This window comes from Kitasatospora sp. CB02891 (assembly GCF_002803145.1).
GTDB lineage: Bacteria > Actinomycetota > Actinomycetes > Streptomycetales > Streptomycetaceae > Kitasatospora > Kitasatospora griseola.
Genome location: NZ_NNBO01000017.1, coordinates 55,473 through 169,510 on the forward strand (window position 1 = coordinate 55,473; position 114,038 = coordinate 169,510).

96 protein-coding genes (2 of these 96 cut by a window edge) are annotated in these 114,038 nt (G+C 74.1%); 47 read left to right on the forward strand and 49 right to left on the reverse strand.

Annotated elements, in window-relative coordinates; all coding sequences use genetic code 11:
- Positions 1 to 551 carry the start of a glycosyltransferase family 4 protein gene (locus CG736_RS30075; RefSeq protein WP_232734275.1) on the reverse strand. 592 nt of this gene lie to the left of the window's left edge, so only the first 551 of its 1,143 coding nucleotides appear in the window; it begins with the start codon at positions 549 to 551; the stop codon falls past the left edge of the window.
- Positions 552 to 637: 86 nt separating this feature from the next.
- Positions 638 to 1,225, reverse strand: coding sequence for a TetR/AcrR family transcriptional regulator (locus tag CG736_RS30080; protein WP_100589294.1), 588 nt, complete (start codon positions 1,223 to 1,225; stop codon positions 638 to 640).
- Between the two features lie 110 nt (positions 1,226 to 1,335).
- On the opposite strand from CG736_RS30080, the gene CG736_RS30085 reads away from it, so the two are divergent.
- Both CG736_RS30085 and CG736_RS30090 read left to right on the forward strand, forming a co-directional pair.
- The gene (locus CG736_RS30085; RefSeq protein WP_100589295.1) at positions 1,336 to 2,217 is read left to right on the forward strand and encodes an NAD(P)H-binding protein; all 882 of its coding nucleotides are present in this window, start codon (positions 1,336 to 1,338) and stop codon (positions 2,215 to 2,217) included.
- A gap of 171 nt (positions 2,218 to 2,388) precedes the next feature.
- Positions 2,389 to 3,483: a glycosyltransferase gene (locus CG736_RS30090; RefSeq protein ID WP_100589296.1), complete on the forward strand. Its 1,095-nt coding sequence runs from the start codon at positions 2,389 to 2,391 to the stop codon at positions 3,481 to 3,483.
- 86 nt (positions 3,484 to 3,569) lie between these two features.
- Here the strand turns inward: CG736_RS30090 and CG736_RS30095 are convergent, their stop codons facing one another.
- Complete coding sequence (locus CG736_RS30095) at positions 3,570 to 4,757, reverse strand: CopD family protein (protein WP_100589297.1); 1,188 nt, start codon at positions 4,755 to 4,757, stop codon at positions 3,570 to 3,572.
- Positions 4,758 to 4,914: 157 nt separating this feature from the next.
- On the opposite strand from CG736_RS30095, the gene CG736_RS30100 reads away from it, so the two are divergent.
- The 7 genes from CG736_RS30100 (at position 4,915) to CG736_RS30130 (ending at position 11,120) form a co-directional block, all read left to right on the forward strand.
- Positions 4,915 to 5,436, forward strand: a complete 522-nt coding sequence (locus tag CG736_RS30100) for an SPFH domain-containing protein (protein ID WP_157815799.1) — start codon at positions 4,915 to 4,917, stop codon at positions 5,434 to 5,436.
- 145 nt (positions 5,437 to 5,581) lie between these two features.
- A complete protein-coding gene (locus CG736_RS38735) occupies positions 5,582 to 6,274 on the forward strand; it encodes a hypothetical protein (RefSeq protein WP_100589299.1) in 693 nt (230 codons plus the stop codon).
- 227 nt (positions 6,275 to 6,501) lie between these two features.
- Positions 6,502 to 7,323 carry a thiol:disulfide interchange protein DsbA/DsbL gene (locus CG736_RS30110; protein ID WP_157815800.1) on the forward strand — a complete coding sequence of 274 codons (822 nt, stop codon included), beginning with the start codon at positions 6,502 to 6,504 and terminating at the stop codon, positions 7,321 to 7,323.
- Positions 7,324 to 7,537: 214 nt separating this feature from the next.
- A complete protein-coding gene (locus CG736_RS30115) occupies positions 7,538 to 8,437 on the forward strand; it encodes an ABC transporter permease (protein ID WP_100589301.1) in 900 nt (299 codons plus the stop codon).
- A complete protein-coding gene (locus CG736_RS30120; RefSeq protein WP_100589302.1) occupies positions 8,427 to 9,623 on the forward strand; it encodes a polysaccharide ABC transporter ATP-binding protein in 1,197 nt (398 codons plus the stop codon). Before CG736_RS30115 ends, CG736_RS30120 begins: the two co-directional genes overlap by 11 nt.
- A gap of 2 nt (positions 9,624 to 9,625) precedes the next feature.
- Positions 9,626 to 10,825, forward strand: coding sequence for a glycosyltransferase family 4 protein (locus CG736_RS30125; RefSeq protein WP_100589303.1), 1,200 nt, complete (start codon positions 9,626 to 9,628; stop codon positions 10,823 to 10,825).
- Positions 10,826 to 10,916: 91 nt separating this feature from the next.
- The gene (locus tag CG736_RS30130; protein ID WP_157815801.1) at positions 10,917 to 11,120 is read left to right on the forward strand and encodes a hypothetical protein; all 204 of its coding nucleotides are present in this window, start codon (positions 10,917 to 10,919) and stop codon (positions 11,118 to 11,120) included.
- A 54-nt stretch (positions 11,121 to 11,174) separates the two neighbouring features.
- Here the strand turns inward: CG736_RS30130 and CG736_RS30135 are convergent, their stop codons facing one another.
- The 4 genes from CG736_RS30135 to CG736_RS30150 all read right to left on the reverse strand — a co-directional run bounded on the left by CG736_RS30135 (position 11,175) and on the right by CG736_RS30150 (position 14,977).
- Positions 11,175 to 11,789 (reverse strand): Imm21 family immunity protein, encoded by a 615-nt coding sequence (locus CG736_RS30135; protein ID WP_232734276.1) that lies wholly within the window; start codon positions 11,787 to 11,789, stop codon positions 11,175 to 11,177.
- 113 nt (positions 11,790 to 11,902) lie between these two features.
- Complete coding sequence (locus tag CG736_RS30140; protein WP_100589374.1) at positions 11,903 to 12,643, reverse strand: cyclopropane-fatty-acyl-phospholipid synthase family protein; 741 nt, start codon at positions 12,641 to 12,643, stop codon at positions 11,903 to 11,905.
- A 7-nt stretch (positions 12,644 to 12,650) separates the two neighbouring features.
- Entirely contained in the window at positions 12,651 to 13,832 is a 1,182-nt protein-coding gene (locus tag CG736_RS30145; protein WP_232734277.1) for a glycosyltransferase, read from the reverse strand.
- Between the two features lie 386 nt (positions 13,833 to 14,218).
- Positions 14,219 to 14,977, reverse strand: a complete 759-nt coding sequence (locus CG736_RS30150; protein ID WP_100589375.1) for a glutamate racemase — start codon at positions 14,975 to 14,977, stop codon at positions 14,219 to 14,221.
- Between the two features lie 244 nt (positions 14,978 to 15,221).
- Between CG736_RS30150 and CG736_RS30155 the strand changes: the two genes are divergently transcribed.
- The 3 genes from CG736_RS30155 (at position 15,222) to CG736_RS30165 (ending at position 17,990) form a co-directional block, all read left to right on the forward strand.
- Positions 15,222 to 16,028, forward strand: a complete 807-nt coding sequence (locus CG736_RS30155) for a metalloregulator ArsR/SmtB family transcription factor (protein WP_100589376.1) — start codon at positions 15,222 to 15,224, stop codon at positions 16,026 to 16,028.
- A 107-nt stretch (positions 16,029 to 16,135) separates the two neighbouring features.
- Entirely contained in the window at positions 16,136 to 16,657 is a 522-nt protein-coding gene (locus CG736_RS30160; protein WP_100589306.1) for a DinB family protein, read from the forward strand.
- Between the two features lie 118 nt (positions 16,658 to 16,775).
- A complete protein-coding gene (locus CG736_RS30165) occupies positions 16,776 to 17,990 on the forward strand; it encodes an MFS transporter (RefSeq protein WP_100589307.1) in 1,215 nt (404 codons plus the stop codon).
- A 145-nt stretch (positions 17,991 to 18,135) separates the two neighbouring features.
- On the opposite strand, the gene CG736_RS30170 is transcribed toward CG736_RS30165, so the two are convergent.
- Positions 18,136 to 19,137, reverse strand: a complete 1,002-nt coding sequence (locus CG736_RS30170; protein ID WP_100589377.1) for a polysaccharide deacetylase family protein — start codon at positions 19,135 to 19,137, stop codon at positions 18,136 to 18,138.
- Between the two features lie 434 nt (positions 19,138 to 19,571).
- On the opposite strand from CG736_RS30170, the gene CG736_RS30175 reads away from it, so the two are divergent.
- The 6 genes from CG736_RS30175 to CG736_RS30200 all read left to right on the forward strand — a co-directional run bounded on the left by CG736_RS30175 (position 19,572) and on the right by CG736_RS30200 (position 24,241).
- Entirely contained in the window at positions 19,572 to 19,832 is a 261-nt protein-coding gene (locus CG736_RS30175; protein WP_100589308.1) for a hypothetical protein, read from the forward strand.
- A gap of 324 nt (positions 19,833 to 20,156) precedes the next feature.
- Positions 20,157 to 20,984: a polysaccharide deacetylase family protein gene (locus CG736_RS30180; protein WP_100589309.1), complete on the forward strand. Its 828-nt coding sequence runs from the start codon at positions 20,157 to 20,159 to the stop codon at positions 20,982 to 20,984.
- Entirely contained in the window at positions 20,977 to 22,170 is a 1,194-nt protein-coding gene (locus tag CG736_RS30185; RefSeq protein WP_100589310.1) for a glycosyltransferase, read from the forward strand. The genes CG736_RS30180 and CG736_RS30185 overlap by 8 nt, the downstream gene beginning before the upstream one ends.
- 150 nt (positions 22,171 to 22,320) lie before the next feature.
- Positions 22,321 to 22,992: a sugar transferase gene (locus CG736_RS30190; protein ID WP_100589311.1), complete on the forward strand. Its 672-nt coding sequence runs from the start codon at positions 22,321 to 22,323 to the stop codon at positions 22,990 to 22,992.
- Between the two features lie 137 nt (positions 22,993 to 23,129).
- Positions 23,130 to 23,726: a NeuD/PglB/VioB family sugar acetyltransferase gene (locus CG736_RS30195; protein ID WP_100589312.1), complete on the forward strand. Its 597-nt coding sequence runs from the start codon at positions 23,130 to 23,132 to the stop codon at positions 23,724 to 23,726.
- 35 nt (positions 23,727 to 23,761) lie between these two features.
- Positions 23,762 to 24,241 (forward strand): NUDIX domain-containing protein, encoded by a 480-nt coding sequence (locus tag CG736_RS30200; protein WP_043908993.1) that lies wholly within the window; start codon positions 23,762 to 23,764, stop codon positions 24,239 to 24,241.
- 48 nt (positions 24,242 to 24,289) lie between these two features.
- Here the strand turns inward: CG736_RS30200 and CG736_RS30205 are convergent, their stop codons facing one another.
- Entirely contained in the window at positions 24,290 to 25,219 is a 930-nt protein-coding gene (locus CG736_RS30205; protein WP_100589313.1) for an NAD-dependent epimerase/dehydratase family protein, read from the reverse strand.
- A 160-nt stretch (positions 25,220 to 25,379) separates the two neighbouring features.
- On the reverse strand, positions 25,380 to 25,958 hold the full coding sequence (locus tag CG736_RS30210) for a PTS-dependent dihydroxyacetone kinase phosphotransferase subunit DhaM (protein ID WP_369880737.1): 579 nt from the start codon (positions 25,956 to 25,958) through the stop codon (positions 25,380 to 25,382).
- A gap of 213 nt (positions 25,959 to 26,171) precedes the next feature.
- Between CG736_RS30210 and CG736_RS30215 the strand changes: the two genes are divergently transcribed.
- The 4 genes from CG736_RS30215 to CG736_RS30225 all read left to right on the forward strand — a co-directional run bounded on the left by CG736_RS30215 (position 26,172) and on the right by CG736_RS30225 (position 29,028).
- Positions 26,172 to 26,411: a DUF397 domain-containing protein gene (locus CG736_RS30215; RefSeq protein ID WP_100589315.1), complete on the forward strand. Its 240-nt coding sequence runs from the start codon at positions 26,172 to 26,174 to the stop codon at positions 26,409 to 26,411.
- A gap of 833 nt (positions 26,412 to 27,244) precedes the next feature.
- Positions 27,245 to 27,739 (forward strand): hypothetical protein, encoded by a 495-nt coding sequence (locus CG736_RS30220; protein ID WP_043908989.1) that lies wholly within the window; start codon positions 27,245 to 27,247, stop codon positions 27,737 to 27,739.
- 5 nt (positions 27,740 to 27,744) lie between these two features.
- Positions 27,745 to 27,825: a putative leader peptide gene (locus tag CG736_RS39055; protein ID WP_363478054.1), complete on the forward strand. Its 81-nt coding sequence runs from the start codon at positions 27,745 to 27,747 to the stop codon at positions 27,823 to 27,825.
- Between the two features lie 57 nt (positions 27,826 to 27,882).
- Positions 27,883 to 29,028, forward strand: coding sequence for an acyl-CoA dehydrogenase family protein (locus CG736_RS30225; RefSeq protein WP_100589316.1), 1,146 nt, complete (start codon positions 27,883 to 27,885; stop codon positions 29,026 to 29,028).
- A gap of 15 nt (positions 29,029 to 29,043) precedes the next feature.
- Here the strand turns inward: CG736_RS30225 and CG736_RS30230 are convergent, their stop codons facing one another.
- A complete protein-coding gene (locus tag CG736_RS30230; RefSeq protein ID WP_232734278.1) occupies positions 29,044 to 30,204 on the reverse strand; it encodes an aminoglycoside phosphotransferase family protein in 1,161 nt (386 codons plus the stop codon).
- A gap of 417 nt (positions 30,205 to 30,621) precedes the next feature.
- Between CG736_RS30230 and CG736_RS30235 the strand changes: the two genes are divergently transcribed.
- The 4 genes from CG736_RS30235 to CG736_RS30250 all read left to right on the forward strand — a co-directional run bounded on the left by CG736_RS30235 (position 30,622) and on the right by CG736_RS30250 (position 35,052).
- Positions 30,622 to 32,088, forward strand: a complete 1,467-nt coding sequence (locus CG736_RS30235) for a hypothetical protein (RefSeq protein ID WP_100589317.1) — start codon at positions 30,622 to 30,624, stop codon at positions 32,086 to 32,088.
- Positions 32,089 to 32,359: 271 nt separating this feature from the next.
- The gene (locus tag CG736_RS30240) at positions 32,360 to 33,787 is read left to right on the forward strand and encodes a hypothetical protein (protein WP_100589318.1); all 1,428 of its coding nucleotides are present in this window, start codon (positions 32,360 to 32,362) and stop codon (positions 33,785 to 33,787) included.
- Positions 33,788 to 33,797: 10 nt separating this feature from the next.
- Entirely contained in the window at positions 33,798 to 34,535 is a 738-nt protein-coding gene (locus CG736_RS38455) for a DUF1775 domain-containing protein (RefSeq protein ID WP_100589319.1), read from the forward strand.
- Between the two features lie 37 nt (positions 34,536 to 34,572).
- Positions 34,573 to 35,052, forward strand: coding sequence for a DUF1877 family protein (locus CG736_RS30250; RefSeq protein WP_100589320.1), 480 nt, complete (start codon positions 34,573 to 34,575; stop codon positions 35,050 to 35,052).
- A 19-nt stretch (positions 35,053 to 35,071) separates the two neighbouring features.
- On the opposite strand, the gene CG736_RS30255 is transcribed toward CG736_RS30250, so the two are convergent.
- Positions 35,072 to 36,268, reverse strand: coding sequence for an MFS transporter (locus CG736_RS30255; protein ID WP_100589321.1), 1,197 nt, complete (start codon positions 36,266 to 36,268; stop codon positions 35,072 to 35,074).
- 87 nt (positions 36,269 to 36,355) lie between these two features.
- On the opposite strand from CG736_RS30255, the gene CG736_RS30260 reads away from it, so the two are divergent.
- Entirely contained in the window at positions 36,356 to 37,336 is a 981-nt protein-coding gene (locus CG736_RS30260; RefSeq protein ID WP_232734288.1) for a helix-turn-helix transcriptional regulator, read from the forward strand.
- Positions 37,337 to 37,387: 51 nt separating this feature from the next.
- Here CG736_RS30260 and CG736_RS30265 read toward each other — a convergent pair whose 3' ends face one another.
- Both CG736_RS30265 and CG736_RS30270 read right to left on the reverse strand, forming a co-directional pair.
- Positions 37,388 to 37,840 (reverse strand): VOC family protein, encoded by a 453-nt coding sequence (locus CG736_RS30265; RefSeq protein WP_100589323.1) that lies wholly within the window; start codon positions 37,838 to 37,840, stop codon positions 37,388 to 37,390.
- 165 nt (positions 37,841 to 38,005) lie between these two features.
- Complete coding sequence (locus CG736_RS30270; protein WP_369880759.1) at positions 38,006 to 38,848, reverse strand: undecaprenyl-diphosphate phosphatase; 843 nt, start codon at positions 38,846 to 38,848, stop codon at positions 38,006 to 38,008.
- A gap of 298 nt (positions 38,849 to 39,146) precedes the next feature.
- Here CG736_RS30270 and CG736_RS30275 point away from each other — a divergent pair, with 298 nt between their 5' ends.
- On the forward strand, positions 39,147 to 40,382 hold the full coding sequence (locus CG736_RS30275; protein WP_100589325.1) for an acyl-CoA thioesterase/bile acid-CoA:amino acid N-acyltransferase family protein: 1,236 nt from the start codon (positions 39,147 to 39,149) through the stop codon (positions 40,380 to 40,382).
- Positions 40,383 to 40,427: 45 nt separating this feature from the next.
- On the opposite strand, the gene CG736_RS30280 is transcribed toward CG736_RS30275, so the two are convergent.
- On the reverse strand, positions 40,428 to 41,054 hold the full coding sequence (locus CG736_RS30280; RefSeq protein ID WP_100589326.1) for a GNAT family N-acetyltransferase: 627 nt from the start codon (positions 41,052 to 41,054) through the stop codon (positions 40,428 to 40,430).
- Between the two features lie 152 nt (positions 41,055 to 41,206).
- Between CG736_RS30280 and CG736_RS30285 the strand changes: the two genes are divergently transcribed.
- Both CG736_RS30285 and CG736_RS30290 read left to right on the forward strand, forming a co-directional pair.
- Positions 41,207 to 42,043, forward strand: a complete 837-nt coding sequence (locus CG736_RS30285) for an EamA family transporter (RefSeq protein ID WP_100589327.1) — start codon at positions 41,207 to 41,209, stop codon at positions 42,041 to 42,043.
- A gap of 309 nt (positions 42,044 to 42,352) precedes the next feature.
- Positions 42,353 to 43,054 (forward strand): B3/4 domain-containing protein, encoded by a 702-nt coding sequence (locus CG736_RS30290; protein WP_100589328.1) that lies wholly within the window; start codon positions 42,353 to 42,355, stop codon positions 43,052 to 43,054.
- 7 nt (positions 43,055 to 43,061) lie between these two features.
- Here the strand turns inward: CG736_RS30290 and CG736_RS30295 are convergent, their stop codons facing one another.
- The 3 genes from CG736_RS30295 to CG736_RS30305 all read right to left on the reverse strand — a co-directional run bounded on the left by CG736_RS30295 (position 43,062) and on the right by CG736_RS30305 (position 45,835).
- Positions 43,062 to 44,105, reverse strand: coding sequence for a DNA gyrase subunit B (locus CG736_RS30295; protein ID WP_232734279.1), 1,044 nt, complete (start codon positions 44,103 to 44,105; stop codon positions 43,062 to 43,064).
- A gap of 243 nt (positions 44,106 to 44,348) precedes the next feature.
- Positions 44,349 to 45,113 (reverse strand): LamB/YcsF family protein, encoded by a 765-nt coding sequence (locus CG736_RS30300; protein ID WP_100589380.1) that lies wholly within the window; start codon positions 45,111 to 45,113, stop codon positions 44,349 to 44,351.
- 260 nt (positions 45,114 to 45,373) lie between these two features.
- On the reverse strand, positions 45,374 to 45,835 hold the full coding sequence (locus CG736_RS30305) for a MarR family winged helix-turn-helix transcriptional regulator (RefSeq protein ID WP_100589329.1): 462 nt from the start codon (positions 45,833 to 45,835) through the stop codon (positions 45,374 to 45,376).
- Positions 45,836 to 45,906: 71 nt separating this feature from the next.
- On the opposite strand from CG736_RS30305, the gene CG736_RS30310 reads away from it, so the two are divergent.
- From CG736_RS30310 to CG736_RS30325, 4 genes are all read left to right on the forward strand, one after another.
- The gene (locus CG736_RS30310) at positions 45,907 to 47,391 is read left to right on the forward strand and encodes an MFS transporter (RefSeq protein ID WP_232734280.1); all 1,485 of its coding nucleotides are present in this window, start codon (positions 45,907 to 45,909) and stop codon (positions 47,389 to 47,391) included.
- Positions 47,392 to 47,505: 114 nt separating this feature from the next.
- Entirely contained in the window at positions 47,506 to 48,573 is a 1,068-nt protein-coding gene (locus CG736_RS30315) for a DUF2804 domain-containing protein (RefSeq protein WP_100589331.1), read from the forward strand.
- 60 nt (positions 48,574 to 48,633) lie between these two features.
- Positions 48,634 to 49,413, forward strand: a complete 780-nt coding sequence (locus CG736_RS30320; RefSeq protein WP_100589332.1) for a maleylpyruvate isomerase family mycothiol-dependent enzyme — start codon at positions 48,634 to 48,636, stop codon at positions 49,411 to 49,413.
- An 88-nt stretch (positions 49,414 to 49,501) separates the two neighbouring features.
- Positions 49,502 to 49,696 (forward strand): hypothetical protein, encoded by a 195-nt coding sequence (locus CG736_RS30325; RefSeq protein ID WP_232734281.1) that lies wholly within the window; start codon positions 49,502 to 49,504, stop codon positions 49,694 to 49,696.
- Positions 49,697 to 49,703: 7 nt separating this feature from the next.
- Here the strand turns inward: CG736_RS30325 and CG736_RS30330 are convergent, their stop codons facing one another.
- Genes CG736_RS30330 through CG736_RS30340 form a run of 3 tightly spaced genes read right to left on the reverse strand, consistent with a single transcriptional unit; the run spans position 49,704 to position 56,631 of the window.
- A complete protein-coding gene (locus tag CG736_RS30330; RefSeq protein WP_100589333.1) occupies positions 49,704 to 50,654 on the reverse strand; it encodes an ABC transporter ATP-binding protein in 951 nt (316 codons plus the stop codon).
- Complete coding sequence (locus tag CG736_RS36655) at positions 50,651 to 53,389, reverse strand: hypothetical protein (protein ID WP_157815802.1); 2,739 nt, start codon at positions 53,387 to 53,389, stop codon at positions 50,651 to 50,653. Before CG736_RS36655 ends, CG736_RS30330 begins: the two co-directional genes overlap by 4 nt.
- On the reverse strand, positions 53,386 to 56,631 hold the full coding sequence (locus CG736_RS30340; RefSeq protein WP_100589334.1) for an FtsX-like permease family protein: 3,246 nt from the start codon (positions 56,629 to 56,631) through the stop codon (positions 53,386 to 53,388). Before CG736_RS30340 ends, CG736_RS36655 begins: the two co-directional genes overlap by 4 nt.
- A 150-nt stretch (positions 56,632 to 56,781) precedes the next feature.
- Here CG736_RS30340 and CG736_RS30345 point away from each other — a divergent pair, with 150 nt between their 5' ends.
- A complete protein-coding gene (locus tag CG736_RS30345; RefSeq protein ID WP_100589335.1) occupies positions 56,782 to 57,504 on the forward strand; it encodes an ABC transporter ATP-binding protein in 723 nt (240 codons plus the stop codon).
- A gap of 76 nt (positions 57,505 to 57,580) precedes the next feature.
- On the opposite strand, the gene CG736_RS30350 is transcribed toward CG736_RS30345, so the two are convergent.
- Positions 57,581 to 58,180: a hypothetical protein gene (locus CG736_RS30350; protein WP_100589336.1), complete on the reverse strand. Its 600-nt coding sequence runs from the start codon at positions 58,178 to 58,180 to the stop codon at positions 57,581 to 57,583.
- Between the two features lie 156 nt (positions 58,181 to 58,336).
- On the opposite strand from CG736_RS30350, the gene CG736_RS30355 reads away from it, so the two are divergent.
- The 3 genes from CG736_RS30355 (at position 58,337) to CG736_RS38155 (ending at position 65,483) form a co-directional block, all read left to right on the forward strand.
- Positions 58,337 to 59,857: a hypothetical protein gene (locus CG736_RS30355; RefSeq protein ID WP_198520658.1), complete on the forward strand. Its 1,521-nt coding sequence runs from the start codon at positions 58,337 to 58,339 to the stop codon at positions 59,855 to 59,857.
- 145 nt (positions 59,858 to 60,002) lie between these two features.
- The gene (locus CG736_RS30365) at positions 60,003 to 60,884 is read left to right on the forward strand and encodes a hypothetical protein (RefSeq protein ID WP_100589337.1); all 882 of its coding nucleotides are present in this window, start codon (positions 60,003 to 60,005) and stop codon (positions 60,882 to 60,884) included.
- A 51-nt stretch (positions 60,885 to 60,935) separates the two neighbouring features.
- On the forward strand, positions 60,936 to 65,483 hold the full coding sequence (locus CG736_RS38155) for a hypothetical protein (protein ID WP_100589338.1): 4,548 nt from the start codon (positions 60,936 to 60,938) through the stop codon (positions 65,481 to 65,483).
- A gap of 190 nt (positions 65,484 to 65,673) precedes the next feature.
- Here the strand turns inward: CG736_RS38155 and CG736_RS30375 are convergent, their stop codons facing one another.
- The 3 genes from CG736_RS30375 to CG736_RS30385 all read right to left on the reverse strand — a co-directional run bounded on the left by CG736_RS30375 (position 65,674) and on the right by CG736_RS30385 (position 70,860).
- A complete protein-coding gene (locus CG736_RS30375; RefSeq protein ID WP_100589339.1) occupies positions 65,674 to 68,505 on the reverse strand; it encodes an acyltransferase family protein in 2,832 nt (943 codons plus the stop codon).
- Between the two features lie 14 nt (positions 68,506 to 68,519).
- The gene (locus CG736_RS30380) at positions 68,520 to 70,184 is read right to left on the reverse strand and encodes a glycosyltransferase family 2 protein (protein ID WP_100589340.1); all 1,665 of its coding nucleotides are present in this window, start codon (positions 70,182 to 70,184) and stop codon (positions 68,520 to 68,522) included.
- A 301-nt stretch (positions 70,185 to 70,485) separates the two neighbouring features.
- Positions 70,486 to 70,860 carry an ArsR/SmtB family transcription factor gene (locus CG736_RS30385; protein WP_369880760.1) on the reverse strand — a complete coding sequence of 125 codons (375 nt, stop codon included), beginning with the start codon at positions 70,858 to 70,860 and terminating at the stop codon, positions 70,486 to 70,488.
- Positions 70,861 to 70,987: 127 nt separating this feature from the next.
- Between CG736_RS30385 and CG736_RS30390 the strand changes: the two genes are divergently transcribed.
- Positions 70,988 to 72,076, forward strand: coding sequence for an NADH:flavin oxidoreductase/NADH oxidase (locus CG736_RS30390; RefSeq protein WP_100589341.1), 1,089 nt, complete (start codon positions 70,988 to 70,990; stop codon positions 72,074 to 72,076).
- A gap of 65 nt (positions 72,077 to 72,141) precedes the next feature.
- Here CG736_RS30390 and CG736_RS30395 read toward each other — a convergent pair whose 3' ends face one another.
- Positions 72,142 to 73,410 carry an MFS transporter gene (locus CG736_RS30395; protein ID WP_100589342.1) on the reverse strand — a complete coding sequence of 423 codons (1,269 nt, stop codon included), beginning with the start codon at positions 73,408 to 73,410 and terminating at the stop codon, positions 72,142 to 72,144.
- Positions 73,411 to 73,464: 54 nt separating this feature from the next.
- On the opposite strand from CG736_RS30395, the gene CG736_RS30400 reads away from it, so the two are divergent.
- A complete protein-coding gene (locus CG736_RS30400) occupies positions 73,465 to 74,220 on the forward strand; it encodes a helix-turn-helix transcriptional regulator (protein WP_100589343.1) in 756 nt (251 codons plus the stop codon).
- A gap of 18 nt (positions 74,221 to 74,238) precedes the next feature.
- Here CG736_RS30400 and CG736_RS30405 read toward each other — a convergent pair whose 3' ends face one another.
- Both CG736_RS30405 and CG736_RS30410 read right to left on the reverse strand, forming a co-directional pair.
- Entirely contained in the window at positions 74,239 to 74,556 is a 318-nt protein-coding gene (locus CG736_RS30405) for a hypothetical protein (protein ID WP_100589344.1), read from the reverse strand.
- A gap of 164 nt (positions 74,557 to 74,720) precedes the next feature.
- The gene (locus CG736_RS30410) at positions 74,721 to 75,419 is read right to left on the reverse strand and encodes a FadR/GntR family transcriptional regulator (RefSeq protein WP_100589345.1); all 699 of its coding nucleotides are present in this window, start codon (positions 75,417 to 75,419) and stop codon (positions 74,721 to 74,723) included.
- Positions 75,420 to 75,588: 169 nt separating this feature from the next.
- On the opposite strand from CG736_RS30410, the gene CG736_RS30415 reads away from it, so the two are divergent.
- Complete coding sequence (locus CG736_RS30415) at positions 75,589 to 76,113, forward strand: gluconokinase (RefSeq protein WP_100589346.1); 525 nt, start codon at positions 75,589 to 75,591, stop codon at positions 76,111 to 76,113.
- 67 nt (positions 76,114 to 76,180) lie between these two features.
- Positions 76,181 to 77,581, forward strand: a complete 1,401-nt coding sequence (locus tag CG736_RS30420; protein ID WP_100589347.1) for a gluconate:H+ symporter — start codon at positions 76,181 to 76,183, stop codon at positions 77,579 to 77,581.
- A gap of 79 nt (positions 77,582 to 77,660) precedes the next feature.
- Here the strand turns inward: CG736_RS30420 and CG736_RS30425 are convergent, their stop codons facing one another.
- The 6 genes from CG736_RS30425 to CG736_RS38740 all read right to left on the reverse strand — a co-directional run bounded on the left by CG736_RS30425 (position 77,661) and on the right by CG736_RS38740 (position 84,755).
- Positions 77,661 to 79,244, reverse strand: coding sequence for a glycerol-3-phosphate dehydrogenase/oxidase (locus tag CG736_RS30425; protein WP_100589348.1), 1,584 nt, complete (start codon positions 79,242 to 79,244; stop codon positions 77,661 to 77,663).
- Positions 79,245 to 79,320: 76 nt separating this feature from the next.
- Positions 79,321 to 80,844, reverse strand: coding sequence for a glycerol kinase GlpK (gene glpK / locus CG736_RS30430; RefSeq protein ID WP_100589349.1), 1,524 nt, complete (start codon positions 80,842 to 80,844; stop codon positions 79,321 to 79,323).
- A gap of 257 nt (positions 80,845 to 81,101) precedes the next feature.
- Positions 81,102 to 81,866 carry an IclR family transcriptional regulator gene (locus tag CG736_RS30435; protein WP_043908941.1) on the reverse strand — a complete coding sequence of 255 codons (765 nt, stop codon included), beginning with the start codon at positions 81,864 to 81,866 and terminating at the stop codon, positions 81,102 to 81,104.
- Positions 81,867 to 81,968: 102 nt separating this feature from the next.
- Positions 81,969 to 83,129, reverse strand: coding sequence for a serpin family protein (locus CG736_RS30440; protein ID WP_232734282.1), 1,161 nt, complete (start codon positions 83,127 to 83,129; stop codon positions 81,969 to 81,971).
- A gap of 91 nt (positions 83,130 to 83,220) precedes the next feature.
- Positions 83,221 to 84,171, reverse strand: coding sequence for a homocysteine S-methyltransferase (gene mmuM, locus CG736_RS30445; protein ID WP_100589350.1), 951 nt, complete (start codon positions 84,169 to 84,171; stop codon positions 83,221 to 83,223).
- A gap of 53 nt (positions 84,172 to 84,224) precedes the next feature.
- On the reverse strand, positions 84,225 to 84,755 hold the full coding sequence (locus CG736_RS38740) for a carboxymuconolactone decarboxylase family protein (RefSeq protein WP_304528231.1): 531 nt from the start codon (positions 84,753 to 84,755) through the stop codon (positions 84,225 to 84,227).
- A 341-nt stretch (positions 84,756 to 85,096) separates the two neighbouring features.
- Here CG736_RS38740 and CG736_RS30455 point away from each other — a divergent pair, with 341 nt between their 5' ends.
- Positions 85,097 to 85,636 (forward strand): EF-hand domain-containing protein, encoded by a 540-nt coding sequence (locus tag CG736_RS30455; protein WP_100589351.1) that lies wholly within the window; start codon positions 85,097 to 85,099, stop codon positions 85,634 to 85,636.
- Positions 85,637 to 85,763: 127 nt separating this feature from the next.
- Here CG736_RS30455 and CG736_RS30460 read toward each other — a convergent pair whose 3' ends face one another.
- From CG736_RS30460 to CG736_RS30485, 6 genes are all read right to left on the reverse strand, one after another.
- Positions 85,764 to 86,216, reverse strand: a complete 453-nt coding sequence (locus CG736_RS30460; RefSeq protein WP_100589352.1) for a hypothetical protein — start codon at positions 86,214 to 86,216, stop codon at positions 85,764 to 85,766.
- A complete protein-coding gene (locus CG736_RS30465; RefSeq protein WP_100589353.1) occupies positions 86,213 to 87,148 on the reverse strand; it encodes a Gfo/Idh/MocA family protein in 936 nt (311 codons plus the stop codon). Before CG736_RS30465 ends, CG736_RS30460 begins: the two co-directional genes overlap by 4 nt.
- Positions 87,145 to 88,284 (reverse strand): Ldh family oxidoreductase, encoded by a 1,140-nt coding sequence (locus CG736_RS30470; RefSeq protein ID WP_100589354.1) that lies wholly within the window; start codon positions 88,282 to 88,284, stop codon positions 87,145 to 87,147. Before CG736_RS30470 ends, CG736_RS30465 begins: the two co-directional genes overlap by 4 nt.
- A 91-nt stretch (positions 88,285 to 88,375) precedes the next feature.
- Entirely contained in the window at positions 88,376 to 89,716 is a 1,341-nt protein-coding gene (locus CG736_RS30475) for a M20/M25/M40 family metallo-hydrolase (protein ID WP_100589355.1), read from the reverse strand.
- Positions 89,713 to 90,699 (reverse strand): sugar phosphate isomerase/epimerase, encoded by a 987-nt coding sequence (locus CG736_RS30480; RefSeq protein WP_100589356.1) that lies wholly within the window; start codon positions 90,697 to 90,699, stop codon positions 89,713 to 89,715. The genes CG736_RS30475 and CG736_RS30480 overlap by 4 nt, the downstream gene beginning before the upstream one ends.
- Positions 90,696 to 91,811: an oxidoreductase gene (locus CG736_RS30485; protein WP_100589357.1), complete on the reverse strand. Its 1,116-nt coding sequence runs from the start codon at positions 91,809 to 91,811 to the stop codon at positions 90,696 to 90,698. The genes CG736_RS30480 and CG736_RS30485 overlap by 4 nt, the downstream gene beginning before the upstream one ends.
- A 376-nt stretch (positions 91,812 to 92,187) precedes the next feature.
- Here CG736_RS30485 and CG736_RS30490 point away from each other — a divergent pair, with 376 nt between their 5' ends.
- Entirely contained in the window at positions 92,188 to 93,351 is a 1,164-nt protein-coding gene (locus tag CG736_RS30490; protein WP_100589358.1) for a DegT/DnrJ/EryC1/StrS aminotransferase family protein, read from the forward strand.
- Positions 93,348 to 94,499 carry a DegT/DnrJ/EryC1/StrS aminotransferase family protein gene (locus tag CG736_RS30495; protein ID WP_100589359.1) on the forward strand — a complete coding sequence of 384 codons (1,152 nt, stop codon included), beginning with the start codon at positions 93,348 to 93,350 and terminating at the stop codon, positions 94,497 to 94,499. Before CG736_RS30490 ends, CG736_RS30495 begins: the two co-directional genes overlap by 4 nt.
- A 52-nt stretch (positions 94,500 to 94,551) precedes the next feature.
- Here CG736_RS30495 and CG736_RS30500 read toward each other — a convergent pair whose 3' ends face one another.
- From CG736_RS30500 to CG736_RS30530, 7 genes are all read right to left on the reverse strand, one after another.
- Entirely contained in the window at positions 94,552 to 96,201 is a 1,650-nt protein-coding gene (locus CG736_RS30500) for a class I adenylate-forming enzyme family protein (RefSeq protein WP_100589360.1), read from the reverse strand.
- A 4,409-nt stretch (positions 96,202 to 100,610) separates the two neighbouring features.
- Positions 100,611 to 102,182: a CoA transferase gene (locus tag CG736_RS30505; protein ID WP_198520660.1), complete on the reverse strand. Its 1,572-nt coding sequence runs from the start codon at positions 102,180 to 102,182 to the stop codon at positions 100,611 to 100,613.
- A 132-nt stretch (positions 102,183 to 102,314) separates the two neighbouring features.
- Positions 102,315 to 103,133: a class I SAM-dependent methyltransferase gene (locus tag CG736_RS30510; RefSeq protein ID WP_198520661.1), complete on the reverse strand. Its 819-nt coding sequence runs from the start codon at positions 103,131 to 103,133 to the stop codon at positions 102,315 to 102,317.
- Positions 103,133 to 104,695 carry an NAD(P)/FAD-dependent oxidoreductase gene (locus CG736_RS30515; RefSeq protein WP_198520662.1) on the reverse strand — a complete coding sequence of 521 codons (1,563 nt, stop codon included), beginning with the start codon at positions 104,693 to 104,695 and terminating at the stop codon, positions 103,133 to 103,135. The genes CG736_RS30510 and CG736_RS30515 overlap by 1 nt, the downstream gene beginning before the upstream one ends.
- Positions 104,696 to 104,790: 95 nt before the next feature.
- On the reverse strand, positions 104,791 to 106,491 hold the full coding sequence (locus tag CG736_RS30520) for a class I adenylate-forming enzyme family protein (RefSeq protein ID WP_232734283.1): 1,701 nt from the start codon (positions 106,489 to 106,491) through the stop codon (positions 104,791 to 104,793).
- Entirely contained in the window at positions 106,488 to 107,474 is a 987-nt protein-coding gene (locus CG736_RS30525) for a UbiA family prenyltransferase (RefSeq protein WP_198520663.1), read from the reverse strand. Before CG736_RS30525 ends, CG736_RS30520 begins: the two co-directional genes overlap by 4 nt.
- 246 nt (positions 107,475 to 107,720) lie before the next feature.
- Positions 107,721 to 108,002 (reverse strand): hypothetical protein, encoded by a 282-nt coding sequence (locus tag CG736_RS30530; protein WP_229848435.1) that lies wholly within the window; start codon positions 108,000 to 108,002, stop codon positions 107,721 to 107,723.
- Between the two features lie 277 nt (positions 108,003 to 108,279).
- On the opposite strand from CG736_RS30530, the gene CG736_RS30535 reads away from it, so the two are divergent.
- The gene (locus CG736_RS30535; protein WP_100589363.1) at positions 108,280 to 108,831 is read left to right on the forward strand and encodes an NUDIX domain-containing protein; all 552 of its coding nucleotides are present in this window, start codon (positions 108,280 to 108,282) and stop codon (positions 108,829 to 108,831) included.
- A 213-nt stretch (positions 108,832 to 109,044) separates the two neighbouring features.
- On the opposite strand, the gene CG736_RS30540 is transcribed toward CG736_RS30535, so the two are convergent.
- Entirely contained in the window at positions 109,045 to 110,721 is a 1,677-nt protein-coding gene (locus CG736_RS30540) for an NAD(P)/FAD-dependent oxidoreductase (RefSeq protein WP_100589364.1), read from the reverse strand.
- A gap of 246 nt (positions 110,722 to 110,967) precedes the next feature.
- Between CG736_RS30540 and CG736_RS30545 the strand changes: the two genes are divergently transcribed.
- Positions 110,968 to 113,013, forward strand: coding sequence for an acetoacetate--CoA ligase (locus CG736_RS30545; protein ID WP_100589365.1), 2,046 nt, complete (start codon positions 110,968 to 110,970; stop codon positions 113,011 to 113,013).
- Positions 113,014 to 113,105: 92 nt separating this feature from the next.
- On the opposite strand, the gene ptsP is transcribed toward CG736_RS30545, so the two are convergent.
- Positions 113,106 to 114,038 carry the 3' portion of a phosphoenolpyruvate--protein phosphotransferase gene (gene ptsP / locus CG736_RS30550; RefSeq protein WP_100589366.1) on the reverse strand. The gene runs 738 nt beyond the window's last position, so the window shows 933 of its 1,671 coding nt (coding positions 739-1,671); the start codon falls outside the window, past its right edge; its stop codon occupies positions 113,106 to 113,108.

Here is a 114,038-nt window from a genome sequence, read left to right on the forward strand (position 1 = left end):
AGCAGCTGCGGGTCGCGGCCGCGCGGCACCACGTCGATCCGGCGGCGCGGCACCAGCAGGCGGGCCGCCATCGCGTCCGCGACGTGGTCGGTCAGCGCGTGGAAGCGGCGCACGCCCTGCGCGGTCAGCGCGTCCACGCCCTGCGCGGCCCGCACCTTCCACGGGCTCAGGCCGCGGGCGCGCAGGTGCTCCGGCCCGTACGCGGAGTTGACCAGGCTGGAGACCACCGGCACCCGGGCCGCGAGCGCCGCCGGGCGGCCCAGCACGTCCGACTCGTACAGCGTGGTGTGCACCAGGTCCGGGCGGCGGCGGCGGAACTCGGCGCGCAGCGCCGCCAGTCGGGCCGGGCGCGAGCCGCGCAGCACCGGCACCGGCTCGGCGCCCGCCGCCCGCAGCTCCTCCTGGAACCCGCCCGGCGACTCCTTCAGGAACGCCACCTGCAGCTCCACGCCCGCGCGCACCAGCAGCGGAGCCATCGCCACCAGCCCCTGCTCCGCGCCACCGACCCGGCTCACACTGTCGATCACGTACACCACGCGCACCGCAGCCACCCCCTCGCCCGGGCCACCCCCTGACCGGCGCTCAGCATCCCAGCCCCGGAGGGCCCGCGTCCGCGAAACCCGTCAGCTGATGGGCGCTACCCGCAGGCGGGCGGGGGAGTGGTGGCGAGCATGCCGGCCAGGGCGAGTTCGAGCAGCCGGTCGGCCTGCTCGCGGGTGTCGTGCTCGCGGCTCCACGCGGCGGCGTTCATCAGGGTGAACAGGTCGGCGCCGGTGGTGTCGCCGCGCAGCGCGCCGGCCTGCCCGGCCCGGTCGGTGAAGCGGTCGCAGAGCGCGGTCAGTGCGGCGCAGGACTCACTCAACTCGACGGCTCCTGCCGAGAGTTGCTCGGTCAACCCCTGGTAGGCGGCGGCGTGCCCGACCACCGCGCGGACCCACTCGGCCAGCGCCCGGGCCGGGTCGGGGTCCTCGGCGAGCCGCTCGCCGTGTGCGAACAGTGCCCGGTTGCGCTCCTCCAGCAGGGCGGCGATCAGCGCGGCGCGGGTCGGGAAGTGCCCGTACAGGGTGCCGATCGCGACGCCCGCCCGGCGGGCGATGCCCTCCAGCGAGGCGCCGGTTCCCTCCTCCCGGAACGCGGCGTCGGCCTCGGCGAGCAGCCGCTCCCGGTTGCGCAGGGCGTCCGCGCGCGGACGTCGGCGGGTGGGGCCGGTCGGTTGTGCGGGCATGGCAACTCCCTTGGTGCGCTTGCGTTCCCGATTAAGTCGAGGCATCCTCGGGTTATTGGGAAATCGAGGACGCCTCAGTTTAACGGGGCGTCCGGGGGAAGGGGCATGCCATGATCCTGGTGACCGGGGCCGCCGGCTCCGTCGGACGCCATCTGGTCCGCCGACTCGCCGACCGCGGCGTCGAGTTCCGGGCACTGGTCCGCGACCGGGCCAAGGGCCGCGAGCTGGGCTGCGACCACGTGATCGGCGACTTCGACGACCCCGCCTCGCTCGCCGCCGCGTTCGAGGGCGTGGACCGCCTGTTCCTCAACGGGCCCGGCGCGCAGGCCGTGGACGGCGAGCAGCCGATGGTGCGTCAACTGGGCGCGGTGATCGACGCAGCGGCCGCCGCCGGGGTCGAACGGGTCGTCAAGATCTCGGTCTGGCACGCCTCGCCCGGCGGAGCCCTCTCCGAAGGCGCGCACTGGGAACTCGACCGCCGCCTCGCCGCCTCCGGCCTGCCCTGGACCGTCCTGCAGCCGTCCGGCTTCCTGCAGAACCTGCTCGGGCCCGGCGCCTTCACCCCCGACGGGCAGCTGATCGGCCGCTACGGCGACGGCGCGATCTCGCACATCGACTGCTACGACATCGCCGCCTGCGCCGACGTCCTGCTCACCGGCCCCGCCCGCCCCGGCGAGACCTTCGTCCTCACCGGCCCCGAAGCCCTCACCGACGCCCAACTCGCCGCCCGCGTCGCCGCCGCGCTCGGCCGACCCGTCGGCCGGGTCACCCTCGCCCCCGACGCCCTCGCCACCGCCCTCGCCGGCCAGGGCGCCCCGATCGGCTTCGCCCGCGACCTCGCCGACCTCTTCCGCGGCGCGGCCGCGGGCGCCCTCGCCGACGTCACCACCGCGGTGCCGGACCTGCTCGGCCGCCCGGCGCGGACGGTGGACGAGTTCCTGGCGGACAACCTGGCGGAGCTGCGCAAGTCGGCGGACCAGCGGGGGAGTTGAGTCGGGCCTGAGGGCGTCGCATCGGCGCGGGACGAGCGGCGCCGCCCGGCCGCACGGCGTGTCGCGGGACTGCCGCCGCGCCAGCGGGGCACCGTGTCGACCCGTGGCCGGGGGCGGGCAGTCGGTCGAACCCGGCCCGCCGGTCCGCGGCGTCTCGGTAGGGTCGGGCGCATGGCCGAGCCGCGCGTCCTGCACGTGATCACCGACCCGCGGGCCCGGGGCGCGCAGCGCCTCGCCCGCGACCTGCACGGCGAACTGTCGCGCCGTGGGCAGACGTCCGAGCTGGTGGCCCTGCACCCGCATGCGGACGCCGATCCGGCCGATCCGGTGGCCGTGCTGGGGCCGTCGCGGCACCACCCGGCCACGCTGCGCGCCCTGCGGCGGGCGGCCGCCCGGGCCGACGTGGTGGTCGCGCACGGGTCGTCCACGCTGCAGGCGTGCGCGCTCGGGCTGCTGGCCGCCCGCACCCCGTTCGTCTACGTGAACATCGGCGACCCCCGGCACTGGACGTCGACTCCCGCCCGGCGCCTGCGGGTCGGCGCGTTCCTGCACCGGGCCGCTGCCGTCGCCGCGATCTCGCCGCGCGCCGTGGAACTGCTGCGCACCCGGTTCCGGCTGCCCGCCCGCCGACTGCACGTGCTGCCCAACGCCCGTCCTGCGGAGCGCTTTTCGCCTCCGGCCGGCCCCGCCGAGAAGGCTGCCGCCCGGGAGGCGCTCGGGCTGCCCGAGGGTGGGCCGCTGATCGCCTGGATCGGTGCGCTCAGCCCGGAGAAGCGCCCCGACCTCGCCCTCGCCGCCCACACCCGCCTGCCCGAGGACGTCCACCTCGCCCTCGCCGGCGAGGGCCCGCTGCGCGAACGCCTCACGGCCGACGCCGGCCCGCGCACCCACCTGCTCGGCCCGCTCGCCGACCCCGCACCGCTCTACCGGGCCGCCGACCTGCTGCTGCTCACCAGCGACTCCGAAGGCGTCCCCGGCGTCCTGATCGAAGCCGCCCTGGCCGCTCTGCCCGCCGTCGCCACCGAGGTCGGCTGGGTCTCCGACGTCGTCCGCCACGGCGAGACCGGACTGCTCACGCCCCCTGACGACCCGTCCGCCGCCGCCGAGGCGCTCCGCACCCTCCTCGCCGCCGATCGCGCCCCCTACGGCGAGGCCGCCCGCGAGCACGCCCTCGCCCACTTCGACCTCGCCGCCGTCGCCACCCGCTGGCAGCACCTGCTGCGCGAAGTCGCCCGGGACGGACGGCGGGTGGACGCGAGGAACTGACCGTCCGGTCGGCATACCGGCCGACGGTGGTCGCGCCCCTCGTCCGACCGGACCTCTCCGCCCTCGCGTGCCGCGGTCGCCGAGCCTCAGCCGGTCGCGGCGGGTGCGGCGGCGCCGGGGGCGGGGCGGCGGGACAGGGCGTCGGATGCCTTCGCGGTGGCGTACAGCGAGACCGCGAGGGCGGCCACCAGCGCGGCGCCGGCGGCGAAGATGCTTCCGTCGGAGACGGCCTTCGCGCTGCCGGCCTCGGTGCGGGCGGAGCCGGTGATGAAGGGCAGGACCACCAGGACCGCGACGCCGAGGACGACCTCGCCCCAGACCACCTTCGGGAAGTGCCGCAGGGTGAGGTGCAGCAGCGAGGCGGAGTCGTCGGCGCGGCGGGCCTGCGCGATCCTCGGCATCAGCCAGAACTGGTTGAAGGCACCGGCCGTGACCAGGCCGAGGACCAGCACGATCTTGATCAGGAGGGCGATGCCGTAGCCGGTGGTCCACAGCTGGGAGACGGCGCCGACGTGCTTCCAGGTGAGCCACAGGCCGGAGACGGTGACCGCGCCGACGCACACCATGGCGACCAGGCTGAACCGGCGCCAGATGTCGGCCCACAGCAGGCCGGCGCCCTCGCCGAGGCGGCCGCGGGTGCCCGCGAGGGCGACCAGCAGGGCCAGGCCGCCGAGCCACACGGTGCCGGAGACGATGTGCAGCTGGTCGAACACCGGGTCGAGCCAGCGGTCGAGGTTGGCGGGCGCGGTGGCCGGGGCGCCGGCGATCAGGGTGATCGCGAGGGAGGCCGGCAGCGCCGCGAGGACGATGCGGTCGAGATGCCGGCGCACCGCCGGGACGAACAGCGCGATCAGTGCGGCGGCGGTGGCGAGGAGCACGACGTTCTGCAGCTGGTAGAGCGTGCCCTGCGCGATCCAGGCGCCCTTGGCCGCCGGGGCGTCGAGGAAGTCGGCTATTCGGCCGGGGGCCATGGCGTCGCCGAACGGCATGCCCTTGCCGGCCCTGGCGACGCGCGCCACCAGCTGGAAGTACCCGGTCACCAGCAGGACGACGCCCGCCCAGGCCAGGTAGCCGGCCGACCGTCGGCGCAGTGCGGCCGCGTCCTCGGACGTGGTGCTCGCGGCCCTGAGGGCGGGGCGCACGGAGGCGAGGTACGTGACGGTGGTGCCGATGGTGCCGCTCAGGCCGAGGAAGTAGCCGGCCTTGGTGAGGACCCGCCAGGTCGGAGGCGTGGTGTATCCGGCCGCCTCCGCGGCCAGCTGCAGGTATGTCATAAGGTGATCCTAACCTTACTAAGGGCAGCCTCTCCTAATGCGATTCTTATGTCCGGTCGGCCGTGCTCGCCGCCGCCGGGCCAAGTCGCCCGCAGCCACTGCTGGTTGGCCCTGCGCCGCCCATACTGGGCGCAGGTCGAGAGCGGGGGAGGCAGCCATGGCGTGGCTTGTCGCGGTGGGGCTCGTGGTGCTGCTGCTGGCGGCGGCGAGCGTGAAGCGGGTGGGGCAGAACGAGCGCGGACTGGTGTTCCGCACCGGCCGGTTGCGGGAACGCGTGCTGCGGCCCGGGACGGTCGTGCTGGTGCCGTTCGTCGATCGACTGGAGCGCGTCGACGTGTCCGAGACCGTGGTCGAGGTGCCGTTCACCGGCCCCGCCATGGACGGCCGACGGGCGCGCGTCGATGCCGTGCTGACGTTCTGGGTGGTCGATCCGGCGGTGGCGACCACCGCGGTGCAGAACCACCGGACGGCGATCTGTCAGCTCGCGCTGGTGGTGCTGCGCACCGAGGCCGAGCAGCGGACCTTCGGGGAACTGACCACCGCACGCGAGGAGCTGAGGCGCGCGCTGGTGCGCGAGGTGGCGCCCGCCGCGGCCGGCTGGGGCGTCCGACTGGACCGGGTCGAGCTGCGGAGTGTCACGGCCGCCGAGCCGTCGGCACCCGAACCGAACCGGCCCTGACCGGAGTTCGGCCCGGCGGTCCGTCCCGGACGTGTAACAGCGGCGTACCGGACGGAAGGCCGAGGAACCGTCCGACAACCGGACGCGTGGTGACGCATGCCCGCCGCTCGGCGGACCGCACACCTCGCCCCCGCAGGAGCCTTCGATGAACCTCCGCAAGCCCGCCGCCCTTGCCCTGTTGGCCTGCTCCGTCCTCGCCCTGACGGCCTGTGACCCCGACAGCTCCACCAGCGCCGCGCCTGCGAAGAGCACCGCCGCGAGCACCCCGGCGGCCCCGCCGGCCGCCTCCGACGGCGCGTCCGGCGGCTCCTCGTCCGCCGCTCCCGGCGGCGGCAAGCCCGCCGCCGACGTCCGGATCTGCGGCAACTCCGAGAAGGAGAGCGACGTCAAGGCCGAGCTGACCCTCGACCGGAGCGCCGACCCGCGGATCACCGGCATCATCAAGCTCACCAACACCACGTCCACCGAGTGCGTCGTCTACGGCAAGCCCGACCTGCGCACCGACCACACCGCGCAGTTCCAGAAGCTCGTCAGCGGCGTCCTCGGCTCCGGCACCTTCGCCACCGACAAGGCCCACGGCACCGTGCTGCACCCCAACGTGCCGGTCTACCAGGCCGTCACCTGGCTCTCCGCGCCGCCCGTCGCGCCCAACGCCTCCTGCACCACCGGCTCGCTGCTGGTGCTGGTCCGCAACGAGGACGTCCTCTCCCTCCCCATGCAGGTCAAGGACGCCCGGTACTGCCCGGTCAAGGAGGAGGGCTCCGCCCAGGTCCAGATCGGCGTCCCGCAGGCCTCCGAGGCCGAGGCCAAGGCCCAGCTGCGCGGCCTCGGCAAGTAGTCGAGGAGCGACGTGACCGGGTTCCGGCGGGCGAGTGTGTGGGGGCGCCGCCCGTCCGCCGGGGACCCGACGGCCGACCGGCGTTCCACTGCCCGACCGGGCGAACGTCCGGGCGAACATCCGGGCGCCAGACGTCCGTTCGAGCGGTGCTGCTCCGTTCCGGGGAACTTCGCCGACCGGCTCCGGATCGCCTGGCCCGCGCCGGGGCGGGCTGCCACGCTGCCCTCGTGAAGCCGCTGCTGAGAACCACAGTCCTGATCGCCGTCGCCGGGGGCCTGATCGCCGCCCCGGCCGCCGCCGCCGACGCCGTCTCCGCCGTCTCCGCCCGTCCGAGCGCGTCGCACGGCCTGACCGGGAAGCAGCTGCTGACGCCGGGTCAGTACCTCGCCGCCGTGCAGCAGCCCGGCCCCGCCGAGCAGCACGGATCGGCCCCCGACGCCCGGCCGGTCGACGCCGGTTCGCAGGCTCCCGCCGCCGCGCCGCAGAGCCCGCCCGCCGGTACGCAGGCCGCCGGGCCGCAGGCCACCCGCCTGCACGAGGCCGTCGAGTTCTTCTGGTACAACTGCCTGCACTCCGCCGCGCTCGAAGCCCCGCTCACCCGCTGGGCCGCCCGGCACCAGCCGGACGTCACGCTGCGCCGCATCCCGGCGATCTGGGTCGGCAGCCCCGACGAGGCCGAACAGCGCGCCCACGCACGGCTGTTCTACACCCTCGACCGGCTCGGCGAGGTGGACCGGCAGCAGGCCGCCGTGTTCCGCGCCGTCCGCGACGACGGCGTCGACCTGACCACCGAGCAGCGCGCCGCCGACTGGGCCGCCGCGCACGGCATGGACGCCGCCGAGTTCCGTGCCGCGTACCACTCCGCGGAGGTGGACCGGGCCGTGGCGCAGGCGCCCAGGCTGTTCGCCGACTACCAGGTCAACGAACTGCCCACGGTGGTCGTGGACCACGACGGCCGCACCTCGCCCACCCGGGCCGGCGGCGTCGAGAACATGCCCGCCGCGCTCGACCGGCTGGTCGCCGGGGGGAGCCCGGACCGGGCCCGCTGAGCCGTGAACTCCCTTGGCGCGCGGACCGGTTCGACCCAGAACCGTCGACAGGCGGGTTGAGCTGGCGCAATCTTCACGGAACCCGCCCGCCGCCCCCACACTCTGTGTCATGGTGGTCGCCGGGCCCGACCGGACCGCACCGTCCGCCCGGCTCCGACACAGCCGACACAGACACCGGGCGCGGCCGCACCGCGCCCGGAGAGGGCGGGAGTCCGTGGGGGGACAGCGCGCACAGGTCATCGACGACCGCGAGGGCCAACAGGCGCCCGGCGGCGTCACGATCCCGGCCGGGCCACCGCCCGAACTGGTCTTCAAACGCCGGCTGCGCCCCGTCCAGGTGGCCCACGAGCTCTGGGCCGCACGGGAGTTGGTGCGCGCCCTGGCCGAACGCGACCTGCGCGCCCGGTACAAGCAGGCGGTGCTCGGCTTCGCCTGGGCGGTGCTCACGCCGCTCGCGCTGTGCGCCATCTTCACGCTGGTCTTCCATCGCGCCGTGAAGATCGAGACCGGCGCGGTGCCGTACACGCTGTTCGCCTATGTCGGCCTGATCGTCTGGCAGTTCTTCAGCAACACGATGAACCAGGGCGCGCTCAGCCTCGCCAACAACCTCAGCCTGCTGAACAAGGTGTACTGCCCGCGCGAGGTGTTCCCGCTGGCCACCATGCTGGTCGCGACCGTCGACATGGCGATCGGCGTCGGCGTGCTCGGCCTGATGTTCCTGGTGTTCTGGACCGCCCCCGCCGCCACCTTCCTGTGGGCGCTGCCGCTGCTGGTGATCCAGTTCGCCTTCACCTACGGCATCGCGCTGATCCTGTCGGTGGCCGTGGTGTACCTGCGCGACGTCCGCCACCTGCTGCCGATCATCACCCAGATGGGAGTGTTCGCCACCCCCGTCGCCTACCCGCTGGCCAAGATCCCGCACCGGCTGCAGGAGATCTACGTCGGCGTCAACCCGCTCGGCGCGGTCATCGAGGGCTACCGGAAGGCGCTGCTGTACGGCGAGGCCCCCGACGGGCGGATGACGCTGATCGCGGCCGCCAGTTCGCTGGTCTTCCTGGTCGGCGGCTACCTGTTCTTCAAGAAGCTGGAAACGGGGATCGCCGATGTCGCGTGACTACCCGCTGGGCACCATCCGCACCCAGCAGGTCTGGAAGCGGTTCCGCGCCGACCAGCAGCGGATGCTGCTGCGCGACCGGGTCGAACAGGCCGCCCGCCGGCTGCGCGGCGACCGCGGCGAGGACTGGCGCTGGGCGCTGCGCGACATCAACCTGCACATCGAACCGGGCGAGTCGGTCGGCCTGATCGGCTCCAACGGGTCGGGAAAATCCACCCTGTTGAAGATGCTGACCAGGGTCATGTACCCGTACGCGGGCATCATCGACGTCCGCGGCCGGATCGGCGCGCTGATCGAGATCCGGGCCGGCATCCACCCCGACCTGACCGGCCGGGAGAACATCTACCTGTTCGGCGCGCTGCTCGGCCTCAAGCGCCGCGAGGTCGCCGGACGCTTCGACGACATCGTCGAGTTCGCCCGGCTCGGCGGTGCGATCGACCGGCAGGTCAAGTTCTACTCCTCCGGCATGCAGATGCGCCTCGGCTTCGCCGTCGCCGCCTACCTGGAGCCGCACGTCCTGCTGGTCGACGAGGTGCTCGCCGTCGGCGACGCCGTCTTCCAGCAGCGCTGCCTCGACCGGATGCGCGAAGTCGCCGAACAGGGCACCACCATCGTCTTCGTCTCGCACGACCTCCCTGCCGTCCAGTCCATCTGCCGGCGCGGCGTCTGGCTCGAACAGGGCAGCGTCCGGGTCGACGCCGGCATCAAGGACGCCCTGGCCGGCTACCGCGACTCCATCGAGGCCCAGTCCGAGGCCACCGCCCGGGTCGGCGAACCGCTGACGCTGCTGAAGTACGAAGTGCGCGGCGAGGACGGCGAGGAGAACCTGCACACCGACGAACCCGTCACCGTCGAACTCACCCTCGGCGGCGACTACCGCGGCGACGCCACCCTGCACCTCGGCGTCAGCGAAGGCACCTCCAGCCCGATCTTCCAGATCAGCCACGAGATCCGCCTGGCCGGCGGCGACCACCGCGTCGCCTGCGTCATCCCCCGGCTGCCGCTGCCGCGCGGCCGCTACACCCTGTGGACCGGCGTCTACTCCATCGGCAAGACCGACGGCGGCACCCTGATGAGCTGGCACTCCGCCGGCCAGTTCGACGTGTTCGGCCCGATGCTGGACACCCCGCCGCGCGCGGTCGTGCTCGCCGCGCCGGTCTTCGTACCGCACCAGTGGGAGGAGTGAGCGTGCGTTCGGTCCGCGTCCTGGTCCACCTCAACAACCTTGCCCTCGGCGGCGCCCAGCTCAACGCCGTCGACATCGCCCGCACCCTGCGCGACCGCGGCCACGAACCCGTCCTGTTCGCCCAGGGGGTCGACGGCCCCGCCCCCCTCGTCGAACTCGCCGCCTCCCACGACCTCGACCTCGTCGTGGCCGGCGACCCCGACACCCCGCACGCCGTCATCCGGGCCCGACTCGCCCGCCTCGCCGACGAACACGGCTCCCAACTCGTCCACGCCTGGGAGGTCCGGGCCGCCCGCAACGCGTACTTCGGCCCCGGCCGACAGGGCCGCCTCCCGATCGTCACCACCTTCTACGGCATCCGCATGCTCCGCGGCATGCCCCGCCACCAGCCCCTCGTCCTCGGCCTCGGCGCGCTGATGCCCGACGGGCGGGCCTTCGGCCACCGCGACCTGCGACTGATCGAACCCCCCGTCAACACCTCGCTGGACGCGCCCGGCTCGGTCTCCGGCTCCGCCTTCCGCGCCGAAGTCGGCGCCGCCCCCTCCCAGTTGCTGCTCTGCATCGTCACCCGGCTGGTCTCCGGCCTGGAGAAGGACGCCGGCGTCCGACGCACCATGGCCGCCGTCCGCCTCCTCAACGACCCCGACCTCGTCCTCGCCGTCGTCGGCGGCGGCCCCAGCGAAGAATCGCTGCGCGCCGAGGCCGCACGCCTCAACGCCGAACTCGGCCGCGAAGCCATCGTCCTCACCGGCCAACGCTCCGACCCGCGCCCCGCCTACGAAGCCGCCGACCTCGTCCTCGGCATGGGCGGCTCCGCCCTGCGCGGCCTCGCGTTCGCCAAACCCGTCATCGTCCACGGCGCGAACGGCTACACCGCCATCCACGAACCCGGCCCCCTCGTCGAACCCCACGCCTCCCGCTGCATGTACGGCCACGGCGACGGCCCCACCGACCCCAAGGCCCTCGCCGCCCAGATCCGCACCCTCGCCGACGCACCCGACCGCCGCGCCGAACTCGGCAGCTGGGGCCGCGACTGGGTGGTCGGCCGGTTCTCGCTCGACCACGTCTCCACCGCCTTCGAAGAGATCTACCGCGAACTCCTCCGCCAACCCCCCGGCCGCACCGCCTGGCTCCGCGACCTGGAACAGATGACCCGCTACGAGTACGTGAAGCCGACGGCCCGACGGCTCCTCACCCGCTGACGAACCACCTCCGGGGGCGGCCCCGATTCGAGACCGGAGCACCCTGCACATGAACCACCGTCAACTCATGGCCGCCCTCAGGGAAGCCGGTGTGCCCGACCGTCAGTACGGGCTCCAGGTGCGGGACCTCCCCAGCTCCGAGTACATCCAGGAGAGCATCCCCGTCCTCGTCGACCACCGCGACGGCCGGTGGACGATCGACGTGTGGGAGCGCGGCGAGCACTGGGTCGAGGCGAGCTTCGACTCCGAAGAAGAAGCCTGCGACCACCTGTACGCCAAATTCGTGCGGCACTGACGGCGCGCCGCCGCCCAGCACCCGGCCGCAAGGAGTCAAGCAGCGGTCCGGGGTTCAGTTCGCCGGGATGCCCGTCGACGGGGATTCGGCCTGTGCCCGGAGTTGGACGACACCGACCCGGACGGACTCCTCGGTCCAGGTGTGGAACGCGCGTACCCTCCAGGACCCCGGTGGCACGGGGACGGGGGCCGCGGAAGGCTCGCCCTGTCCGTGCGGGGAGGGTGCTACGAGATTCCGGCCGGCTACGGCCGAGTCCATGAGGACCGCAGGGCCGTCGGTGATCCAGGTGCCGCACTCCTCCCACGGGGTGGCCGGATCGTCCAGCACGGACCGGGCAGCCTCGAACAGCGCAGCGACGGAGTCTGCCGCGAGCCACCGGACGAAGGCCGTCCGCTCGGGCAAGTAGCAGGTGTCGGAGGGCTCCTCGCCCAGCACCAGAGCCGATACGGAGTCGCTTCCGCGCAGGCCGACGACCCCTGCGTAGTCCGCCACCGCGCAGGCCCGGTCGTAGTCGTCCTGGTGGCCGGTGGCGCCGAGGATCTCGCCCCCGGGAGTGCAGCCTTCCCACCGGTCCAACGCCGAGACGGGCACGACAACGAGCGGGCCTCCCATGGACTCGACCCAGGCCTTCTCGGTTTCCGGGTTGGCAGTGTCGGAGGCGTCGCTCATGTCCGCCATTGTGGCGTCGGCCTACGACAGCCCGGGCTTGAGGGTGCTGACCCGTCCGAAGTCGTCCACCGCAGGCTTCCTGGAACGTCGGACTGTCAGTGAACGCCGGACTGTCAGTCGGCGGGGCGGAGGAGGAGGGTGACGAAGCCGAAGCCGTTGCGGTAGTCGTTGAGCCATTGGTCGCGGTGGCGGGTGGCGGCGTCGAGGGCCTGGGCGCGGTCGGGGCCCGGGGGTTGGTCGAGGGCCCAGTCGGTGAGGGCTCCGGTCCAGGACCATTCGTAGGTGTCGAGTTCTTCGCGGGTGGAGGTGTGTCCGGCGATCGGCCACCAGTCGGCGGTGCGGAGGGTGGTGAGGACGCCGGACAGGTCGGTGAGGTCGTCGCCGAAGAACTCGCGTGCGTGGTCAGGTGGTTGGCCGTCCCAGTAGGACTCGCCGAGCAGCAGGGTGCCGCCCGGGGCGAGGAGTGGGCGGACGGCTTCGAGGGTCGGCAGCAGGCCGCCGAAGGCGTAGGTCGCGCCGACCGAGAGGACGGAGTCGAAGGGCTCGTTCGTCCTGAAGTCCCGTACGTCGGTGTGGTGCAGGCCGATTCGGCGGGCCACGCCCGCGCGTTCGGCGGTTCGGCGGCCGTCCTCCAGGGCGTCCGGGTTGGCGTCCACGCCGATGGCGTGCAGGTCGGGGTACATGCTCAACGCCCTTACCAGCCACGCGGCTTCGCCGCAGCCGAGGTCGAGGACGCGGCCGTCCGGGCGGCGCCGGAGCTGGTGCTCCAGCAGGCGGCGCACCGACTCGTCCGACAGGGGGGCGGCCACGGGGTGGTCGCGGTGGGCGATCCGTCCGATCGTCTGGCGTTCCATCATGTGACTATGCCCGGTGGGTCGTTCGGTCGTCGATGCGTTGCGGGGGCGGATAGGTGCGGCCCTTCCAGGCCGTGCCGCGGCCGCGCCAGTGCTGGACGGCGGAGTCGACCGTCATCAGCAGGTACAGCAGCGCGGTGAAGGGGAGGAGCGGGGCCTCGATCACCGGTCTGTCGTAGTAGCGCAGCATCGGCGCGAAGGTGCCCGCCATCAGCGCCCAGGCGGCGAGCCCGGCACCGGCGGTCCACCAGCTGCCCGTCAGCAGGCCGGTGACGGCCGCGATCGGCGGCGCCAGGTAGACCAGCGCCAGGCCGAGGACGGTGCCGAGCAACAGGGGCGGTGAGTAGCGGAGTTGGGCGTACGCGCTGCGGGAGACCATCCGCCACAGCGGGGACAGCCCGGGATAGGGCCGGACGGAGTCGACGCGGTCGGCGAGGCCCAGCCAGGTGCGTCCGCCGGTGCGCTTGACGGCGCGGGCGAGTGACACGTCGTCGATCACCGCGCCGCGGATCGCCGCCACCCCGCCCGCCCGTTCGAGCGCGCGACGGCGCACCAGCGAACAGCCGCCGGCCGCGGCGGCCGTCCGGGAGGAGGGACGGTTGGAGCGGCGGAACGGGTAGAGCTGGGCGAAGAAGTACACGAACGCCGGGACGATCAGCCGCTCCCAGCCGGACGCCACCCGCAGGCGGGCCATCTGGGAGACCAGGTCCAGGTCATGCGCCTCGCCCGCCACGACCAGCTCCCGCAGGGAACCGGGCCGGTGCGCGATGTCGGCGTCCGTCAGCAGCAGCCACTCGGCGTCGCCGGCCCGCTCGACGCCGTGCCGCAACGCCCACAACTTGCCCGTCCAGCCCTCCGGGAGGGGCGGGGGAGTGGTCACCTCCAGCTCCAGGCCCCGGGCGGCCGCGAGCTCTCTCGCCAACTCGGCAGTCCCGTCCGTGCTGTGATCGTCCACCAGGACGACCCTGGCCCGGCCCGGATACTGCTGGGCGAGCAGGGACGGGAGGGAGAGGGGCAGTACGCCGGCCTCGTCACGGGCCGGCACCACCGCCACCACGTCCGGCCACCGCGACGGCTCCGCACCCCCGCGCGGCAACCGCTGATCGGTCCGCCAGAACCCGCCGTGACACGCCGCCAGCCACACCCACGCCGCCAGCGCCACCACCGACACCCACCACAGCACGGTCACCCCGGCAGTCTGCCCCACGGACAGTGCGCGGACGCCGAGGCGCGACGGGCTGCCGTCCGGTGGAGGGGTGGGGTTGGGCCGGGAGCGTGGCGGTCGGCCGGAGGCCCGATCGGTCGGGGCGAGAGGGCAAGGGGCGGGGTGTGGGGGGTGGGTGGCAGCCCCGCCCGGTGCGGTGCCGGCGCCGGGGGCGCGACGGGCTGGCGTCCGGTGGAGGGGTGGGGTTGGGCCGGGAGCGTGGCGGTCGGCCGGAGGCCCGGTCGGTCGGGGCGGGAGGGCAAGGGGCCGGGGGCGAGGAGTGGTGCGGGCCGTCCAGGGGGCAGATTCGGTCTACTCGCGCTGCGACGACGCCGAGGCACCACCGGTGGCCGCTCGGGTCGACGGGACGGTCAGACCCTCGCGCCGATCAGGATCTCGCCCTGGGGGTAGTTGAGGGCCGCCGTCTGGAGGGCGGCGGGGCGGCCGGAGTGGAGGACGGTGAGGGTGCCGGCGCCGGCGGTGGTGGAGGTGATGCGGCGGAGGGCCTGGGCGGCGACGGCGTCGGCGGAGCCGTGGAAGCGGGCGGGGACGGACAGCGCCGAGGCGATGCGGTCGTCGACGAGTTCGTAGTGGGTGCAGCCGAGGACGACGTCGGTGGTGGAGGCGGGAGTGCGGGCCGCGGCGTAGGCGATGGCGGCGGCGATGGCGTCCTCGTCGGCGTGTTCGACGGCCTCGGCCAGGCCGGGGCAGGCGACCTCGTGGACCTCGGCGGCGCCGGCGCCGAATTCGGCGATCAGGCCGCGCTGGTAGTCGCTGCCGGTGGTGGCGGGGGTGGCCCAGATGGCGACGACGCCGCCTGCCGCGGTGGCGGGCTTGATCGCGGGGACGGTGCCGATCACCGGCAGTCCGGGCTCGAACTCGGCGCGGAGCCGGGCGAGCGCGTGCACGGAGGCGGTGTTGCAGGCGACCACCAGCGCGTCGGGTTCGAGCGCGGCCGCGGCCCGGGCGCAGGCGAGGGCGTGCTCGGTGATGTCCTCGGGGGTGCGCGGTCCCCACGGCATGCCGTCGGGGTCGCAGGAGATGACCAGGTCCGCGTCCGGCCGCAGGCGGCGCAGCGCGGCGGTGGCGGCGAGCAGTCCGATTCCGGAGTCCACGAGGGCGATCTTCACGAGCAACGACTCTACCTCTTGGCCGTCGCACACCCCTGTCCGGCCGATGGGGGCCACCTGCACCGCAGCCCCGGCCGAACCCGTCCGAACGCCCTGCCGGGACGCCGCCCGGACGGGCCGCGTTCGACCGGATCGACGTGTGCGGCCGGGGTCCGCCCGGTGCCTCCCGCCGCCCGCGTTGCGATAGGCAGGCAAATGCCTGCATGATGGAGGAGTGAGTCCGGAACCGATCCCCGCCGCCCCGATGGACGCGGTGTTCAAGGCCCTCGCCGACCCGACGCGGCGGGCGTTGCTCGACCGGCTGCGGGTGCGGGACGGGCAGACGCTGCGGGAGCTGTGCGAGGAGGTGGCGATGGCCCGGCAGTCGGTGACCCAGCACCTGGACCTGTTGGTCGCGGCGCGACTGGTCACCGTGGTCCGCCGGGGGCGGGAGCGGCTCCACTACCTCAACCCCGGGCCGATCCACGAGATCGAGCAGCGGTGGATCGCCGACTTCGACCGGCCCCGGCTGGCCGTCCTCGGCGCGATCAAACGACAGGCAGAGCAGGAGAACGCCATGAACAGCGCATCCGAGACCGGTACTGTCCCGACCTACGTGTACGCCACCTACATCCGGGCCACCCCGGAACAGGTGTGGAAGGCGCTCACCGACGCCGAGCTGACGGCCCGCTACTGGGGGCACGCCAACGTCTCCGACTGGCAGGCCGGATCCACCTGGGAGCACCGCCGCACCGACGGCTCCGGCAAGGTCGACGTCACCGGCCGGGTGCTGGTGGCCGAGCCGCCGACCCGCCTGGTGCTCACCTTCGAGGACCGGCCGGACCTGTCCGGCCTCGAAGACGCGGCCACCGTCACCTTCCTGGTCGAGCCGCACGAGGACATCGTCCGGCTGACCGTCACCCACGAGAAGCTGCGCGACCGCACCGCGCTGCAGGCGATCTCGCACGGCTGGCCGGCCGTCCTGGCCAACCTGAAGTCGCTGCTGGAGACCGGGGAGACCCTGCCGCAGGCCCCGTGGGAGATGGCCCCCACCGAGACCCGCGCCGACTGACGGACCCCACACACCCGAAGCACCAGAAGCACCCGAAGCACCCGAAGCACCCCATGCACCCGACACGGCGCCCCCGAGCGCGCCGCCGCAGCAGAAGGGCACCACGGATGTACGACACCGCCGCACTCCACCGCGCGTACCAGGACGTGATCGCCGCCGCCGAGGAGGCGGCCGGTGCCGAGCCGGTCGCCGTCCCGCCCGGCGAGTGGGACGCCGAACAGGTGCTGGCCCACGTCGGGTCGGTCACGGCCGGCACCCTGGCGGCGGTGGCCGCCGTCGCGGCCGGCTCGCCCGCCACCTTCGACAACCGGATCTCCCAGGACGGCTGGACGATCGGCCGGGTGATCGACCGCACCGGCGGCGGCCCGCAGCTGCGCCGCCGGATCGCCGCGCAGGCCGAGGCGCTGTGCGCGCTCGCGGCGTCGCTCGGGACGGAGGAGCTGGAGACCGCGCTGCCGACCCTGCTGCTCTCGCACGGCCGACCGGTGTTCGAGGGCCCGCTGGCGGTCCTCGACCTGCTCGACGGGCTGGCCGCCACCGAACTGCCCGGCCACGCCGCCCAGATCCGGGCGACCGCCGCCCCGACTGCGGTGCCCGCCACTCGGGCCGCGGCGCCCGCCGCGTCCTGAGGCCCGGCCCCGGCCCCCGGCCGTTGGCCCCGGCCGCCTGCTCCGTCCGGCTGATGTGCGGCGGTGGTGCGGCCGGGTTGGGTGCGGCAGGTCCGGCGGGTGCCCACGCTTGGGCCCCATGGGAGAGCGGACGACGTCGAACGGGCAGGACGAGCGGGTGTCGGGGGCGGCGTACACCAACCTGGTGGTCGCGACGCTCGGCTTCGCGCTGACGTTCTGGGCGTGGAACCTGATCGCCCCGCTGGCGGGCGAGTTCGACAAGACGCTGCACATGTCGTCGTTCGCGCAGTCGTTCCTGGTCGCCGTCCCGGTGATCGTCGGCTCGCTGGGGCGGGTCCCGGTCGGCGCACTGACCGACCGGTACGGGGCCCGGCTGATGTTCCCGCTGATCTCGGCGCTGACCATCGTCCCGGTGCTGCTGATCATCCCGGCCCGCGACTCGTACGGGGCGCTGCTGGCGGTCGGGTTCTTCCTCGGGCTGGGCGGCACGACGTTCGCGATCGGGGTGCCGCTGGTGAACTCGTGGTTCCCGGCGCACAAGCGGGGCCTGGGCCTCGGCGTGTTCGGGATGGGCATGGGCGGCGTCGCGCTGTCCGGCTACTTCACGCCGCGGCTGTGGAAGCACAGCCACGACCTGCCGTTCCTGGTGATGGCCGGCGCGCTCGCCGGGTACACGGTGCTCGCGGCGCTGCTGCTGCGCGACCGCCCGGACCGGGCCGTGCCCACCGCCTCGCTGGCCACCCGGCTGGGGCGGGCGGGGCGGCTGCGGGTCACCTGGGAGCTGTCCGCGCTGTACGCGATCGGCTTCGGCGGCATCGTCGCGTTCGGCGTCTACCTGCCGACGTACCTGAAGACCTGGTACCACCTGTCGGCGACCGACGCCGGCACCAAGGCGGCCGGCTTCGCGCTGGTCACCGTGGTGTTCCGGCCGTTCGGCGGCTGGCTGTCGGACCGCGTCCACCCGGCCGTGGTCACCGGCTGGGCGCTCGCGCTGACCGCGCTCTTCGCCGTCGTGCAGGCCTTCGACCCCGCGCTCGACCCGGTCGGGACGATCGCCTTCCTGCTGATGGCGGCGGGCCTCGGCACCACCAGCGGCTCGGTGTTCGCGCTGGTCTCGCAGGTCACCCCGGTCGCCCAGGTCGGGTCCGTCACCGGCATCGTCGGCGCGATCGGCGGCCTCGGCGGCTTCGTCCCGCCGCTGGTCATGGGCGCCATCTACAGCGCCAAGGGCAGCTACTCGATCGGCTTCATGCTGCTGTCCGACCTCGCCCTGGCCGGCTGCGTCTACGCGGTCGGCCGGATGCGGAACATCCGGCCGACCGCCGCCGCGTGACGGGACGCCGACCGCGGGCGCAGGCCGCGACGCCGTTCACGCCGAGCGCCCACGGGCCGCATGCGCACGGCGGAGAGGAACCGGCCGACCGTGACGGCCGGGCGGGCCGTCACGGCGCGGTGAATCGTTACGCCTTGGCGAACCGTTACGCCTGGGCGCCGAGCAGGCGCTGAACCGCCGGCTCCAGGCCCGACAGGATGGTGTCGAACCGCCGGGTCGAGGTGGTGGAGTCCACCTGCAGGCGGCTGATCCGCAGCGGGTGGGCGGGCAGTCGGGGGCCCAGGCGGTGGTCGGAGAGGAAACCCAGCCGGTAGCCGAGCTGGCGCAGCACCGTGTCCGCCCGCTCGTCGAACCCGCCGTCCGGGTAGGCGAACGCCGACGGGGCCTCGCCGAGCCAGCGGGTCAGCGCCAGGTGCGCGCCCGCGATCTCCGCCTGCACCGTCGCCGCGTCGCAGCGCCGGAGCGACGGGTGCCCCAGGGTGTGGTTGCCCACCGTGACGTCGGCCTCGCGCAGCGCCCGCAGGTCCTCCGGACGCAGCTGCTCCTGGGCCGGCGGGCGGTGCGACGCGGAGACCCGCAGCTCGGCGAGGCTGCGGCGGCGGTCCGGGTCCGGCAGCGCCTTGAGCAGTGCCAGCACCCGCGCCGGGTCGCCGCCGGTGGGCAGCAGCCGGGCCCGGCCGCCGTGCCGGGCGAGGAACGCCGCCTCGTGCCACCAGAACGGCTGCTCGGTGCCGATCACCTCGGCGATCACGAACGCGGCCGCCGGGATCCGGCGCGCCACCAGCTCCGGCAGCGCGTGCCGCAGCACGGTGCGGTCCGGGTCGTCGAAGGTCACCAGGACCGAGCGCGGCGGCAGCGGCCGCCCCTCGGCCAGGGAACGCTCCACGTCCTGCACCGACACCGGGGTGGCCAGGCGTCGGAGCCGGTCGAGCTGGGCGCCGAACGAGCGTGGATCGGTGATGCCGTGATAGGCGAGCACGGCCAGCCGCTGCGCGGCCCGGGCCCGGAACAGTGGCTGGGCCGGGCTGAACCGGAGCCAGCTGCTGCGGTCCCGGGGCTGCTCCGACGCGAGGGCGGGCGCGGCGGCGGGCACGGCGGCAGGTTGGGGCGGGGCGCAGACGGCGGCGGCGGTGGTGGCGTACGACACGGTTCCCCCCTCGGTCGCCGGCATGCGGCGTGGCGGTCCCGTCGGCAGGCGGAGCCCGGCCTCCGACCCCGGGAACGGCGGCTCCGCTCCCGAGTGATCTAGCCCGCGGCGGGTACTCCCAATCCCGCTCGTCGGACGGCTCCTGGATCGCTCAATGTAGTGGAGACCATCGACATGGCGGGATGGTTGTACGGCGGACGGCGAGATTTCGCGGGGACCTCCGAACGGCCGTCCGGAATCGTCCGAACGGTGACCAGGCACGGTCCGGACACCGGTCGGGCAGGTCGGCCGGAGCGCGGCGACGGACAGCCCGCAGGGCGGTCCGGGGCACGGTTCGGGCGGCGGCCCGGGCGGCGCCGGAGCGCATCGCAGCGCCGTCGACCAGTGCCGAAGGTCCGTGGCCCGCCCCCGGGGGCCGGGTTACCGTGGAGGGCATGGCAGACACCCCGAGTGACCGCACCGCTACGCGCTGGTCCACCGTGTTCGGCGGCTGCGCACTGCGCCGCCACCAGTTGCTGCTGTCCCTGGTCGGCGTGGGCTGCGTGGTGCTCGGCATCCTGGTCGCGGTGCTGGTCCCGGAGAGCGACGGCCCCGCCTGGGTGATGGCGGTGGCGGGCTGCCTGGCCACCGGAGTGCTGCTGCTCGCCCGGGTCGGCCTGGCGCTGCTGCGCCCCGGCCGCGGCACCGCATCCTGAAACTCCGCGCGGAGCGGCTGCCGTTCCCGGAGGGGCTGCCATTCCAGGAGCGGCAGCGGTTCCCGGAGGGGCTGGGGTTCCCGGAGGGGCGCGAATCGACCGGACGGGCCGAAAACGTCCAGCAAACGGACAGCGCCGGTCGGATCGGCTGATTTTCGGCCTACCTGCGCACTTCTTTCACGTTTCCCCGGCAGCGAAAGCACACTTCCCCCTACTGTGAAACGCATCGCCCGCGCAGGCCGCGGGCCGGGGGAGTCATCAGGGCCGGGCGCGGGGGCGCCGCGGCCGCATTTTCCGGTGCGGGGGCACCGCGAGGGGGACGTCATGGCGAGCACCGCCGTCGCCGCCGCAGGCATCAGGGCGAAGGTCAAACAGCAGCTGGCCCGTGCGGCCGGCCGGGTACCCGGCGAGGGCGCCACCGTCCTCATCTACCACCGGATCGGCGGCGGCACCGCCGACGAGCTCGACCTCGCCACCGCCGACTTCACCGCCCAGGCCGACCTGCTCGCCGAGCTCCCGCCCGGCCGGGTGGTCTCCCTGGACACCGCCGCCGACCGGCTCGACGCCGGCCTGCGCACCCCCAGCACCGTCCTCACCTTCGACGACGGCTTCGCCGACACCTACGACACCGCCTGGCCGATCCTCAGGGACCGCGGCCTGCCGTTCACCGTCTACCTGGCCAGTGGCATGGTCGGCGGCCCGATGCGCTGGGAGGGCTCCACCGCCAAAGGCGCCCCCGCCACCGGGCTGAGCTGGGAGCAGCTGCGCGAGATGGCCGCGACCGGCCTGTGCACCGTCGCCAACCACACCCGCAGCCACGCCCGCCCCATGCTGCTCACCACCACCGAACTGGACGCCTGCGGCGACGACGTCGAGGAGCACCTCGGCACCCGCCCGCGCCACTTCGCGTACACCTGGGGCACGCCCGTCCCGCACATGGAGACCGCGCTGCGCGCCCGGTTCCGCACCAGCGCCACCGGCCGGGTCGGCCGCAACCTGCCCGGCGGCGACCCGGTCCGGCTGCACCGGGTGCCGGTCCGCCGCACCGACCCGATCGACTTCTTCCGCGCCAAGCTGTACGGCCGGCTGATCCCCGAACGCGCCTACGCCCGGATCGTCGCCACCGCGAAGGCGGTGGGCGCCCGTGCCTGAGCGGCCCTCGCTTCCGCTGCGGTTGCGCGGCGAGGACGGGCGGCCGCTGCGGGTCGCGCACCTCACCACCGTCGACATGTCGCTGCACCTGCTGCTGTCCACCGAACTGACCGTCGACGTCGAACACGGCCTGACGACGTACGGGCTCAGCGCCCCCGGCCCGTACCGGCAGCGGATCGAGCACCTCGGCGTCCACCACCGGCCGCTGCCCTCGCTCACCCGGGCCTGGCAGCCCGCCGCCGACCTCGCCGCCGCCCGCGAACTGCTCTCCGTGCTGCGCGAGATCCGGCCCGACGTGCTGCACACCCACAACCCGAAGACCGGCGTCCTCGGCCGCGTCCTCGGCCGGCTCGCCCGGGTGCCGGTCGTCGTCAACACCTGCCACGGGCTCTGGGCGCAGGCCCACGACCCGCTCGCCAAGCGGCTGCTGGTGCGCGGCGCCGAAGCGTTCGCCGCCCGGTTCTCGCACGCCGAGCTGTACCAGAACGCCGAGGACCACCGCACCCTCGCCCGCTGGGGCGTCCCCGCCCGGCGCGCCCGGGTCGTCGGCAACGGCGTCGACCTCGACCGCTTTCCCGCCCCCGGCCCCGCCCGGGACGCGCTGCGCACCGCGGTGCGCGACCGACTGGGCGTCCGGGACGACGAGCTGCTGGTCGGCGGGGTCGGCCGGCGGGTCGCGGAGAAGGGCATCCGCGAATACGCCGAAGCCGCCCGGGCGCTGGCCGGCAAAGCCCGCTTCGTGTGGATCGGCCCGGACGACCCCGACAAGCCCGACGCGCTGCGCGCTGCCGAGACCGGACTCGAATTCCTCGGCAGCCGCGACGACATGCCCGCCGTGTACGCCGCGCTCGACGTCTTCGTCCTGCCCTCCTACCGGGAAGGCTTCTCCCGCTCCGGCATGGAGGCCGCCGCCAGCGGTCTGCCCATGGTGCTCAGCGACATCCGCGGCTGCCGCGAGATCGGCAGCCACGACCAGCACCTGCTGCTCGCCCCCGCCGCCGACGCCGCCGCCCTGACCGGCGCACTCGACCGGCTCCTCACCGAGCCGGCCCTGCGGAACCGCCTGGGCACGGCCGCCCGCCGCCGCGCCCTCGAACAGTTCGACCAGCGCACCGTCGCCCGGATCTCCCTGGAGACCTACGCCGCCGTCGCCCGCAGGCGCGGCCTGCCCTGGACCACCGACTGACCGGCGCCACCCGCACCGCAGCACACCAGCACCGCCGCACCACAGCACTGGCACCGCGGCTCCACCGTCATGCGCGCCAGCAGCCCGGCGTGCCCGCAGACCGCCCCGACCGGGGCCCACCACACACGCACCAACCCAGTTGGGGGAGAAATGAAGCGAGGGGGGGACCTCGCGGTCGCCGCACTGGCCGGGATCATCGCCGTCCCGCTCGGCCTGGTGATCGCCCTCCTGATCCGCGCCACCATGGGCGGACCGGTGATCTTCCGGCAGACCCGCTCCGGCCGCCACGGCCAGGAGTTCCGCATCCTCAAGTTCCGCACCATGCGCGACAAACGTCACGAGGACGAGCCCGACGCCCCGCGGATCACCCGCCTCGGCGCCCTGCTGCGCCGCACCAGCCTCGACGAACTCCCGCAGCTGTGGAACGTCGCCCGCGGCGACATGGCCGTCATCGGCCCCCGCCCCACACTGCCCGAACAGGTCGTCCACTACTCGCCCCGGCAGCGGGGCCGGCTCGCGCTGCGCCCCGGCCTCACCGGCTGGGCGCAGATCCGCGGCCGCAACTCCATCAGTTGGCCCGAACGCATCGAACTCGACCTCTGGTACATCGAGCACCGCACCCTGCTGCTCGACCTGCGGATCCTCCTCGGCACCGCCCGGATGCTGCTGCGCCCCACCGGCATCACCGCCGCCGGCGGCGTCAACCCCGGCTTCCCCGTTCCCGCCGAGACGCCCGCGGCGACGCCCGCTGCGCGGGTCGTGCTGCCGCGCCAGGCGACGGCGGCCGCGCCCCGGCTGGCCCGGGAGGAGCTGCCCCGCTGACGAAACGATTCGGCCCGGCAGGACTTCGATCGGGCAGGCCTTCGACCGGGCGGCCGCGGCTCACCCCGCGGCCGCCCGGGCTGCCGTAGGGTCCGGAACCGACGGTGCGTCAGGGCGGGGAGAGGGAGCGGGACGGGATGCTGTGGATCGCGGGAGCCGGCGGAGTCGGCCGGGAAGCACTGGACGTGGCGATCGCGGCGGGCGTGCCGGTCGCCGGATTCCTGGACGACCGGATGGCGGGCGAGCGGGTGCGCGGGCTCCCCGTCCGCAAGCCCGGTGAACTCCCGTCCGGTGCGCCGTACTTGATCGGCATCGCGGACCCGGCGGTACGGGCCCGGCTGGCCGAGCTGCTGGACGCGGCGGGCGGCCGGCCCGCCACGCTGGTGCACCCGCGGGCGATCGTCGCGCCGGAGACCGAACTGGCCGCCGGCTGCCTGGTGATGGGCGGCGCGCACGTCTCCAGCAGCGTCACCCTCGGGCCGCACAGCCAGGTCCACTACAACGCCACCGTCGGCCACGACACCCGCTTCGGCGCCCGCGTCACCGTCTACCCCGGCGCGAACGTCTCCGGCGCCGTGCTGCTGCACGACGACGCCACCGTCGGCTCGGGCGCCGTCGTGCTCCAGGGCCGCACCGTCGGCCCCGCCGCCTTCGTCGGCGCCGGCGCCGTCGTCACCCGCGACGTCGCGGAGCGCACCACCGTCGTCGGCTGCCCGGCCCGCCCCATGTCCTGACCGGCCGCGCGGTGGGCAGGGCATAGGCTCGGGCCATGGGAATTCCTGTGTTTCTGGCCGAGCTGCGCGAACTCGTGGGGCAGCGGGCGCTGTGGCTGTCCGCCGTGACAGTGGTCGTGGTCGACGACGACGGGCAGGTGCTGCTCGGGCGGCGGGCCGACAACGGGGCCTGGGCGCTGATCGGCGGCATCATCGACCCGGGCGAGCAACCCGCGGACGCGGCGGTGCGGGAGTGCCTGGAGGAGACCGGCGTGACGGTGGAGCCCCAGGCGCTGATCTCGGTCACCGTCTCACCGGTGGTCGACTACCCCAACGGGGACCGCTGCCAGTACCTCGAACTGACCTTCCGCTGCCGCCCGTTGGCCGGCGAGGCATGCGTGAACGACGACGAGTCGCTGGAAGTCGCCTGGTTCCGCCCGGACGCCCTGCCCGCACTCGACGCGTCCGCACAGGAACGGATCGAACTGGCGCTGGCCGGAAACAGCACCGCGTACTTCGCCCCGGCCGGCGCGTAGCGGAGCTTCCGGGGCGCGCGACGGCGTGCCCCGGAACCCCGGTTCGCCTCAGAGCGTCCGGAACCAGGCCGCGGTGCGCCGCAGGCCCTCCGGCAGCGGGACCGGCCGGACGTCGGGGAACAGCTCACGCAGCCGGGAGTTGTCGGCCTGGGAGTCGCGCACGTCCCCAGGCCGCGGGTCGACGTGCTCGGCGGCGACCGGCTCGCCCAGCGCCTCGCCCAGCAGGGAGATCAGCTCCAGCAGGGTGGTCCGGGTGCCGAACGCCAGGTTCACCGGCTCGGCGCTGACCACCCGGCGCAGCACCGCCTCGGCGAGCACCTGCGCGACCGTGCCGACGTAGGTGAAGTCGCGGCTCTGCAGCCCGTCCCCGTGCACCGCCACCGGCCGGCCGGCCAGCGCCGCCTCCAGGAACGCCGGGACGACGGCCGCGTACGCGTGGCCGGCGGGCTGCAGCGGGCCGAAGACGTTGAAGAACCGCAGCGGGAGCACGCCCAGGCCGTAGCAGTGGTGGTACGCCCCGAGGTACGCCTCGGTGGCGAGCTTGGAGACCGCGTACGGGCTCATCGGCGCGGTGCGCATCGACTCGCGCTTGGGCAGCTCGCGATTGGCGCCGTACACCGAGGACGAGGACGCCGCCGCCACGTACAGCCCGCCGGCCCGGCGGGCCGCCTCCAGCACCTCCAGCGTGCCGGTGGCGTTCGCGTGGTGGCTGGCCAGCGGCGCTGCCACCGAGCGCGGCACCGAGGGCAGCGCCGCCAGGTGCACCACCGCGTCCGCTCCGGCGAACGCGGCGTCCAACAGCGCCGGATCGAGGATCGTGCCCTCGAACAGGGTGGCGTCCACACCCGCCAGGTTGGCCTTGCTGCCGGTGGACAGGTCGTCCACCACCCGGACCTCCGACACCTCCGGACGGGCCGTCAACTCCCGGGCCAGATTGGCCCCGATGAACCCGGCCCCGCCGGTGATCACCACTCGCATCGCCGTACACCACCCCTCCGCCGGGCCCGGGGATCCCCCCACCGGGCCGATGCGCCCGACTCTAGCGGCGCACCCTCGCCCACCGGGCCGAAAACCCGCTCAGTCGCACCCAAACCGTCCCATCGGCCACATCCCGCACGGCGACCGGTGGAGGCGCCCCTCAGCGCTTCGTCCGACGCCCGGTCTCCTCCGCCGCGTCCAGCACCGCCGCCAGGTCGCCGCCGGCCGTCGCGGTCGCCACCGCCGCCACCGAGCCCTCCACGAACGGCGCGTCCGCGAACCGCACCGGGAACGGCAGGCCGTGCTCGTCGGCGTCGGTCAGCAGCGCCAGCACCGTCTCCACCGCGCCCTCCAGGTCGCACAGCACCACCACCCCGTGGCCCTGGTCGACCCGGCGGGCCGCCGTCGCCACCAGCACCGCGCTGGTGCCCAGGCCGTCCGCGATCGAGCCGCCGGTCGCCACCACCGGCGCCGGGTCGTCCGACTCCGCCACCGCCAGGGCCAGCGCCCGCACCGCGTCCGCCACCTCGTGGCTGTGCGAGACCAGCACCACCCCCACCCGGCCGTGCCCGGCGGGCCGCGACGGCCGGGGCACCGTGGGCGTCGGGGCGGTCAGCGTGCCGGTGGCGGCGCCCACCGGCGGGGCGGACGGCGCGGTGGTGATCGGGATGACGTCGGCGCGGCTGCCGTCCCGCTGGTCCATCGGCTGCTCCCCGGTGCGTGGCTGACTGCTCGTCACCCATCCCTACCTCGAACGGACCTCGGCAGCCCGCCTTTAGCACAGGTGTCGGCCGGACACGGCCGGATCGGACCATCTCCACCACCCGCGGGGCAGACCTGGCGCTGTCCGCGAGGCCGGGCGCCCGTGCTGGCTAGGCTGGCCGCTCGACACAGATGCTCGACGCGGACGACACGGCCGACGCGGATGACGGGCAGCGGAGGGAGCAGCACCATGGCGGCACAGGCGGCGGACCGGCGCAAGATCGAGCTGGACGTGAGCGGAGCCGAGTGGCGGTCCGCGGGCGACGACCCGAACGGCGTGCAGATCGCCTTCGTCGACGGCTACATCGCGATGCGCAACGGCGCGGAGCCGGACGGGCCGGCGCTGATCTTCACCCCCGCCGAATGGCGGGCCTTCGTGCTCGGCGCGCGGGACGGCGAGTTCGACCCGAACCGGCAGCCGGAGGCCTGAAACCGGCGCCCCGGGGCCGAACTCGGCAGGAATGCGGCCCCCGGTGTCGAATTCGGCCGGACGCGGGCGGATTTCGGTCGTTTCGCAGGTGACCGGTACGCCCGGACTGCCCTGATCCGCACCCGTCGAAACCGCTCGCAAAGGTGACGAGCGGGCATACTCCCAGGTTACAAAAGAGTTCTGATGGGCCGAAACTTGTTGACTGTCCGACAAGCCTGCCAGAGAGTAAGAGCAGGCAGACGCCGTGCCGACCGCCCCCACGCGGTCTGGCACGGCGCCCGCTTGTGCTGCCCGTCACCGGCGCCGATGACGGGCCCTCCCACCCTTGACCGCACAGAGTGCGGCTGCCGTCGCGACGGGAGCGGGCCCGACCGGGAAGAGCTACTCCCCGAACAGGCCGAGACCCGGATTCCGCACGCCCCCACGCGGCGGTGATCCGGGCAAGGTCCGCGAACGCGACGGCAGAAGGGCCCCGCGGACCTGGCTCGGTGTTCCATATGGCTTTGTGTGCCGCTTCGACAGGGCCGTTCGCCGCTCACGACCGCCGCGGCGTCCGCAGGCTCCCGCAAGGGCGAAGTCCCATTGAATCAGCAAATGGTGCTTGTGAGTTCACACAACCTGAGTTCACACGACCGTGTGCGCAGTGAGGGAACGCGCGCAGGGCACGCTGCGACAAGCCGCACCCTGTGGATCTCGCCCGGAGCGGCCGTCGTGCTGAACCGAACGTAGCCCGGACGGTTGCTCAGAGTCAACATTGGTCCCTGAGCGTAGATCCCGGCCTGATCGCGGACCCACTCACCGGCCCCGGCCCACCGGGCACGTACGATGGGCCCATGTCATTTCTCCGCCGTCGCTCCGGACAGCCCGCCGGCCCGGACTTCGACGTCCTGGCCATGGATCCGGGCGACTGGCCCGGCCTGTTCGGGGCCATGATCATGGCCGCTCCGGACGGCTCCTGCCAAGGCATTTTCCTGCGCTACGACCTGCTCGGCGGCCGCGGCCCGGCCATGCTGATCGGCAACGTCCCGCAGGGGTCGCCCGCCCGCGACAGCGAGGACGGCGTGCCCTTCGAGGTCCGCCAGCTGCTCGCCGCCCTGGAGAACGACGAGCCGGTGGAATTCGTCTCCGCCGAGGACTTCCCGGTCATGCTCGGCGACGACCTGCTGATCGTCCGGAAAGTCAAGGTCAGCGAAGGGCGCCTGTACTGCTCCCAGTTCGGGCGCAGCGACGACGTCCAGGTCACCATCGCCTCCTGGGACCGACCGATTTCGGACGACCTCTACCAACTCCTGAAGCCGCTTCCGGCGGAGATGTTCCAGCAGGACTAGGCGCGATGCCCCGGCCACTGCTGCTCACCCGCCGCCTGCACGTGGACCTCCGGCGCACCGCCGGCGCGACCTGTCCGGCGTCCTGACCCACCCCGGAGTCCAGGACCGCCCGACCGACCACGCCAGCCCGGAGGAACGCCGCCATGCCCCGCACCCCCGCGCACAGCCCCGCCGTCACCGCACCCGTCGTCGAGCGGGACCCCCACGAGTCGGCCACCGCGCTCGACCGGGCCCTCGACCGGCTGCCCCGGGTGGTCGACCTGCTCGCCGCCCGCGCCGCCGAACACGACCGCGACGGCACCTTCCCGTACCAGGGCGTCGAAACCGTCCACGAAGCCGGCCTGCTCACCCTGACGGTCGGCCAGCGCTACGGCGGGCCCGGCGCCGGACTCGCCGACACCGTACGGGTGTTGAGCCGGCTCGGCCGCGGCGACGCCTCCGTCGCGCTGCTCACCGCCCACACCCTGCTGCACCACGCCGAACAGGCCCGCACCGCGCCCTGGCCCGCCGCGCTCTACCGGCGGCTGCTCACCGAATCCCGCCGCGGCCCCGCGCTGGTCGGCACCCTGCGGGCCGGAACCGGCCGGCCGCCCGCCGTCACCGCCCACTGGCACGGAGACGCCTGGCAGCTCACCGGCCGCGCCGCGCACTGCGCCGGCGCCGAGGCCCTCGCCTGGCTCGCAGTCGAAGCCCGCACCGAGGAGCAGCAGCCCCGTACCGGGCTGTTCCTGGTCCGCGCCGACAGCGTCGGGCTGGAGATCGACCCCGCCGCGGACCAGCTCGGCCTGCGCGCCGCCGCCGGACACGACGTCCTGCTGGACGGGGCCCGGGTCGGCACCGACGCCGCCCTGCTGTCCCGCACCCCGGTGGCGGCGGCCCACCCGCTGACCGCCGCCTGGCGTCAACTCGCCCTCACCGCCGTCCTGCTGGGCACCGCCCGGGCCGCCCTCGACTGGTCCGCCGGCCGCCTGCGCGGCACCGCCGCGCACCGCCGCCCGGTCGGCGAACTCGACGCCCGGCTCACCGGCGCCGAGGAACTCGTGCACGGCCTCGCCGCCCGCACCGACGCCGACCCGGCCGCCGCCGAACGGGCCCCCACCGTCCAGCTGTTGGCGGCCCGCACTGCCGCCGACACCGTCCAGCAGGCGCTCACCCTCACCGGCAGCGCCGGCCTCGACCGCCGCCACCCGCTGGAGCGCCACCTGCGCGACACCCTCAGCCTGCGCACCCAGCTGCCCGCCGAGGACGCCGTCCTGGACGCCCTCGGCCAAGCACTGCTGGGCAGTTGACGATCCGCCGGGGGATCAGCGGGTGCCGACCGCCGCGCGGACCGCGCGGCGGGCCAGCGACGCGTCGTCGTACAGCCGGCGGATCATGATCCGCTGCTCCTCGCCCGCCCCCGGGAGGTCGTGGATGCGCAGCTCCCGCATCAGCACCAGCGTCAGGTTGACCAGGAACGCGTCCCGGGCCAGCGTGCCGCCGGACTGGGCGAGTTGGCTGATCTGCCGGCGGGCCGCGGTGTCGCCCGACAGCACGCTCCACAGCACCGCCAGGTCGTAGCCCGGCAGGTACCAGCCGGCCTGCTCCCAGTCGAGCAGCACCGGGCCGGACGGCGCCAGCAGCATGTTCCCCAGCAGCGCGTCGCCGTGGCACAGCTGCCGCGGCACCGCGGCCAGGCCGTGCAGCAGGGCGCGCAGGTCGCCCGCGTCCCGGTCGGTGAGCAGGCCCAGCGAGTGGAAGCGGGCGATCTCCGTCTGGTAGTCCAGCGGCTGGTCGAACACGTCCGTCGGCGGGCGCCACAGGTTCAGTGTGCGCACCGCGCCGAGCACCGCCCGCACCTCGCCCGGGGTCGGCGCGTTCGCCGGGTGCCGCTCGCGGGCCGCCGGACGGCCCGGGACCCGCTCCAGCACCAGCACGCAGCGGTCGTGGTCCGCCGCCACCAGCCGCGGCATCCGCACCGGCGGACGGTGCCGCACGAACGCCCGGTACACCGCCACCTCGTGGTGGAACCGGTCCACCAGCTGCGCCGCCTGCGGACCGCGAAGCGCCGCCGGCGCCAGGCACTTGGCCACCACCGGGGCCCGGCCGATGGTGCCCGCGACCAGGACGTGCCGACTGCCCTCCCGCAGCACCTGCCGGGGGAGGAACGCCGGACATATCCGCGCGACGTTGGCGAGCACCGCACGCACCGCCGGGGTCTGCAGCGCGGCCGGATCCACCCGGTCCACGAACGCCTCCGCGCCCCGCCCGGGCACCGGACGGCCGAACCGGCCCGCCTGCTCCGGCATCGGGCGGGTCACCAGGGTGGTGCGCCCGCGCGGGTCGCGCAGCTCCACGGCGCGCTGCGCGGGACGGCCCGCGCCTGCGGTCGGGGGGCGCAGACCGGAGCGTTGAGGGCGCGCGACCGCGCCGTCCACCCCGATCGGGGCGGTCGGGCGAGTACCGGTACTGGCTGTGGAGTACATGGGCGGGTGAGGGTCCTTCCTTGACCGGCGGCAAAGCTTCACGAGGCCCGGGCGGGCTGGGACCGGGCCGTCGGGCGGGGCGCGGGCACCGGGCGCGGAGCAGGCCCGCCGAACCGTCCGCACCCTGGGGAAATGCGTCCGATCCGACCGTCCGTGCCGTGCCCGGAGCCCCCGCGCCACCCGGTCGCGCCACCCCCTGAACCAGTCGGTCGGGAACGGCTCCTGACGGGCCGTAGGGTCGACATCCGGGCCGGTCGGGGGCCGTTCCGACGCGAAGTCGGGGTGGCGCATTCCTACCTGACACCCGATCGGCACTGGCACACCACATAGCGCACCCTGGCGAACCCTGGCGAATGGTCGCTTGGCATGTGACAGAACGATTAGGGTCGGGCTCAGCCGATGAACCTGGGGGCTCATTTGAGCAGGGGGCCGAACAGCAGGTTGGCCGACCATTTCGCACTGACCGGCTGGTCGAAGGGCGAATTGGCACGGCTGGTCAACCGGCGGGGTGCGGCACTGGGCGAGCAGCAGCTGTCCACCGACACCTCCCGGGTCCGGCGCTGGATCGAGCAGGGAGAGATCCCGCGCGACCCGGTGCCGAGGGTGCTGGCGGCCGTGTTCACCGAGCGGCTCGGCCGTGTCGTCACCACCGAGGACCTAGGTCTCGAACGGCACCGACCCGCCAGGTCCGCCAACACGGCAGCGCCGCCGACGGAGCCCGGGGCACCGGATCGGACGGCCGCGGTCCTCACCGAGTTCACGGGAATGGACCTCATGCTGAACAGACGCGGACTGGTCGGCGCCTCCGCCGCCCTCGCAGCGGGCGCGGTCATCGCCGACAACCTGCACGACTGGCTCACCGGCGGCACCGCCGCCGCCCGCCCCGGTCCCCGCCGCCTCCCGGCCGCGGGCATGGTGGCCGACGTCAACGCACCGGGCCCGGTCGGCAACGAGGAGGTCGCCGCCCTCGAACGCTCGGTCGAGGTGTTCCGGGCCTGGGACGCCTCCCGCGGCGGCGGCCTCCAGCGCAAGGCCGTGGTCGGCCAACTCAACGAGGTCGGCGGGCTGCTCGCGCACCGCCACCCCGTCGCCCTGGAACGCCGGCTCTGGACGGTCGCCGCCAACCTCGCCGTGCTGGTCGGCTGGATGTCCCACGACGTCGGCCTCGAACCCACCGCCCAGCGCTACTTCGTGATCGCCGCGCAGGCCGCCCGGGAGGCCGGCGACCGCCCCCGGGCGGCCGAGGCGGTCTCCCGCGCCGCCCGCCAGATGCTCCACCTGGGCCGCGCCGACGACGCCCTCGAACTCATGCAGCTGGCCCGGGCCGGCACCCGCCCCGCCGACGGCGCACTGCCCCGCACCCGCGCCATGCTGTGCACCGTCGAAGCCTGGGCGCAGGCCTCGCTCGGCCGCTCCGACGCCACCCACCGGGCCCTGGGCGAGGCCGAGCAGCTGTTCGTCCAGGACGCCGACGGGCCCACTCCCAGCTGGATGCAGCTGTTCGACGAGGCCGAACTGCACGGCATGCAGGCCCTGGTCCACCGCACCCTCGCCGAACACGACGCCGCCGCCGTCCCGTTGGCCGCCCACCACGCCCGGCAGGCCATCCGGCTGCGGCAGAAGAGCGGCCGGGAACGCTCCGCCCTGCTCGACCGGATCACCCTCGCCTCCGTGCACTGGATCGCCGACGAGCCGGACGCGGCCGTGGCGCAGGCCGGCCGCGTCCTCGACGGGATCGACCAGACCTCCTCCAGGCGCACCTGGGACCGGCTGCGCGCGATGGACCGGCTCTCCGCCCGCCACCAGGACCGGCCGGCCGTCGCCGAGCTGCGCGAACGGATCCGCGCCGCACTGCCCGCGCCCCGCGAGCCCCGGCCGATCTGAGCCACGCCGAGCCGCTCCCGGCGGCGGGCCCGCGCGGCGCCGGGTCGGGCGTCCGGAACCGGTCGATCCGGTACGGACGGATCCGGTTCCGCGCGGGCCGAGCCGCTCCCCGCAGGCCCGTACCTGCGGAAATCCGTTGCCCTGTGTGCGGATCGGCCCCCCAGGCGGTAACCTTCGGTGATTCCGGCGCCCGGGCGCCTGAGCTGTGCCAACCGACCCCGGCGACGGAAATCCCGTTGCCTTGACGACCGCCGCAACGGATGCTGACCTCATGTTCGAGCCAGTGATAGCGCCCAGCGCCAGCCTACTCGGCCTCCTCCAGAGAGGCCGCGGAGACGGGCAGCTGCATGCGTTGGCCGCAGACCGCGACGAGGCGATCGCCGCCGTCGAGAGCTGCGTGACCAACGACCCTCGCGCCGACTGGCAGGTCGAGAACCGTTCCCTGTACTACGCCCGGCTCTACATGGAGTTGGAGGCCCCCCTCACCGGCCTCGAACTCCACCTCACCTCCCCCGAGGACGCCACCGACACCGACGAGGCCCGCACCGGCCTCGCCCTGGCCGTACTCGGCCACCTCGCCGGCTACGGCCGCCGCGACGCCCTCGACCTGCTGCGCGCCTACACCACCACCGGGACCAACTGGGCCTGGGCCCTCGACGAGCTCGCCCTGCGCGACTCCGACGAGGCCCTGCTCGCCCTCGCCCCGGCCGTCCTGCGCCGCTTCCCGGCCGATCCGGAGGGCGACGCCGAACTGCGCGAAGCCATCCGCGCCGCGTACGAGCCGCGGGTGTGGCGGCTGTGGGCCGTCCACCACCCGCGGGTCGCCACCGCGAGCGAGCAGTCGCCGTTCGACCTGTGGCAGCGACAGCTCAACCGCCAAGGCGTCACGCCCGGTTGGTCCACCGCCGACGTGCTGGCCTGGGCCGATCAGGGCGAGGGCCGCGAGCCCGGCGCGCTCGCCAGGCGCGCCGCCGCGGCCGCCCGCTGCCTGACCGCCGTGGTCCGGCCCGAGGACGCGCCGCTGCTGCACGAGGCCGCCGCCGGCGGCCCGGCCGGCGCCCGCTGCACCGCGCTGCGGTACCTGGTCGAGCAGCGCGACCCGGCCGCCGCCGAGCACATCGAGGCCGCCGCCGCCGACCTGGACCACCGGATCGTCGCCACCGCGCTGGAACTGCTCGGCCGGATGCGAGGTCCCGAGGCGCTCACGCACGCCCGCCGCTGGGCCGACCCGGCGACCGGCAGTGCCGACAGCGCCCTCGGCCAAGCCGCCGTCCGCCTCCTCGCCGACGCGGGCGAAGCCTGCGACGCCCCGCTGGTGGTCGCCGCACTCCATCAATGGATCTCCCTGAACGGCGTCACCGGCACCGGCCTCGGCAGCCTCGTCGACGGCATCGGCCGACTGCGCGCCCACGCCGCGGTGCCCGCCCTGCGGCACGTCTACGGCGAAGCGGTCTCCTCGGAGCTGCGCGGCCGGGCCGCCCAGGCCCTGGCCGTCACCGACCCGTACTTCGGGGAGGGGCCCGCGGTCGAGTGCCTGTGGGACTGCGAGGAGTCCACCCGGGAGCTCGCCGCCACCCATGTCATCACCACGGGCGACGCCCGCGTTCTCGAACGCCTGCGCCGACTGGCCGCCGACCCGGCCGAAGAAGCCGAGGTCCACGCCGCCGTTCGGGGCCGCTTGACGGCCCGCGACCGGTAGAGTCACGCCCATGCAGCGACCGCGAGCGCCTCGCCACGCCCTTACCGCCCTCCTCAGCCTGGGGGTGGTCCTCGGGGCGGCCGGCCCCGCCGCCGCGCACGTCGAGGTCAACTCCTCGACCGCGCAGGCGCTCGCCGTCGATGCCACCGTCACCTTCTCCGCCGAGGGCGAGTCCTCCACGGCGGGCATCACGGACGTCAAGGTCACGCTGCCCGCCGGGCTCGCCCCCGCCGACATCACGCCCGACAAGACCCCCGACGGCTGGGCCTTCACTCCCACCGCCGACGGCTGGACGGTCGCCGGCCCGGCCCTCGCGCCCGGCACGGCCGCCGAGTACAGCGTGAAGGTCCGTCAACTTCCGTCCACCACTTCGGTGGTGTTCAAGACCCTGGTCGACTACTCCGACGGTCACACCGACCGGTGGATCGAGACCCCGCAGGGCGACGCCAAGCCGGAACACCCCGCGCCCGTCCTCGCGCTGCGCCCGGCCGCGGCCGGCGCCACCGCGCTGCCCGCCGCCGCGGCGCCCTCGGCCCCGGCCCCCGCCGCCTCGGTCTCCGCCACCCTCACCGCCAGCGCCCCGCCGTCGCCCACGCCGTCCGGCAGCACCGAGAAGGCCGACGACGACAACGGCGAGAGCACCACGACGATCGTCCTCGGCGGCCTGATCGCCGTCGCAGTGATCGGCACGCTGGTCGCCCTGCTGGTGCGCCGCCGCTCGGGGCGCTCCGGCCGCTCCCCCCGCTAGGCCGTCCCAGCCGCTGCTGTCGCAGACGGCTGCCAGGATGCCGGGCACGAGCATCCTCGGCAGCTTCCTCCGGCTCTCCGCCGCCGACCTCGCCCGCGCCGTCGAACGGCCGGGCTGGGGCGAGGAGTTCAGGGACGGGCTGGCGGAGCGGGAAGAGCTGCGCGCGCCCTCCGAGCGGCGCCTCCACGAGACCGGGCCGGCCTGGGACGAGTCGGCCGTGCTGCTTGGCCGCCGCGACCTTCCCGCCGACCTCGTCCACGGCGACCGGCCGCTCCCCGGCGCGGAGGGCTGGGGCTACGGCCCGCCCCGCCTCCTCACGCCCGAGCAGGTCGCGGCTGTCGAACGCCGGTTGGCCGACCTTCCGTTCGACGTCCTGGCCGCCGACCTCGACCCGCACGCGCTCGGGGGCGACGACCCGCACGCGCTCGACCACCTCGCCGCCGAGTACGCCGCCCCGCGCACGTTCCTCGCCCGGACCGCCCGCTACCGCCACGGCCTGCTGATCCGGTACGCGTGACGCTCCGGCCGGCGGCGGGTCAGGCCACGGCCGGTCGGCCGTGCGGGAGGGTGCGGACGGACGGGGCGAGGAGCGGGAGCAGCGTCAGGGCGGCCTGGGCGAGGGCGGTGACGGCGGCGACGGTGTGCGGGCCGTAGTGGGCGGCGAGCGGGCCGCAGGCCAACTGGCCCAGGGGGATGGCGAGGTAGGAGAAGACGTCGGCGTGGGAGGCGACCCGGGAGAGCACGTCGGCCGGCAGGTGTTCCTGGAGCGAGGTGTCCCAGGCGGTGGCGGCGAGCGCACTGCCGAGGCCGGCGACGAGGGCGGCGGCGACCAGCCACGGGACGGTGGCGTGCAGGCCGAGGGCGAGCAGGGGCAACGGGAGTGCCAGGCCCGCGAGTTGACCGGCGGCGAGCAGGCGGGGCAGGGCCAGCCGGTAGAGCGCGGCGCCGGCCAGCAGCAGGCCGGCGCCCCGGGCGCCGAGCAGGGTGCCCCAGAGGGCGGGGCCGGAGAGCTGAGGGCCGAGGATCTGCCAGGGCCCGGTGAGCAGCAGATTGGTCGCGCAGTAGGACCAGGTCGTCCACCAGATCCACCGGGTGCGCCGGAACGCCGTCCAGCCTTCGCGCAACTCCGGTAGCAGGGCGGCGCGTTGGCTGCGGATCCGGCCGGCGGGCAGCCGGGCCAGGCAGAGTGCGGCCGGTAGGTAGCTGAGCGCGTCGACGGCCACCGCCCAGCCGGCGCCCGCGCTCGCCACCAGCAGTCCGGCCAGGGCCGGGCCGAACACTTTGCTGCCGTTCGCGGCGATGCCCAACAGGGCGTTGGCGGGGCGCAGTTGCTCGCGGGAGACGAGCTCGGGCAGGACGCCGACCAGGGCGGGCGAGGTGAAGGCCGTGAGCAGGCCGTTGAGGAACTCCAGGGCGGCGATCGGGCCGAGTGCGTAGTGGCCGGTCAGCAGCAGGGCCGCGACCGCGCCCTGGGTGAGGCCGGCCCCGAGGTGGGTGGTGAGCAGGACGGTGCGGCGCGGCAGGCGGTCGGCGATCGCGCCGCCCAGCAGCAGGAACGCCAACATGGGGAGCGTCCGCAGGGCGAGCACGACGCCCAGGTCGGCGGCCCGGCCGGAGCCGTCGAGCACCGCGAACGCCAGCGCGACCGGCGCCATCGCGCTGCCGAACAGCGAGATCGCGCGGCCGGTGAAGAACCGGCGGAAACCGGAGTGGTGAAGGAGTGGTGGAAGCATCCGCAGAGTGTGCGAGGGTGCGCCGCCGGGGCTCTATCGTTTCGCCGTTCACCGAAACCTGGAGGAGGGGCGGACTTCGTCGTGGTGATGCTGAGACTGGACTCGCTGGCGTTGTCGCGCTCCCGGTTCGCCCTGTCGCCGTTCGCCGAGACGCTCGCGACGATCGTCCAACTCGCCCGGCCCGCAGCCGATTCGTGGCATCCGCAGTGGCATGCCCGGCACCGGGTGGCGTTCCACGACCGGCTGCGGACGGACCCGTACGCGCGGGGGCTGGTCGGACTGATCTCGGCCACCAAGTACCTGCCGGACCATCTGGTGGTGCCGCCGGGCGGGGGGATGGAGACCACCCTGGAGTCCGAACTCGCCGAGGTGGCGCGGGTGCCGGACGAGGCGGTGCGGGAGAGCCTGCGGCTGTCGGTGGCGCACAGCTGGGAGGACCGGCGGCAATTGGACTGGTTCACCGGACGCGACCACGGGGCGCGGGCCGCCGAGCTGTTCCGCGATGTCTGGGACACCCACGTCGCCGCCGACTGGCCGGCCCGCCGGGCCGTCCTGCAGCGCGACGTCACCCACCGGGCCGGGTTGCTGGCCGCGCACGGCTGGCCGCGGGCCCTGCACCTGATGAACCGTCGCAGCGCGTGGGTCGGCGCGGACGCCATCCGGTTCAGCGACCAGCCCGGCCCGGACCGGGTGGTCGGCGCGGACGGCATGCTGTTCGTCCCGGTCAGCGCCCGCCGCAGCTCCTGGCTGTGCCACGCGCCCGGCCGGCCGCACGCACTGGTCTACCCGGCCCGCGGGACGGGCGTCGCAAGCCCCGCGTCCGGCGGCGACCGGGCCCTCGCCCGGCTGGTCGGCGCGGGCCGCGCGGTGATCCTCCGCCATCTCGACGTCCCCGCCACCACCAGCGAACTCGCCGCCCTGATGGGCCAGTCGGTGGGCACGGTCGGCGGCCACCTGGCCGTCCTGCGGGACACCGGCCTGGTCGACCGCACCCGGCTCGGCCGCCGCGTCCTCTACCACCGCACCCCGCTCGGCGACCACCTCACCGACGGCGCGCCCGAACTGTGACGCGCCGTCGGCCTGTCGTGGCGGTCCGCCCACTGACGGTGTGACGGCCGGTCAGGCGACGCAGAACTCGTTGCCCTCCGGGTCGAGCATCACCCACCAGTGGCCGATCGGACCCTGGTCGTGCTCCTTGACGCGGGTGGCGCCGAGGGACTCCAGCCGGTCCACGGTGGCGTCGAGCCGGCCGTCGGAGTGGACGTCGAGGTGCAGCCGGTTCTTGCCGGCCTTGGGCTCGGGCACGTCCTGGAACAGGATGCGACGGCCCTTGCCGATGCCGCTCAGCGGGTCGTAGGGGTCCTCGGGGTGGCGGACGGCCGCGTATCCGCGGAACTCCTTGCGCCCGTCCGGGTGTTCGAGAACGGCGGCGGCGGGGAGGCGGCCGGCGGCGAGCAGCGAGTCGATCAGCGCGGTGGGGTCCTCGACCTCGTACTCAAGGGCGGCGGCCCAGAACTCGGCGATGGTGGAGGCGTTGGCGCTGTCCACGATCAGTTTCCAAGCGAGTGTCATGGCATGGCATCTAATCGTACGTTTGATCGATTCACAAAGGATGCCGGTGGGGTCGGCGTGTCGCGTCGGAACGGCTCCGGGGGCGTGAAGCAGGGCGCGGGCGCGCACGAAAAAGGGCGGGCCGTCCGGAGGTTCCGGGGCCCGCCCTTTCCGGGGTGGCGGCGGTCAGTGCACCGCGCCCGCGTCCGGGGCGAGGACGCCGGCGGTGACCAGGCCGATGATGGTGACGCCGAGCAGGACGCGGTAGATCACGAACGGCATGAAGCTGTTGTTCGAGATGTACTTCAGGAACCAGGCGATGGCCGCGTAGCCGACCGCGAAGGCGATCAGGGTGGCCAGGATGGTCGGACCCCAGGCCGGGGCCGGGCCTTCGCCGATCTTGAAGAGTTCGAGGGCGCCGGAGGCGAGCACCGCCGGGATGGCCAGCAGGAACGAGTAGCGGGCGGCCGCTTCGCGGCTGTAGCCGAGGAACAGGCCGGCGCTGATGGTGCCGCCGGAGCGGGAGACGCCCGGGATCAGCGCCAGCGACTGGGCCGCGCCGTAGATCAGGGCGTGCGGGAAGGTCAGCGAGCTGATCGGGCGGGCGTTGCGGACGGCGCGCGAGCGGTCGGCGACGGCGAGGATCAGGCCGAACACGATCAGCGTGGTGCCGATCAGGCGCAGATCGCGCAGGGTGGTCTCGATGGTGTCCTGGAACAGCTTGCCGATGATGCCGATCGGCAGCGTGCCGACGATCACGTACCAGCCGAGCTTCGCGTTCCGGTCGCTCCGCCACTCCGCCTTGAACAGCGACAGCGTCCAGGCCTTGATGATCGCGCCGATGTCGCGGCGGAAGTAGATCAGCACCGCGGACTCGGTGCCCAACTGCGTCACCGCCGTGAACGCCGCGCCCGGGTCGTCCCAGCCGGCGAGGGCGGAGAACACCCGCAGGTGCGCGCTGGAGGAGACCGGCAGGAACTCGGTCAGGCCCTGTACCAGGCCGAGCACGGCCCCGTGGAACCAGTCGATCACCGGACAACCCCCGCGGATATCGCTCGATGGTTCAGCATGGCGTCAGTCCTGTTCGCTCGTGGGGTGGTCCGGCGGCGGCTCGGGGGCTCGGTCCGGCGTGGCCGCATGATAGGGGCTCCAGGTGTCGCGGAGTTCGCAACCGGGCATATGTGAATATTTCCATGCGTTTCGGGCGGCGAATTGCGCAGGACCGTTCGGGCGTCCAACCTCCGCTCCAGGACCGGAAGTTCGGGACCGGCACGGTTGATCGCGGCTCCCGCCGGGTGCAGAATGCTCGGCGACACAGGGGGATGGAATGGTCTGGACAACCCGCCGCGCGCTGCGCTCCGCCGCCTTGGCCGCGCTGCTGCTCATCGGCTCGGCCGGCTGCACGTCGGGATCGGGTCGGCACCACCTGGTGATCACCGCCGACGAGAATGACGCGCTGGTCGACCGGCCCGTGCACCTGGTGCTGGCCGGTCTGCGGCAGGGCCAGGAGGTGACCGTCACCGCCGAGGCCGAGGACCTCCTCGGCATCGGCTGGAAGTCCACGGGTGTCTACCGCGCGGACCACAACGGCACGGTCAGCCTCGACCGGGACGCGCCGATCAGCGGCTCCTACCGCCAGGCCGACGGGATGGGCCTGTTCTGGTCGATGCTCCCGACCAACGGCAGCGTCAACACGGTGTTCAGCCCCCCGTCGCCCGTCACCGCCCCCGACTTCCCGGTCCGGATCACCGCCACCGCCGACGGCCTGGCCGCCGCCGAGCACACCGTGACCCGCCGGTGGACGGTCGCCGGCGTCACCCACGCCGAGCTGAACCTCGACACCGACCACGTGCGCGGCACCCTCTTCCTGCCGCCCGCCGGGACGCCCGCCAAGACCCCGGTCCTGCTGTTCGGCGGCTCCGAGGGCGGCAACTCGGGCGTCGACGCCGCCGCGCTGCTCGCCTCGCACGGCCACCCCGCGCTGTCCATCGCCTACTTCGGCCTGTCCGGACTGCCGCCCACCCTGCAGAACGTCCCCGTCGAGTACACGGTCGGTGCGGCCCGGCTGCTCGCCGAGCGGACGGGCGCCACCGGCATCGCCATCGAGGGCAACTCGCGCGGCAGTGAGCTCGCCCTGCTGGTCGCCGCCCAACTGCCCGATCTGGTGCGGCGGGTGGTGGTGTTCGCGCCGTCCGCCGAGATCAACGGCGGCCTGCCGGACGGGACGGCCTGGACCGAGAACGGCGCACCCGTCCCGACCGGGCCGATCGCGCTGGACCGGATCCCCGCGTCCATCCTGGCCGTCGCCGGCGAGAACGACCGGCTCTGGCCCGCGCCGCGCTGGGCCCGGCAGATCGGCACCCCCGCCGCCGCCGCGCCGAACCGGCAGGCCCTGCTCTACCCCGGCGCCGGACACGCGGTCGCCGGCCTCCCGTACCTGCCCGCCGGGAGCACCGCCACCCCGCTCATCGGCTCCCCGCTCGACCTGGGCGGCGACGCCGCCGCGAACGAGGCCGCGCACCTGGACGCCTGGCCGAAGTTCCTGTCGTTCCTGGACAGTTGACAGCGGTTGACGGCGGTTGGCGGCGGTTGACGCTTCGACGGCCCGTCAGCCGACGTCCCGGGCCGCCCACTCGGCGCGGGTCAGCTCGTACACCACGTCGCCGTTCTCGCTGCCCGGGATCGGGTCCGGCCAGTCCTCGAAGAACGTCCGGACGTGGCGCAGTCCGGCCCGCTCCAGCACCCGGCGGGACGCGGAGTTCACCGCCATGGTGGTGCCCACCACCCGCTCCGCCCCCAACTCGTCGAACGCCGCACCCACCAGAGCGACGGCCGCCTCGCTCGCGTACCCCCGCCCCCAGGCGGCGGGCAGCAGCCGGTACCCGACCTCCAGCCCGCCGGCCGGGCCGGTCTCCAATCCCACCGAGTGCGCCGGACGCAGCGCGGCCCAGCCGAGGAACGGCTCCTCATCGGTGGCCATCGCCCAGCAGCCGAGACCGGCCGGCAGCCGCTCGTACTCGCGCAGCACCGCCGGGAGCACCTCGTCGGCGACCTGCGCCGGGGGCATCGGGCGGCCGTCCTCCAGGTGCCGCATCACCTGCGGGTCGCCGCACAGCGCGGTGACGGCCGGGAGGTCGGCGGGGGAGAGGCGGCGCAGGGTGAGTCGGTCGGTGCGCAGCCTGATGTCCGTGGGGTTGGCGGGGTTCGCAGGATTGGCGGGGTTCGTTGGGTTCATGGGGGTGAGCAGAGCAGTCGGGCGCGAGGTGCGGCAAGTGTTTTCCGGCTGCGTGCGGGCGGGGCGGAACAGTTCGAGCGATCAGTGTGTTGGTCTGCTGCGTACAGTCTGCTGTACCGTTCCGGTGTTCCGCTCCACGGTTGGGAAATGCCATGATCGCTCTGCTGCTGGCCCTCGGCAGTTCGCTCGCCTACGGCTGCGCCGATTTCCTCGGCGGCCTCGGCTCGCGCCGGGCGCACGTGCTGCGCACCGTGCTGATCGCCGCCCCCGCCAGTCTGCTGGTCGAGCTGGCGATGTGGCCGTTGCTCGGCGCGACGTTCGACGCGGCGGCGATCGGCTGGGGCGCGGCGTCCGGCGCGGCCTCGGCGGCGGCCTTCGCGCTGCTGTACCGCACGCTGGCGATCGGCCCGATGAACGTGCTGTCCCCGGTGACCGCCCTGGTGTCGGCGGTACTGCCGGTCGCCGTCGGCCTGCTGCAGGGTGAACACCTCGGCGCCGCCGGGCTGCTGGGCCTGCCCTTGGCCCTGGCGGCCGTGGTGCTGGTCAGCGCGGGCACGGCGGACGGCCGGGCCCGGGTCTCCCGGACCGCGTTGCTGCTCGCATTCGGGGCGGGCGCCGCGATCGCCGTCCAGCTGGTCTGCCTCCACCAGGCCCCCACCGGCAGCGGCATCGCCCCACTGATCGTCGGACGGACCGTCACCTCCGCACTCACCCTGACCGCCGCCGCGATCTGGAGCCGCCGGCTCGGTCCCGAACGCCCCGCGTACCGCCTGGCGGCAGCAGCCGGAGTGCTCGACTCGACCGCCAGCGTCCTCTTCCTCCTGGCCGCCCGCACCGGCGACCTCACCGTCGTGGCCGTCATCACCGCCCTCTACCCGGCCGGCACCGTCCTCCTCGCCCGCGCCGTCCTCTCCGAACGCATCCACCGCACCCAACTCGCCGGCCTCGGCACCGCCGCCCTCGCGGTCGGCCTGCTGGCGCTGGTGTGAATGGGCGCGCGATTTCGGCTCCGGTGCGGAGCTCAGCCGGCCGGCTGCGGCCGGGACCGGCGTGCCGCGAGTCGGGGGGTGGGGGCCGAGGCTGCGTTCGGAGTGGCCCTCCGTTGCTTGATCGCAGCTCGGCCCGGGAGGTACTGGGGGCGGCTGCGCCGCGCTGTCGAGCTGTGGTCCGGGTGTTGCTGTGGTCGGCAGGCTGTTTTCGTCGCCCCGCACTCCACTCACCTGTCCGAATCGAGCGTGGCGCATCGCGTTCGGATGTCCGCGTTCTGTCCGCATCTCTTTGAACGGAGCACCGTCCGGATGACGTCTGTGTACCTGCACCCGGCTGTCGCCGAGGTCTTTCCCGACACTCGGATCGCCCTCGTCACCGCCCGGGGCGTTCGTGGGGCCGAGCCGTGGCCCGAGACCGTTGCCGTGATCGAGCGGTTGGAGCGGGAACTCGCCGAAGGCGTCTGGCGGCCGGCGGACGAGGGTGATTCGCGGATCGGGGTGTGGCATGCCGCGTATCGGGCCTTCGGCACCAATCCGCGGCGGGTTCGGCCGAGTGTGGATGCGCTGGGGCGGCGGCTGGCGAAGCAGGGGGTGCTGCCGCGGATCAACTCGGCGGTGGACTCGTACAACGCGGTGTCCGTCCGGCACGGGCTGCCTGCCGGGGCGTTCGATCTGGCGGCGGTGGAGGGGGAGGTGGTGATCGGGTTCGCCGATGGCGGTGAGGAGTTCACGCCGCTCGGGGAGCCGGAGGTGGTGGAGCGGCCGAACGCGGGTGAGGTGATCTACCGGGATGCGGCGGGCGTTCTCACTCGGCACTGGAACCATCGGGACGCGCACCGTACCCGGGTCACCGAGCATTCGGTGGCGGCGTTGTTCCTGCTGGAGACGCTGCAACCGGACGAGGGACGGTTGGCGTTCGCCGCAGGAGAGTTGGCCGGGCTGCTGGCGCCGCACAGTGCGGGGGTGGCGGTGCGGTACCTCGACCCGGGGCAGGCCCGGGTCGAGGTCTGAGGCGGTGTCAGCGGGCGGTCGGCGCGGCCGCCCGCTCCGGGTGTTCGTCCCGCCAGGTCTCCAGCGCCTGCTGGACGGCTTCGGCGACGCAGGCCCGGACCGGGGTGTTGCCGAGGATCTCGCGGAGGCAGCCTTCGTAGCTCGGTTCGTCCAGCTTCACCGAGACGACCGCCGTCAGCCGGGCGTCGGGGCCGAGTACGGCGGCCACGCCGTCGCGGAAGCCCTCCAGGTGGGTGCCGCCGTCGAGGCGGCGGGAGTTGGCGAACGTCGCGATCTGCGGTTCGCCGTCGCCGGCCGGGGCGAGGGCGATCGCCATCGACCCGCCCATCCGGTCGTCCTCGCGTTCGACGACGATCGCCTCGGCCGGGTCGGCGCCGAGGCGGGCGAGGAACTCCCGGACGCCGTCGGGGGAGTGGAAGCGCTCGGTGTGCGGGACGTCCCCGCGTGCGTCGGTCAGGGTCAGGTCCAAAGTGCGGTTCAGTGCGGCGAGTTCGCGGAAACGCTCGGTCAGGGTGGAGCGGTCGAACGTCACCGTCTCGAAGATCTCCGGGTCGGGCCGGAAGGTAATGGTCGTGCCGGTGCCGGTGCCGGTGCCGGTGCCGGTGCCGTCCGCCGGGCCGGTCGGGTGCGGTGGGGCGATCGGCCTGCCGCGGGAGTACTCCTGGCGGTTCGTCACTCCGCCGTGCCGTTCTTCGGCGACCAGTCGGTCGGAGAGCGCGTTGACCACGACGAGGCCGAGGTCGAACCAGCTGACGACGTGACGACCGCCCCGGCGCGGGCCGGCCACGTGCAGGACCGTCAACTGCTCGTCGAGGGGCCGCCGGTAGACGCCGTCGTGGGTGACCCGCACGCTCCCGTCGGCCAGCAGGGCGACCTCCACCCGGTGGGCGTGCCCGAGCAGCACCTCGTCCATGGCCGGCTCCGCCACCTCGTACAGCAGGTTGTGCAGGCCCCGCTCGCCGGTTGAGCCGATGTACATCCCGGGCCGTTTCCGGACCGCCTCCGGGCCCTCCAGCACCACGATCGAGCTGGCGTCGTACGTATCCGTCACAGTGTCCCCTCCGATGTGCTCGGGCAGTGCCCCAACCCTAGGGGAAATCGGAGAAAACACCAGGTCAGAGGCGGTGCAGCGAGGGCGTGCAGGCCGCGCCGCGGGGGGTTTCGGAGGGGGCCCGCCGCCACGGTCGCGGGTGGGGGCGCGAGGGGCGTGCGGGTGTCGCGGAGGGTGCGGGAGGGGCATTTCCGGGCGGCCGCGGGGCCACGGATTCGAGAAATTTTCGGCGGCGACGGCCCGTCAGGTGAAGGCCTCCACCCGGACGCCCGCGGAGGCCAGCGCGCCCCGGACCCGCCAGGCGAGTTGGGCCGCGCCGGGGGTGTCGCCGTGGACGCAGAGCGAGCGGGCCTGGACGGCGATGGGCTCGCCGCCGAGGGCCGCGACGGTGCCGTCGCGGGCGATGCCGACCGCGCGGGCGATGACCGCTTCGGGGTCGTGGACGACGGCTTCCGGGTCGCGGCGCGGGACGAGGGTGCCGGCCCAGGTGTAGGCGCGGTCGGCGAACGCCTCGGTGACGACCGGGAGCCCCACGCCCTCGGCGACGGCCAGCAGTCGGGAGCCGGGCAGGCCGAGCAGCGGCAGCGGGCCGTCGCAGATCGCGCCGGACCGCAGGACGCCCGAGACCACCGCCTCCGCCTGCTCGTTGTCGTGGACGACCCGGTTGTAGAGGGCGCCGTGCGGCTTGACGTAGGAGACCCGGGAGCCGGCGGCGCGGGCGAACACCTGGAGGGCGCCGATCTGGTAAGCGATCTCGTCGGCGAGCTCCTCCGGCGGGACGTCCATCGCGCGGCGGCCGAACCCGGCGAGGTCGCGGTAGGAGACCTGGGCGCCGATCCGCACGCCGCGCTCGGCGGCCAGCGCGCACACCCGGCGCATGGTGGACGGGTCACCGGCGTGGAAGCCGCAGGCGACGTTGGCGCTGGTGACCACCGAGAGCAGGGCTTCGTCGTCGGTGAGGCTCCAGCGGCCGAAGCCCTCGCCGAGATCCGCATTGAGATCAATCACCGCTTCGGCCACCACGCCTCGCCCGCCCTTTCCCGCGCGGTCCGACCCGGGGCCCCGGGCGCCCGCTCCTGGGGCGATCGTAGGGCCTGATCGTTTCGCCGGGGACGGGTGCCGGGCTCCGGGTGACAGGTTTTACCCGGCAGTTCCCGGGCCGAGGCGCACCGGCCACCCGCTCGGGTGCAACGCGGTCGGGGGAGCGTCCGGCGGCGCGAATTGACGCCGGGTCGGGGCCGGGAGGAAGGGGGGAGCGGGACGGGTCGTCAGTCGCGCGGCCAGGGGCGGCCCTGGATCTTCTCGATGTCGCGGTTGAAGCGTTCGAGTATCCCGGCGAACCCGGCGAGGTCCTCGGCCGTCCACTCGTCGACCACCCTGGCCAGTCCCTGGATCGACCAGTCGCGGTCGTGGTGGAGGCGGCGCAGGCCTTCCTCGGTGATGCGCAGCTTGCGGGCCACCCCGCCGTCCGGGTCGGGGATCCGGTCGACCAGGCCGGCCCGCAGCATGGCGGCGGTCTGCCGGTTGACGGTGGAGGTGTCCAGCCCGAACGCCTCGGCGAGCTGGCCGATGGTGAGCGGGCCCTCGGTCTCGATCCGGCTGAGCAGCGTGTACGCGCTGCGGTCGAGGCTGTCGGGACTGCCGGAGGTGCGGGCGGTGGCCAGCACCTGGTGGCGGCTGAGCAGCATCATTTCCCGCTCGATCAGGGCGAGTTCCTTGGCGTGCCGCATGCTCCTCCGTCCCGTGCGTCACTTTTCGGCAGCATATCCCGCAAGCGGTAAATATGTATGGTACACATTATATGCATCATGCATATCGTAGTCATAGAGAAGAGAAGAACCCCATGAGTCAGGCACGCACCGGCCCTGTCGTCGGAGTGCTCGCCGGCGCGGGCATCGTGGTCTCGCTGATGCAGACCCTGGTCGTCCCGCTGATCCCCCAACTGCCGCAGCTGCTCCACACCACCGCCGCCAACGCGTCCTGGGCGATCACCGCCACGCTGCTGGCCGGCGCCGTCGCCACCCCGGTGCTCGGCCGACTCGGCGACATGTACGGCAAGCGCAGGGTGCTGCTGATCAGCCTCGCCCTGCTGGTCGTCGGCTCGGTGGTCTGCGGCCTCAGCAGCTCGCTCGCGCCGATGGTGGTCGGCCGCGCCCTGCAGGGCGTCGGCGCCGGCGTCATCCCGCTCGGCATCAGCATCATGCGCGACGAACTGCCGCCGCAGAAGCTCGGCTCCTCGATGGCGCTGATGAGTTCCTCGCTCGGCATCGGCGGCGCGTTCGGCCTGCCGCTGTCCGCCGTCATCGCGGAGAACGCCAGCTGGCACGCCCTGTTCTGGATCTCCGCCGCACTCGGCGCGCTGATCGCCGGCGCCGTCGTCGCGTTCGTCCCCGAATCGCCCGTGCGCTCCGGCGGACGCTTCGACGTGGTCGGCGCCATCGGCCTCACCATCGGCCTGGTCGCCCTGCTGCTCGCCATCTCCAAGGGCGGCGACTGGGGCTGGGCGTCCGGCTCCACCCTCGGCATGTTCGCCGTCGCGGCGGTCGTCCTCCCCGTCTGGGGCTGGTGGGAGCTGCGCACCGAGCAGCCGCTGGTCGACCTGCGCACCAGCGCCCGCCGCCAGGTGCTGATGACCAACCTGGCCTCCGTGGTGATCGGCTTCGCGATGTACGCGATGAGCCTGGTCTCCCCGCAGCTGCTCCAGCTGCCCACCAGCACCGGCTACGGCCTCGGGCAGTCGATGGTCCAGGCCGGCCTGTGGATGGCCCCCGCCGGCCTGGTGATGATGCTGCTCTCGCCGATCTCCGCCAAGCTGTCCCGGGCCAAGGGCCCCAAGGTCTCGCTGCTGGTCGGCGCCGTCATCATCACCGCGGGCTACCTCGCCGCGCTCGCCCTGATGGGCCACGCCTGGGGCGTCCTGGTGTTCTCCTGCCTGATCAGCGGCGGCATCGCGTTCGCCTACGCGGCGATGCCCGCACTGATCATGGGCGCCGTGCCGGCCTCCGAGACCGCCGCCGCCAACGGTCTGAACGCCCTGATGCGGTCCATCGGCACCTCCACCTCCTCCGCCGTCATCGGCGTGGTGCTGGCGCACATGACCATCGACTTCCACGGCCGCGCACTGCCGTCGGAGGGCGGTTTCCGCACGGCCTTCGTGATCGGCGCCGGCGCGGCCGTCCTGGCCGGCCTGGTCACCCTCGCCATCCCGGGCATCCGCAAGGTCGCTGCGCTGAAGGCCGTCCCGGCCGAGCCGGCGGCCGTGGCGGAGGGAGCTGCGGCGAAGTAGCCCCGCAGGGCGGGGAATCGGGGGCGTGGGGACTGCGCGACGAGCGCCGACCTGCGCCCCTGTTTTCGCGCCCACCGGCTCCCGTCCCCGGTTTCTCGGCAGTAGGGTGCGCGGATGGCGACCCATGAGCGTGAGATCACCGAAGCAGTCGACCTGTGCGGTCCGGACGGGCGGCTCAACCCTGCGGCGGTCGGGTGGTCCCGCACTCCGTTGCACCGGGCCAATCTGCGGGGGTGGGGGCGGACCAAGCGGTTCGAGTACTGGTGTGTCACCACGCCCACGCACCTGGTCGCGCTGACCGTCAGCGACCTCGACTTCCTGACGCTCGACGCCGTCCACTTCCTCGCCTGGGACGACCACGGCGTGCTGGAGGACCACGAACGCACCGCGCTCGCTCCCGGGCTGCCGCTGCGCCCCACCGCGATGCCGGAGGGCATCGCCGGCTCCGGCGGCCGGTACGGCGCGGACCTCGCCGTCGGGCCCGAGCGGCCCGGTCGTCGTCAGGTCGGGGTGGCGATCCGCCAGGAGAAGGACGGCGCGACCCGGTTGTCGGCCCGCGCGCTCACCGCGGACCTGCGGCCGCTCGAAGTGGACCTGCTGGTGGCGTTGCCGGAGGGCCACGAGACGATGTCGGTGGTCGTCCCCTGGGACGGAAAGCGCTTTCAGTACACCTCCAAGCACACGGCCCGCCCCGCCACCGGCACCGTCCGGCTCGGCGGTCGCACGTACGCGTTCGACGAGGACGCCTGGGGCGTGCTCGACCACGGCCGGGGCCGCTGGCCGCGTTCGCTCGGCTGGAACTGGGGCGCCGCGTCCGGCCGGACCGACGGGCACGTGGTCGGCCTCCAGTTCGGCGGACAGTGGACGGTCGGGACGGGCTCCACCGAGAACGCGCTCTGCGTGGACGGCCGGCTGAGCAAGATCGGCGACGAACTCGACTGGCAGTACGACCCGGCCGCCCCGCTCGCCCCCTGGCGGATCACCACGCCCGGCAGCGACCAGGTCGAGCTGACCTTCACCCCGTTCCACGACCGCCGGGTCCGCACCGAGGCCGGGCTGCTCGCCAACCGCACCGACCAGTGCTTCGGCCACTACCGCGGCAGCATCCGCACCGACGACGGCCTGCGGATCGCGGTGGACGGGCTGCTGGGCTGGGCCGAGGACGTCCGGATGCGCTGGTGACGGCGGGGCGCCGGGAAAATCGGTGTCCGCATCGTGGGCGCCGGTGATAGACATCCGCGCGTGGAAAAGAATCTTGACTTCGCCGGTCCCGCCCACGACGAGCTGCTGCGACTGATCGACGGGCGCTCGACGGCCTTCCGCGCCGCGATCGCCGCCGCGCCCGGCCTCGACGTGCCGGTGCCGTCCTGCCCGGGGTGGACGCTGCGCGACCTCGCGCAGCACCTCGGCGAGGGCCGTCGGGCCTGGGCGGCGACGGTCGCCGCCGGGCCGACGGCCACCGGGAAGCTGGCGCCGCTCGGCGGGGCGAGGGCGCCCGAGGAGCGCGAGGCGCTGCTCGGCTGGCTCGCCGAGTCGACGGAGCTGCTGCTGGCCGAGCTCCGCGAGGCGGGCCCGGACCGGGTCTGCTGGGGCTGGTGGGGCAAGTCGCAGACCTCGCTGACCAGTCGCGGTGTGGCCCGCCGCCAACTGCACGAGATCTCCGTGCACACCTGGGACGCGCAGCTCGCCGCAGGCGTGTCCGAGCCGCTGCCCGCCGAGCTCGCGGTCGACTGCGTGGAGGAGTTCCTCTCCAGCATGTGCACCACCACGGAGGCGTGGCCGCACGAGCCCGCCACCGCCGACTACCACGCCGCCGAGGGCCGCTCCTGGCGCAACGACCTCTCCGCCGCCGGCGCGACCCTGGTCCCCGTCCCCGCGGACGCCACGCCCACCGCCGCCGCCCACGGCTCGGCGAGCGACCTGGCGCTCATGTTCTACGGCCGCTTTCCGCTGGACGACCTGAAGCTCGACGGCGACCGCCGGCTCTTCGACCACCTGATCGAATGGGACCCGGAGCGCTGACCCACCCCGCCGACCCGCCCGGGGGCCCGAACACCCCCGCTCCGCGGCCCAGTTGCCCCACCCACGGCCCGGGCCTCGACCCGGCCGGGTGGTCGGCCGCCGGCTGATCGGGCTGGTGGCGTCCTGGTTCACGCCGCCCGGCGGCGAGCGCGAGCCCGTCCTCGCCGTGCGCGAGGGGCACCACCCGCTCACCGGCCGCACCGCCCTCGAACTCGCCTTTCCCACCGGCGCCGTCCGCTGCGACGGCCGGTCCGGCGACCTGCGGGTCAGGGCCGTCGATTGATGACCCGTCAGTCGATGTCGTCCGGGCGGATGGCGATGTGGTCGGTGGCGAGGTCGGCGGCCACGCGGTGTTCCATGCCGAGGGCGGCGAGGAACTTGGCGGGGAGTTGGACGCGGCCGGTGCGGTCGAGCATGACGTACTCGCGTTCGCTGACGGTCTCCTGGCCGTGCTCGTCGGTGACGGTGCGGCGGAGCACCTCGCTGCTGGTGCGGCCGTCGCGGATGGCCACGGTGCGGCGGACCTCGCCGGCCACCATGGGGTCGTGGGTGACGACGACGACGGTGGTGCCCAGTTCGCGGTTGACGGTGCGGAAGGCCTCGAAGATGCCGACGGCGGTCTCCGAGTCGAGTTCACCGGTGGGTTCGTCGGCGAGCAGCACCGCCGGGTCGTTGGCCAGGGCCACCGCGATCGCGACGCGCTGCTGCTGGCCGCCGGAGAGCTCGGCGGGGCGGCGGTGCCCCAACTCGGCGATGTCCAGGGCCTCCAGCAGTTCGGTGACGCGGCCGCGCTGCTGCTTGGCGGCGCGGTGGCCGGAGCGCAGCTGCATCGGCAGGGCGACGTTCTGGGCGGCCGTCAGGAACGGGAGCAGGTTGCGGGCGGTCTGCTGCCAGATGAAGCCGACCACCTCGCGCCGGTAACGGAGGCGGTCCTTGGGCGTCATGGCGAGCAGGTCGCAGCCGGCCACGGTGGCGCTGCCCGCGGTGGGGGCGTCGAGGCCGGCGAGGACGTTCAGCAGGGTGGACTTGCCGCTGCCGGACGCGCCGACCAGGGCCACCAGGTCGCCCTGGTCGACCGTCAGGTCGAGCCCCTGGAGGGCCTGGACCTCGATGCCGTCGCTGCTGAAGATCCGCACCAGCCGCTCGCAGCTGATCGCCAGGTCGGAGCGGACGGCCCTGGGCGCGGAGGCGGCCAGCGCCCTGGCGCGGAGCTCGTCCAGGCTCGGGGGCGGAGTGCTCATCGGTTGTCTCCCGCTCGTAGCTCGGTGGTGATCTGCCGACGGGCGGTGACGGCGGTCTCGGCCAGCACCGCGAGGGCGGCCAACAGTGCCAGCCCGAGGGCCTGTTGGAGGATCGGTGATGCGGTGAGCCGCAGTCCGGTGGTGGTCGCGGCGCCGACCAGGGGGCCGAGGTCGATGGCCGGGCCGAGCAGCAGCACGCCGCAGATCGCGGTGAGCGCCCCGCCGAGTGCGGCGACCAGGGTCTGCGGCAGGGCCTCGGCGAGGATCAGCGCCAGTCCCTGCCGGGGCCGCAGGCCCATGGTGCGCAGCCGGGCCAGGGTCGCGGCCCGCTCGGGGCCGGCCCGGAGCAGCGTCAGCAGCACGGAGAGCAGCGCGAACAGGGCGGTGGCGCCGACCGCGACCCAGAACATCCGCTCGGCGGAGGCCTGCAGCGGGTCGTTGCCGAGTGCGGCGGCCTCGCCGGTGACGGTCCGCGCCACGTGGCCCGGCTTGGTGTCGGTGGCCGCCGACCCGAGGTACTGCTGGGCGAGCGCGTGCAGTCGGGCGTCGTCGACGGGCCCGACGGCCAGCCACTTGGCGGGGCCGCCGATCCGGGGCAGCAGGTCGGTGGCCGGGCCGAGCGGCAGCAGCACGTTGACGCCGACCGCACCGTTCAGGGCGGGGGTGCCGTCGACGAAGCCGACGGTGTGGATCGGGACGGCTTCGCCGGCGCCCAGCCGGAGGGTGAAGTCGCCCTCCGGCAGGTCGCTGCTGACCAGGGCGGGCAGCGGCTGTCCGGGGGCGCCGCCGGCGAGCAGCGCCGGGTCGAACCGGCCCCGCCCGGCGGCCTCGGCGATCTCGGCGTACGCGACCGGGTCGGCCACCACGACGTTGACCCGGATCGACCGGCCGACGCTGACCGCCATGGCGACGTCGTCCATGATCCAGATCGGCGCCGCGGTCCGTACGCCGGGCAGCCGGCCGGCGGCGGTGACGAAGGCGTCCGGCAGCGCGCTGCCCAGCGGGGCGGCGACCTGGGCGTCGGCGCCGATGTTGTACCGGGCGACGGCGGTGCGCTGGTCGGCCACCGAGCTCAGCACGGTGGCGCCGATCGCGCCGCAGGTCACGGCGAGGACCAGGGCGAGCAGCGGCAGCACCGAGGGGCGCGAGCGCGGGCCACCGCTGCCGCGGGCGGCGCGGGCCAGGCCGAGGAAGCCGATCGCGCCGGGCCGCCGCGCGGCCCAGCGGGCCAGCAGTCCGATCAGGGCGGGCTGGAGCCGGGCCAGCAGTAGTGCGCCGGTCAGCGCGAGCAGCAGCGGCGCGGCGACCAGCAGCGGGTCCACGCCTTCGCCGGCCGGGGCCACGCCGCGCCGGGCGACCTGGGCGACGGCGGCCACGGTGGTGGCCAGGACGGCGAGTTCGCCCATCAAGCGGCGGCGTCCGGACCGGGCCCGGTCGGCCCGTTCGCGCAGCAGTGCGGCGGCCCGGACCGGGAACGCCAGCAGGGCGAGCAGGGTGACCGAGGCGGCCGCGGTGGCGGCGGGCAGCCAGCGCGGGGTGGGCAGCAGGGTGAAGGCGAGCAGCGCGCCCAGCGCGGCGGGCGGCAGCACCGTCAACGCGCTTTCGCCGAGCAGCCGTCGGAAGATGCCGCGGATCCCGGCGCCGCGGGCCAGCAGCAGCCGCAGTTCGGCCGTGCGGCGTTCGGTGCCGAGCGCAGCCGCGAGGCAGAGCACCACGGCGGCGACCCCGGCGGCGCCGGCGGGGCCGAGTTCGGCGAGCGAGTCGATGGCGCCCTGCCGCTGCCGGGCGTGGTCGATCAGGGTGCGCAGCTGGGAGGTGATCCGGACGTTGTTCCGGTCGAGGGCGGTGGTCATCCGGACGGCGACCGGCCCGGCCATGACCGAGGCGAGGTCGTAGGAGGTCTGCTTGAGCCGGTCGGCCCGCAGCGTGTCCACCCGCACCGGCAGTCGCCAGTAGTCCTCGGCGCCGTGGCCCCAGGTGGCCACCTGCCCGGTGGCCTCGGGGCCGGCCAGCGCGACGGCGTACCAGTACTGCTCCGGGGGGTCGCCGGGGCCGCTGCTGGGGGTGAGGTTCAGGCAGGCCTTGAGCGCGCAGCCGATCTCGGCCCAGAACGGGTCCGCCGGGTCGTCGACGGTGTACAGGCCGACCACCCGGACCTGCTGGGCCGGGGGCGGGCCGGTGCGGTCCAGCACCGACCTGCCGCCTGCGTACACCGTGCCGAGCCGCAGCCCGAGGGTCTCGGCGGTGGCCTCCGACACGGCGATCGGCGTCGGCTCGCCCTCCGCGGCGGCGCCCGGCCACTGACCGGACGTCAACCGGAGGTGGTCGTTCGCCCCGTGCTGGTACTGCACGGCGATCTCGGGCGGGACGCCGTCGGGGCGGGTCAGCGACGGGTCGCCCAGTGAACGCGGCTGGGTGCCGCGGCGTCCGTAGACCGGGCCGCTCGGGTCGAGCGGGAGCAGCGCGCCGACGGTCTCGGTGAGTCGGCCCGCCGTGACGTCGAGCTGGTGCGCCCCGTCGGTGGACCGGGGAATGGCGGAGGTGACCTGCAGGCCGTTGGCGGCCGGGCCCGCGCTGCGCAGGTAGCTGCGCAGCGCGTCGTCCGCGCCGCGGTCCTGGGCCCGGGGCAGTGCGGCGGACAGGAAGACCACGGTCAGCGCCAGGGCGGCGGTGAGCAGGGCCGCCAGCGGTGCGGTGCGCAGCCGGGTGCGGACCCAGGGGGCCGGGGTGCTCATTTGTCCTCCACGAACCGGAGCCGGGCGGCCACATCCCGGCGGCGGCCGCCGACCAGGAAGGCGGACAGCAGCGGCAGGGCGGCGGTCCCGACCGCCAGGGCCAGCAGCTGGCCGAGCGGCAGCCCGACCAGCACCTCGGGAACCGGCGGGCGGGCCGCCGGGGTGAGCACCACCAGCGGCACCACCAGGTGGACCAGGACGGCGCCGAGCAGCAGTCCGACGCCGGTGCCGATGCCGACCAGCACGACCTGTTCGGCGGTGGCGGTGCGGCGCAGCAGCCGCCGGGGCGTGCCGAGGGCGAGCAGCACGGCCGATTCGCCGGCCCGTTCGGCCCCCGAGGCGGCCGCGGCGGCGGCGAAGCCGATGGTGGCGAGGACGGCGGCGGCCACCGCCAGGGCGGCCAGCACGCTCTGCGGGGCGGCGCTCAGCGGGTCGCCGGAGCGGGCGGCGGCGTCCTCCTCGCGGAGCGTCAGCTGCTGGGCGGTCGGTCCGGCGCGCAGGGCGGCGGCGGCCTCGGCGGGGGTGCGGTCGTCGGGGCCGGCGGCGGGCAGCCACCATTCGGAGACCTGCGGGACGTCGGCGCCCCGGTCGGTCAGCCACCGGTGGGCGCCGGCCAGGTCGAGCATCAGCGCGGTGTCGCCGTACACCGGCAGTTCCTCGACCTGGCCGGTGATCCGCACCGGCATGCCGGTGTTGCCGAGCTGGACCTTGATCAGGTCGCCGACCTCGGCGCCGGTGGCCGTCAGGTAGCCGCGGGTGGCCAGGCCCTTGACCTCCGCGCCGGACATGGTGTCGCCGGGCGGGAGCAGCAGGGCGCGCCGGCCGTCGCGCCGGTCGAAGCTCTTGGACTCGTCCGGGGTGTAGGAGACGGTCGGCAGCCCGGTCCCGGCGGGGGCGTCGGTCAGCCGGACCGGGGAGCCGGCCGTGGCGCTCCAGGAGCCGGCGGGCGCGGGGACGGGCGTGGCCGGTCCGGCCGCGGTGTCGGAGACGGCCAGGCGGCGGATCGTCAGCTCATTGGCGGCCAGGCTCGCGTTGGAGCCGTACGTCAGCTCGAAGCCGGTCAGGGTCAGCGGTGCGGCGATCGAGCCGAGCGGGGCGGCGGTCTGGGCGCTCAGGTCGACCGAGACGGTGACCTCGCCCTGGCCGGGGAGCTGCGGCATCAGGACGCGGTAGGCCGCCCCGAAGCCGTCCCGCAGGTGCAGCCAGACGTCGGGCGCCGTCGGCGGCGGCATCCAGGCGGGGAGCGAGGAGTCGACGGCGCCGACCTGGACCGCCACGGTCAGGTCGATCCGGGTCGGCGTGCCGGGCAGCCGCAGGCCGGCCGGCTGCGGTTCGGCCAGCGGGCCGAGCAGGTCCTCGACCGGCCGGTCGTCGAACAGGTCGGGGCGGACGTGCAGTTCGGCGGCGGCGCGGGCGGTGTCGGTGAGCAGCACCCGGCCCCGCTTGTCGCCGGGGAGCCACTGGTCGAACCCGGCCACCGGCAGCAGCCGGTCGCCGCCGGGCAGCGCCGCGTACCGGCCGCCCTGGCCGAGTGCGGGCAGCGCCGAGCCCTGGATCCGCAGGCCGCCCGCCGAGGCGAAGTCGGCCTGGTCGCGCTGAGAGTCGCGCCAGGCGGCGTGCTGGCCGAGCGCCAGCACGCCGGTGGCGACCGCCAGCACCAGCAGCAGCACCGGACCGTTCGCCCGGCCCGGGCGGCGGGCCAGCTGCCAGCCGGCGAGCGCCGGTCCGAGGCCGCGGCCCCGGGCCGCCAGCCGGGCCCCGAGCCGGGCCGCGAACGGCAGCACCCGCAGCACCAGCAGCGTTCCGGCGCCCAGCGCCAGGGTGGGCGCCGCGACCAGCACCGGGTCGATGCCGAGCTGCCCGGAGGCGTCCGCGGAGAGGCCGCCGGTGCGGGCGTCGAGCTGCTGGTAGGCGATCACGGCGAGGACGAGCAGGGTCAGGTCGGCGCCGGAGCGGGCCACCGTGCTGACCACGGCCTGCCGGCGGGACACCACCCGCTCGCCGCCGCGCCGGAGCACGGCGGGCAGGGCGGTGAGCGCGACGCAGGCCAGCGCGCAGGCCGCGGCCACCGGCCAGCGGACGGCGGTGTCGGTGTGCTCCAGCGGCAGCCCGGCCAGCGGGCCCCAGGCGGTGAGCAGGCGCAGCAGCGGCCCGGTCAGCAGGGGAGCGAGCACGGCGGCGGGCAGGGCGAGCAGCAACGCCTCGACGGCCGTCCAGCCGGCCAGCCGGCGCCGGGTCGCGCCCCGGGAGGTGAGCAGGGCGTTCTCCTGGCTCTGCCGCTCCGACACCAGGTGCACCACCAGCAGCAGCGCGGCCGCGGCCAGCACCGCGAGCTGTAGCGCCCCGATCGTCAGGCTGGACCTGGCGACCAGCATCGACGACTGCAACTCGCCCAGCAGGGCGGGCAGTTCGGTCTGTGGCTGGAGGCCGGCGGCGTACTGCTTGGTCAGGTCCGCCAGGTGGTCGGCGCGGGCCCGGACCCGGTCGACGCGCTCCGGGTCGGCGGCGGAGAAGTCGGCGGTCAGCAGCACGCTCCGGCCGCCCTGCGGCAGCGGGCCGGCGGTGAAGACGGCGTCGTCCACCACCATCGGCCCGTAGGTGGTGAAGCCCTTGACCTGGATCTCGCGGCCGCCGAGCGGGTCGAGCCGCCAGTACGGGGCCTCCCGGTCGGCGACCTGGTAGACGCCGGTGATCCGGACGGTGAGCGGCCGGCCGCCGTACCGGTCGGAGAGCGTGACCTGCGCGGGCAGCGCGCCCTCGGTCAGGCCGAGCCGGCGCAGGGCGCTGCCCGGGACGGCCGCCTGGACCGTCCCCGCGGTGTCGGGGCCGGCAGGGGCGCCCTCGGCGGTCGGCCACTGGCCGGCCGTCAGCTTCAGCCGGCTGCGGTCCGGCGACGCCAGCACCGTCAGGTCCGGGTCGTTGGCGCCCGTTGCTCCGGGCAGCCCGTACGAGCGGCTGTGCGCGAGGGACTGCACGTCGACCGGCAGTCCGTCGAACAGCTGGGCGCCGAGCGCGGCGGCCTTCGCGTCGTCCGCCGTCCGGGCGTCCGCCGCGTGGTCGGAGCGCAGCTCCACACCGACCCGGGTGCCGCCGTCCAGGTTCCGCCGCAGGCCGGCCTCGGCCACGGTGCGGTTGAAGGCGACCAGCGTGGTCAGCACCGTGGTGGTGATCAGCACCGTGAACAGCACGGCAGCCGCCAGCGGCAGCCGCCCGCGCAGTCGTCGCAGGACAAAGCCGAACATGTTTCCCCGTACCCCCGTTCCGGTCAGCGTGTACCGGATGGCGGACGACTCTGTCAGATTCGAACGATCAGCGGAAGGGCCTTGCGCGAACCGTTGTCGCAGTGCGCAGAATCGAACACCATCACTCAACTGCCAACGGGGGAAAACTAGATGACCGAGTCAGCGGCGTCCATGGTGGTGGTCGAGGACCTGTGGCGCAGCTTCGGCGCCGGACCGCGCACCGTGCACGCGCTGCGCGGGGTGTCCTTCACCGCGGCCCGCGGCCAACTCACCGCCCTCAAGGGCCGGTCCGGCTCCGGCAAGACCACCCTGCTCAACCTGGTCGGCGGCCTCGACACCCCGACCAGCGGCCGGATCACGCTCGACGGCGCCGACCTGTCCGGTCTCGACGAGGCGGGACGGCTCGCGCTGCGCCGGGACCGGATCGGTTTCGTCTTCCAGTCCTTCGGCCTGCTGTCGACGCTCACCGCCGCCGAGAACGTCGGCGTCCCGATGCGGCTGCGCCGGCTGTCCGCCGTCGAACGTGAGGAGAAGGTCCGCACCCTGCTCGCCCTGGTCGGGCTGGCCGACCACGCCGAGCAGCGGCCGAGCGAGCTCTCCGGCGGCCAGCAGCAGCGGGTCGCGATCGCCCGGGCGCTGGCCAACGACCCCGCGCTGATCATCGCGGACGAGCCCACCGGCCAGCTCGACTCCGAGACCGGCCTGGCCGTGATGGAGCTGCTCCGCGCGGTGGTCCACTCCCAGGGCGTCACGGCCCTGGTCGCCACCCACGACCCGGCCCTGATGGCCCAGGCCGACCGGGTGATCTCGCTGCACGACGGCACCGTGTCCCGGCCGGAGGCCGAGCCCGAGGCCGAGGTCGCCGCGGGCTGAGCCGGGACGGGTCACCGGCGGCGGGGCGCCGCGGGTGACCCGGTGGGCGGTCGGGTCGCGGTGACCCGACGGGCGGTCAGGGGGAGGGGACGACCCGGGCGAAGTCGTGATGGGTGCGGACCGCCTGGTCCCACTCCAGGGCGCGGATCAGGCGGTGCACGATCAGCAGCGGAATGACGCCGAATACACCGAACGACATGTCGACGAATTGCCAGAACAGCGGAATCTCGCGCAGCGGCCCGCAGATCAGCGCGAGCGGGATGACGGCGCCGCAGGCGAGCATCGCCCAGCGGATCACCCAGATGTTGCGGACCGGATCCCGCAGCGGCCCCCAGAACGCGGCCGCGATCACCAGGTGCGCGAAGGCCAGCCAGTCGGTGCCGTAGGCGAGGAACGGGTGGCTGCCGAAGCCGTCGGCGATGCCGTCCCGGGTCAGCACGGCCCAGTCGCCGAGGGCGGGGAGCGCGGAGCTCAGACCGGTGGCGTCCAGGGCGCGCACCAGCAGCGTGGTCTCGCTCTGCAGCGGGAAGGCGGTCAGTCCGCTGAGCGCGAGGCAGACGATGAACAGCCAGAGCCAGCGCCTGATCCGGCGTCGGACCAGCGCGGTGTCGGTGACGGTGGTGGGGCCGGGGCCGGCGGTGGTGGAACCGGTCGGGGCGGTGGCGATGTCGGACATGGGGAGTCCCCCTCCATGACGCGGGTGCCGCAGACGGCACGCGGTGTCGCGAGAAGGACTCTAGACCTGAATTTGAACGCGTTCAACATGCCGGAACAGGCTGTCCCAAAGGGGGCGTTTCGGACCTGTCCACGGAAAGCCCTAATCTTGTCCACCGTGACCGCCATCGCAGACCAGCCCACCAGGCCCGCCCCCGGACCGGCCGCCGACGAGGGACTCGCCCGCCGGCTCAAGGCGCTCGCCTGCACCGCGCCGCTGCACGACCTGGACAGCCGCAAGGTCAACCTGGCCGGCGAGTACGCCTCGTACACGATGGCCGAGATCGGCCTCGCCGCGATCGACCTGGTCACCCTCAACATGGACTTCGACACCGGGGCCGACCGCGACATAGTGCTCGGCCGGCTCCAGCCCCGGATCGCCGCGCAGAACCCCGGGCGGGCCGTCACCGAGCACGAGCGGGTGGCCCGCTGGGTGCTGGAGTCGCTGATCAACGTCGGCAGCGTCGACCGCGGCTTCCGCGCCGTGTACGGCACCTTCGGGCCGGACGGCGCGTACACCCGCCGCGACTACGACTTCAAGCTGATCGAGGAAGTCCCCGGCCAGGACGGCGGCGTCTACCTGCGCACCACCGACGAGGCGGTCAACGTCCTGGTCGGCGCGCTGGACACCGACGTGACGAGCGCTCAGATCGCCGCCGAGGTCAAGCTGGAGGTGCTGATCCGCCGCGGCCGCCTCGCCGACGCCCAGCTCGCCGCCGAACAGGCCCGCTACCGCACCGTCCAGTACGCCGAGACGCTGCGCCGCGCACTGGAGGCGACCCGCCGCAACGTCCGCGCCGTGGACTGGATGGAGACCGTCCCCGACCTGATCGACGAGGCGCTCGACCACATCGCCGACCGGTACCGGCACGAGAACGCGATCCTCACCAACATCCGCAAGGCCCGCGACGAGAGCACCGACGCCGAGCACAAGCGCCGCGCCGCCGAGCTCGTCGACATCGTCAAGGACTGCATCCGCCGGCACACCCAGCTGCAGACCCGCCTGCTGGAAGCCGGCCCGCTGTTCCGCGCCGAACAGGACCGGCAGGCGTTCTCCGCACCCACCGCGCGCACCGGCATCGACCTGTACGGTCAACTCCTCGCACCCGTCCTCATCCTCCCGCTCGCGGACGCCACCCGGCCCACCGACGCGTTCTTCGCCCGCGGCGCCGGCCTGCGCACCCCCGTCTCGGTCCGGGTCGGCGACCTGGTCGACCTGCTGCTCACCCCGCCCGTGGAACGCGAGCACCTCGGCGCCGAACTGCCCGAGCCCGACCTGGTCGCCACCCCCGACGACAGCCGGTTCTCCGAAGCCCAACTGGAGGCCGCGCTGGACCTGCTGGACCTGCCCGCCGACGCGCCCCGCCGGCTGTCCGGCCTGCTCACCGACGCCCGCGCCCGCGGCACCGAGCTCGCCGAGGACGGCGAGGAACTCGCCTACCTGGTCGCCCTGTTGGCCGTGCACGCGGCCAGTCCGCCGGTCGGCACCGCGTACCGGCAGGGCGAGGAACGCCTGCTGTTCGCGGTGGACGACGGCACCCGCCTGGACGACCCGGGTTTCGGCGGCGCGGACCTGATCGTCGGCAGCGCCCTGCTGGACGCCGCGGGCATGGCCGCCGACCGCCGGGACGCGGTGTGACCGGGACCGCGACCGCGACCTTCCTGCCGTCAGATCGTCCCACCGGCAGCTCTGCTGATCGTCCTTCCGGCCGGACCTCCCGCACCTCCCGCACCGCCCGCACCGCTCGCAGCACCCGCACCGCCCGCACCGAAGGAGCACCCGCATGACCACCAGCGCCGAGGCGTGGGCACCGCAGGACGCCGAGCCGGCCGCCCCCGCCCACTCGCCGATCAGCCCGGCGGACGTCGCCGAGGCCGCCCGCCTGGTGTCCTTCGGCCTGCAGGCGAAGCTGCTGCCCTCCCGGGACGCGGAGTACGCCGAACTGGTGCGCCGCTACCGCGACGACCCGCAGTTCGGGCGCCTCGCCGACGCCGTCGCCACCGGCATGGGCCTGGTGGTGCTGGAGGTCTCGCCGCGGGCCGGCATGGCGGTCGCCGCCGCCGAGGACTCGGTGTTCGCCGTCCGGATGGGCGACTACTCGCGCCGCGCCGCCTCCGAGTCCACCGACCGCTTCCTGCACGGCCTCGCGCACCTCGCGGTCGCCGCGCTCGCCTTCCCCCGCCCCGAGGACCTCGCCGACGACGGCTACCTCGGCCGGGTCACCGTCAACGGCGTGGACGCGTTCGTCCGGCAGGCCTGCCGCCGCCTGGAGGAGCGCGCCGAGGCCGAGGGCAGCAACACCGACCCGGCCAGCTCCGCCCCCGGCCTGGAAGCGGCCTGGCGGGTGTGGGCGCGCCGCTCCGCGACCGGCGCCACCAAGGACGCCCGCCGCCTGGCCGGCTCCACCACCGGCATCGTCTCCAAGGCGGTGTCCTTCCTGGTCGACTCCGGCTTCCTGCAGAAGACCTCCGACGACGCCGGCGGCACCTACCGCACCACCGCCCGCTACCAGTTGCAGGTCCGCGACCTGGCCGGCAGCGCCGCCATGGGCGAACTGCTCGACCTGGGCGTCGTCCCGGTCAGCGACGGCACCGCCACCCTGCTGCCGCCCGACGACAGCGACGAACTCGTCGCCGACGCCGGCCTGCCCTTCCACGCGCTCTGACGATCCGTCACCACACTTTCTGAACTGACCGCTCCAGGAGAACCACCGCACATGTACGAGCTGAACCGGGTCCGCCTGTACTCGATCGGACCGGCGGGCGCCCGCTACGCCGACACGGTGCTCGACCTGCGCGGCGTCGGCGATCCGGTCCCCGAGCCGCAGCCCCAGCAGATCGGCCTGTTCGGCGAGGAGCCCGAGGGCCCGCAGCGCCGCCCCGCGCCCGCCGGCGTGCTGTTCCTGGAGAACGGCGGCGGCAAGTCCGTGCTGCTCAAGCTGATCTTCTCGGTGATGCTGCCCGGCCACCGCAACACCCTGGGCGGCGCGTCGTCCGGCGTGCTGCGCAAGTTCCTGCTCGCCGACGACTGCGGCCACGTCGCCCTCGAATGGCAGCACACCGTCACCGGCGAACTCATCGTGGTCGGCAAGGTCAGCGAGTGGCGCGGCCGCCAGGTCTCCTCCGACCCGCGGAAGTTCGCCGAACTCTGGTACTCCTTCCGCCCCGGCCCCGGCCTCACCCTGGACGCGCTGCCGGTCGCCGAACGGCCCAGCCTGGCCGGCGACCAGAAGGCCCGCGGCCGCCGCCGCACCATGAAGGGCTTCCGCGACACCCTGACCGAGGCCGCCAAGGCCCACCCGCACCTCGACGTCACCTTCGAGGAGATCCACGACCGCTGGAACGAGCACCTCGGCGCGCTCGGCCTCGACCCCGAACTCTTCCGCTACCAGCGCGAGATGAACGCCGACGAGGGCGAGGCCGCCGGCCTGTTCGCGGTCCGCAACGACGCCGACTTCACCGACCTGCTGCTGCGCGCCGTCACCGACACCCGCGACACCGACGGCCTCGCCGACCTCGTCCACGGCTTCGCCGCCAAGCTCGGCCGCCGCGCCGAACTCACCGCCGAACGCGATTTCACCGCCGGCTCCGTCGACCTGCTTCAGCGCATCGTCGACGCCACCGCCGGCCGCGAGACCGTCCGCGAGGGCCACCGCGCCGCCGAACGCCGCACCCGCAGGCTCGCGCTCTCGCTGTCCGCGCGCTCCACCGTCGAGCGCGACCGGATGCACGACCTGGCCGTCGAGGTCGCCGCCGCCGCGAGCGCCGTCACCGCAGCCGAGACCGACCGCACCCGGCACGCCCTGATCGTCGCCGAACTCGGCTACCGGCACGCCACCCTCGGGCTGGAGGCCGCGACCGCCGAAGCCGGCCGACTGCGCCGCGAACTCACCGACGCCCGCGCCCAGTTCGCCGCCTGGCAGGCTGCCGAGGCGGTGCTGCGGCACCGCGCCGCCGCCGACCGGGCCGGCCGCGTCGCCACCGCCATCCGGGAAGCCGAACTCGACGCCGCGCCCGCCCTCGCCGCCCGCGACCGCGCCGCCGGCGCCCTCGCCCGCGCCCTCGAAGGCGCCGCGCTGAGCGCCGAGACCCGCGCCGACCAGGAAGAGCTGCGCGCAGGCGAGTTGCAGCAGGACGGCTCGGCCGCCCAGGCCGAAGCCACCGCCGCCGCCACCGCCGCGCAGAAGGCCCGCTCCGAGGCCGAACACCTGCGCCAGCGCCTCACCGAGGTCGAGCAGGAGACCGCCGCCGCCGTCGAAGCCGGCTGGATCGACGACTCCGGCGCCGAACCCGACCCCGCCCGCGCCGCCCTGCACGCCGCCGACGCCGAACGCACCGCCACCGAAGCCCTCGAACTGGCCCGCACCGCCGCCGAGTCCAGCGCCGTCCGGGCACGCGAGTCCGCCGCCGCCGAGGCCCGCGCCGAACTCGCCGCCGCCCGCGCCACCGACGCCCGCACCGCCGCCGAGCGCGCACTGGCCGCCGAACAGCGCACCGCCGCCCAGCTCGCCGCCGAACCCCGGCTCGCCGAGCTGCTCTCCCTCTCCCCGTACCAGGACGGCGCGGACGAGAGCGAAGGCTTCCTGACGCCCCGTCAACTCGACGCCTCCGCCGAGGACCTGCGCGAACTCCTCGACCAGGCCGTGGCCAACGCCGAACGCACCCTGTTCGACCTGCGCACCGCCGCCGCCGACGACTCCCGGATCCTCGCCGCGCTCGGCGACGGCGGACTCCTCCCGCCCGGCCCCGACGTCCTCGCCACCGTCGAGCACCTCGGCGAACAGGGCATCCCCGCGCTGCCCGGCTGGCGCTACCTCGCCCAGTCCGTCGACCCCGCCGACCACGACGCCATCCTCGCCGCCCGCCCCGAACTCGTCGACGGCGTCGTCGTCACCGACCCCGCCTCGCTCGACCGGGCCCGCGAAGCGCTCGCCGCCGCCGCCCTGCTGCCCCGCTCCACCGTCGCCGTCGGCACCGCCGCCGCCCTGATCGCCCCCATCGAGGGCGAGCCCGGCTTCTTCCTGGTGCCGCCGAACCCGGCCATGCACAACGAGACCGCCGCCGACGACGAACGCCGCGAACTGCGCGCCCGCGCCACCGCCCGCGAGGAGCACATCCGCGAACTCGCCGCCCGCCTCGGCGGCGACCGCGCCCTCGCCGCCCGCCTCGCCTCCTGGCACGCCAGCTGCCCGCCCGGCACCCTCGCCGAACTCGCCGAGGCCGCCGCCGCAGCCGCCGACCACGCCGAAGCCACCGCCGCCGAACTCGCCACCCTGCGCGCCGACCACGCCGAAGCCGACGCCGACCACCAGGCCGCCGCCGCCCGCCACGAGGAGTGCCGGGAGACCGCCCAGCGCACCCGCCGCCGCGCCGACGCCCTCGCCGGCCTCGCCTTCCGCCTCCGCGAACGCGCCAACTGGACCCGCCGGCAGCGCGAACTCGCCGACGACGCCACCGAGTGCGAACGCCGCCAGGCCCTGTGCACCGAACGCGCCCGCACCTGCGACGAGGACCGCCGAGCCGCTCAGCGCGCCGCCGACGACGCCCGCCGCACCGCGCGCACCCTGCGCGGCGAACGCGCCGAGATCGCCGCCGCCGACACCAGCGCAGAGCCCGACGACACCGTCACCCCCATCTCGCTGCCCGCCCTGCGCGAGGCCTACCGGGCCGCCGCCCAGCTCTACGAGAAGGTCGGCGTCGGCGCCGACCTGCGTGCCGAGCAGGCCCGCGCCGAAGGCGACGAAGCCGCCGCCGCAGCCGAGTTGGAGCGCCTCAGCAACAAGGTCAAGGCCCGCGCCGAGGAACTCCTCGCCAGCCCCGACGGCGCCGACGGCCCCGCCCGACAGGCCGCCGCCGCCCGCGCCGAAGAACTCGTCACCATCATCGAGGCCCGCTCCGGCGCCGCCGCCGAGGAGGTCGGCCGCCTGCGCGGCGACGCCGAACGTTCCGCGCCCGTCAACGGCGAAGCCCACACCGAACTCCCCGAGGACCTCCTCCCGGCCGACCCCGAGCACGCCCAGGCCCTGCTGCGCACCGCCACCGCGCTGCTCGCCGAACGCCGCGAACGCGTCGACACCGCCCGCACCGAACACGCCGACCTGCAGCGCACCCTGGACCAGGCGCAGGCCGCCGCCACCGACTTCGAGGAACTCGCCAGCCAGCTCCGCGACGCGCTGCGCGACAACGGCGACGAGACCGAGACCGCCGACACCTACCTCGGCGGCCTCGCCGCGGCCCGCGCCGCCGCCGCCGACACGCGGCGCGCCATGCGCACCGCCGCCACCGAACTCACCGGCGCCGAACTCGCCGTCCGGGACGCCTCCGACGCCCTCGTCCGGCACGCCAACGCCGCCCGCTACGAGGCCGTCCGCACCCCCGCCCGCCAGCAGATCCGCGAACTCCCCGCCGCCGCCCTGCCCGACCACGCCGCCGCCTGGGCCGCCGCGTTCGCCCCCCGCCTGCGCGTCCTCACCGACGAACTCGCCCAGCTGGAACGCAACCGCGCCTCCATCGTCGACCGCCTGCGCGGCCTGGTCGAGTCCTCGCTGGCCACCCTGCGCGCCGCGCAGCGGCTCTCGCGCCTGCCCGAGGGCCTCGGCGAATGGTCGGGCCAGGAGTTCCTGCGCATCCGCTTCGACGACCCCGACCACGCCGTCCTGGTCGAACGCCTCGGCGAAGTCATCGACGACGCCACCCAGTCGGCCGTCCGGAAGAACTCCGACCTGCGCCGCGACGGCATGTCCCTGCTGCTGCGCGGCGTCGCCGCCGCGATCGGCCCCAAGGGCGTCTCGGTCGAGATCCTCAAGCCGGACGCGGTGCTTCGCGCCGAACGGGTCTCCGTCGGCCAGATGTCGGACGTCTTCTCCGGCGGCCAGCTGCTCACCGCGGCCATCGCCCTCTACTGCACGATGGCCGCCCTGCGCGCCAACGACCGCGGCCAGTCGCAGCTCCGCCACGCCGGCACGCTCTTCCTCGACAACCCGATCGGCCGCGCCAATGCGACCTACCTGCTGGAACTCCAGCGCGCCGTCGCCGACGCCCTCGGCGTCCAACTCATCTACACCACCGGACTGTTCGACACCACGGCGCTCGCCGAGTTCCCGCTCGTCATCCGCCTCCGCAACGACGCGGACCTCCGCGCCGGCCTCAAGTACATCTCGGTGGAAGAACACCTCCGCCCGGGCCTCCCCGCACCCCAGGACCCGGACGGCCCGACCATCCACGGCGAGATCACGGCCACCCGGATGTTCCGCAAGCCCGAATAGCGGCTGCGAGCAGGCGGGCGCGAAGACAAGGGTGCGAAGACAGGGGCGCGAAGACAGGGGCGCGAAGAGAGGGGCGCGGGGAACTGCGCGAAGGGGAACGCGCCACGTCCGCAAGATCGCGATGCAGGACAATGACCTGCACTTGCTCGCGACCTTGCGGACGTGGCTGGCGCTCGTCGCGCAATTGCTCCTACTGCTTCGTCGAAACGGTGACCGAAGCGACCTTCATCGGGTGCCCCGGCTCCGTCGCCGCCGTCACCGGACTCCCGTACGCGCTGGGCAGGTTGCCGCCCATCGCGACGTTCAGGATCAGGAAGATCCCGTGGTGCACCGCCTGGTCCCACGCGGCCGGCTCGACCTGGTCGGACGTCACCGCGAAGTACTCCTGGCCGTCCCGCAGCCAACGGACCTTCTCGGGAGAGGCTGAGCGGTCGGTCTCCAGCGTCCAGGTGTGGAACGCGCCCCAGCAGTCCGCGCAGGACTGTTCGCCGGAGCCCAGCCCGTTCGGCTCCTTGCAGGGGCCGCCCGGCGTGGTGCCGCAGTGCATGGTGCCGAAGACGCCGCGGCCGCCGACCGATTCGAGGACGTCGAGCTCGCCGACGCCCGGCCAACCGGTGTACCCGTCACGGAGTTTGCCGCCCAGCGCCCAGAACGCGGGCCAGTACCCGGACGCGGCAGGCCCCTTGACGTCCGGGAGGGCCAACTTGGCCTCCACCCGCAGGACTCCGCCGGCCGGTGCGGCGAAGTCCGCGCGCTTGGACTCGATCCGTCCGGAGGACCAGCGGCCGGCGCCGTCCCGGGTGGGCACGATCTCCAGCGAACCCTGTCCGTCCAGGCGGACGTTCGCGGTGGAGTCGGTCATGGTCTCGATCTCGCCGGTGCCCCACTGCGCGGCGGGGCAGCCGGGGTAGCAGGTGCCCACGTCGTACTGCCAGTTGGCGGGGTCGGGCTTCGCGCCGGCCGGGCCGTCGAACTCGTCGTGCAGCAGGGTGGTCCAGCCGGTGGTGAACACGCCCGCGTCGATGAGCAGTTGGTCGAGCCGGGAGGTCAGGACGACGGCCGCCGCGTTGGTCAGGTGAGAGTCGTCGCGGTACAGCAGGACGTGCTCCAGGACGGCCGGGCAGGTCCGGCCGTCGCCGGGGCAGAGCACCTGGTTGACGCCGATGGTGCGGACGCCGGGGACGCGGCCGGCGGCGATCTCCTCGGCCAGCGGGTCGGCCCACAGGCCTTCGCTGCGCGGGAAGTCGCAGGCGGAGGTGGTGTCGGGGTGTCCGGAGACGCAGGCGGGGACGTCGCGGCCGGGGATCGGGGTGTCCTGCAGGTAGACGATCGGGACGCCCAACTCCCGCAACGGGGTGAGGGTCTGCTCCCAGCCGCGCAGCAGCGTCTCTCGGTCGGCGGTGTAGCGGTTCAGCGTGGAGACGATGATCAGCTTGGGCCTGGGCCCGTCCTTGAGCCGGGTCAGCGCGTTCGTCCGCCAGGTGTCGCACTCGTGGTAGGTGCGTCCCAACTGAGGGTTCTCGACCGTGAGTTCGGGCAGCGGGCAGCCCTGCTTGACGAGTTCCTCGACGGACATGCGGTGCTGGGCGGCGATGCCGAGCAGGGCGGAGAACCACTGGCCGGCGTGCGAGTCGCCGAGCAGCACGATCCGGTCGTCGCCGGTGCCGAAGCGGCAGGGCGGGCTGGTGGTGTCGGCCGGGTTGACCTCGCAGAGGCCGTCCGGCGGGAAGTCCTGCCGGGCCTGGACGGGGTTGGGCACGGTCGGGCTGTGCGCGGGCGGGGCGGCGGCGAGCAGGGAGCGGCCGTCGCGGGCGCCCGGCGGCAGGCCGGACGGGTCCGGGGGAGTGGCCGGGCCGAGCATCCGGATCGTGCCGGTGCCGACGACCAGCGCCAGCACCACCGGCATCACCACCGCGGTGAGGCCCAACGACAGTCCGCGGCGCGGGATCTCACCGAGCACCCGGCTGCGGCGCAGCGGCTGCTCCAGCCAGTTGAGGGCGGCGAGCGCGGGCAGCGCGGCGGCCGCGGTGAGGGCGACCTTGACGCCCCAGTGCAGGGCGCCCCACTGGGCTTCGGCGAGCACCAGCACCGGCCAGTGCCACAGGTACAGGTTGTAGGAGAGCCGGCCGATCGCGCGCGGCGCGCCGAGCGACAGCACCCGTCCCACCAGGTGCGTCCCGGAGCCGGCCAGGATGATCGCGGCGGTGCCGACGGTGGGCAGCAGCGCGGCGTAGCCGGGGTAGGGCGTGCGGGCGTCGAAGACCAGGACCGCGCCGAGTACCGCCGCCATGCCGCCGAGCCCCAGCAACTCCCGTATCAGTCGGGGTATTTCGCGTATCGGCAGCAGCGCGACGACCGCGCCGGCGGCGAACTGCCAGGCCCGGGTGGGCGTGGAGAGGTACGCGCCGGCGCTCCAGTGCAGGGAGAGCCAGAACGAGCCGGCGCCGAGCAGCAGGGTCAGGCCGAGCAGGGTGCGCCGCTTCCAGACCCAGCGGGCGGCGAGGGCCATCAGCGGGGCCCACAGCAGGTAGAACTGCTCCTCGACGGCGAGTGACCAGAAGTGCAGCAGCACGCTGGGGTCGCGGCCGGCCGCCAGGTAGTCGGTCTGTTCGGCGATGAAGCGCCAGTTGGCGACGGACAGTGCGGAGGCGAGGACGTCGCGTTCCAGGTCGGCGCGGCGCAGCGGCGCGGTGAGCAGGGCGCCGAGGACGGCGACCACGGCGAGCACCACGGCGGCGGAGGGCAGCAGGCGGCGGGCGCGGCGCGAGTAGAACTCGGCCAGCCGGACCTTCCCGGTGGCGGCGCTCTCGCTGCGCAGCAGCCCGGTGATGAGGTAGCCGGAGATGACGAAGAAGACGTCGACGCCGACGAAGCCGCCGGCCAGGCCGGGGACGGCCGCGTGGAACGCGAGCACGGCGAGCACGGCGACGGCCCGCAGGCCTTCGATGTCGGGTCTGAACCTGGGCCGTTCGACGGGTGGTTGCCCGAGAACGACGGTGAACGGGGCGGTGCTGGTGGACACGGGAGGTGGACCTTTCAGCCCAGCCAGGGCAGCATCGGCGCCACCCAGCCGGAGGCGAGCAGGGCGATCAGGGCGAGCGTGCTCGTGACGGCGAGGGCCTCGGGCCAGCGCCTGGGCCGCATCGCCGGGCGTGCCCCGGATTCGGTGTTCTCGGTGGGGTGCGGCCGCAGTTCGGCGTACAGGTCGCGGATCAGCGGGACGCCGGCGTGCAGCTGCACGGCCAGGTACAGGGCCAGGCCCCAGGTGTAGTGCCAGCCGTGCATCGCGGTGGCGACGGCCACGCCGGCGGTGGTGGCGAGCAGGGTGCCGGCCGTCCACACCAGGGAGACCAGCAGCACCTTGCGGGCCATGCCGCCGGAGCCGCCGGGCTTGGCGACGCCGGTGGGCACCCAGGCGGCGCTGCGGCCGCGCAGGGTGTGCCAGTAGGCGGTGGCGGCGGCGAAGCTCATCAGCACGTTGGCGCGCAGCACTTCGGTGCGCCAGCGGGTGCGGCTGACCCGGGGCAGCAGGACGTGCCAGAGCCACAGCAGGGAGAGCATCGGCAGCACGTACCAGGCGCGGACCTCGCCGGGGAAGGCGAACAGCATGACCAGCGGCGGCAGCGGCGCGGTGAGCACGTTCACGGCCGCGGCCAGGTAGCCGACGATGCCTTCGTCGAAGCAGCGGCGCATCCGCCAGGTCATGGCCTTGCGGGCGGCCCGGTCGCCGATCAGGTGCAGGTTGCCCATCGTCCAGCGGTACTGCTGGTTGACGAAGCTGGTGGTGGAGTCCGGCGAGGTGCCCTTGGCGACCAGCACCGGCACGTACCGGGTGGTGAATCCCCGTTCGTGCAGGGCGATTCCGGTGTACATGTCCTCGCTGTGGTCGAGCCGGGCGAAGCCGCCGGCGGCGTCGATCGCGGAGCGCCGGTACACGGCGTTGGAGCCGCAGCAGATCGCCGCGTCGGAGGCGTCCCGGCTGGGCTGCACCCAGCGGAAGAACCACTCCTGGGAGGCGCCGGCGGCGCGCTGCACCCAGCCCATCGAGGCGTCGGTGTCGAAGCACTGCGGGCTCTGGACGATGCCGACCCGGTCGTCGCCGAAGTACGGCAGCAGGTGCTGCAGCAGGTCGGCGCGCGGCGCGAAGTCGGCGTCCAGGATGGCGATGTACTCCGCCCTGCTCAGGGTGAGCGCGTGGTTGAGGTTGCCGGCCTTCTTGAACTCGCCGCGGTTCGGCCGCACGACGTAGTGGTAGCCGAACTCCTCGGCCAGCGCGGCCACTTCGGGCCGGTCGGCGTCGTCCAGCACCCAGACGTCGAGCTGTCCGGGGTGGTCGAGCCGGGCGACGGCGCGGTAGGCGTTGGCGAGGATGTCGAGCGGTTCGCCGCAGGTCGGCAGGTAGAGGTCGACGGACGGCGGTTCGGCGGGCTGCCAGGCGGCGACCAGCAGTTCGTGGCCGGCCCGGGTGAAGCGGCGGCGACGCAGTCCGTTGAGGCAGGTCAGTGCGAGTGCGACGAGGTTGACGCCGAGGACGGCCAGGAACGGCCAGAGCGCGGGCGTCCGGAGGGAGAAACTGAACATGGTGGCCGCGCTGAGCACGAAGGCGAACGCGGAGAGCAGCGGGACCCAGCGACGCTGAGGTCCGAAGTACCAGTAGAGCTCCTGATCGGAGGGTGGCGACGGAAGGTGATTGACTGTCATTGGGCCCCCCACGGCCGGTCATTGACACCTGTCGTCGGTCAGATTACCCGATTGGTATAGACCAAATGACCACGTGGGATGAACGCTGGGGCAACTCCGGTGAAGCCCGTGTGACCAGGCATGACCATGTCGGAAGGAGGCCCCCGGCATCCGCCGGGCGAGGTTTCTGAGGCGGTTGACGAGCAGGGTGACGAGACGGTTCCACACTTGAACTGGCGAAGGGTCGCCGGATCCCATGGCGGGTACTCGCCGCGGGAATTGACGGATCGTCAGGCTCGTGGCCGGAGGCTCGGTCGAGGGATCAGCGGGTGGCCGGCTTCGAGGTGTCGAGGCACGGCTCGGCGGCGTCGAGCACCGCGTCCAGCAGTCCGGGAAAGCGCGCGGCAAGATCGGCGGCGCGCAGTGTGTTCATCTTAGAGGTGCCGCGACGGTGCTGACGGATCAATCCGGCCTCGCGCAGGACACGGAAGTGGTGCGTCAGTGTCGACTTGGTGACAGGAAGCTCGAACGCCAGGCAGTTCCGCTCGTCGCCGCCCGCGTCCGCGAGCTCGGCGACGATCCGCAGTCGGATCGGGTCGGCGAGCGCGTGCAGCACGGCCTCCAGCCGCAATTCGGCGGCGGTCGGCTCGGGCAGCAGCCCCGGGCACTCCGGGTCGCCCGCACAGTCCTGGTCGATGGTCACGCTGCCATAGTACGAGAACCCTCGTAGTTTGACAGATGTCGTAGTACGGCAGCTATCGTACGAAGCGAAGAGACCGTCGAAGCGACCGTCACGGTCGGGACCACAGGAAGGACGGGCCCTCGTGAGCGCCCTGTTCGAGCCGATCACTCTCCGTTCGCTGACCATCCCCAACCGGATCTGGCTCAGCCCGATGTGCATGTACTCGGCCGCCTCCGAGGGCCCCGAGACCGGCGTCGCCACCGACTTCCACCTCGCCCACCTCGGCTCCCGCGCCGCCGGCGGCGCGGGCCTGGTCATGGTCGAGGCCACCGGCGTCCGCCCCGACGCCCGGATCTCCCCGTGGGACCTCGGCCTGTGGAACGACCGGCAGCAGGACGCCCTCGCCCGGGTCGCGGCGCTGATCCGGCAGCACGGTTCCGTCCCGGCGATCCAGCTGGCCCACGCCGGCCGGAAGGCCTCCACCGGGAAGGCCAACGCGGGCGGCGGTCCGCTGGGCGTCGAGGACGGCGGGTGGCCGGTGGTGGGCGCCTCGGCGATTCCCTTCGACGACGGGTACCCGACTCCACTGGAACTGACGGAAACTCAGATTGCGGAACTCGTCGAGGACTTCGCCTCCTCGGCGCGCCGCGCACTGGCCGCGGGCTTCCAGGTGGTCGAGGTGCACGGCGCCCACGGCTACCTGGTCCACCAGTTCCTCTCCCCGATCACCAACCACCGCACCGACGGCTACGGCGGCGACTTCGCGGGCCGCAGCCGTCTGGCCCGCGAGATCGCCACCGCGGTGCGGGCCGTCTGGCCCGCGGACCTCCCGGTGCTGTTCCGCGTCTCCGCCACCGACTGGGTCCCCGAGCAGCCCAGCTGGACGGTCGAGGAGAGCGTCCTGCTCGCCAAGGAACTCCAGGCCGTCGGCGTCGACCTGATCGACGTCTCCACCGGCGGCCTCGTCCCGCGCGCGACGATCGCCGTCGGGCCCGGCTACCAGGTCCCGTTCGCGGCACGGATCCGCCGCGAGGCGGGGCTGCCCGTCAGCTCGGTCGGCCTGATCACCGAGCCGGCCCAGGCGGAGGCGATCCTGGCGGACGGCGAGGCGGACGCGGTCATGCTCGGCCGCGAGCTGCTGCGCGACCCGTACTGGCCGCTGCACGCGGCGAAGACGCTCGGTGTGAAGGCCGACTGGCCGGAGCAGTACGGGTTCGTCGTCGCGAGGTGAGCCACGAGGGACGGGGGTCGGTCGGGTGATCCACCAGCCGGATCGCGACGGGGGGAGAAGCAGCGCTATCCCGCGATCCGGCCGGTGGGCGCCTCCCGCTTCGCGCAGTTCTCCCCCGGCCCCGGCGGGCCGGGAGGTGCCCCCACGCGCCCCTCGGTCGCGCTCTCCCCGGTCTCGGGCCCGCCCGCTCGGTTGTCCGGCTCGACCATGAACATCCCGAGCAGCACCCCCGCCACCGGAACCGCCGGCAGGACCGCGAGGACGCCCTCCGGGCCGTGCGACCGGGCGATGAGGCCGAGGAGCGGGGCGAGCAGGCCGCCGACGCTGACGGCGAGGCCGAGGGTGACGCCGGCGGCGGTGCCGGGGCGGGTGGGCAGGTAGTCCTGGCCGAGTTTGACCAGGACGGCGAACGGCAGGTTGAGCATCGCGCCCGCCAGCGCGGCGAAGAGGAGCGGCGCCCACGGGCCCGGCGTCACCCGGAGGAGGATCAGCGCGGGGGCAGTGAGCGCCGTGCCCCACTGCGCGGTGCGCACCATGCCGATCCGGTCGGCGAGACGCCCGCCGCCGAGGGTGCCGACGACGCCGCCGAGCAGGAAGCAGGTCAGGGCCGCGCCCGCCAGCAGGTGGGAGGCGCCGAGGTGGCGGAGCCAGTACAGCTCGATGAAGGTGCTCACCCCGAAGAAGGCGACCGAGCGGACGATCTCGACGCCCGTCAGCACCAGGAACGGCCGCCACCGGTCCTTCCCCGCCCGGACCGCCGAGCTGCCGGGGCCCCCGGGCCGGCGGTGGCGGGCCCGGAACAGGACGGCGGCCATCGCGAGGGCGGGCAGCACGAACACCGCCGTCGCCCGGACGCCCCACGCGGTGAGCAGCGGAGTGGCGAGCACCGGGGCGAGGAAGAAGCCGACGCTGCCGCCCGCCGCGAAGACGCTCATCGCGCCCGCGCTGTCTCCGGCCGCCTCCCGGGCCGCCCGTCCCGCCGCCGGGTGGAACGCGGCCACCCCGAGGCCGGAGAGCAGCACCAGCAGCCACACCAGGGCGTAGCCGTCGGCGAGTCCGCTCAGGCCGACGCCGAGTCCGGCCAGCGCCAGGCCGGCGGCGGACAGCCACGGCAGCGGGCGGCGGTCCACCAGCAGCCCGACCAGCGGTTGCGGCACCGCGCTGCCGAGGGTGGCGGCGAGCGTCAACCCGCCTGCGGCGACGTAGCCGTAGCCGCGTTCCAGCACGAAGTACGGGACGACGGCCGGCACCAGCCCCTGGTACAGGTCGTCCACGGCGTGCGCCGCGCCCCACAGTCTCATCCGGCGCCACACGCCGGCCTGTTGCGTCGTCATGGACCCAGCCTGGCCGCCGCACCGGCAGGCAGGCTTCCGCTACTCTGCCAACTCATGTCGCCGGCCCGCCAATTGCCACCGCACCAGCAGGAGACCGGCCCGAGCCGTCACCCCCTGGCGCACCACGAACGCATCGACTGGCACTGGCACGACGTCAACCAGCTGATCGCGCCGGGCCTCGGCGTGCTGGAGGTGAGCACGCCGCACGGCCGCTGGGTGGTGCCGCCGCACCGCGCGGTGTGGCTGCCCGCCGGGGTCGCGCACACCCACCGGGCGCACGGGCCCAGCGAGTTGAGGTGCCTGGTGTATCCGGCGGGGACGAACCCGCTGGGCCTGACCGCGCCCGCCGTGCTGGCCGTCACCCCGCTGCTGCGGGAGATCGTCGCGCACCTGACCGGCCCCCACGCGCCCACCGGACGGCCCGCCCGGACGCTCGAACTGGCCGCCCTGGACCAGCTCGCGCACGCCCCCGAACTGCCGCTCGGTCTGCCGCAGCCCGCCGACCCGCGCCTGCGCGACCTCGCCGCGCTGCTCACCGCCGACCCCTCCGACGGGCGTTCGCTGGCCGAACTCGGCCGGGCCGTCGGAGCGGCGGAGCGCACCCTGAGCCGGCTGTTCCGCCGCGAGCTCGGCCTGGGCTTTCCGCAGTGGCGCACCCAACTGCGCCTCCAGCACGCCCTGGTGCTGCTCGCGCAGGGACGCTCGGTGACGTCCACCGCCGCGGCCTGCGGGTTCCGCTCGCCGAGCGCGTTCATCGAGGCGTTCCGGCACGCGTTCGGCACCACTCCGGGCCGCCACCAGCAGCAGTGACGGACAGTCGGCTGGCGGTCAGCTCCCGTATGCCGACGGGCGGCCGTTCTGCCGGCGGGCGCGTTCGCGCGAACCGTCCAGCGGGCCGGCCGAGTTGGGCGTGCGGCGGCGGGAGGCCGCGACCTGGCGGGAGACCACCACGTCTATCAGGCACCAGACCAGCACGAAGACGCCCATCGCCATCATCGCCAGCGCGGGCACGATCAGGGGGGTGTGCGACCAGGAGGCCAGGACCGCGACTATCACCGTCACCACCGTGAACGCGAACGCGAGGCCTGCCCGGACGGCGGCGGCCCGCACCTCGTCCGGCAGCCGGCTGCGCCGACGACGCGCCATCGCCCACCCCCTGTGCACCCCAAGTTTCCCCGACAGGGGTGAAGGTATGCCGCCACCCGACTGAATTCCACTCAAACCGGGCGTGTTGCGCCGACGGACCGTCAACCCCCCGTCCTGGATCGTATTCCGCCCGGCAAGAGGGCCTGTCGGGCCGGGGCTGACGGTCAGTCCGGCAGGGTGGCGTCCAGCTCCTCCAGCGCGCCGGCCACGATGGTGCGCATCGCCCGCTCGGCCAGTTCCGGGTCGCCCGCGCAGATCGCCTCGGCGACGTCGCGGTGGAGCTGCACCGCGTACTCGCGGGGCCGGTGCGGCATCAGGCGGTGCTCGGTGCGGCCGGTGAGCACCGCGCCGACGGTGTCCTTCAGGTGCGCGAACATCTCGTTGCCGGAGGCGCGCAGGACCGCCGCGTGGAACGCGATGTCGTGTTCGAGGAAGGCTTCGAGGTCCGCGGCCCGGGCGGTGACGGTCAGTTCGACGGCCAGTGCGCTGAGTTCCCGCCGGTCGTCGTCGCTGGCGTTGCGGGCGGCCAGCGCCGCCGCGGCGGGCTCGACCGCGACCCGCAGCGAGCCGAGCGAGCGCAGCTGCGCGGAGCGGCCCGCGCCGGCCAGGCGCCAGCGGATGACCAGCGGGTCGAAGACGTCCCAGTCGGACTGCGGCCGCACCGTGGTCCCGACCCGGCGGCGCGGCTCGACCATCCGCATCGACTCCAGGATGCGCACCGCCTCCCGCACCACGGTGCGGGACACCCCGTGCTGCGCCTCCAGCTCCTCGGCGCGCAGCACGGTGCCCGCGGGCAGTTCCCCGGAGGCGATCGCCGGACCGAGGTGGGCGAGCAGTCGGCCGGGCAGGCCCTGGATCTCCATCCCGCCAGCCTATCGGCGAGGTCACGGCGGCCACGGGGGCGGGGGAGCGGTGAAGGGCTCTCACCTGCGATAACGCATATATGTATGACGATTAGGTTTCGGCAGCTTGAATAAGTCATACCTTTGGGTCTACCTTGCCCGTGACCAGGCAAGGACAGGAGCACCACCCATGGCTCTCAGCGTCGAGAACCAGCAGCCGCCCGTCATCGTGGTGATGGGCGTCTCCGGAGTCGGGAAGACCACCGTCGCCCGACTGCTCGCCCACCGTCTCGGCCTCCCGTACGCCGAGGCCGACGACTTCCACCCCGCCGCCAACATCGCCAAGATGAGCGCCGGGACACCGCTCGACGACGACGACCGCGAACCCTGGCTGCGCGCCCTCGGCGCCTGGCTCGGCGAACGGGCCGCGGCCGGCACCGGCGGCGTCGTCACCTGCTCCGCCCTCAAGCGCAGCTACCGCGACATCCTGCGGGACGCCTGCCCCGAGGCGTTCTTCCTGCACCTGACCGGCAGCCACGAGCTGGTCGGCGACCGCATCGCCCACCGCACCGGCCACTTCATGCCGCCCTCGCTGCTGGACTCCCAGTACGCCACCCTCGAACCGCTCCGGGCGGACGAGAGCGGCACCGTGCTGGACGTCGACGCCGACCCCGACACCCTCGTCGACCGCGCCGTCGCCGCCCTGTCGAACTGACCCCCGCCCGACCTGTCACACCCGCCGCCGCGCACCCGAGACCCCCCGGGGCGGCGACGGCCCGTCAATGGAGACTCGCGTGACCCCCACCCTGCTGGCCGCCGCCGCGCCGGCGCTCCCCCACACGTCCAGCAACGGCCAACTGCTGGTCGCGGTGCTGCTCAGCATCGGCGCGATCGTGCTGCTGATCACCAAGTTCAAGCTGCACCCGTTCCTCGCGCTCACCCTCGGCTCGGGCCTGCTCGCCGCCGTCGCCGGCGCGCCGTTCGACAAGCTGCTCAGCAGCTTCTCCACCGGCTTCGGCTCCACCGTCGCCTCGGTCGGCCTGCTGATCGGCCTCGGCGCGATGCTCGGCAAGCTGCTCGCCGACTCCGGCGGCGCCAACATCATCGCCGACACGGTGCTGGCCCGGACCGGCCCGAAGATGCTGCCCTGGGCGATGGCGCTGATCGCCGCCGTGCTCGGCCTGCCGCTGTTCTTCGAGGTCGGCGTCGTGCTGCTGATCCCGATCGTGCTGCTGGTGGCCCGCCGCGGCAACGTCCCGCTGATGCGGATCGGCATCCCCGCGCTGGCCGGCCTGTCGGTGCTGCACGGCCTGGTGCCGCCGCACCCCGGCCCGCTGGTCGCCGTCGACGCCCTCAAGGCCGACCTCGGCGTCACCCTGGCGCTCGGCCTGCTGATCGCCGTCCCCACCCTGATCGTGGCCGGCCCGCTGTTCTCCCGGTTCGCCCAGCGCTGGGTCGGCCCGCTGGAGATCCCCGCCGACACCACGCCCGCCGAGACCGTCAAGCACGAGAAGACCCCGCGGTTCGGCGCCGTCCTGGCGACCATCCTGCTGCCGGTCGTGCTGATGCTCGGCAAGGCCCTCGCCGACGTGGTGATCGACGACCCGAAGGCCACCGTTCAGCGGTTCTTCGACTTCATCGGCTCCCCGCTGATCGCGCTGCTCGCCGCCACCCTGCTCGCCATGGTCACCCTCGGCAGGGCCGCCGGGTTCGACAAGGCGAAGATCTCCGCGACGGTCGGCAACTCGCTCGGCCCGATCGCCGGCATCGTGTTCATCGTCGGCGCGGGCGGCGGCTTCAAGCAGACCCTGATCGACGTCGGCGTCGGCCAGGCCGTCAGCGACTGGTCCGGCAAGTGGCACATCTCGGCGCTGCTGCTCGGCTGGCTGATCGCCGTGCTGATCCGCCTCGCCACCGGCTCCGCCACCGTCGCCACCATCACCGCCGCCGGCATCGTCGGCCCGCTGGCCGCCGACATGTCGACCACGCACGCCGCGCTCATGGTGCTCGCCATCGGCGCCGGCTCGCTGTTCCTGTCGCACGTCAACGACGCCGGCTTCTGGCTGGTGAAGGAGTACTTCGGGATGAGCGTCGGCCAGACCCTGAAGTCCTGGTCGGTGATGGAGACGGTGATCTCGGTGGTCGCGATCGCCCTGATCCTGCCGCTCAGCCTGATCATCTAGCGAGCGACACCCCCAGACCGCGACGCCCTCCGGATCCCGCTTCTCTCTCCCGGAGGGCGTCGTCGTGTCCCCGGACGCCTCAGCGCGCCAGCAGCTCCGCGGTCCGCTTGCGGACCTCCTCGGTGTCCAGCCCGCGCACCGTCAGGGTGGTGCGCCGACGCAGCACGTCGTCCACCGTGTACGCCCACTCCTGCTCGGCCGCGTACGCCACCTGCGCCCAGATGTCCGGCCCGCCCGGGTGCACCCGCTCGCCCAGCTCGGGCCGCTCGGCGATCATGCGGGCGATCTCGAACGACAGGGTGCCGTAGTGGGTGGCCAGGTGGCGGGCCACCAGCGGGTCCATCCGGGAGCCCGGCTCGCGGTCCATCAGCAGGCGGTGCGCGACGGCCTGCGGGGCGCCGATGCCGGGCAGCGGCACGGTCGCCGGGATGGGCGAGACGTCCTCGGCGAGGCCCACGCCGCGCGCGTGCTTCAGCTTCTCCAGCACCACCCGGCCGATGTGCCGGTAGGTGGTCCACTTGCCGCCCGCCACCGACAGCATCCCGGCCCGGCCCTCGGTCACCACCGTCTCCCGCTTGGCCGCCGCCGTCGCCCCCGGACCGCCCGGCAGCACCCGCAGACCCGCGAACGTGTACGTGATGTCCTCGCGGCGCAGGTGCTCCTCGCGCACCGCGTGCCCCGCCTCGGACAGGATCTGGTCGATGTCGGCGTCGGTGGCCCGGACGTCCAGCGGGTCGCCGGTGTACTCCTCGTCGGTGGTGCCCAGCAGGACGTGGTCCTCCCACGGGATGGCGAAGGACACCCGGTACTGGTCGATCGGAATGGTCAGCGCGGCCCGCCACGGCGCCTGCCGGCGCAGCACCACGTGCGCGCCCTTCGACAGCCGGATCGACGGCGCGGCGCCCGCGAACTCCATCCGCCGCAGGTGGTCCACCCACGGGCCGGTGGCGTTCAGCACCAGGCGGGCGTCGATGCCGAACTCGGCGCCGTCCAGGCGGTCGCGGACCTCCGCGCCGGTCACCCGGCCGCGGGTGAAGCGCAGCCCCGTCACCTCGGCGTGGTTGAGCACCACCGCGCCCGCGTCGACCGCCGCGCGGACCGTCATCACGGCCATCCGGGCGTCGTTCATCTGGTGGTCGCCGTACACCGCGACACGGCGCAGGCCCTCGGTGCGCAGCCCCGGCACCGCGCGGGCCGCCTGACGGGGGGAGACCACCCGGCCCAGGCCGTCGCGGAACGCCGACAGCGCCGAGTACAGGAACACGCCCGCGCCGAGCTTGGGCGCCGAGTGCGGGCCGCCCTCGTAGACGGGGACGAAGAACGTCAGCGGGTTGACCAGGTGCGGGGCCACGTCGGTGGCCAGCGCCCGGCGCTCCTTGTGGTTCTCGGCGACCAGCCGGACCGCGCCGGTCTGCAGGTAGCGCAGCCCGCCGTGGACCAGCTTCGAGGACGCGGAGGAGGTGGCGTTCGCGAAGTCCCCGGCGTCCACCATGGCCACCTTCAGCCCGGCCTGGGCGGCGGTCCAGGCGGTGGCGGTGCCGAGGATGCCGCCGCCGATGACCAGCAGGTCGTAGCGGGCCCGGCCGAGCAGGTCGCGGGTGGCGGCGCGGGAGGCGACGCGGCCGGCGGCGCGCTCGGCGCCCAGGGTCGGGATGCTTGCCATGGTGTGTGCGGCGGGCCCGGTTTCGCGGCCGGTCCGCGTCTCCTTCCGATCGGGAATGCGGACTCTGACTGAGGTGTCAGAGTTGCGGCTGCTCGTCGTCCTGCTCGATCCAGCCCATGGTGCGCTCCACGGCTTTCAGCCAGTTGCGGTGCTCGTGCTCGCGGGTCGCGTCGTCCATCCGGGGCGTCCACTCGGCGGCCCGGTGCCAGTTGGCGCGCAGGGTGTCCAGCCCGTCCCAGAAGCCGACCGCCAGGCCGGCCGCGTAGGCCGCGCCGAGAGCGGTGGTCTCGGCGACGTACGGGCGCTCCACCGGGACGTTCAGCACGTCCGCGATGTTCTGCATCAGCAGGTTGTTGGAGGTCATGCCGCCGTCGACCTTCAGCGCGGTCAGCGTGACGCCGGAGTCCTTCTGCATGGCGTCCACCACCTCGCGGGTCTGCCAGGCGGTCGCCTCCAGCACCGCCCGCGCCAGGTGGCCCTTGGTGACGTACCTGGTCAGGCCGGTGATCACGCCGCGCGCGTCGGAGCGCCAGTACGGCGCGAACAGGCCGGAGAACGCGGGCACGAAGTACGCGCCGCCGTTGTCCTCGACGGTGCCCGCCAGGGTCTCGATCTCGGCCGCTGTGGAAATGATCCCGAGCTGATCCCTCAACCACTGCACCAGCGAGCCGGTGACCGCGATCGACCCCTCCAGGGCGTAGACCGGCGGCCGGTCGCCGATCCGGTAGCCGACCGTGGTGAGCAGCCCGTGGTAGGAGTTGACGATCCGTTCGCCCGTGTTCAGCAGCAGGAACGTGCCGGTGCCGTACGTCGACTTCGCCTCGCCGACGTCGAAGCAGGTCTGGCCGAACAGCGCGGCCTGCTGGTCGCCGAGCGCCGCCGCGACCGGCACGCCCGCCAGCACGCCGACCGCCTCGCCGTACACCTCGGCGGAGGAGCGGATCTGCGGCAGCATCGCCGTCGGCACGCCGATCGACTCGGCGATCCGCTCGTCCCACTCCAAGGTGTGCAGGTTCATCAGCAGCGTGCGCGAGGCGTTGGTGACGTCCGTGACGTGCCGGCCGCCGTTCACACCGCCGGTCAGGTTCCAGATCAGCCAGGTGTCCATGGTGCCGAACAGGATGTCCCCGGCCTCGGCGCGCTCGCGCAGGCCCTCGACGTTGTCCAGCAGCCAGCGGACCTTCGGCCCGGCGAAGTAGCTCGCCAGCGGCAGCCCGGTCTCCCGGCGGAACCGGTCCTGGCCGACGTTGCGGCCCAGCTCCCGGCAGAGCGCCTCGGTGCGGGTGTCCTGCCAGACGATCGCGTGGTGCACCGGCTCGCCGGTGTGCCGGTCCCACAGCACCGTGGTCTCGCGCTGGTTGGTGATGCCGACCGCCCGGATGTCCTCCCGGGTCAGCCCCGCCTTGTCCAGCGCGCCGCGCACCACCGCCTGCACCCGGGTCCAGATCTCCGCCGCGTCGTGCTCGACCCAGCCCGGCTGCGGAAAGATCTGCGCATGCTCCTGCTGCTCGACGGCGACGATCCGGCCGTCCGCCCCGAACAGGATGCACCGGCTGGACGTGGTGCCCTGGTCGATCGCGGCGATGTAGCTGGCAGTCATGCGGTTCCTCGGCTCGGCTCGGCTCAGGGGGTCGTCAGGGGAGCGGGGCTGACCCTTCGTCAGTCCCCGTGCGCGCAGGTCCGGCAAACCAGGCGGGCGGCGCGGAACGCCCGGACCCTCCAGCCGTCGTTCGACAATGTCGACCGACGTTTGGAAGCCAACAGCAGCCGGACGCCCGACGTCAAGGCGTTGTGACCCGCGACGCCCCGACGGCCACCCACCGACGCCGAACGATCACCCGCTGCCCACGGCGCCCCTCAGAACCGGTGCGCCCCGAGGTCGCGGGAGATCGCCCGGGCCGCCGTCCGCACCGACGCCACCAGCGACGGCCGCACCGCACCGCCCTCGCACACCGTCTCCACCGCGCCGCTCACGCACACCGCGCCCACCGGGTTGCGCCGCCGGTCCTGGATCAGCGCCGCCACCGACGCCACCCCCTCCCAGGTCTCCTCCACCGCGTCCGCCCAGCCCCGCTCCCGCACCAGCGCGCACTGCGCGTCCAGCGCCGCCGGCTCGGTCACCGTCCGCGGCGTGAACGCCTCCCACGGCCCGTCGCCCAGCTCGCCGCGCGCCACCGGGTCGTACGCCAGCAGCACCTTGCCCAGCGCCGTCGCGTGCAGCGGCTGCATCGAACCGACCTCCAGCACCTGCCGCGAGTCGTCCGGCCGGAACACGTGGTGCACCACCAGCACCCCCCGCTGGTGCAGCACCCCCAGGTACACCGTCTCGCCGGCCGCCCGCGCCAGGTCGTCCGCCCACACCAGCGCCCGGGCCCGCAGCTCGTGCACGTCCAGGTAGCTCTGGCCGAGCCGCAGCAGCTCCGCGCCCAGCTGGTACTTGCCGCTGTCCGGGTCCTGCTCGACGAAGCCCTCCTGCTGCAGGGTGCGCAGGATGCCGTGCGCCGTGCCCTTCGCCAGCCCCAGCCCCGTCGCCACCTCCGACAGGCCGAGCCGCCGCTCCCCGCCCGCCAACAGGCGCAGGATCGCGGCCGCCCGCGACAGCGACTGGATCGCACCGGGCACCGGCCCACCTCCACTGACCACCGGTCGGCCATGCCGACCCCACCTACCGTGCTCCGACCGTACTACCCCGCCGCCACCACCCGGACGCCCGGCACCGGACGATCAGGCCGTCGCCGCGGCCGGCTCCGCCACCCAGCCCGCCAGCAGCACCAGGCCCGAGGCGCGGTGCACCGCCAGGAACGCGAACGGCCGGTCGAACTGCGCCGCCGCCCGGCGCACCCGGAACCGCTTCGGGGCGGGCATCGCGCCGCCCCTTCGCATCGACACCGCCGTCACCGCGCCGCCCTTGAAGCCCTCCGCCGAGAACTCCGCCACCGCCGCCTGCCGCGCGCCCGAGACCTTCAACGGAAGGCTCCGGCTGATGCCCCGGAACCAGTCCTCGTGCGCCGTCGCCGTCCGCAGCCCGAACAGCTCGGCGGCCGCCAGCAGGTCGTGCTCGGCGCGGACGGCGAAACCCGCCGTCCACAGCGTGCCGGTGTTCCCCGGCACGGCCGAGTCCACCGACTCCAACGTCAGCCCCGGCCAGGACTCCCCGTCCGGCAGCCCCTCCAACGGCATCCGCCACGACTCGCCCGACACCAGCTCGAACCCGGCCGCCACCACCGCGCCCGGCGCCGCGTCCGGCTCGCCCAGCACCAGATGGACGTCCACCTCGCCGTCCCCGACCACCCGGACCTCCGTGACCGGGCCCGCCGAGGTCTCCGACACCGAGATCCGCTCGAACAGCTCCGGGCCCGACACCTCCAACTTCACGAACTCCCGCCACGACCACGGCCCTTCGAGCACCCGGAAGCGGCTCGGCACGAACCGCTTCGCCCACCTGGTCCGCACCGTCACCGCGGACGCCAGCACCAGCAGCACCTCGGCGAGGTCCACCGGCATCCGCTGGACCAGGCCACCGGTCTGCTCCTTCGCCCACTGGTCCAGCACCGCCCGGTCGGTGTCGGTCCCGCCCGTCAACCGCCCCCACAGCGAAGGGCCCAACTGTTCCAGCCAGCCGGGCTCCACCTCGATCTGCTGAGCCGTCCACAGCCCGAGCGCCGCCGCGCAGCCCGGCGTCCGCCGCACCAGCGCCAGCAACTCCCGGGCCGCCGCCGGGGCTTCTCCGGCCGGCACCCCCAGCGCCCGCTCCAACTCGGCCCGCACCGGCCCGTCGGCCCCCGCCGCCAGCATCGCCAACAGCGGCCACACCCCCACCGCCGTCCACACCTGCCCGGCCTCGAACCCCAACTCCCGCCCCCAGCGCGCCCCGAGACCGTTCACCAACCCGACCGCCTGCACCGCAACCCCTCTCCGCCCGTCGATCACCGCCCCATCCTCCCGTCCCGCGCCGGGATTCGCAGCAAGCCGACGGTCACCCGGAGAGCACCGCCGCCAGCTCCGCGATCCGGCCCGAACCCACCCGGCAGCAGCCGCCCACCAGCCCGGCGCCCGCCGCGACCCAGCGGGGCGCGTCGGCGGCGTCGAAGGCGGCCGGACCCGCCCAGTCACGGGCCGTCGCGTCCCAGCCCTCGCCGCTGTTCGGGTACGCCACCGCCGGGCGGCCCGTGACCTCCACCGCCAGCCGCATCGCCGACGAAACCTCCTGCGGCGCGCAGCAGTTGACGCCCACCGCCACCACCTCCGGGACGTCCGCCAGCAACGCGAACGCCTCCGCCAACGGCTCCCCGCCCCGGGTCCGGCCGTCCGCCGCGCCGAACGAGAACCACACCGGCACGCCCAACCCCCGGACGCACTCTGCCAGAACGGACGCCTCCAGCAGATCCGGCACCGTCTCCACCGCCAGCACATCCGGCCCCGCCGCCGCCAACACCTCCAGCCGCGGACGGTGGAAAGCGGTCAACTCGGCGGCGGACAGGCCGTAATGGCCCCGGTACTCGGAGCCGTCCGCCAACACCGCCCCATACGGCCCCACCGACGCCGCCACCCAGCGCGCCCGCCCGTCACCCGGTTCCGCCGACGCCTCCTCGGCCGCCTGCCGCGCCAACTCCACACTCGACGCCAGCAGTCGGTCCGCCGTCGCCGCACCCACGCCGCGCCCCGCGAACCCCGCCCGACTCGCCTGGTAGCTCGCCGAGGTGGCCACCTGCGCCCCCGCCGCGAAGAACGCCCGGTGCGCCGCCACCACCTGCCCCGGATCGTCCAGCAGCAGCCGCGCCGACCACAGCGCATCCGACAAGTCGCAGCCCTGCGCCGCCAGTTGGGTAGAAAGACCGCCGTCCAGCAGCACCGGACCGGCTGCCAGCGCGGACGCGAAGCCCGCGGTGGCGCCGGGAGCGTTCGAGCCGTCGACCGTCGCTGCCATCCCTCCAGCCTGCCGCACCACCCGCCGCGCGGCGAACCCGTGGCACCCGGGCCTCAGCCCCCGGCCGCCGGCACCGGCCTGGAAGTGACCGCGATCCGGTTGTACGCGTTCACCACCGTCGCCGCCCAGGCCACGAACGCCGCCTCCGGATCCGACAGCACCGCCCGCGCCACCCGCTGCGCCCGCGCGCCCTCCGCGTGGTCGGGGAGTCGGGTGACCGCCTCCGCGAGCGCCAGGGCGGCCTGCTCGCGGGGCGTGAACAGCGGGCCGGACTCCCGCCAGGCCGCCAGCCCGTCCAGCCGCTCGGCCGACTCGCCGGCCTTCCGCGCGGCCGAGGTGTGCAGGTCCACGCAGTACGTGCAGCCGTTCAGCTGCGAGCAGCGCAGCCGCACCAGCTCCAGCAGCAGCGGCTCCAGCCCGGCCGCCGCCGCGGCCTGCTCGACGGAGCCGTGCAGCGCGTGCACGGCGGCGAAGGCCTGCGGGGCGAGTTCGATCAGCGGAAGCGGCGGGAGCGCCCCGGCTGCGGCGGTCCGGATCGTGTCGGGTCCGGCTGCGGCGGTCCTGGTCGCGGAGGTGTCGGTCACGGAGCGAGGCTATGGCTCCCGTGCGGGCCCGCGGCCGTCGACTCGCGCGGCGATCACCCACCCGGGAGATAGCTCTCGAAACCGTTGACCGTGTCCCCAAATCGTGGCGCAGGCCTTGGAGTTCAACGGCCATCGGCCTGACGGTCGGTCAATACGCGAGGTATGTCACCCAGTTGGCGGTACGCAGCCGAACCGGAGCGCGTCTCGCCGGTAGTGTGACGTTCCGTGGCCGACCGCACCGATTGTGTGATGGCCACTCATTCGAACCCCGGCGGGCGACACCCCGTCGGCCCTGTCCCTGGACCGGCCGCCGCCCGCCACAGACTCACGTGGAGACACCGATGACCAGTTCCGTGCAGGCCGACCGTACCCAGAAGCGCTTCGACCTCTGGGACGTGAACGGCGACGGCCAGATCGACCGCGCCGACTGGAACGCCGAGGCCACCCGCATCCTGCAGGCCTTCGGCGAGGCCCCGACCTCCCCGGCCGGCCGCCAGCTGACCGAGGCCTACCTCGGCATGTGGAGCTTCTTCGCCGACAAGGCCGGCATCGACGAGCACGACGGCGCGCTCACCCCCGAGCAGTTCAACCACATCGCCGAGGAGCACGTCCTGGAGAACGGCGGCGCCGGCTTCGGCCGCGTCGTCAAGCCCACCATCCAGGCCATGGTCGAGCTGGTCGACGTGGACGGCGACGGCCAGGTCAACCCGGCCGAGTTCAAGACCTGGCTGGACGCCATCGGCGTCGAGGGCGTCGTGCCCGCCGAAGCGTTCCGCCAGATCGACACCGACGGCGACGGCCAGCTGTCCGTCGACGAGCTGGTTCACGCCGTCCGCGCCTACCACGTGGGCGAGCTGGACGTTCCGCTGCTGGGCCGCTGAGCCCCTCACCGCGGCGAGGCCGGTGACGGCCTGACGCACTTCGGGCCCGGAACGGGGAAGGCGCCCCCCGATCCGGGCCTTTCGGCATGCCGCGAGGCCGTCGCCGCGCGTCCGCAGCTCCGATCGCTCAGAACTCCGCGGCCGCCGGGACGAACCGCACCGGAAGTTCCGGCCGCAGGCCCAGCTTCTCGCCGGTGAGCAGCCGGTCGGCCGCGATCAGCACGTTGTAGTGGTTGGGGAAGTGGCAGGCGTCGAAGCCCAGCACCGTCCCCACCCGGTGCTCCCCGACGAACACCTCGTCACCCCGGTCCAGCACCCCCGCCGCCGCGATCTCCGCGAAGCCGAGGAACCCCACCCGGTCGATCCGCGCACCCGGCGCCGTGTCCCGCTGATCAGTGGTCACCAACTCGTGCACCTCGCCGACCCGGACGCAGCGGCTGGCGAACGGCTCCAGGCTCATCCCGCGTTCCGTCCGACTGTGCAGCAGCACCTTCACCAGGGTGCCCGTCACCGTCCGCTTCGGCCCGTTCTCCCGTACCGTGCCCGACAGTTGGGCCGGAGCGTTCCGCTGCCGGATCATCCGCGCACCCCCGCCCGCTCGGCCCGGTACGCCGCCTCGACCACCCGCAGCGCATCCACCCCGTCCGGGCCTCGGCCGTCGTCGCCCGCCACCGGGTCGGCCGCCAGCAGGGCGGCGAACTCGGTGACGATGCCGACGTACTCGTGCCACAGCGACTGCTTGAACCCGTCGTGCCCGGACAGCAGATCCGCCCGCAGCGTCGAGCCGTCGGCCAACTCCACGGTGACGTCCTTCAGTTCGCCCGGGTACGACCAGTCCAGCTCGATCCGGCCGCGCACCCCGCCCGCGCCCGACAGCTCCAGCACCGCGGACCGGTCCACCCCGGTCCCGTCCCGCCGCACCTCCGCGGAGCCCGGACTCATCGGCCCGGCCAGCAGCCGCAGCAGGTCGTACGCGTTCGGGCCGTTGTCGGCGACGCAGCCGCCGCCGCACCGCTCCGGCTCCAAGTACCAGCGGTCCCGGCCGACATGCTCCTCGATCAGCTCGAAGTACCGCGCCGTCACCGACCGGACCGGCGCCGCGCCGTCCAACGTCCGGCGCAACTCCCGCACCGCCGTGTTGTACCGCCGGTGGAACGCCGTGAACAGCGGCACCCGGCGCTCCACCGCCAGGGCCGCCAACTCCGCGCCCTCCGAGGCCCGCAGCGCCAGCGGCTTCTCCACGCACACCGGCAGCCCCGCCCGCAGCGCGTCCCGACAGATCGGCAGGTGCTGGTCGTTGGGGACGGTCACCACCACGGCGTCCAGCCCGCCCGCCGCCAGCAGCGCCCGGTGGTCCGTGAAACGGTTGACGCCGTCGGGGAATTCGCGCAGCAGCTCCGCGTCCCGGTCGCAGACCGCCGCCAACCGCACCCCCGGGACCTGCTCCAGTGCGGCCAGGTAGAACCGCGAGATCACCCCGAGACCGATCACCCCCACCCGCAGGCCGCTCACCGCGCCACCTCCGCGGCCACCGGGCGGACACCGAACTGCGCGGCCAATACTGCCAGTTCGACCAGCAGCGGGGCCGCCAGCGGCACGCCGTCACGGTGCGCCTCGGCCGTCCTCCGCGCCTCGTGCCAGCCCGGGTAGACGACCGGCCCGGCCTGGCCGCCGGCGGGCGGACAGTCCAGCACCGTGGCGAACAACGTCCGTGCGTCCGCAGCCACTTGGGCCGGATCGCGAAGCGTCGCCGGGGCGATCGCCAGGGCGAACAGGCCGATGTCGTCGTCCCGGCCGGTCGGACCGCCGTCGCCGTCCAGCGCCGCCGGCTCCGGACCGAGCCCCGCGCCGGGCAGCAGCGCCGCCAGCACCTCCACCATCAGCCCCAGCCCGAACCCCTTGAACTCGGCGCCCGAACCCGACCCCAGCCACAACAGATGCGCCTCGCCCCGGTCGAACGCGGCCGGGTCTGTCACCGGCCGACCGTCCTCGTCGGCCAGCCACCCCGCCGGAATCGTCCGCCCCGCCCGCGCGGCCGCCCGCACCCGCCCCGTCGGGACGGCGGTCGTACTCATGTCCAGGACGTACGGCGGCAGTTCACCCGCCGGCGCGGCCACGCTCCACGGATTGGTGCCCAGCAGCGCGACCGCGCCACCCGGCGGACGGGCGATCCGCTGCCGCCCGCAGTTCGACGCCAGCAGGCCGACCATGCCGCGCCCCGTCACCCGCGCCGCATGGTGCCCGGCACACCCGAAGTGCGTCGCCCGCCGCACCGACACCAGCCCGATGCCGAACCGCTCCGCCCGGTCCGCCGCCAACTCCATGGCCGCGCCCGCCTGCCACAGTCCGAGCGCGTTCCCCGCGTCCACCAGCACCGCCGCCCCCCGATCGGCCACCACCACCGGCTCGGCCGCCGGATCGGCCCGCCCCTGCGCCAGCAGCGGCAGATAGAGCCGGGACAGATTCACCAGCCCGTGCGAGTCCATCCCCGCCGCGTCCCCGTAGCACAGCGCCTCGGCCGCCGACCGCGCCCGATCCGGCGGCAGTCGGTGCGCGACGAAGACGTCGGTGGTGAAGCGGAGCAGCTCGGCGTACGGGACGCGAACGGTACGGGCGGCGGAACTGGGCGCGGACGCCACGGTGCTCATGGGCGGCGGTCTCCTGGAGGTGGGAACGACGGGTGGTCGAGTGGTGCTGATTCGGTCGTGCGGCTGCCGTCCTGCCGAGGGATCGGCGCGGTCAGTGGCGCGGCCGGTGACGGGCGAAGGCCGCCAGCAGGCGGGCCACCGCCGCGGCGAAACCGTCGAGTTGGGCGAGCTCGGCGAACTCGCCCTCCGCGTGCGCCCGGTTGGCGCCGAGGTCGCCCGGGCCGAGCACCACGGTGAACGCGTCCGGCAGGCCGGCCGTCCAGATCGCGTCGCAGGTGAACGCCGGCTCGTGGTCCGGGAACCGGTGGATGCCGGCCTGTCGGGACAGCAGCTCCTCGAAGGCGGGATGCCGGTTGTCCAGGACGGGCAGGCCGCGCTTGGGCCAGTCCAGCCGGGTGATCCGCGCACAGTCGGCGGCCGTCCGGACGAACTCCGGCAACCCGGCGAACTCCCGCCGGAACGCGGCCAGTGCGGCATCGACCGCCGCCTGTACGGTCTGCTCCGCGCGACGGCCCGAACGGGCGTCCCGATAAGGGAGGTTGAGCAGCAGCTCGCCGGTTCCGTACACCCGGTTGTGCAGCGGACCGGTGCTCAGGCCCGCCACGCACACCGGGTCGCGCGGGGCCGGGACGGCGCCCAACTCCCGCGCCAGGTACTGGGCGAGGAAGCCGAGCAGCACCGTCGCGTTGTGGCCCTTGCCCGGACAGTCGTCGATCGCGTCCTCGCCGCGGACCCGGAGCCGGGCGGTGGCCGCCGCGGTGGCCCGGGGCAGATACCGCAGCCCCGTCGGCTCGCAGAACACGTTCAGCGCGCCCACGTACCCGGCCTCCACCAGTGGACGGGTGCCGAACACGCCCATCGCGCCGCCCTCTTCGCCCGAGACGGCCTGCACCAGCACCCCGACCGCAGTGCCCACCCGGGGCTCCGCCGCGACCGCCGCCCGAATCCCCGCCAGCAACGCCACCGCCGGGCCCTTGGCGTCGATCGCACCCCGCCCGGTGAACCGCCGCCCGTCGAAGCCGACCGGCTCCAGGCCCGCCACCGTGTCCAGGTGCACGTTGAACATCACCGTCGCCGACCGGGGCAGCTCCGCGCCGAGCCGCAGCACCAGACTCGGCTGACACGCCAAGAAGCCTGCTTCGTCGGCCCGTTGGCGCACGCTGAGCGGCACGTCCGGCCGGTCGAGCTCCGCCGCGCGGGGTACGCCGCGATGCACCTCGGCCAGGCCGACCGCCTCCGCCGCCCGGGCGTACACCGTGAGCGCCTCGGGGAGCCGCGGGGGCGGTGCGCCGGGGCCGGTCTCCAGCGGGCCGGCGGTCGGCAGGGCCAGCAGGTCGAGCAGCAACTCCCGGTCCTCGGACCGGAGTCGGGCCCCCGTGGCGGCCGGAGTGCGGGCGACGCCGACAGCGGTGGGCGCGGTCTCCCTGCTCACACGACACCGCCGCTGCGTTCCAGGCCGCCCGGCACCGCGTGCCAGCCGGCCGCGAACGGCAGGATCTCGTCCGCCACCAGCGCGCTCAACGCCCTTCCGGCGGCGACGAATCCGCTCACGGCGGTGCCGTCCGCCGCCAGGCCCTGGTGCGGGCGGGTGGCGAGGTGGGGCTCCAGCGACCAGCCGCCGCTCCAGCCCCGGTCCACCAGGAAGCGCAGGCTCTCCGCGAGCCGCGCCACTCCGGTGCCCGGCAGCACGTACTCGGTGCGGTTGCCGCCGCCCACCGCGTCCTTGACGTGCACGTGGGCGACGTGGTCGACCACCTCGCGGAGCATCAGGTACCCGTCGTAGCCGTGCGGGACGCCGTTGCCCGCGTCGAACAGCAGGCGCAGCGCCGGGCTGTCCACCGAGGTGACCAGGTCGAGTTGGCGTTCGGCGCAGGCGCCGGCCCAGCCGCTGCAGTTCTCGTGCAGCAGGGTCAGGCCGCTGCGGCCGGCCAGCTCGGCCAGGCGGGTCAGCCGCTCCAGCGCGCGGCGGCGCCAATCCGCCTCCGACAGGCCCGCGTTGGGGTAGGACATGACCCGGATCCGGTCGGTGCCCAGCAGCGCGGCGCGGACGGCGAGAGCGGAGAGCTCCGCCAGGTCGCGGTCGAGATCGTCGGTGATCCGGCTCGCCCAGTTGCCGATCCGGGAGGCCAGGCCGGTCACCCGGGTGCCGCGGGCGGCGAGCGTCTCGGCGATCCGGCGGACCCGGTCGAGCGGCAGCTCGGCGATCCACTTGCCGTCGACTGTCCGCAACTCGAGGTCGTGCCAGCCGAGTTCGTTCAGCGCATCGAGCTGTCCGGGCAGGTCGGGGGCGGCCTCGTCGCCGATGCCGCCGAAGCTGATCGCGGCGAGTGCGTCCCCCGGCGGGCGGAGCCGACGACGGCGGAGCGGTGCCCCGGGCGGAGTGGTGTCGACGGTCCGTGCGGCCGGGCCGGTCATCGGGCGGCCGCCGGGCGGCGCTGGGCATCCCGAGCCTGGGCATCCCGAGCCTGGGCATCCCGAGCCTGGGTGTCGCGGACCTGAGAGCCGCCGACCTGCGGCTCGTGGGCCGGTGCATCGCCGACCTGTGCGTCGCGGGCCTGCGCGGCGATCGTCTTGGCCTGGTCGAGCAGCCGCACCACCTGGGAGTTGACCGCCAGGTCGGGGTGCGGGTGGTGGGCGCCGCCGGCCGCGCCGCCCGCCGCGAAGTAGGCGTAGACGCGGTGCAGGAAGGTGCTCAGCGAGTCGTCGTGGAGCAGCTCGGTGCTCTCGCCCTGGTGGTCGATGACGGTCAGCCGGGCGTAGGCGTCGGCCTCGCTGCCGGGGAAGTGGCCGATCAGGGTGCCGTGGGCGAGTTCCAGGGTGACCCGGCGCTCGCGGACGGGGGAGGTGAGGTCGGAGCGGATCCGGGTCCACGCGCCGCTCTCGTGCTGGAGGTTGAGCCAGGCGGTGCCCAACCGGGGCAGCACCTGCCCGCCGACCACCATGTCGGTGCCGCCCGCGCCGGTGACCCGGCCGGGCCCGGCCAGCGAGAGGCAGAGGCCGAGGGAGTGCGGCAGCTCGATGTCGAACGCGGTGGGGTGGCCGTCGCCGGCCAGCGAACGGGAGAACCGCGGCTTGCGCTGCACCACGTGGATGGTGCGCAGCGGGCCGTACGCGCCGCTCGCCAGTGCGGCGCGCAGCCGGTCGGTCAGTCGACTGCCGAGCCACTGGGCGACCACCACCAGGTCCAGCCCGTGGCGCTCGCGCAGCGCGAGCAGCTCGTCCAGCCCGGCCGCGTCGGCGGCGAACGGCTTCTCCAGCAGGATGCGCCGGTAACCGAGCCGGCCCAGGGTGTCCAGCGCGGCGACCCGTTCGGTCGGCGGGGTGCACAGGTGGACGACGGTCTCGGCGGGGTCGGCCAGCAGGGGTGCTTCCGCGAGGCTGACGGGCCGCAGATCGGCCGCCGCCCCGGGGCGGCGACGCGGGTCGACCGCGAGTATCGGGGCGGGCGCGAACAGGTGTCCGGAATCGGCGGCGGTGCGCAACCGGCGCAGCACCGGCAGATGGAGTCCGCTGCCCGCCCGCCCCATTCCGACCAGTAAGGTCCCGAGTCCGTTCGACATGGCGAGCCGTCCTTCCGTCCGATTCGCGGGGATCGCGTCGCCGGGTATTCAACCAGCACTTGCGACCAGACCTGACAGAACGTCAACTCGCTTACGCATTAAGCCATTCGAACGAGTGAAGCGAACCATCCGGCGCAGTGGACGGCGGTGGCGGCGGCATAGATTCAGCGGGGTGCATCGAACCGCTGCGCCGGAGATTCACCTGCGCCCGCACGCCGGTCGCGAATCGGACGGGGCAACCGGAAAGCGCTTTCAATCTCCCTCTGCAGTGCTGATCGGAAAGCGTTTTCCGACTGCGGTCGGCCCACCCGTCCGTCACCGCCCACAATCCGATGAGAGTTCCATGGGTGCCTCCTCCGGCGTCTCCTTCTTCGACCAGACCGAGACCTTCGAATCCCTCTGGCCCACCACCCGGCGCCACCTCGACGAACTGATGGACCGCGGCAAGTACTCGCACGGCCCCAAGGTCGCCGAACTCGAGGCCGCGCTCGCCGCCTGGACCGGCGCCCGACACGTCGTCGGCGTCAACAGCGGCACCGACGCGCTGGTCCTGCTGCTGCGCGCGGCCGGCCTGCAGCCCGGCGACGAGGTGATCGTCCCGACATACACCTTCGCCGCGTCCGCCACGGCCGTGGCGCTGGCCGGCGGCCGCCCGGTCTTCGCCGACATCGACCCGCACAGCTACAGCCTCGACCCGGCCAGTGCGGAAGCCGTCCGCACCGAGCGCACCCGCATGGTCATGCCGGTCCACCTGTTCCACCAACTCGCCGACCTGAACGCCCTGCTGGACTTCGCCGCCCGCCACCGACTGACCGTGGTCGAGGACAGCGCCGAGGCGTTCGGCATGCGCTGGGACGGCGTCCACGCCGGACTGCACGGCGCCGGCGGCGTGCTGTCGTTCTTCCCCACCAAGACCCTGGGGGCGATCGGCGACGCCGGGGCCGTCCTCACCGACGACCCCGCCCTCGCCGACGCCGTCGCCGCGATGCGCCACCACGGCCGCACCGGCGCCACCGTCGACGACTTCCCCGCCATCAACCGACCCACCGAACTCCTCGGCACCAACAGCAAGATGGACGACATCCAGGCCGCCGTCCTGCTCGCCAAGCTCGACCGCGCCGACCAGTGCATCGCCCGCCGGGCCGAGCTCGCCGCCCGCTACACCGAGCGCCTGGCCGACACCCCCGGCCTGACCCTGCCCACCGTCGTCCCGCGCACCGCCGCCACCAACCCCGTCTGGTACGTCTACCTGATCGAGTCCGACCACCGCGACGAACTCGCCGCCCACCTCGCCCGGCACGGCGTCCAGACCGAGACCTACTACCCGACGCCGCTGCACCTGCAGCCCTGCTTCGCCGAACTCGGCCACCGGCCCGGTGAGTTCCCGAACGCCGAGGCCGCCTGCTCGCGCGCCCTCGCGCTCCCGCTCTACCCCGACCTCGCCGACCACGACCTGGACCTGGTCAGCGACCTGGTCCGCGGCTTCCAGCACGGAAAGCACCGATGACCACCACCACGCCCCCACCGATCCCGTTCTTCCCGCCCGACCTCTTCGAGGACGACCGCGACCTGCTGCTGGACGTCGTCCACGAGGTCGCCACCGACCCCGCCCAGCGCTTCATCCTCGGCGAACGCACGGCCCGCTTCGAGGAGTTGCTGCGCACCGACCTCGGAGTCGCCGACGTCGTCGCCTGCGGCAGCGGCACCACCGCGCTCACCCTGATCCTGCGGGCCATGGGCATCACCGCCGGCGACGAGGTGATCGTCCCCGCGTTCGGCTGCGCCCCGCTCGCCAACACCGTCCTCGGCGTCGGCGCCACCCCCGTGTTCGCCGACATCGACCCGCACACCCTGGTCATCGACCCGGACGCCGCCGAAGCCCTGATCACCGCCCGCACCAAGGCGTTGATGCCCGCCCACATGTTCTCGGTGATGGCCGACATGCCGCGCCTGCGCGCCCTCGCCGACCGCCACGGCCTCCGCCTGGTCGAGGACTCCGCCGTCGCCCAGGGCGCCGTCCTGGACGGCCGGCCCGCCGGCACCTGGGGCGACGCCGGCCTGTTCTCGTTCGTCCAGGTGAAGTCCTTCGGCGGCCCCGGCGAGGGCGGCGTCGTGGTCACCGACGACCCCGAACTCGCCCGCACCGTAAGGATGCTGCGCAACCACGGGCAGGACGGGGTGCACCGCTTCCGGCACCACCTGATCGGCCTGAACAGCCGGTTCGACGAAGTCCTCGCCGCGTTCCAGCTGCGCCGCCACCCCGGCCTCGCCCGTCGGCTGGCCCGCCGGGCCGAGATCGCCGCCCACTACACCGAACAGTTCGCACCGCTCGCCGCGCACGGCATCACGCCGCCGCCACCCGGCACCAACGGCCGCTGCTACTACGTCTATTCACTGCTCGCCGAGCCCCGCGACCAGCTCCGGAAGCACCTCGCCGCGCAAGGCGTCGACAGCCACGTCTACTACCCCCGCGCGCTGCCCCACCAGCCCGCCTTCGCCTCCGCCGCCCCCGCCGACGGCCGCTGGCCGAACGCCGAACGAGCCGCCCGCCAGTGCCTGTCCCTCCCGGTCTACCCCCACCTGACGGACGCCCAGGTCGAGCGGATCACGGCTGCCGTGCTCTCCTTCGCCGGCGCACCCGCGCCGGTGAGCTGAACCGCAGGGGTCCACCACCTCGCCGCTGTGGTGGACCCCCGCCGTCCTGGCATCAACTCACCACAACCGCCGTCTCCTGCTCGCGAGTCGAGGACGTCGCCAGCTCGGTGAGCGCCAACCGGTCCGGCTTCCCGGACGCACCCAGCGGCAACCGGTCCAGCAGAACCAGTCGCTCCGGCCACTTGTACTTCTCCAGACCGCACAACTGGCCCAGATAGTCCGTGAGTTCAACGAGTGCCAGCCCGCCCGCAGGCTCCCTCGGCACCGCGCACACGCACATCCGTTCCCCGAGATCCGGATCCGGCACCGGCACGCACACCGCCTCCACCAGCCCCGGGTGCCCCTCCAGCAGGCGCTCCACCTCCGACAGGCCGATCGACACCCCGCCCCGGTTCACCATCTGCTTGATCCGCGCCACCACCCGCAGCGACCCGTCCGCCTCCAGCACCCCCCGATCGCCGGACCGCACCCACCCGCCGTCCACCCGCAGCCGGGCGTCCAACTCCGGCTCCCCGACGTGGCACAGCGGACTCATCGGCCCCCGCGCCTGCAACTCGCCCGCCACCCCCGCCGGCACCGGACGCCCGTCCGGCCCGCACACCCGGAACTCCGCCACCGCCGGATCCGGCCGCCCCACCCGCAGCACATCGGCATCCGAACTCGTCCACCGGGTATGACAGTTCACCCCGTCACTGGCTCCGTACACGTTCACCACCGGACGTCCGAACCGCTGCAACGCCGCCCCCAGCACCGCCGACGACAGCATCGCGGAGCTCGACACCACCGCCTGCAAGGACGACAAGTCCTCACCCGGAGAGGGCGATCGATCCGCCAGGCGACGCAGCATCGTCGGCACCGCCGCCAGGTGCGTCGGCCGCCAGCGCCCCACCGCAGCCAGCGCGTCCGCCGGGTCGAACCGCTCCCGCAACACCACCGTCGCCCCGCACCGCAGCAACGACACCACAGCCAACGAGCCGTACGCCGTCGCCGGATGCACCAACAGCAACACCCGCGGCGGCGTCCCGTCCGCAGTCCCCAACGCCCGCTCCACGTACCGCCCCCGGCCCCCCGCCAACGCATTGTGCGAGTACGCGATCAGCTTCGGTGCGGACTCCGACCCCGAGGACACCAGAATCCGCGCCGGCGCCTCCGCATCCACCGCCACCGGCTCCCACCCCGCCCGCTCCGGCCACGGCTCCGGCCCCAGCACCACCACCTCGTGCAGCCACGGCAGTTCGGGCCGCAACCCGTCCACCAGCGCCTTCCACTCCGGCACCGTCACCACCGCATCCGCCCGCGACGTCCCCAACAGCGCCAGCAGATCCCGCCGCCCGTGCCCCGGCACACACGGCAGCACCACCGCCCCCAACGCCGCCACCGCCAGATCCACCGCCACCGCCCGCCAGTCCGCCGGCACCTTCGTCGCCACCACCGACCCCGGCCCCACCCCCCGCGCCGCCAACCCCGCAGCCAACCCCCGCACCCGCCGGGCAAGTTCCCCGAACGTCACCTCACCCCCGTCGTCCACCACAGCCACCCGCCCCCCATCGACCCCCACCCGCTCCACGAACAACTCGTACAACCCCCGCCCCGGACACCACCCCCGAGCCACCCACTCCTCCCGCAACCCCCGCCCCACCTGATCCGGAAACTCCACCCCGGCCACCGAGACCCACGTACCGTCCACAACCACCACTCCCATTCACTGATCGATCCATCCACTGAAAACCCCGCCCCCGGGTGAGGCCCGACGATCTCCGCGACGACACAGGGGCGCCCCTCACTGCCGGGCATGCCCGTCCCGCACCTGCTGTGCAGTGCCCGGACGGGGGACGCGGGCAACCGGCCTCGAAACACCGTCGTGTCCGGAACCGGCGTGGCGCCCGGGTCTACGCAGTCCGGGTCTACGCAGTCCGGGCCGTGCCTGTCCGTGGAGGCTGCGCCGGCGGGGCACTGCGTAGCCCGCAGGTCCTGTGCGGCGCAGATATTCCGCGTACGGCGGGGCGTCGGCACCGGCCGCGAGGTAGGTGCCCCCACGTCGCGGCCATGCGGTTCCAACCGCGCCTGCCCACCGCCGAAACGCGGCTCCGCGGTCCTCGCCGAAGCCCGCAGCGCGCGGTGGGAGGCATCTGGGGGTGTTCGCTCCGCGGGCCGGGCGTGCCGGTTGTCGCCGGCAGCGTGTGGCGTGTCCGTGATGGCCTGCCGCAGCCATCAACTGACCTGCGGGCGGCGACTGGTGAAGAGAGCTGCTGTGCCCTGCGACCGATGTGCGCGACGGGACGCCCGGTGGGCTGTCGGATGCACCTCCGCGGAGCCCCCAACCCGCTCCACCTGCGCGCCGGGCCCGGACCGTCAGGGTGCAGATGGCTTTGCCGTCGCGCCCCTGCCCTGCGCCCGCCATTCGAGGTGCCCGAGCACGGCACACCCACCGTCGCCGGAGTCGGCCACCGGACACGCTTCCGCCCGCGTCGCAGCCGCATGCCGACGTGACATCCCGCCGCCTGTCGGTGCTGCGCGGGGTTCTCGGCAGGCCCGGGCGCACGTGCGATCGCCCTGCCCCGCAGCGAGGTCGGAGACAGTCCCGCTGGGGGATGCTCGTCGTTGTCCTCATGCCGGTTGGCGACACGGATCCGGACTGTTCAATGCCTGCTCGACTGTCGGGCGTACGTGGTGTCCGGGTTCTGTTGCTCGACCGGTGATCGGGTGCTCCTAGCCGGCCAGGGTGGATGTGCGATCGCCGATCAGAGCTGTCAGCGGGGGTGGGCGAGGGCTGTGCCGATGTCGGTGCAGCGCTGGTGGACGGCGCGCAGCGCCGTGGTGAGCGTTCGCGCTGCACACGGCCGACGCGTGATCGGGCATCAGGAGTGTGTCGTGCGGTAGCCGAGGCCCAGGGCCCGCAGGTGCTGCGCGGCCGGTCGGGGTGCATGGGCGATCGCCGACCTGCTCCACGAGGGCCGGGATCGGCAGCTGGTGACCACTCGGGCGGTTCGTTGCCGATGCCCGGCTCGCCATCGGGCGTCCAGGATGTCCGAGGTCCGGTGCGTCGGCCGGTTCCGCCTGGGCAGGAGTCGAAGGCCGCCCAGCCCCGGGGGCCGCAGCTGTCGCGCGGCTGGTCGCCCGGTGCTCCTGGTCGGCCCGTGTGCATGCGCGATCGTCGATCCGTTCCATGACGTCCGCGATTGTCACTTGCCGGGGCCGGTTCGGTGCCGCGGCTTCGTCGAGGCCGTTCCGTCGCTGCCTTCACGCTGGTGGGCAGTGTGCGGTGCCGTGGTGAGCCGGTGCTCGGTCGGCTGTCGGGCGTACGTGGCGTTCGAGTCCGGTGGCGTTGGCCTGTTCGACCCGGCTGGGCGGCTGCGGCCGTCGAAGTGCCGTGGTCGCGGTTGCTGCGCCGGGAGCCCCTGTACGTGGGGAGTGATGCGGCGCGGCAGCGTCGCCCGGGTGCGCCCGTCGTCCCGGCAGGTACGGTGCGACACCTGCGCGGGTGCCCGGAGTTGCTCCCAACCGGCCTCGGCGAGAAGAGCGGTGGCGCATCAGAGGAGCGCCCCTGAGGCCCGCACCGCCGACCCGCCTCCCCTGCTGCACGGCCGACCTCGATCGCCGAGGCGCAAGAGACCCCGTGGGCCCGTCCACGCGCTGCCGACGGGGTCACGGCACTGTGCCGGACGCCCCTGGCCCCGGGTGTCAGAGCGCGGCACAGCTGTCGTTGCCCAGCGCCATCTCCCCTCCAGGAGCCGGCCGCCGCCGAGCCGTCGAGTCGTCCGCACTCGCTTCGCGGCGGACCCACCGGAGCTCCCGGAGGCGAACCACCCCGAACGCGCAGCTGCGGCCCCACTCCACCGGGCCCACTCGTCGAGGCCAGCACAGAGCCGACGCGCCGCCCATTCGCGCCGGGAGGCTGTGAGCAACGCTCCCGGCACCCGGCGGCCCGACGCGGTGCAGATGTACGCCTCCGCGTCCCGCAGCGACGGCCATGTCCGCCCTGCCGAACGCCGTCAACTCCGCAACCTCGACCAGGTCCTGTCACCACCACCGCACCCGCGGCACTGCGCCCGCCCGTCGTCTCCAGCGTCAGCGCACCGCACGTCCTTCGGTCGGCAGGCGGCACGCAGCCCCGCTCCCGCCTGCGGGCGGTCCGACGTGGAGCCGGTGACGAGTCGGCAGGTGTACGTCTCTGCGTCGCGCAGTGCCGACCAGGTCCGCTTCGGCGGCTGCGCTCTCTCTGCCGGGCTCCATCAACCTCGCCACCCCGGCCACGTTTTGCCGTCTCCGCCGTACTGCGCCCGTCGCCCGTGGTCTCCGGTGTCAGTGCATCGCACGTCCTCCGGTCGGCAGGCAGCGTGCAGCGTCGCTCCCGCCTCCCGTCGGCTCGATGGGGGACTGGTGATGAACCGTGGGTCCCGCACCGGCGACCAGGTCCGCCTTCACGGTCGCGCCGGACTGATCGAGCCGCATCAACTCCGCAGCCCCGTCGAGGTCTTGTCATCATCGCCGCAGTGCTTCTGCCGCCCGTCCTGTCCAGCGTCAGCGCACCGCACGTCCTTCGGTCGGCAAGCGGCACGCAGTCCCGCTCCCGCCTCCGGGCGGTCCACGAGTCGGCAGGTGTACGTCTCTGCATCGCGCAGTGCCGACCAGGTCCGGTTCCGCGGCTGTGCCCTTTCTGCCGGGTCCCATCAATCTCGCGACCCCGGCCACGTTTTGCCGTCTCCGCCGCGCTGCGCTCGTCGCCTGTCGTCTTCGGTGTCAGTGCATCGCTGGTCGTCCGGTCGGCAGGCAGCGTGCAGCGTCGCTCCCGCCTCCCGTCGGCTCGATGGGGGACTGATGATGAACCGTGGGTCCTGTACCGGCGACCAGATCCGCTTTCACGGTCGTGCCGGACTGATCGAGCCCCATCGACTCCGCAACCCCGCAAGGGTCTTGCCGCCATTGCCGTGCTGCGCTCGTCGCCTGTCGTCTTCGGTGTCAGTGCATTGCACGCTCTCCGGTTGGCAGGCAGCGTGCAGCGTCGCTCCCGCCTCCCGTCGGCTCGATGGGGGACTGATGATGAACCGTGGGTCCTGTACCGGCGACCAGATCCGCTTTCACGGTCGTGCCAGGCTGAGTGAGCCCTATCAGCTCCGCAACCCCGGCCACGTTTTGCCGCCTCCGCCGCGCTGCGCTCGCCGCCTGTCGTCTCCGGTGTCAGTGCATTGCACGCCCTCCGGTTGGCAGGCAGCGTGCAGCGCGGCTCCCGCTTCTTGCCGGCTCGATGGGGGGCTGGTGGCGAACTGTGGGTCCGGCACCGGCGACCAGGTCCGCCTTCACGGTCGTGCCAGGCTGAGTGAGCCCTATCAGCTCCGCAATCCCGTCGACGTTTTGCTGTCCCCGCCGCACTGCGTCCGCTGCCCGCCGTCTCCGGTGTCAGCACACCGCACGCCCTCCGATCGGCAGGCGACATACAGCGCCGCCAGAGGCGCCCCCGCCGCAGGGTGGTCCGACACACGCCCGGTGATGAAGCGGCGGGTGTACGTCCGCGGATTCCGCACCGACGACCGGGTCTGCCTCCACGGCAGTGCCGGACCGGGCGGGCCCCATCAACTCCGCAACCCCGCCGAGGCCTTGCCACCGCCAATCCGCTCGCGGCGCCGCGTCCGCCACCCACCGCCTCCGGCCTCAGCGCACGGCACACCCTCCGACGTCGAGCCCCAGCCCCACCGTCCGCCCGGGAAGAGGCCGTTGGCAAAGCGGCATGCCGCCCGAGCCCGTGGCACGCCGAGCCGGCAGTCGCCCACCTGCCCGCCGCCCCGGGGCGAGCGACGCCATGCCGATCCACTCCCACTTTCGGTGCGGGCACCTCACCACCCGCCCACCGACACCGACCCGCCGCACAGCCCCGTCGTCCGCCCGAACCGCCGAACCGCAGGGTCTCGCCTCCCCACCGACCGGGCCCCGTCGACCACGTCCCGCTGCGCCCGGGTCCGTCCGCCACGCCCTCCCCGGGCGGGCAGCAGCGGCACCAACGTCCGTACGTGCAGCGCCTGCGGGCCCGGCCGGCGGAGCCTTTGGGGCGGGAGGTCCTTCGGCCCGAGCGTCCGCACAGCGGCCGGGGGCGTCGCTCGCGCCACCGCCACCCGCTCATGTGCGGAACTCCCAGGGTGGGCGGACGACGGCGCACCCCGAGCCGTCCAGCGCCGCGGCGAATCGCGGGTCGCGGGCCAGCGCCGACAGATCCGTGCAGACCTCGACCCCGTCCCCGGGGCGGCGGTCGGGTGTGCCGACGGCCCCGCACAGCAGTCTCGCCGCCGACAGCAGTGACGACTCCACCCGCTGCGCTCGCCCGGTCCGGGATCGCGCCGTCAGGCCGGCGACGGTCGCCGTCGCGCAGACCAGGCCGCCCAGGACGTCGCACACCGTCAACAGCGTCGCCTGCGGCGGCAGGCCGGGCGGAGCCAGCAGCGCGGCGAGACCGGAGTGCGCCTGCACGGGGTAGTCGGTGTTCACCCCGGGCGCGCCCCCGGACGCCTGCGCGTACACCAGGCCGGGCCGGACCGCGTCCAGTGTCTCCGCGTCCAGACCCAGGTCGGCCACCTTCGACGGCGCGAGACTGTGCAGCAGGACATCGGCCCCACTCAGCAACTCCCGTACCGCAGAACGCCCTTCCATCGAACGAAGGTCCGCCTCCAGCACCTCCTTGCCACGGTTGAGCGCAGCGAACCGCGCCGACACCGGTTCTCCGTCGAGCGTCGTCATCGGCGGCACGCCCCGCAGCGGGTCCCCACCGGGCGGTTCGACCCGCACCACTCGTGCGCCCAACAGGCTCAACACCATTCCGGCCATGGGGCCTTGTACGCGGCGCGCCACCTCGACCACCGTGACGCCGTCCAGCGGGCCCCGCCCGCCCGGCGCGACCTCGCGCAGTGAGGCCCCGGCTGCGCCCTCCCGCCGCCGCCAGGGCACCCCGCCGACCACCGGCGGCCGCGTCTCCGCCGGCGTCACCGTGACGCCGCACCGCTCGGCCGTCGCCGCCACGGCCCGGAACGCCAACCGGTCGGCCGCGGCGAAGAGTTCATCCGGCAGTGGGCACGTCGCCGTCCCGTACCGGGCCTGGAACGGGAGCCACGAACGGCCCACCAGCCGCCGGTCGACGCCGAGTTCGGTCCAGAACCGCAGCCAGCCGTCCGGTGTCAGGGTCTCCAGCTCGAACCAGACCCCGTCCGACGAGCGGAACGGCGGACCGCCGACCCCGACCGGCTCCGCACTGGGCTCCTCCGCCGTGGCCGCTGCCAGGTACTGCGACAGCCCGAGCAGCGCGGCCTGCGCCACCGTGACCTCCGCCTCGCGGTACGGTGCGCCCAACTCCCGGGCCCGCAGAGCCGCGAGAGCGCCGCCGGCGGCCAGCACCCCGGCCGATACCGACGCGAAGTCCACGCTCAGCAGTCGCGGACGGTCGTACCTGCGCCCATGGACGTGCATCACGCCGCAGGCCGCCTGGACGTCCGCCTCGCTCCGCAGCGGGAGCGCGACCGGTCCCGCCCACGACAGTCGGCAGGACACCGTCCGGTCGATCTCCAGCGCGCCGTCCGCCGACTCCGTCACCTCCGCCCCGGCAGCCCGCAGCAGGTCGGCCGCCACCCGCGAAGCGACCCTCGGCCGGATATCCCGGTCCTCCAGAACCTCGGACGCGCACAGCAGTTGATGGCTTGTCACTCGAACCTCCCAGAACCGTCGCGGGCCAGCCGCACCACCCCGCCCCGCCTCACCGAGAGGCCTGCCACATCACACTCGCCCGGCCCGTCCGCCCACCCGAACCGGGCGGCCGGACCAGCGCCCTCCCCACCGTCACGGCCTGCGGCCGTGCACCGCGTACACCACGTTCGAGCAGGCCCGGAACATGGGATCGGTGAACAGGGCGCGCAGCTCGGCGAGTTCGTCGTCCGTCAGGCCCTCGCGCAGCAGGGCTTCACGCAGGTGCCAGGTGTTGTGCACCTGCATCTCCAACTGCGGCGTGCCCGGCCCGAGCGTGTCCAGGTGCGGCGACGCCTCCACACCGACGAAACCGGCGCGCACCATCGCCGCGGCGCACTTCCGACCCCACCCCTGTTCCGACCCGCGCGTCCGGAAGGCTCGCAACTTGGCCTGCTGGTACCGCCGGTAGAGGTCACCGGCCCGCTCGTCCGGGACGGTCAGGACCGGCGCGTACTCGGCGTCGAACTCCAGCAGGTGCAGCACGCCGCCCGGCCGCAGGGCCGCGAGCAGGCGCGCCAACACGGCCTCCCGCTCCGGCAGATGGGACAGCACCAGCCGGACGTGCACCAGATCGAACGCGGCCTCCGGCAGGGCGTCCCGCACCACATCGTGGCGAAGCACCGTCAACGCGGGCCGGTCGGCCATCGGCAGCGGAACCAGGTCCGTGGCCAACACCGCACCACCGGGCCCGACTTGATCCGCCAGCCAGACCGCAATGCTGCCGGCTCCGGCCCCCACGTCCAGGCAGCTCATCCCGGGCTGCACCCCGACCCGACTCAGCTCGCCGATGCTGATCCGGTCCAACCACCCGGCCAGGCAGCGGTGTTGTCCACGCGCATGCGCACTGGCGTTGTCGAACAGGTACGAGCGCCCACCGCCCCCGGACGCCGACTCCCGCACCGCCCCGGCCATCAGAGCGCCCCAGCCGTCTCGCCGCCACGGTCGCCCGCCGGGAGATCGTCCGGCCCCGCAGCCGCCGCCGCGGCACCAGTCACTGAAGCCTCCTCCGACGCGGCCGCATCCGACCCCGGAGTGCGAGGCCCGGGCACCGAGACCGGCCCCGCCGGCTCCGCCATCGCCACCGACCCTGGCCCCGACACCGCACCCGACCGCTCCGCCGCGAACGCAAGCACCCGCTCGGCCGCCAACTTGCCCGAGCGGACGGCGCCTTCGCTGCTCGGCCGGAGCATCACCCAGTCGCCGGCGTACTCCACGGCCCGGGTCGGCCGGGCCAGGAACGCGGCCCGCTCCCGCACCGCCGCCGGCGAACCCTGCGGCAGGCCGAGCCGGAACCGGTGCACCAGGGTGCGAACGGTGGCGTCCCGCAGGCCCGGCAGGAAGCGTTCGGCCTCCGCACAGACCGTCTCCACCACCTGTTCGTCGGGCTGGTCCAGCAGCTCGGGGGAGATCCACGGGGACGCGAAGACGCTCGCCAGGCCCCGCCCCTCGGGGGCGCGTCCCTCGGCCTTCAGGTGGTCGAGGATCAGGCCCGTGCACAGCCGGCTCTCACTCTCCGGCACCGACAGCGCGTAGCTGGGGGAGCGGGTCGGACTCGGCAGCGGGCGGTCCAGCAGGCACGCGACCTTGAGCATCGGCGTGTAGGTGCTGGCCGCCAGGTACGGCCGTGCGTCCTCCGCGGCATCGCCGTGCAGCTCCAGCGCCAGCGGCGCGGGCACCGCCAGCACCACCTGCCGGGCCACCACCTGCGCACCGTCGGCGAACTCCAGCCGTGCACCGGCCCCGCCGGGCAGGTCCCGGACCGCCACCACGCGCGAGCCCAGCTCCACCCGGAGGCGCTCCGCCAGGCGGCGGGCCAGGGTGTCCATGCCGTCCCGGTAGGTCATCCAGCGGGCGCCGGCCCCGCCGACCGACATCAGCGTGGCCACCATCGGCGCGATCGCGGAGCTCTCCGGCCGCCAGCCGAAACAGTGACTGGAAAGCGGTTGCAGCATCGCCGCCAGCAGCTCCTCCCGCCCGCTCGAACCGGCGCAGAACTGGCTCAGCGTCAGGTCCCGGCTGGGCGCGGTCTCCGGACGGTCCGGGTCGAAGCCGCGCCAGGACGTGGCCAGTTCCACGGCGAACCGCAGCCACGCCGCCCGGCCCCGCCAGGACAGCCCGGCACCCGTCAGCAGGCCCTTCGGGTGGCCCAGATGGGCGTGCGCGCGGCCACCCCGCCAGAGCGCGAAGCCCGGCTCGATCACCGGCACTTCCGACTCCTGGATGCCGACCGCGCGAATCAACTCCCAGGTCGCCTCGTACCCGGCGCCCGCGATGGTCTCCGCGCCCTCGTCGAGCAGCCAGCCGTCCACCCGGGTGGACGCCATCCGCCCACCGACCCGGTCGGCACCCTCGAAGACCCGCACCTCACGCCCGGCGGCCGCCAGCCGGTGCGCCGCGGACAACCCCGCGATCCCCGCACCGACCACCGCAACATCGAGCTCGTCCACGCCCAACTCCTCCATCCGTTCCGCCATCCGCCCGCAACCCCGTCGCGCTTCCCGGCCCGCCACCTGACCCGCCACCTGACCCGGCCGCGCACCGACCCGTCGGCCTGCTCAGCTCGGCCGGCTCACGTCCACCGGCCCGTTCCGATCGGCGAGCTCCCCGCCAGCACCTGTTCGCGCAGCTCGTGCCGCCGCACCTTCCCGGTGGCCGTGCGCGGCACCGCGTCCCAGGGAACGAGCAACGGCTCGGCCAGCGGCGGCAGATCACGCACCGCGTCCCGCCAACGCTGCGGGTCGAGGTCGCCGGCGGCGGTGACCAGCACCGGCTGCGGGCGGCCGTCCGCCACCGAGAGCAGCACGGCCTCCTCGACGTCCGGCAGGCGCTCGTGCAGCACGTCCTCGATCTCGACGCAGCTCAGCCCGGGAACCATGTCCACCTCCCGGTCCAGCACGAAGACCCGACCGTCCCGGGTGTGCACCCCGAGGTCGCCGGTGTTGAACCACGGACCGTCGACCTTCTGCGCCCACCGTTCCGGCTCGCCGAGGTAGCCGAGGCACAGCGCACCGGTCCGGGCGTACAGCAGGCCCGTCTCACCGCGCCGCACCGACCGCCCGGGCCGCTCCGGATCGGCCACCTTCACCCGCACCCACCCGGGCACCGGGCGTCCCAGATCACGGGTGGTCGGATGCCGGCCGGTGGGTGCGGAAAGCGTTTTCCGAGTCAGGAACCGGAAGCTCAACGGACCGGTCTCGCTCTGCCCCCAGCCCTGCATCCACAACGGCCGTCGCCGCTGACTCGCGTTCAGGAAGGCCCGTACCGTCGGCGGGTGCATCGCATCGAAGGTCGAGATGAACAGCCGCACATCCCGGAACGGATTCGCCCCCGCCGCCGCAGAAGTCGCCGGTTCCGCCTCCGTGCCCGCCGCCCCGCCGTCGGCCAACTGCTGCCACCGGACATAGGTGGACGGCATCGCCTCCAGCACGGTCGGCGGGTGGCTGCGCAGCAGCGCGGCCGCCGTCGACAGGTCGGAGTCCGGCAGCAGCGCCACCGTGCGCGGGGCGCGCCAGAACGCGCTGACGGTCCAGGTCAGGGCGCGGCCGTGGGCGAAGGAGATTGCGCTGGCGACGGTGTCGTCGCCGCGCACCGACAGCACCGGCCACGGGCGTGCCTCGAACGCGGACAGCCGCCGGATCAACGTCCGGCTGGAGTGCACCACCAGTTTGGGCACCCCCGTGGTGCCCGAGGTGTGAATGATCGCCAGCGGCTCGTCGTCCCCGCGCGAGTGCACCGGCGGGACCGCCCCGCCGCGCAGGTCGTCCGGTGTCAACGCCCCCTCGGCGGGCCCGTCCAGGCACACCGTTCGGACGGCCAGTTTGTCCAGGTCGTGCCCGGCCGCCCGGGCACCCGCCAGGACGTCCCGCTGGGTGACCAGCACGTCCGGGCGCAGCCGGTGCAGCAGCGCGACCAGCCCGTCCGGCGCGACCCGGTCGGACAGCAGCGCCGGCACCGCGCCGAGCCGGGCCGCCGCGCACGCCAGCAGCACGTAGTCCCAGTGGTTGCGCTTCACAATCGCCACCGACGACCCCGGACGCGCCCCCGCGGCCGCCAGCCAGCCCGCGGTCTCGCGTACCAACTCGGCCAGTCCGGCGGTGTTCCAGCAGCTGCCACCGTCCGGCGCCAGGTCCAGCGGACGCCCCAACCGGACGTCCACCGAAGGGCGTTGCTCGGCCAGCGTGTCGAAGAGCGGGCCGAGGTCGAGCGGCAGCCGCCGAACCAGGGACGCCGCGCCGGCGCCGCGCCGGGTCGCCCGGCCCGGCCCCGTCACAGCCCGCCGCCGAACACCGCGACCGCCAGGTCCACGCCCACCAGCAGTGCGCAGCACAGCCGGTGCAGGTGGATGCCCAGTCGGCGTGCGATCAGGATGTCGCCCCGGACGAAGCCCAGCACCCACTGCCGGGCCCGCAACGCCATCACCGGGGCCATCACCAGCGGGAACCACCACGGCGCGATCCCGGCGACCGCCGAACCCACCAGCAGCACCGCCTCCAACGCCGAACACCCGGCCACGAACCAGGAGTTGCCGCGCGGCGACGCCAGCACCGCGACCGTTTTGCGGCCGACCGCCCGGTCGCCCGGAATGTCATTGGTGTTGGAGTACACGCCGAACAGCAGCGGACCCAGCCCGAACACCAGCGCCTGCACCGCGACGAAGCCGTCGAACCGACCGGTCAGCAGCCCGTACAGGGGCAGCACGAAGAGCCAGCCGAGCGCGGCGAGGAAGAACTCCTGGAAGCCGTTGTAGCTGATCCGCAGCCACCACGAGTACTGGAATCCGCACACCGCCAGCGTGACCACCCCGGCCACCGCCCAGGCCGGCCGGGTCGGTGCCAGCGCGACCGCCGCCAGCCAGAACAGCACGCACGCCGCCACCGTCGCCCAGCCGAACCTGATCGCCTGCGGCTCCGTCAACGTGCCTGCCACCAACGGCTTTCGAGCCAGTCGGCGGGCCGGCGCGTCGGGCCCGTAGTTCACCGCGTCGCTGCCGTCCCGGTAGCCGGTCACGTCGTCGAAGGTGCACATCGCCGCACTCATCGCGACCTCGCCGCCGAGGAACAGCACCAGCACCGCCAGCGTGCTGCCGACGCCCGTTCCGGGCCCCGCGTCCGATCCCGTCGCCACCACCATCGCGGCCACCAGCGGGACGCTCAAGTAGTAGTCGTAGATGTCGAGTTTGGCCAGCCTGGCGTACGCCCGCCAGGCGGCCGGGGCCGACCCGCGGGCGGTTGCCGCCCCAGCGGCAGCGGACACAGCGACGTGCTCCACGGAAGCAGTCCTCTCAATGGCGGCCGCAACCCCGGAACGCCAGTGCGCCGGGGGGCCTCAGACAACGAGCCGACCGCGCTGACGGCGCGCCAATTCGCCACGACAGGCGAAATAGTCGGCGACCACCATGATGACACAGAGCCACCGGGTTGATGTATTTCTGTGATAAGCGCAAAAAGCGGACGGGCGGCCATTCCGCCACCCGTCCGCCTGCATTTTCGATTCACCCGCTCAGGCGGAGAAGCTCCCTGCTCCGCCCGGCACGTGCGTCCCGCGCCCGGGCTGAACCGTCACCGACGGGCCGAGGCAGAACGGATTGCCGTACACCTGCACCGGGCGGTCCGTCTGATTGTTCAACACATGGGCGATGGCGGGGAGTTGCTGGCATCCGGACGGGTCGCGGTAGACATCCAGCGGCTGCGCCTCGGTGGAGAACACCACGACCTCGCCGCTTGCTGCTCGCGGTGCCGCAGGGGCGGGAGCCGCCAGGCCGATCACCGAGGCCGCAGCCACCAGGGAAACGAGAATTGCTCGCACAATAATCCTTAAACATGCTCAACGCCCATGTCTGTCATGGGCCCGCCCCATCGCTATCGCGCCCGCACGCCGGAATTCCAACAGCATGCTCCCCATTCACCCGCTCGGCGGGAGCGTGACGCTGCCGGGCCGCCCGACTCGCACCACCGCGCGCCGCAGAGCGGGGCAGCCCGGGCTCCGCCGTCATCCCCCGGTGGGGTCCGGCTTCCGGCTTCGCGCCCGACCCATCACCCGATCGAACTACCATCCCTGCATGACGACCCAGCCGTCCGCCCGCCCCGCCCTGTTCGGTCCGAACACGCACTGCCACTGGTGCGGAACGCCGTACCCGGCCGGCACCGCGACCTGGCCGCGCAGTTGCCCCGGCTGCCAGGAGATCAGCTACCGCAACCCGCTCCCGGTCACCGTCGCCCTGCTCCCGATCCATCACCCCGACGGGGACACCCGGCTCACCGTCATCCGCCGAACCATCGAACCCGGCTGCGGCGAACTCGCCCTCCCCGGCGGCTACGTCGACTACGGCGAGAGCTGGCAGCAGGCCGCCGTCCGGGAACTGCGGGAGGAGACCGGCATCCTGGCCGACGCCGCCGACGCCCGCCTGGTCTCCACCGACTCCGACACCCGCGGCGGCTTCCTCTGCCTGTTCGCCCTCCTCCCGGCCCGCAACCTCGCCGACCTCCCCCCGTCCGTCCCCACCGACGAGACCGAGGGCTGGCAACTCGCCACCGCCGACACCCCGTTGGCCTTCCCCTTCCACACCCGCGTCGCCCGCTCCTGGTTCAACGGCGAGTTCACCACCCGCTGAGCTCGCGGTAGCGCGGGAGCAAGCGGCAGAGGGAGCAGACGGCAGAGGGAGCAGATAGCAGAGGGAGAGGGAAAGCGCTTACCGTTCGCCGGACCGGAGAGCGACCGGACCAACCGGAAAGCGCTTACCGTTCGGCGACTCGAAATCGGTCGAGCCAGTCGGCAAGCGCTTTCCACCCATGCCGCCGTCCCCGTCGCCCCACCCGCCCCGCGCCTACTTCCCCAGCACCGCCATGGCCGCGTTGTGCCCCGGAATCCCGCTGACCCCACCGCCCCGCACCGCTCCGGCCCCGCACAACAGGACCCGAGCCGCCGAGGTCTCCACGCCCCACCGACCGGCCCCTTCCGCCAGGCCCGCGCCCGCGCCCACGCCCCCGGTCCCGTCCTCGCCCTCCACCCGGAACGGGAACGCCAGATCCCGGTGGAAGATGTTGCCGCCCGGCAGCCGGAGATCGGCCTCCAGGTCCAATGGGCTCCGCACCTCCAGGCACGGCCGACCGTCCGCATCGACGGCCAGGCAGTCCGCGAGCGGTTCCGCCAGCACCTCGTCGAGCGCGGCCAGGACTCCCTCCAGTGCGGCCTGCCGCGCCCCGTCCGGATCGCCGACGAACAGCCGCGCCGGCAGGTGCAGCCCGAACAGCGTCAGCGTGTGCCAGTCGGCCGGCACGTCCGGGCCCAGGATGGAGCGGTCCGCCAGTGAGTGGCAGTAGATCTCGGACGGCGCGGGGGAGGGGAGCCGGCCCGCCGAAGCCGCTCGGTAAGCGTTTTCCAACTCCCGGTACGACTCCGCGATGTGGAACGTCCCCCCGAAGGCGTCCCGCACGTCCACCGCCCGGTCCCGGAGCCGGGGAAGCCGACGAAGCAGCATGTTGACCTTCAGCTGCGCCCCCTCCGGACCACCCTCACCACCCGCCACCCCGGCCCCGGCTCCGGCCGCGACCCCAGAACCGGCCCCCGCCCCAACCCCGGCCGCCACCCCGCCGCCCGCACCCAGCAGGCGCGCAAGCTCCACCGGCGCCGCGTTGCACAGCACCCACCGCGCCCCGACCCGCCGCTCCACCCCGTCCGCGTCCAGGTACCCGACCTCGGCCGGCCGCCCCGGCCCGCCCGGGTCCACCGCGACGACCTCGCACCCCGTCCGGAACTCCGCCCCACCCGCCCGGGCCGCCTCCGCCAGCGCACCCGTCACCGCGCCCATGCCGCCCACCGGCACGTCCCAGTCGCCCGTGCCGCCGCCGATCACGTGGTACAGGAAGCACCGGTTCTGCCGCAGCGAGGGATCGTGCGCACGGGTGAACGTCCCGATCAGGGCGTCCGTCAGCACCACGCCCCGCACCACGTCGTCCGTGAACCGCCGCTCCAGCGCCTCGCCCAACGGCCGCTCGAACAACTCCGCCCAGGCCACCGGATCGTCCACCCGCGCCCGCAGTTCCGCCCGCGACGGCAACGGCTCCGTCAGCGAGGGGAACACCCGCTGCGCCACCCGCCCGGTCATCCCGTAGAACTCCTGCCAGGCAGTGAACTCCCGTTCTCCACCCGTCAGTTCGCGGAACGACTCGGCCGTCCGCCGCCCGTCCGCGGCATCCACCAGCAGTCCGCCGGACCGCCCGTCCCGCTCCCACGGCGTGTAGGAGGAGATCCGCCGACGCCGCAGCTCCACCCGTACGCCCAGCTCCGCGAGAATCCGTCGCGGCAGCAGACTCACCAGGTACGAGTAGCGCGACAGCCGCGCGTCCACCCCGGGGAACGCCCGCTCCGAGACCGCCGCCCCACCCACGTGCCCGAGCCGCTCCAGCACCAGCACCCGCAATCCGGCACGCCCCAAGTACCCGGCCGCCACCAGCCCGTTGTGCCCGCCACCCACGATCACCACGTCATAAGCCACCGTCATCCCGCCGTCCTACCACCCCCTGCCGCCGCCCACCACCCACCGTGCAGAACCCACCGCCGGCCTCTCGCCGCGCACCGACATCGCAGCTCCCACCACCCACGACCGTCACATCGACCCCTGGACTGTCCACCACCAGGGCGAACCCTGGACCCCCGGAGGATCACGTGGCATGGTCAGCACCGTCAGCACCCCACGGACGGCCCGCCACAAGCCCAGCCGTCCCCCCACCGGCCTGGAGATCATCACGTGAGCACCCCTCCGACCCCCCAGGACCAGCAGCCCCCGCACCCCGAGCCGCTCTGGCGTCCGGACCCCGCCCGCGCCGCCGCCAGCCGGCTGGTCGCCTTCCAGCGCTGGGCCGCCGAGCACCACGGCGCCCCCGCCGCCCCGCTCGCACCGGTCGCCACCGACACCGAGGCCGCCACCCGCTACGCGGACCTCCACCGCTGGTCCGTCGAGGACCTCCCGCGCTTCTGGACCGCCGTCACCGAGTACTTCGACGTGCGCTTCCACACCCGCCCCACCGCCGTCCTCGCCGAGCCGGCCACCATGCCGGGCGCGGACTGGTTCCCGGGCGCCACCCTCAACTACGCCGAGCACGCCCTGCGCGCCGCCGAGGACCCGGCCAACGCCGACCGCCCGGCGATCCTCCACCTCGACGAGCGCACCGCCGAGCCCGTCGCCACCAGCTGGTCCGAACTGCGCCGCCAGGTCGGCTCGTTGGCCGCCGCCCTGCGCGCCAACGGCGTCCGCCCGGGCGACCGGGTAAGCGCTTACCTGCCGAACATCCCGCAGGCCGCCGTCGCCCTGCTCGCCACCGCCGCCGTCGGCGCGACCTGGACCAGCTGCGCCCCCGACTTCGGCGCCCGCAGCGTCCTCGACCGCCTCCAGCAGATCGAGCCGACCGTCCTGTTCGCCGTCGACGGCTACCACTACGGCGGCAAGAACCACGACCGCACCGAGGTGGTCGCCGAGATCCGCCGCGAACTCCCCACCCTCCGCACGGTCGTCCACATCCCGCTGCTCGACACCCCCGCCCCCGAGGGCGCCCTGCACTACGACGACCTGGTCGCCGGAGACACCGCGCCGGTCTTCGAACCCGTCCCGTTCGACCACCCGCTCTGGGTGCTCTACTCCTCCGGCACCACCGGCCTCCCCAAGGCCATCGTGCAGAGCCAGGGCGGCATCCTGGTCGAACACCTCAAGCAGGCCGCCCTCCACCTCGACCTCGGCCCGGACGACCGCTTCCTCTGGTACACCTCCACCGGCTGGATGATGTGGAACTTCCTCCTCGCCGGCCTGCTCACCGGAACCACGATCGTCACCTACGACGGCAGCCCCGGGCACCCCGACACCGGCGCCCTCTGGTCGGTCGCCGCCCGCACCCGCGCCACCGTCCTCGGCACCTCCGCCGCCTACGTCATCGCCAGCCGCAAGGCCGACCTGCACCCCGGACGCGACCTCGACCTGTCCGCCGTCCGCTGCATCGGCACCACCGGCTCCCCGCTCCCGCCCGACGGCTTCCAGTGGATCTACGACGAGGTCAAGCCGGACGTCTGGCTCGCCTCCGTCAGCGGCGGCACCGACGTCTGCTCCTGCTTCGTCGGCGGCGTCCCCACCCTCCCCGTGCACCTCGGCGAGATCCAGGCCCCCTGCCTCGGCGCCGCCGTCGAGTCCTGGGACCCCGCCGGCCACCCCCTCACCGACGCGGTCGGCGAACTCGTCGTCACCAAGCCGCTCCCGTCCATGCCGACCGGCTTCTGGAACGACCCCGACGGCGTCCGCTATCACGACAGCTACTTCGACACCTACCCCGGCATCTGGCGCCACGGCGACTGGATCACCGCCACCGACCGCGGCACCATCGTCATCCACGGCCGTTCCGACTCCACCCTCAACCGGCAGGGCGTCCGGATGGGCTCCGCCGACATCTACGAGGTCGTCGAACGCCTCCCCGAGATCGCCGAATCCCTGGTCATCGGCCTGGAGGAGCCCGACGGCGGCTACTGGATGCCGCTCTTCGTGGTGCTCGCCCCCGGCGCCGTCCTGGACGACGACCTCACCGGCCGGATCCGCACCTCGCTGCGCACCGAACTCTCCCCGCGCCACGTCCCCGACGAGGTGATCACCGTCCAGGGCCTGCCGCACACCCTCACCGGCAAGCGCCTCGAAGTCCCCGTCAAGCGCCTGCTGGCCGGCACCCCCCTCACCGAGGCGGTCAACCCCGGCTCCGTCGACAACCTCGACCACCTGCGCTTCTTCGAACAGCTCGCCACCACCCGCAAGCACTGACCGACCCGCCCTCAAGGCCCCGAAAGGCCCCGAGGGGTCGCCGCCAACCCCCACGGTGGCGGCGACCCCTCGGGAGTCGAAGGTCCGGACGCCTACCCTCCGGACAACACCTGCCGCGCCGCCGTGCGGGCCTCCGCCGCGGAATCCGCCGCCCGAGCCGCCTCCGCCGCCTGCCGGCACTGCACCAACGACGCCTGCGCCAAGGCCGACCGCACGTACGGGATCGCCGCCGCCCCCATCGACAGACTGGTCACCCCGAGGCCCGTCAGCACGCACGCCAGCAGCGGGTCCGACGCCGCCTCCCCGCACACCCCGCAGCTCTTCCCGGCCGCCGTCGCCGCCTCCGCGGCCGACGCGATCAGGTCCAGCAGCGCCGGCTGCCACGGATCCTGCAGCCGCGCCAGCGAACCCACCTGCCGGTCCGCCGCGAACGCGTACTGCGCCAGGTCGTTCGTCCCCAGCGACAGGAACTCCACCTCCCGCAGCAGCGACCCCGCCCGCAGAGCGGCCGACGGAATCTCCACCATCGCCCCGTACTTGGCGTCCAACCGCGCCTCCCGGCAGGCCTCCGCGAACGCCCGCGCATCCTCGCGGTCCGCCACCATCGGAGCCATCACCTCCAGACGCGTCGACAACCCCTCCGCCGCCCGCGCCAACGCCCGCAACTGCGAACGCAACACCTCCGGGTGCTCCAGCAACGACCGCAGCCCCCGCACCCCCAGCGCCGGATTCGGCTCGTCCGCAGGAGTCAGGAAGTCCAGCGGCTTGTCCGCCCCCGCATCCAGCACCCGCACCACCACCCGGCCGTCCGGGAACGCCTCCAACACCTTCCGGTACGCCTGGACCTGCTTGTCCTCACTCGGCGCCTTTGCCGAATCGTCCAGGAACAGGAACTCCGTCCGGAACAGCCCGACGCCCTCCGCCCCGTGCTCCAACGCCGCCGGCAGGTCCGCCGGACCACCCACGTTCGCCAGCAACGGCACCATGAACCCGTCCGACGTCCGCCCCGGCCCCGAGGACGCCGC

What these genes read in the sequence shown, in the direction of transcription:
- CG736_RS30080 (WP_100589294.1), bottom strand. Translation starts at nt 1,225, where the DNA reads ATGCCCGCACAACCGACCGGCCCCACCCGCCGACGTCCGCGCGCGGAC.
- CG736_RS30085 (WP_100589295.1), top strand. Translation starts at nt 1,336, where the DNA reads ATGATCCTGGTGACCGGGGCCGCCGGCTCCGTCGGACGCCATCTGGTC.
- CG736_RS30090 (WP_100589296.1), top strand. Translation starts at nt 2,389, where the DNA reads ATGGCCGAGCCGCGCGTCCTGCACGTGATCACCGACCCGCGGGCCCGG.
- CG736_RS30095 (WP_100589297.1), bottom strand. Translation starts at nt 4,757, where the DNA reads ATGACATACCTGCAGCTGGCCGCGGAGGCGGCCGGATACACCACGCCT.
- CG736_RS30100 (WP_157815799.1), top strand. Translation starts at nt 4,915, where the DNA reads ATGGCGTGGCTTGTCGCGGTGGGGCTCGTGGTGCTGCTGCTGGCGGCG.
- CG736_RS38735 (WP_100589299.1), top strand. Translation starts at nt 5,582, where the DNA reads ATGAACCTCCGCAAGCCCGCCGCCCTTGCCCTGTTGGCCTGCTCCGTC.
- CG736_RS30120 (WP_100589302.1), top strand. Translation starts at nt 8,427, where the DNA reads ATGTCGCGTGACTACCCGCTGGGCACCATCCGCACCCAGCAGGTCTGG.
- CG736_RS30135 (WP_232734276.1), bottom strand. Translation starts at nt 11,789, where the DNA reads ATGAGCGACGCCTCCGACACTGCCAACCCGGAAACCGAGAAGGCCTGG.
- CG736_RS30140 (WP_100589374.1), bottom strand. Translation starts at nt 12,643, where the DNA reads ATGGAACGCCAGACGATCGGACGGATCGCCCACCGCGACCACCCCGTG.
- CG736_RS30155 (WP_100589376.1), top strand. Translation starts at nt 15,222, where the DNA reads ATGGACGCGGTGTTCAAGGCCCTCGCCGACCCGACGCGGCGGGCGTTG.
- CG736_RS30160 (WP_100589306.1), top strand. Translation starts at nt 16,136, where the DNA reads ATGTACGACACCGCCGCACTCCACCGCGCGTACCAGGACGTGATCGCC.
- CG736_RS30165 (WP_100589307.1), top strand. Translation starts at nt 16,776, where the DNA reads ATGGGAGAGCGGACGACGTCGAACGGGCAGGACGAGCGGGTGTCGGGG.
- CG736_RS30175 (WP_100589308.1), top strand. Translation starts at nt 19,572, where the DNA reads ATGGCAGACACCCCGAGTGACCGCACCGCTACGCGCTGGTCCACCGTG.
- CG736_RS30180 (WP_100589309.1), top strand. Translation starts at nt 20,157, where the DNA reads ATGGCGAGCACCGCCGTCGCCGCCGCAGGCATCAGGGCGAAGGTCAAA.
- CG736_RS30190 (WP_100589311.1), top strand. Translation starts at nt 22,321, where the DNA reads ATGAAGCGAGGGGGGGACCTCGCGGTCGCCGCACTGGCCGGGATCATC.
- CG736_RS30195 (WP_100589312.1), top strand. Translation starts at nt 23,130, where the DNA reads ATGCTGTGGATCGCGGGAGCCGGCGGAGTCGGCCGGGAAGCACTGGAC.
- CG736_RS30200 (WP_043908993.1), top strand. Translation starts at nt 23,762, where the DNA reads ATGGGAATTCCTGTGTTTCTGGCCGAGCTGCGCGAACTCGTGGGGCAG.
- CG736_RS30205 (WP_100589313.1), bottom strand. Translation starts at nt 25,219, where the DNA reads ATGCGAGTGGTGATCACCGGCGGGGCCGGGTTCATCGGGGCCAATCTG.
- CG736_RS30215 (WP_100589315.1), top strand. Translation starts at nt 26,172, where the DNA reads ATGGCGGCACAGGCGGCGGACCGGCGCAAGATCGAGCTGGACGTGAGC.
- CG736_RS30220 (WP_043908989.1), top strand. Translation starts at nt 27,245, where the DNA reads ATGTCATTTCTCCGCCGTCGCTCCGGACAGCCCGCCGGCCCGGACTTC.
- CG736_RS39055 (WP_363478054.1), top strand. Translation starts at nt 27,745, where the DNA reads ATGCCCCGGCCACTGCTGCTCACCCGCCGCCTGCACGTGGACCTCCGG.
- CG736_RS30225 (WP_100589316.1), top strand. Translation starts at nt 27,883, where the DNA reads ATGCCCCGCACCCCCGCGCACAGCCCCGCCGTCACCGCACCCGTCGTC.
- CG736_RS30230 (WP_232734278.1), bottom strand. Translation starts at nt 30,204, where the DNA reads ATGTACTCCACAGCCAGTACCGGTACTCGCCCGACCGCCCCGATCGGG.
- CG736_RS30240 (WP_100589318.1), top strand. Translation starts at nt 32,360, where the DNA reads ATGTTCGAGCCAGTGATAGCGCCCAGCGCCAGCCTACTCGGCCTCCTC.
- CG736_RS38455 (WP_100589319.1), top strand. Translation starts at nt 33,798, where the DNA reads ATGCAGCGACCGCGAGCGCCTCGCCACGCCCTTACCGCCCTCCTCAGC.
- CG736_RS30250 (WP_100589320.1), top strand. Translation starts at nt 34,573, where the DNA reads ATGCCGGGCACGAGCATCCTCGGCAGCTTCCTCCGGCTCTCCGCCGCC.
- CG736_RS30255 (WP_100589321.1), bottom strand. Translation starts at nt 36,268, where the DNA reads ATGCTTCCACCACTCCTTCACCACTCCGGTTTCCGCCGGTTCTTCACC.
- CG736_RS30260 (WP_232734288.1), top strand. Translation starts at nt 36,356, where the DNA reads ATGCTGAGACTGGACTCGCTGGCGTTGTCGCGCTCCCGGTTCGCCCTG.
- CG736_RS30265 (WP_100589323.1), bottom strand. Translation starts at nt 37,840, where the DNA reads ATGACACTCGCTTGGAAACTGATCGTGGACAGCGCCAACGCCTCCACC.
- CG736_RS30275 (WP_100589325.1), top strand. Translation starts at nt 39,147, where the DNA reads ATGGTCTGGACAACCCGCCGCGCGCTGCGCTCCGCCGCCTTGGCCGCG.
- CG736_RS30280 (WP_100589326.1), bottom strand. Translation starts at nt 41,054, where the DNA reads ATGAACCCAACGAACCCCGCCAATCCTGCGAACCCCGCCAACCCCACG.
- CG736_RS30285 (WP_100589327.1), top strand. Translation starts at nt 41,207, where the DNA reads ATGATCGCTCTGCTGCTGGCCCTCGGCAGTTCGCTCGCCTACGGCTGC.
- CG736_RS30290 (WP_100589328.1), top strand. Translation starts at nt 42,353, where the DNA reads ATGACGTCTGTGTACCTGCACCCGGCTGTCGCCGAGGTCTTTCCCGAC.
- CG736_RS30305 (WP_100589329.1), bottom strand. Translation starts at nt 45,835, where the DNA reads ATGCGGCACGCCAAGGAACTCGCCCTGATCGAGCGGGAAATGATGCTG.
- CG736_RS30310 (WP_232734280.1), top strand. Translation starts at nt 45,907, where the DNA reads ATGCATCATGCATATCGTAGTCATAGAGAAGAGAAGAACCCCATGAGT.
- CG736_RS30315 (WP_100589331.1), top strand. Translation starts at nt 47,506, where the DNA reads ATGGCGACCCATGAGCGTGAGATCACCGAAGCAGTCGACCTGTGCGGT.
- CG736_RS30330 (WP_100589333.1), bottom strand. Translation starts at nt 50,654, where the DNA reads ATGAGCACTCCGCCCCCGAGCCTGGACGAGCTCCGCGCCAGGGCGCTG.
- CG736_RS36655 (WP_157815802.1), bottom strand. Translation starts at nt 53,389, where the DNA reads ATGAGCACCCCGGCCCCCTGGGTCCGCACCCGGCTGCGCACCGCACCG.
- CG736_RS30340 (WP_100589334.1), bottom strand. Translation starts at nt 56,631, where the DNA reads ATGTTCGGCTTTGTCCTGCGACGACTGCGCGGGCGGCTGCCGCTGGCG.
- CG736_RS30345 (WP_100589335.1), top strand. Translation starts at nt 56,782, where the DNA reads ATGACCGAGTCAGCGGCGTCCATGGTGGTGGTCGAGGACCTGTGGCGC.
- CG736_RS30350 (WP_100589336.1), bottom strand. Translation starts at nt 58,180, where the DNA reads ATGTCCGACATCGCCACCGCCCCGACCGGTTCCACCACCGCCGGCCCC.
- CG736_RS30365 (WP_100589337.1), top strand. Translation starts at nt 60,003, where the DNA reads ATGACCACCAGCGCCGAGGCGTGGGCACCGCAGGACGCCGAGCCGGCC.
- CG736_RS38155 (WP_100589338.1), top strand. Translation starts at nt 60,936, where the DNA reads ATGTACGAGCTGAACCGGGTCCGCCTGTACTCGATCGGACCGGCGGGC.
- CG736_RS30380 (WP_100589340.1), bottom strand. Translation starts at nt 70,184, where the DNA reads ATGACAGTCAATCACCTTCCGTCGCCACCCTCCGATCAGGAGCTCTAC.
- CG736_RS30395 (WP_100589342.1), bottom strand. Translation starts at nt 73,410, where the DNA reads ATGACGACGCAACAGGCCGGCGTGTGGCGCCGGATGAGACTGTGGGGC.
- CG736_RS30400 (WP_100589343.1), top strand. Translation starts at nt 73,465, where the DNA reads ATGTCGCCGGCCCGCCAATTGCCACCGCACCAGCAGGAGACCGGCCCG.
- CG736_RS30405 (WP_100589344.1), bottom strand. Translation starts at nt 74,556, where the DNA reads ATGGCGCGTCGTCGGCGCAGCCGGCTGCCGGACGAGGTGCGGGCCGCC.
- CG736_RS30410 (WP_100589345.1), bottom strand. Translation starts at nt 75,419, where the DNA reads ATGGAGATCCAGGGCCTGCCCGGCCGACTGCTCGCCCACCTCGGTCCG.
- CG736_RS30415 (WP_100589346.1), top strand. Translation starts at nt 75,589, where the DNA reads ATGGCTCTCAGCGTCGAGAACCAGCAGCCGCCCGTCATCGTGGTGATG.
- CG736_RS30420 (WP_100589347.1), top strand. Translation starts at nt 76,181, where the DNA reads ATGGAGACTCGCGTGACCCCCACCCTGCTGGCCGCCGCCGCGCCGGCG.
- CG736_RS30425 (WP_100589348.1), bottom strand. Translation starts at nt 79,244, where the DNA reads ATGGCAAGCATCCCGACCCTGGGCGCCGAGCGCGCCGCCGGCCGCGTC.
- glpK (WP_100589349.1), bottom strand. Translation starts at nt 80,844, where the DNA reads ATGACTGCCAGCTACATCGCCGCGATCGACCAGGGCACCACGTCCAGC.
- mmuM (WP_100589350.1), bottom strand. Translation starts at nt 84,171, where the DNA reads ATGGCAGCGACGGTCGACGGCTCGAACGCTCCCGGCGCCACCGCGGGC.
- CG736_RS30455 (WP_100589351.1), top strand. Translation starts at nt 85,097, where the DNA reads ATGACCAGTTCCGTGCAGGCCGACCGTACCCAGAAGCGCTTCGACCTC.
- CG736_RS30460 (WP_100589352.1), bottom strand. Translation starts at nt 86,216, where the DNA reads ATGATCCGGCAGCGGAACGCTCCGGCCCAACTGTCGGGCACGGTACGG.
- CG736_RS30470 (WP_100589354.1), bottom strand. Translation starts at nt 88,284, where the DNA reads ATGAGCACCGTGGCGTCCGCGCCCAGTTCCGCCGCCCGTACCGTTCGC.
- CG736_RS30480 (WP_100589356.1), bottom strand. Translation starts at nt 90,699, where the DNA reads ATGACCGGCCCGGCCGCACGGACCGTCGACACCACTCCGCCCGGGGCA.
- CG736_RS30485 (WP_100589357.1), bottom strand. Translation starts at nt 91,811, where the DNA reads ATGGGGCGGGCGGGCAGCGGACTCCATCTGCCGGTGCTGCGCCGGTTG.
- CG736_RS30490 (WP_100589358.1), top strand. Translation starts at nt 92,188, where the DNA reads ATGGGTGCCTCCTCCGGCGTCTCCTTCTTCGACCAGACCGAGACCTTC.
- CG736_RS30495 (WP_100589359.1), top strand. Translation starts at nt 93,348, where the DNA reads ATGACCACCACCACGCCCCCACCGATCCCGTTCTTCCCGCCCGACCTC.
- CG736_RS30500 (WP_100589360.1), bottom strand. Translation starts at nt 96,201, where the DNA reads ATGGGAGTGGTGGTTGTGGACGGTACGTGGGTCTCGGTGGCCGGGGTG.
- CG736_RS30510 (WP_198520661.1), bottom strand. Translation starts at nt 103,133, where the DNA reads ATGGCCGGGGCGGTGCGGGAGTCGGCGTCCGGGGGCGGTGGGCGCTCG.
- CG736_RS30515 (WP_198520662.1), bottom strand. Translation starts at nt 104,695, where the DNA reads ATGGCGGAACGGATGGAGGAGTTGGGCGTGGACGAGCTCGATGTTGCG.
- CG736_RS30535 (WP_100589363.1), top strand. Translation starts at nt 108,280, where the DNA reads ATGACGACCCAGCCGTCCGCCCGCCCCGCCCTGTTCGGTCCGAACACG.
- CG736_RS30540 (WP_100589364.1), bottom strand. Translation starts at nt 110,721, where the DNA reads ATGACGGTGGCTTATGACGTGGTGATCGTGGGTGGCGGGCACAACGGG.